Below are 115343 nucleotides of genomic sequence, written 5' to 3'. Positions count from 1 at the left end.
TTGCAGCAGACCATCTCAGACCATCAGAACTTATGGAGATGGAAACTCTGGTTTTCCGAATGGACGAAGATATCAGCCAGCTTGATCTTGCTGCCTACAACAAAAACCAATATCAGTTCCATAATCTGTACATTCAGCGATGTGGTAACGCTACAGTCATTGAGATGTTAAACACATTGAAGAACAGTTTCATCCGGCAGTCATATGTTAGTGATAATAAACCAAAGCTATCTGAGGTACTGCTCGAAGTTAATGAAGAGCACCGGCAAATTTTAAGTGCTTTTCGAGCCAAAGATAAGAACCAACTGGAAGCCCTGCTCAAACACCACTGGCGGATTATCGACAACGATATGCTGTAGTACGTACTGTCAGAACAAAACAAAGGCAACCCACACGATTGTGTGAGTTGCCTTTTTCCTATTTTTCCTTTTTGACCTCCAACGGCGCCCTAGCCGCAAAAACAGCATATCCCAACTTTTTGCCGTATTTCGCGAGCAAACGATCATTGGTTTGACTCATTCGCTGCATACGTTCATCCTCAAACCAATTCATATCGATCTCCCGATGTGGATCATGATCAACGCCCCATTTTCCCATGGAACGCGAATGTTCTTTGACCTCCACCTTGGTGAAACCACACTGCTTGAGGCGTTTACTCCATGCTGTAGCCGTTACCAGAGTTCGTATACCGTAAAATTGCTTTAACCTGCGACACATCAATTCGGTCTTCTGGCCTGATAGAACCATCTCCCGATCCACCAAAAGTCCACTCGGCTTCAACACTCTTCTATACTCAGCAAGTGCACTCCGCCATGGGGTGAAGATTGTGACCGACTCCACGAATACCATATCAAATTGATTTTCAGGAAAAGGTAACGATGCTACATCAGCCTGAACAAATCGAACATCCACCCGTTCTCGTCTCGCCCGTCGAACTGCCTTATCCAGCATATTGCGATGAAGATCAATCGCCGTTACCCGATATCCACTTTTAGCCAGGTGACACGCAGTTCTCCCAGTGCCGCACCCTATCTCAAGAATATGACTACCCACAGGCAGAGCTAAGCTATCCAGCAATTTCAGCGTTGCCAAAAAACCTCCAGGGTGGGCACTTCCCTCCCCTAACCGAGCCAGCATGTCGTGATAATCCACGCGAAACCCCCTCCTCACTCCTCCCAGTGTATGGAGCAGATTCAAAAACGGCTCCTCCCCATTCGATTTTCCGGGTACTCGTCCATACCAATTGCTTTTGTTTTTACTATGATATACAAACCGTTGAATTCAAGCGGCAACCGCATCTAATGAGGAGGATTTGCATGTACAGAATTAACCCGGTATGTGAAGAAACGGTTTCTCCGCACGTTGGACGTTCCGTTTGTCTCGTTATGAACGACGGTAAGCATATGTATGGTACGCTTAGTCAATGTCGTGATGGCAAAGTTTATTTGAACGGATGTTTCGAGGGACCACGGCTGTGTTCAGTCAAATCCAAACAGCAACTGGTAAAAAGCAGCAAGAAAAACGCTGTTGCAAAAAAGAAAGTTAAATCTTCAGCCTACGGCCCATATGGTTACGGAGGATACGGCGGGGGTTACGGCTATGGAGCGGGAATCGATCTGGCTCTGGTAGCAACATTGTTTCTGCTGCCATTCCTGTTCATCTAAATTCCAATCTGATCATGGTAAAATTGTAGTCAGAACAAAGACCCTTTTTGCTTATAGCAAAAAGGGTCTTTATCTTTTTCATACGATTCACGTCAATTAAACTATAGTTTTTGTTGAAAAATGATACAAAAAAGGCATTCGCCAAAACGAATGCCGGGAACTTCATATTTAATACCCTTACCTATGCACAGGGTGTCTATTTGATCTTAAAAAAAAACACCTCGTTAGAGGCGGGTAAGCTATGTTAAATCCGATTTCCTTTAGGCATCGTTTTCAGATTACTATTCGAATTCTCAAGCAATGGTAGCATCCTAGTCGTGCTGACCATCTCAGAAGCACATATCGGACAAGTAGGTACGTTATCAAACGCAAAATTGTCCCGCATCCATCCTTTGCACGTATCACTCGTACATTCCCAGATTGCCGCATCAGCTTGTGGAATCTCTTCCAACGGTTTTTTGCGATTATACATGACTTCTACCCCCTTTGTTATGGAAAAACATCTAACCGACGTTATTTCACAGAAGCCTACACTTAGCGGAAGTTTCAAGTCCCACCGAACTCCTGCCTCGACAACTAATGGGCCGAATTTTATATAACTGATCAAAAAAAAGAAGCTGCCTTTACCATTATAACATGTTAAAGGCAGCTATGCTTTAATTACAGTTTTACAACTTCTTCTGCTTGAGGACCACGGTTTCCTTGTACAATTTTAAATTGCACGCGTTGACCTTCGTCCAGCGTTTTGAAGCCTTCGCCTGTAATAGCGCTGAAGTGTACGAATACATCTTCTCCGCCTTCAACTTCGATGAAACCGAAGCCTTTATCAGCGTTGAACCATTTTACTGTTCCGTTTTGCATGTGAATTACACCTCCAAATAAAGATTAACATGTTCCTTTGTTCTTTGCAGCAAGCAAATAAAAATTCACACATTGAAAAAGGTACCAGTCATAAACCTATAAGTGATCGCCCTTTACAATATATGAATTAGGTTTTCCACTCTCTACAACTTGTTTTTATTATAACTCCAATTCAGCCAAAAAGCAAATCTTTGTATTTTCTTTTCAAACAGCTTTGGAAATACAACGCGTGGGGACAGGGTTTATCACACTTATGTGTCTGGCCGCTTGTGTACGGTCTTATGAAAGGATATGCAGATCTAATCCATCTTATACATTTTTTATATAATAATCTGACATGCATATCCAACACAGCCAACGAATCATCTTACCCCAGTATAACACACTATGTCCATGCCCACATAAATGCATCCCGATCCCAAGCGATCTGCCCACGATGAAGCTTTCGGAAAGCTTTCTTCACTTCTTTGGACAATGATGTATTGCCGTTCTCGTTCACAAAAACAAACTCTTCGCCAAAATGGGTCTTCACATATTCTATGGCAGCTTCCTGATGAAGTGTTCCTGTGAATTTAATCTCCTGTACCATCCATTCTGCTACATCTTGTGCTGTCTTCTCCACTATATCACCTACTGTCTAAACCTAATGTACGGATAGGCAGACCTCGTATCATGAACATATCTGTCTTCCCGCCAGACTGAAGTATACCATGATCCAATTGCTGACGGGAAACTGTATGATAACTACTTTCAAGCAATATCCGCAATACCATTAATGAACAACCGTATTCGCTTGCTCATTCCCTTTAGAAGGAATGGACGAATGTGTTCGATTGCTCCACACTAACCATGCACAGTAAGCAATCAGTACTGTAAGTATAAACAGATCGTAAGGAAGTGTCCCTGTGTCCTCCAGATCATTCCCTAGAAATTGAATCAGATTATGTATGAAATGAAACAATATAAGCGGTACGATATTTCCGTTCTTCAGCATCAATAATGCAAGTACAGCTCCCAAGAGCAGCGCATAGATCAATTGCATGATCGTATCTGCTATATCCTTACCAGACAATGCGTTCAGCAGATGTGTAATCGAAAACAAGATGCTGGAGGTCACAACTGCGGCCGCTGCACTTTTTTGAAGCAATGTTTTGAAAATAAGTCCACGATAGATCGTTTCCTCTACAAAAGCTACGAGCAAGGTAAAAAAGATGAAAAAAGCTACCCGTGACAAGCTCAGCTCCCCAAACCCTTTCAGGGCAAGTGTACCCAGTACAAGGAGTAGTGGAATATAATACTTTGCATGGTCAGCTGGGATACTTCGCAAAGATCGGAAGCCAGTCTCTCCCCACTTGCGCCTTAACGTCAGATAGATCATCAGAACCATTGCGATGGGTGTAAAGGAAATGAGTACAGGGGAAGTGTAGTCCAGTTGTTTTATCGTTGCAATGGCCCCTGCAGCAAATACGGCTAACAGGAGAAGCAGCTCAATAATCACAACGGTGCGCACAGGTTTGCGCTCGGAAAAGGAATGTTTTGGCTTGGGTTGCGGATTAATCATACATTTACCTGCCTCGTTTCATTTTCTTTTTCTGTTGTCATAAGAACTTATTTGCCAATATAGTTGTATCACATCATCCGCATATTGAATATTCCTATTATGGATAAAACTATAAAAGTAACAAAAAAGAGACTTCTCCTGACTTCTTTTCCCCTAAAATCAGGTATGGCTTATACCTTTATCTGTCCATTATAGTATTAAAAGAGTTCAAAGCTGCAGGGGTGTGGCGACTCTTCAACGTCATATATCTATGAAGTACCCATTAACGATAGTTTCACAATGCATAATGAAATCAGGGGGATACTATGAAAGCATTCTTTCAGCGCTGGGGGCATTTACTGGCTATTCTGTGCATACCGCTCCAAGGCTCCATTTACGTTTTTTTAGGCAGCAACACCGGAAGTGATGTGTTCTACAATTATGCTTGGATTGACACACAGATTCCTTTTCTCAAAGAATTTATTTATCCGTACATTAGCTGGATGCCCATTCTGTATCTTGGATTTCTCTATTTGGGTCTGACGAACAAGTCGCTATTCTGGCGTACGTTGATTACCTATAATGTTGGTGTCATGGCTGCCAATGTCTGCTTTGCGGTGTTCCCTACCCATGTCCCACGACCGGAGATCGGCGGAACTGATCTGAGCAGCGTGTTAGTACAGTTTATCTATACCAATGATGCGCCCTTCAACTGTTTCCCAAGTGTTCATGTTCTGACCAGCTATTTGCTGTTTATTGTGATCAACAGACACTTGAACTTTAAACCTTTGGCTCGGATTTCTTGGTCGGTATGGCTGTGGTTGATTATTGCTTCAACGGTGTTTGTAAAACAGCATTCCTTGCTGGACATCGCTGGAGGCATTTTGTTTGCTGAGGCCGCGTATTGGACTGTACATGTCTTTGCTCTTCGTCTCGGGCAGGCACGAAAAAAAGGCAAGCAGCCACTCACAGCTTCTAATCCAAGCAGTCATGTATAACGACATTTATATATGTAACAGGCGGGATGATGAGCCTGCTATACAGCAAAAGAGGGCATAAGCCCTCTTTTTTTGTACTCATTTAATTAAACCTACTTATATAGAAGAACTTTATTTGGGTTGGACTACGCGTTTCATACTATAGGTGGACGTTCATGAAGAAGGTCAGACGGTGGACTTCCGGTTATACGTTTGAATATGCGGTAAAAATAAGACAGATCCCGGTAGCCGAGAAATTCGGCAATTTCCTGGATGGAGAGTTGCGACTCGGTGAGCAGATATATGGCTCGTTTCATCCGTTGATCATGGACATATTGACTGATGGTCTGATTTGTCATGCTTTTGAATAATGCAGCAGCATAATTGGGAGTTTTATTAATCTCGTCCCCGAGTTCTTCCTTCGTCACTTTCTCCCGATAATGCCGCTCAATATACCGCTTCATCCGTTCAACATGATTATGCCTCTCCGGCGGGATAACTCCACGATCAAGCTCCCTGTTCATATAAATCAACACTTCCATCAATAAGGCTTGGCTCATCATGACATAATAAGAAGGACGCTCCTGCCATTGTTGATAAATAGCGCTCATGCGTTGATGGATCAGCTCATAACATCCAGGTTTATGCCGCAAAGCCTCATACCGTTCCAGTGCAGGCAGAGTTTCCGTATGGTCGCGTTGCAGTTGAATTACAATCTGTGTGTGCGTTACTGTAGGAATACTCTTGCCGTAATATGGGGTACCACCTGGAATGAGGAGCAATTCACCCTTTTCCATGATCTGTTTATCACCGTTCACCCAATATACACATTTTCCATAAGTAACCAAGCTAAGCCGCCAAGTTTCTTGAGATTGCACAGCTTCTTCGTACCAACCGACACCATTAATATGTCGTACTTCAAGTGGAGTGACCATAACACACCTCATTATCGGACTATACTCTAATCATTGTACTATAGTTCATACCCTGATTCGACAGAAAACGCTACAATACACATATAAGCTTAAATATGAGGAGGAAATTAGCATGTTAAAAACAAAAATTATTTGTACCATGGGACCTGCTTGTGACTCAATCGAATTGTTGAAAGTAATGATTCAGGAAGGTATGACCGTTGCCCGTCTGAACATGGCTCATGGCGAACTGGAAGATCACGTTACACGGATTAACAATATCCGTAAAGCAGCTTCCGAACTGAACACCTATATACCGATCATGATGGACATCAAAGGGCCGGAAGTACGTATCGGTAAACTGAAAGAAGCATCCTGCCATCTGCAAGCTGGTAAAGAGCTGATCCTGACTACCGAAGAAATTCTCGGTGACGCTGAGCGTATCTCTGTAAACTATCCGGAACTTAACCTCGTTGTGAAACCCGGCGATCGTATCCTCATCGATGATGGCCTTGTGGATCTGACGGTACTGTCTGTGGAAGGATCCGATATCCATTGTAAAATCATCAGTGGCGGCATTCTGAAACCACGCAAAGGGGTTAACTTGCCAGGAATCAAAACGACATTGCCAGGTGTAACCGAGCGTGACGTTATGCACATCGGATTTGGGATCGAAAACGATATCGAAATTATCGCAGCATCCTTTGTTCGTAAAGGTGATGACATCCGTGAAATCCGCAGCATTTTGAAAGAACGCGGTGTAGACCACGTACAGATCATCTCCAAAATCGAAAACCAGGAAGGTATGACTAACCTGGACGATATTATTGAAGCATCTGACGGCATCATGGTAGCTCGTGGAGATCTTGGGGTTGAAGTACCTATCGAAGACGTACCTATGATGCAAAAAGAAATGATCGATAAATGTAACCGCGCTGGTAAACCGGTTATCGTAGCTACACACATGCTGGAGTCCATGCAAGTAAACCCACGCCCTACTCGTTCCGAAGTTAGTGACGTGGCAAACGCTGTACTTCAAGGTGCTGACGTTGTGATGTTGTCCGGTGAATCAGCTGCTGGTAAATATCCGGTACAATCCGTGCGCACGATGGCTGCTGTTGCTCGCCGTGCTGAAACAATGATCGATTACAAAGAGCAATTCGCACAAAAATCGGCTCAACAGATCGCTGATATTACTGAAGTTATCAGTCAGGGCGCTGTAAGTTCTTCCCTCGTACTGAATGCAAAAGCAATCATCACTTCGACTGAGAGTGGATTCACAGCACGCATGATCTCCAAATATCGTCCAAAAGCGCCAATCATTGCAGTTACACAACATGAAGAAGTATTGGCGAAAATCTGCCTGCTCTCCGGTGTTATTCCGGTTATGGGCGACAAAGTAACGACAACGGATGAAATGTTCGAATCGGCTACGCGTAACGCAATCAAAACAGGTTACATTGAAAAAGGTGACATCATTGTATTGTCCGCTGGTGTTCCAATCGGTCAATCCGGTAATACGAACCTGATTAAAGTTCAACAAGTATAATTGAGCGGATGAAAATGTAGCTATCCAATGTAGCTTTAAATTAAAACACAAAAAAACCACCGAGTGGTCATACCCCTGTCAAGTAGACAGATGAAAAAAGCTATGCTGCCAGCGCGCATCGATATTCAATCGGTGCGCGCTGTTTGAGTTTGGCTTGAAATCGTCGGTAGTTGTAATGGTACATGTAATCTTCCACGGCTTGTCGAATCTCTGCTTCTGAATTACACTGGTTAAGGTACAGCTTCTCTGTCTTGAGATGCGAAAAGAAGGATTCGATGCATGCGTTATCCAGGCAGGTTGCTTTGCGAGAGTGGCTGCCCTTCACGCCGAATGCTTCTAATCGTGTGTTGTACGCCTGAGACGTGTATTGGAAGCCTTGATCCGAATGGAGCACGGCTTCCGAAACGTCTCTTTTTTGTGTCCATTGTTCCACCGTATCCAATACGAGCTGAACATCGTTCCGTTTAGATAATTGCCAAGCTACAATTTCGTTGTTGAACAAGTCTTGAATGACAGACAGATAAACGAATGTGTTTCCATCCGAAATATAAGTAATATCCGTCACCATTTTTTGCTGGGGGGCTGTGGCATGAAATTTGCGCTTCAGGCGATTCGGATAAATCACAGATGGCGTATAGCTGGACTTCTTCCGCTTCTTACGAATGACCGATTGGATCGATAGTTCCCGCATGATTCGCCATACTTTCTTGTGATTAACGTTCAGACCAGCCTCCCAGAGCGCCGTTGTCATGCGAGGATAACCAAACTCTCGGTTTGCAAAATGAATAGCCATCATGTGTTCTTTGATCTCACGATCACGGTCTTGTCTTGCGTCTCGCTGCGGCTGTGTTGCTCGCCATTTGTAATAACTGGAACGGGGTATTCCTGTAATCGATAATAGGCGTGTAATGCTATGCGAGCAGCGCAATTCGTCTATGATATCGTAGTTCTCCCGTTGGCTCAGCGCTTCTCCTTTACTAGATTTGGATACCGCTTTTTTAAATAATCCACCTGTGCTTGAAGGTAGTCACGTTCTTCTTCTACACTGCTAAAGGCAGTACGGGGACGTCCTTTCATTGGATTCGGAACATTGTTTTTTCGCTCATCGAACGATTCCCCGTTTTTCCACTTTTTCACCCACACCTTCAGTTGTGAACAGTTTCGAATTCCTTCGCGTTCAGCTACCACTTTATAACTTGAAGACCCTTCGACATAGGATCTAACCGCATTCAATTTAAATTCTTCGGTATACGTCTGAAATGTTTGTCCTTTTTTTGCCATAAAAATATCCCCTCCAAGTGTCACTTGAACCCTCATGATAACATGAAGGCTTTTTCAAATGTCTACTTAAAGGGGATAATACCACGAGAGCAAAAATGCCCCGGTGGTTTTTTTGTTGATACTATAGCTATAAGCCCACCATCATGATGTTAAAACAAACGGCTTTGAGCTTATAAATTCCGAGAATAATTAACCAGATCCTGAGACATGGTATTGATCTCATCCATTGATGCATTCACCTGCTGTGTCAGAGCAGCCTGATTTTGCGTTAACGTGGACATATTACCGATATGCTCAAGAATCTGATCAATCAGTGTTTTCATCTTCTGCATGCTGTCTTCAATATTTACTGTGGCCTCCGAGCTATGATCAGCCAGCTTCCGCACTTCACCAGCAACGACGCCAAACCCCAGTCCCAGCTCTCCCGCTCGTGCAGCTTCAATTGCTGCATTCAATCCGAGCAGGTTGGTCTGACTGGCAATCTCTCGAATAAACACCGTAATATTCTTCGTATCATCTGCACTGCTCTTCACTTGAATAGCTGCATCGGCAGATAACTCCTGTGCAGTAACCAGATCCTGTGCCTGATCGGTAATCGAGTTGATTCCACGTACCATCTCGCCAATGGACTCTGACAATTGTTTTGTTTTCAGATTCATGGCTTCCACGATCTGTTCCTTATTCTTCTCATGGGTGACGTCTCGAATGGTTCCAGCTACACGGAGTGGTACTCCATCCTGATCCCTAATGGTCTCCCCACCCGCGTGATACCACCGATACTCCCCGTCTTTACGCTGCAGACGATAATCCAGATCGTACGGTGTACGACCACTGTAATCGTTCATATGTCTGGCAAATTCGTTGATCGTCCGATCATGGTCTTCCGGATGAAGTCGGCTGCTCCAGCTGCTGAACACATTCGGGAAATCCTGCTCGTCTTTAAACCCTAATTCTTTACGGAACTGGGGTGACCACCAAAATTCGTTATTTGGATTAACTACATCTCCAGCCACAACAGTCATATCCCACGGTGCCTCCACCAAGGCACGGTTAACCAGATCATATCGGGTGACGAGTGCTTCCAGCTCATCCGACTTGCTCTTCTCCTCATGAATATCAAACATGATACCCAGAAGTTTGACCGGAACTCCAGCCTGATTTCGGATGACTTGTCCAAGGCATCGGAACCAGCGAATTTCTCCACTTTTAGTAATCATACGGCTGATGGCGTTATAGGCAGTTGTTGCTCTTATGTCATTCACATGTTTCATAATCTCCTGTACCAGTTGGGGTCTGTCATCCGGATATATCGATTTCGCCCAGCTTGCAAATGAATTGGGATAATCCTTGGCATTATGGAAGCCTAACATTTGGCGGAATTCATTCGAAAATGCGACGATATTGTTGTTATCCAGTGGATCACCAGCAACAATTTCAGATTCCCATAATCCCACATGCATCGCCTGATTCAGCATTCTAAGGCGCATTTCCACGTCTTCGTTTTGAGCTTTCATCATATGTACTGCTTTTTTGATATTACTAGCTATTTCATCGGTATCCTGAAACTCAATGCCATCTTCGATCCATGCGTCATAGTCGCCCTTTTCTGCGTTTGCTACCAGTTTACGACTATACTCCAGTAAATTCTGATGCGCATCTATACGAAGGTGTTTGGTCGATTCAGTACGTTTACGAAACATGCTCATTTCTCCTCTTAGCTCATATGATATATATTTCGACATTATCAGACATTAAGTGTAGAGCAATGGTCTTAATTTTGTATAAAAACAAGAACCAGCACTGAATCAGCACTGGTTCTTATATTAAATGCCTTTATTTTTATGAAAAATAAATCTTAAATGACTGCCTCTTACCAGCTACCAGCCAAAATTCAGTGTTTTACCCGTCTCCACCCAAGTTTTGATGCTACTTAGAATCATCCACCAGCTGCTCTGTGCATTCGCAATGGAAGGATGGTTATCTGTAAACTGATCATTAATCAGCGTCAGCTTCGTACACTCACCAACCGTTTCCAACTGGAAGACCACTCTGGATTGAAGCTCGGCATGATTCGCATGGTACGACGGTCCGGGATGCTCCTGATAGCTAAGTCTGGACAGCGGTTCAAATTCCAATATATCTCCATACACATGGACCGTCTCCGCACCATCATTACCTGGCCCTACATAAGCAAACGGCTGACCTGGTTGGAAATTGGTACGAAGTTCACTGCCGAAAAAACTGTTCCGTGTGCCGTCTGGTGATATTAGAGCATTCCACACCTCTTCCAGTCCTGCATTGATATAGAATTCATATTTCAGTTCCATGGACTCACTCCCTTTATGTATTGGATACGCGATCTGTCAAGCTCGCACTCCTATCCTATCGTTATACCCCAAAGGCCGTATTGTAAAAACGCGACAACAGGTAAAATATAAGCTCTTTATGTTTTCGGGAATGTTATACCCTAATCCAAACGAATTGCGCCCATATAGTGCTTTCCCAGAAGATCAGATATACTAAGCTGGAATGAAATAACAGGACTGTTCAAGGTGATGAGACAGAATCAGAAAGGAAATGAGATATGAGCCAATCAACGAATATTATGGGCATCCCTTTTCCCAATATAACGATGAATCAAACGGTTGCAATCCTTGGTGAAGTTGTAGATCAGGAAAGCAATGAACTATTCCATGTCATCACAGGCAATCCCGAGATTGTCATGTCCTGTCAAAAGAATGCCTCTCTTCGCGAGGTTGTCGATCAAGCCGGGTTGGTCACGGCTGACGGTGCCGGCATTGTGATGGTATCCCGTTTTCGGGGCGGACAATTAACTGAACGGGTAACCGGTTGTGATCTGCTGTTTCGTTTATTGGAGGAAGGTGATCGAGAACACTGGTCATTCTACATGCTGGGAGCAGAGGAAAGTGTAAGTGAACAGGCAGTAAAAGTCATAGCACAGCGTTACCCCGGAGTTATCTTAAAAGGCAGACACCATGGTTATTTCCAGGCAGATGAGGAACAACAGATTGTGGAAGAGATTTGTACTTCTCAACCAGACTTTCTTATCGTAGCTCTGGGCGCCCCCCATGCGGAACACTGGATTAACAAATATCGCCACCAGTTGAACGCTCGTGTAGCCATAGGTGTAGGAGGCAGTCTCGATATCATGGCTGGCAAAACCAAACGTGCCCCTGCGATATGGCAGAAGCTTAACCTGGAATGGCTCTATCGCCTCCTCAGTCAACCTTCGAGATGGCGCAGGCAACTCATTTTACCCCGTTTTGCTGTGCGGGCATTGTTGTTCAGAGAACCTAAATAATGTGAGATGAGCAGGGGGGTGTCCAGATGAAACAGGTAGAACAAGGAGACAGACCAAGCATGGGCCTGTTGAATCTGAATGAAGGTGACCATAAATATCAACTGACACGCCATGCTCCTTCCGAAGCACTTCGCCCTTTTGTTAAACATTACTGGATCGTATCGTGGGATCTGACTGGATCTGAACCGTATCCCCAACATGTCGTGCCTAACCCTTGTGTCAATCTGGTTGTGGAACGGAACAATACGTTTTTCTTCGGACCATCGGGACGTAAATTCTCCTATCTTGTGAGCGGAAAAGGTCGTGTGTTTGGCGTGAAGTTCAAACCAGGAGGATTCTATCCCTTCCTCCGGGCTCCTGTCTCATCCTTGTACGGACAGCCGATGAATGTATCCAATATTCTGGACGTCACAGCGGAATCCTTGGAAGACCGACTTCTTGGGTCGGGGGATGATGCGGATAAAACCAGTTACATCGACCAGCTATTGTGTGCACATCTTCCTGCTGAAGATGCTCAAGCGAGAATGGTTCATGATATTGTGCAACAGATCGAACAGAACCGAGAGATGCTGAGAGTGGATGATCTGTCTTCTTATTGGAATATGCATACCCGAAAGCTTCAACGCCTGTTCAATCAGTATGTGGGCATCGGACCCAAAACGGTAATCAAGTTGTATCGTCTGCAAAATGCTGCAGAATGGATGGACCGCGGTCTTCACTGTGACCTGATTAAGCTATCTCAGGACCTTGGATATCATGATCAATCCCATTTTATCCGAGATTTCAAGTCCATTATTGGCAGTACACCAGAGGAGTACTTACACTCTAGACATCTGAATGGTGAGCGCCGAGGGCTAATAAATTAACCTGTCCTGAGAATCAGGACAGGCGAATGACTTCTATGGTATCCCCCGTATGGATTACACCTTCCCGTTCAACCGAGCACACAATCCCACGTTTTTTGCGAGCCGCAGGCACGAATTTTTTGCGCAAACCGTCCTGCTCGTAGAATTGTTCAATCATTTTCCCCGGATGTACACAGGGAAGGTTCTCCCCTTCGCATATTAACCCTGTCCCGTTTGGAAATAGGAGCCGCGTTCCAGCAGGCAGTTCCGTCAATCGATCAATGCCACGAACCAGTATATTGGCACCAAGCCACTCTGGACGCACTTCAGGAATGTTCATTTTCTCAGCAATAAGAGCACATTCTTCCTCAGACACAATACTGAGCTGGCGGCGATTCGCAATCGGTGTGCCACGCTTGTAGATTTTCTGACGTGAGTCCGCCGGACGAAGCAGACCATAATGACGGTCACCCGGAATTCCTGCAAGCTCAATGTCTATAAAAGGTACAACTCGGGTCACAAATGTGGATGGATCATCAGCCAACATGACGAATTGAACTGTTCCCATAGTAATCTCCTCCCTTTCCTGAGCAATATTACTTCTTTATTGTTCATTATTACCCAATGAATGGATTGTCGACAATCGGCGTATGCTTACCTTGGAAAACGATAAATAATTTTAATAATACGCAATTAAATTGTTACAAATTAAATTTGCTCTTTCCGTTCTTGTTGCAAACATTTATACTAGGATGGACAAGTAAATAAATTACATATCAGAAAGCAAGGTGTTTCCTTTGATTAGTATCATTTTTGTAGCTCTTGTAGCTGTCGAACACTTCTATATCATGGTGATGGAGATGTTTATGTGGACTCGTCCACGCACAATGAAAACCTTTAATCTCACGCCGGAATTCGCCAAATCCACCAAATCCCTCGCGGCCAATCAAGGTCTTTACAATGGATTTCTTGCGGCAGGTCTGATCTGGGGACTCGTATATCCGGATGCTGCCGTTGGACAGCATATTCAGATTTTCTTCCTGGCGTGTGTGATTATCGCAGCTCTCTATGGAGGGGCTACTTCTTCACGGTCGATCATTATCAAACAAGGTTTGCCTGCGATCATTGCGTTGTTGCTGGTCCTGTTCCTCTAATTTCCTGTCGATAGGTGCATTGCTTCGATTCATGTTTAAATCCTTTATGGTAAGGTAGTGAATAGATAGCAGTGTACAATGACCAGAATCGTTCTGGAATTGGAAGGAGAACATGTCATGGGATTGTTTGACAAGCTTCGGCGGCGCAAAAAGGAGAAGGTACCTGCAGGTGGTGCTGTGGAATCGACGAATTACAGTGAAACCATCGTGGGTTTTGTCCTGCTGGAGCGTGACGATTGTGATTTTGACCTTTTCATCAGGAACATGAAGAACGAATGGGATATCGAGATTGAAGAACGGCCGGAGGAGGGCAATCTCTTTTTTGAGGTGAATGAGATGCAGGTGGTATGTGCTCACATTGCCGCGCCTGTACCTGACCGTGAAGTTGAGGAGAATGCCAAGCTAAACATCCTTTGGCGAGAAGCGGAGCAAGTTACCTCACGGCACCAGTCTCAGATTATTGTCTCTGTTCTGAACGCAACAAATGCTATTGATGGACATGTTCTGTTCACTCAAACAGCAAGTGCCTTATTACAGTTGGATCACGCGTTGGCCATATACATGGCCCCACTTGTTGTTGAAGCCAGTCAGTATGTCGAAACCAGTCGTGGGATCAAAGATGATGAGTTGCCCGTCTCGCTCTGGATTTTCATCGGATTATTCCAAAATGCCGAAGGCGCTTCAGCTTACACTTACGGACTACGTAACTTTGGTAAAGAAGAGATGGAGATTATGCAATCGTCTGAGTCTTTAAGCGATGTATTTGAGATGATGTTCATAACCACAACGTATGTGGTTGAGAACGACGTCACACTGCATGACGGGGAAACACTTGGTTTCTCGGAAGAACAAAAGCTGAGCATTTCCCTTTCCAAAGGTGCAACTACGGAAGGCAACAGTTTGAAGATTGGCTTCTAACTTACGCAGGAATTTCAATTTATCATGTTACAATCATAGAAGCCATCTGGAGTTCATCCTCTGGATGGCTTTTAGCTATCCAGCCATACTCCCAATGACGATGTGATAACAATCCCTGAATTTAACTTCCCTAGGAATAAGTAGTCCATAAGAACCACTATATTATGAATTCAGTTTTCATTCTCGCTATAAAAAGGTATAATTAATAGGCTTATAGTCTCATATATTACATATTATTTTATTATCGAGGAGTTGCCTACATGTCTGTTAGACGTTTGGATTCAACTAAACCTATTATTGAAATTATCTGGGAAGGTATTGTTTCTCCTGAACATGTCGAACAAGCGAATACAGAAATCAAGAGAATAGCGGAACAATTGGGAAATTCGTTTGATGTGCTAGTAGATATGCGGAATATGAAGGCTTTCCCTCAGGATACCAAAGAAAAAATTGTGGAGCATCAGAAATTACTGACACAGTGGGGGATGAAGCGAGCCAGTGTAGCGGTAGGTGGTGCAATCGCCAAAATGCAATTGAATCGGATTTCCAAAGAATCGGCGCACCAAACTGAATTTCAATGGGAAACGTATGATGAGGCTTTGGCATTTTTGTTGAAATAATATTGAAGTGATACGGACTAAGTATAATAAGAGAGATACCGATGCTGTACATGGCACACAGAAAGAGGCGTTCCCCATGAGGAAGTGCCTTTTCTTTTGCAGTTCCACTTTGCTTACTCAGTTATGCCAGTGATCCGAACGCTCATCATTTAAGATTCAAGTTTACTTACACGCACCATCGTTACCGATGTACCATTTAGGGACTCCTCCACGAATCCTAACCGCTTATATAAGCGAATCGCTTGGTTATCCGGGTCAACACTAAGCGAGACTGCTTCAATTCCCCGCCGTTCAACCTCATCTAATGCGGTCTGAAGCAGTAAGGTACCTACTCCTTTCCCACGTGCATCTTCCGTTACAGCCATTCCCATCTCTGGCGTAGCTGCATTCACATAACCGTATCCCGCATTCTGATCCGCATAGAATCGTAATGTTATTGAACCTAGTCTCTTGCCCTGCTGGTCTACCGCAACATACCCGAAATCCCCTTCTCTTCCCCAGTCTTCAACGTATTTGGATAGCTCAGGCGTATGTATACTTTCGAGTTGGAGAGGTTCATCACCTTCTCGTGTATGCAGGGATGCGTATAACATCTCCCACAGAAAGGGGATATCCTGTTCCTCAATCGAACGCACATGATAGTTGGTCTTGTTCATGTTTGCTCCTCCTTCAGCTTTCCAAAAAGGCGGTCCATCTCATTCAGATTAAACTCATTGGTAATCTCGTAGTCTTCAAGTTCGTCTCTCGTTTTCGCCTCATTGTAGATGGAGATAGACTTTTCATTATAAAACGTCAGTTCAAATCCATCGGTAAAGCGACCTTCTTTATTAATGGTAAGTCGCCATTCATAATAATATGGATTCCTTTCGGAAACGTCGAATTCCCGTACTCTTTTAAGTCGAATATCCTTTAATAGCTTCAGCATGTCTCTAATCTCATTGGGATCTGTAATCGTCACTTCATTATCTTCATTATACGGATCTGCACTTGAAATCTTCCTAATTGTCAGTCGATCCAATCGATCCAGCATGCTCATATGATCTGTAACCTCTGCTCGAAACGTCGTATGTTTGCTGGGGATATACTTAGTATATTGACCAGAGGTATACATACGCACTGCAATAGCTACGACAACAATAATCGTGACGGTACCTATAATCATCTTGATTCTATTTTTCACAGTCTAACCTCCCCCTAGAAATTGAGACCTTACATATTATATATCAAATAAAACTCGTTTTGTGTTCGTTATTCTTCCACATTTTAGTATTTGGTCTCGCCTAAGGATTAAATATTATTTGACGATATATATAATAAGCTTCAAACATACTAACACATTCATGACATCTAGGGGGAAAAGTATGAAGTTAAAACTCAAATTGATGTTAGCCTTCTTCGTCACTGTTCTGCTTACAGCTGGCGCGCTCGCACCACTTGGTTTGGTTCAAACGGAAAACCAAGCTTCTCAGAGTGTGAACAACAAACTAGAAGGATTAATATCTACCGCAACATTTCAGTTGGACGGCTGGTTACACGGAAACGAGAAATTAGTGGAAACACTAGGCCTTGTAATTCAGGAGGCTGTTTCATCTTCTGATCTTAATGAAGATTATCTGTCCATCATGTATAAGGGCACCAACCCTAACAACTTAGAGGACATATTTTACGGAAATAAGGAAGGACAGTTTATAAATGGTTCTGACTTCGTCCCAGATAAAGATTATGATCCCAGGGATCGTTCTTGGTATAAAGAGGCTCTACAAGCAGACAAGCTGATTTTTACTGACCCTTACATCGACAACAAATCCAAACAATTTACGGTGTCTATAGCCATGCCAGTAAAGACAGAAAACGGTGCAATACGGGGAGTGGTTGCTTCTGATATTCTACTTTCCAAGTTAACCGATACAGTCAACCAAATTAACCTGGATGGACTAGGCTACACTTTTATGCTCGACAAAAAGGGAGTTATTTTAGCTCATCCCGAGGCTGATCTTGCAAGTACTTCAGCCGCAGACAACGATCAATTGGGACCGTTGCTTGCAGAGATGAAAACGCATCCTTCAGGACAAAGATCATTCCAATATAACGGAGAAAATCTGCTCCTCTACTTCAAACAAATTCCAAGTACTGGTTGGATTATCGGATCAGTCATATCTGAGAAACTCGCCTATGCGGACTATTATGAATTGCGCAATAACTACATTCTCATTATCGCCATTACATTATTGGTTGTACTGGCAGGTGCCTATTGGATCGCAACACTCTTCATCAAGCCACTGAGAAATCTCCATGAGACCTCCCGCCAAATGTCGAGTGGTGATTTTACAGGAAAGGTGCAGATCAAAGGCAAAGATGAATTCGCTGAACTAGGTATGGCATTCAATCAGATGTCCGATCAGCTTAGCTCGCTGTTCAGGCAAGTAACGGCTTCTGCTGATCGCGTACAAAGTATCTCGGGTGAGATGCAGGAGCATACAGATAAAACCAAACGCATCGCTGAGCAGATCTCCATTGCCACTGATGAACTCGCTCAAGGTTCCAGTACACAGGCTGAATCCGTGTATGATGGCTCAAGCCGTCTGTCTGAGATGAGTGATAGTGTTGGTGGTATCAATCGCAGTGTCGAGCAGTCCGTAACGATGATGCGTGAGGCAGGAGAAGCCATGCTAGCTGGGCTACAAGCGGTAGATCATCAGGTGGAGCTTTCGGATGGTAACCGCCAATCGATTGACCGTGTGGGTGAATCAATCAATCTACTCGCAGACAAATCACAGAAGATTGAAAGCATCGTCAGCATGATTCAAGGTATTGCCTCCCAGACTAACCTGCTCGCACTGAACGCTTCGATTGAAGCCGCCAGAGCGGGTGAACATGGACGTGGATTTGCGGTGGTTGCCGAGGAAGTGCGCAAACTGGCTGAACAATCCGCCGGCTCTTCTCAGGACATCATCGTGTTGCTGAATGAAATCCAGGCGGCTAGCCACCAAAGCGTGAGCGAGGTCGATTCTGCTGAACATGGTATTGAGCAACAGGTTGCTGCCGTACATGAGATGCGCGACTCATTTATGCGAATCAAGCAATCTATTGAAGGCATTGACACTCAGCTTCAACAAGTATCGTCTGCAACAACCGAATTGGATAACAGTTCTGGCAAGATTGCTGAAGTGATCTCCAGTGTTGCGGCCATGTCCGAACAGAGCGCCGCTTCCACCGAAGAGGTTGCCTCTTCAACGCAAGAACAGTTCAATTATATTACGAGTATCTCGGAACGCTCCAATGAACTGGCTCAACAAGCTAATACGCTCGCTGAAGAAGTGAAAAAGTTCAAGATATAAATCAACAAGCCGCGTTCTCCCATAAGGTGAATGCGGCTTGTTTGTTACTTGGTTATATTGCTTTATCACCGATTTGGAATGAGGCAAAACGATAAACCTTATCCCGAGCCATGAATATGACACACGTAGGCTTGGCATCACAACTGATCAGGTTATACCAGAAACCTAATTGTTTTCAGCTCAATACATGACCTGCTGATTCTCGGATAACCAGCTCAGGCTTCAGGACAATCTTCTGCGGTTCTTTACGCTTATCCTTTAATTCTTCAATTAACAGATCTACAGCGCGATGTCCCAGTTCTTCAATTGGCTGGGCAACGGTTGTAAGCGGCGGACTCGTCACCGAAGCCAGAATCGTATTATCAAATCCGATAATGGACACATCCTCTGGCACGCGTAGCCCCAGTTCTTTGGCAGCCTGAAGAGCACCGATGGCCTGGATGTCATTACAACAGAACAAACCTGTCGGGTGATCCTTCTCACCGAGCAGCAGTAGCGCCTCTTTTTTGGCCGAGCTCAGGTCAGCCGCCGATTCTCTGATCTGATTCGGTTCCAGCGTATGACCTGCCTTATTCAATGTTTCGCGGAATCCACGCACACGTTCCTGACTACTGCTGACTTTGGACGGTTCCGACAGCACTGCTACACGAGTATGCCCAAGTTCAAGCAGATGCTGCGCTGCGAGCGTGCCGCCAAGCAAGTCGTCAATGGTGACTGTATGCACCGACAGTGAGGGCAAATGGCGAGCAATCAAAGCGACAGGGATGGACTGCTGCAAGAGGGGTGACAAAATTTCGGCATTATCGATTCCGGTTCCGATCATCATGCCATCGACCCTTTTTTGCTGGAGCAGATTCAGATAACGCTCTACTCGCTCGTCCTTATTATCCGTACTGCAGATGACCACGCTGTAACCCAATTGACGGCTTCGATCCTCCACCGCTCTGGCGAGTTCTGCGAAATACGGGTTTGAGATGTCCGGTACGAGCAGTCCCAATGTATACGTCTGCTTCCCTGTAAGTGCAGCTGCGATCGCACTGGGTTGATAGTGAAGGCGTTCCATGATCTCCATAATCTCGGCGCGCCGCTTCTCACTGATCTTGCCTTTGCCATTAATGACCTGCGAGACGGTTGCAATGGATACACCCGCCTCGCGTGCTATATCGTATATGGTTGCTTTCATTGTTTTTTCCCCATCTGTGCTATATATAAATTTCGTTATACATAGATAATTGTTCTCTTCTCATTATGCAGGGGGAAGTCTGCATACGCAACTTGAAGCCAGCACAATGTGCGTAGCATGAACTGTTTTACTTTTTCATCAACCACTCATGGTCAGGATCGTTATGGAATTTCCAGGTCCGGGTTGGTCCAGCCATCACGTTCAGATAGTAGACCTCATACCCCGGAGGAGCGCCTACCGGATGATATCCGTCCGGAACAAGCACCACTTCTCCGTTCTTCACTGCTAGCGTCTCATCCACAGAACGATCATCCGTGTATATGCGCTGAATGGCAAACCCCTGCTCAGGCTGCACACGGAAATAATACGTTTCTTCCAGCAAAGATTCATCCGGGAGTGCATCCCGATCATGCTTATGTGGCGGGTAACTGGACCAGTGCCCATCTGGTGTAAACACCTCAACAACGAGCAAACTGTCTGCTTCCTTCTGTTCTGGCAAAATGTTGTGAATCTGGCGTTCCAGATTGCCATACCCTCTCGCCTCTACCCCTACATCTTCGGGTGCAATGAGACGAGCTGGATACGTGCCTTTACTGGGTGCAACACATATAGCGACTTCCAGTTCGGTACGTGCTGTGATCTGCACTTGATCGGAAGTTGAGACGTAGACCGAGTACGGAGGTATTTTCTCAAAAACACTCATTCTTTTTCCGATATTATCCCATGTGTGCTCCCGGGTACTTACATTGGCGAAACCACTGAGAAGCACCACACAGAGTTCCTGATCACCGCTCTCACGGGTTAGTGTCTCCCCCTCTGCCAGCTTCGCTACCTGAAAGCCAACATATTCCCACCCAGCCGACTCCGGTGTTACGTTTATAAGTGTACCGTCTCCCTCCGGGTTGACCACGGGTTTCACAATACGTTCTGACATCTTGCCATCCACTCCTTTCTGTAATCGTCCACAACAACTTGATACTTATAAAAACAAAAACCTGGACTATTCATGCCCTCTATTAGAAAAAGTGACTTTAATCATCCACCTATGGCGTTGCTGTTTGTGATTCCAGTGACACCCCAGAGACTTCACTCAGCTTCACAGGTCTTCCCCACTCCATGGACATTTTTGCTGCCAGTGCAATGCGTTCTGCCTGTACTGCATCGTGGCCATCTACAATAACTGGTGTATCATGGAGGATTGCATCGATAAAGAGAGCTGTCTCCTGTACATATGCTTCATTGTAGCGTTCCAGGAAAAAGTGTAACGGTTTGTCGCGCATGAGCCCGGCCGCTGTACTGATCTCAGCCGTATTCGGATGATCATTCGCCGCTGCGGCGCTGCCCATCGAGCCAAACACTTCAACACGCTGGTCATACCCGTATACAGCCTGACGACTGTTATCAATGACACCAATCGCTCCATTGGCAAACGTCATCGTTACAATCGCTGTATCCACGTCACCATGCTCTGCAAAGACCGGATTGATCAGCACGTTGCCCTGAGCGTACACTTCTTCCACTTCACTCCCGGAGAGATACCGTGCCATGTCAAAATCGTGGATCATCATGTCCATGAAGATCCCGCCAGATACCCGGATATACTCCGCAGGCGGTGGACTCGGGTCACGAGAAGTAATTTTGATAATATGCGGATCACCAATCGTACCATCCTGCACATGTGCACGTATCCGTCTGAAGTTGTGATCGAAGCGGCGGTTAAATCCAATTTGCAGCTTCACGCCAGCCTTCTGAACTGCCGCTACAGCCGCTTGGGTCTGTGCCAGATCCATGCTAACCGGTTTCTCGCAGAAGATGTGTTTGCCCGCCTGAGCGGCCTGTTCGATCAGCGGCACATGTGTATCTGTTGAAGAACAGATCAGTACCGCGTCTACATTAGGCATCGAGATCAACTGGCTGCTATCCGTTGTTACAACAGAGATGCCACGGTCGGAGGCCCAAGCCTCCAATTCAGGACCTGCAAACAAGTCACTGATTCCCACAATCTCGGCATGCGGGTTGCGCAGGAGATTGTCTGCATGAATTTTGCCGATCCGTCCCGCACCGATGATGCCAATTCTTACTTTGTCCTTGCCCATTCCGTTATCCTCCCTATGTGCGTCCATATGAGCTGGGCGTTCCCCTTAGCCCGAGTGATGCTCTGGTTGTTACCAGCGCGCCGTTACCATCTTCTTGCGAGTGTAGAATTCAACACCATCCGTGCCATTGGCGTGAAGATCACCGTAGAAGGACTTCTTCCAGCCAGAAAACGGGAAGAATGCCATTGGCGCAGGTACGCCCAGGTTAATCCCCAACATGCCCGCATCAATCGTTTCACGGAATTGACGCATACTCGCCCCGCTGCGGGTGAACAGACACGCACCGTTGGCAAAGTCGGAACGGTTCGCCAGCTCAACGGCTTCCTCCAGCGTAGACACTCTTGCTACCGAGAGTACTGGAGCAAAGATCTCATCCTGCCAGATTTTCATATTGCTCTCAACTTGGTCGAATACCGTGGGCCCTACAAAATAACCGGATTCACTTGTTGCCTGATCTTTGCGTCCATCCCGGATCAAAGCCGCGCCTTCCTGCTCTCCGGCTTCAATGTAACTGAGTGTACGCTCTTTATGTGGTCCACGGATGACAGGTCCGAGGAACACGCCCTCATCCATACCGTTACCAATGATAATGCGGTCTGCTGCTTCCACCAGCTTTTGTACCAGTTCGTCAGCCACATCACCCACAGCCACAACAACCGCACATGCCATGCAACGTTCCCCTGCTGAACCAAAAGCTGCACTCGTAATCTCTTTCACCGTCAGATCGAGATCGGCGTCCGGCATAACGATGGAGTGGTTTTTGGCACCAGCCAGTGCCTGTACCCGTTTTCCATGCTTGGATGCAGTGGTGTAGACGTATTCAGCTACAGGTTGTGAGCCGACAAAGGAGATCGCTTGAACATCCTTATGTTCCAGCAACCCGTTCACGACATCATGCGCACCGTGAACAATGTTGAGCACGCCGTCCGGAAGCCCTGCTTCCTTGAACAGCTCTGCCAAGCGGCCTGCCAGTAGCGGTGTACGCTCGGACGGCTTCAGAACAAAGGTGTTACCACACGCAATAGCCAGCGGGAACATCCAGCACGGCACCATCATCGGGAAGTTGAAAGGGGTAATTCCCCCAATAACACCGATCGGGTAGCGATACATGCCCGACTCCAGCCCTGTAGCGATGTCAGGCAGTTGTTTGCCCATCATCAGATTCGGGGCACCTGCCGCGAACTCGACGCATTCAATGCCACGTAATACCTCGCCGTACGCTTCGGCATAACTTTTACCGTTCTCCAGTGTCACCAGGCGAGCGAGCTCTTCCCAATGTTCAACCAGCAACTGCTGGTAGCGGAACAGAATACGTGCACGGCGTGGAACCGGTGTGCTGCTCCAGGATTTGAACGCTTCTCGTGCTGTCTGAACCGCCAGATCCACGTCCGCTTGTTCGGACAGTGGCACATGTGCAATAACCTCTTCTGTAGCCGGATTCACCACTGGCTCCGTACGAGTTGACACTGGGGTTACCCAGGCACCTCCGATCCAGTTTTGTACCATTGTCGCTGTTGCAGACGCTTCAGAAATTCCTTTTCCCATAGCCCTGTCTCCCTTCGCTTATGTGTGATCCCTTATGTTCAACATGTTCATTGTTATAGATCTGTATGAGTATGCTGTTCAAAGTATTGCAACGTGCTTCAAGACACGGTAATCTCGCCCCGATTGCAACGTTCAATGTAGTCATTCACCTGTTCCACCGTTGGCATTGCATCCGAACAGCTGTGGCTTGAAATAACGATACTTGCTGCGCCACTGCCATACGCCATACTGCGCTCAATTGTCCAGCCCTGCATCAATCCATACAGGAACCCAGCTGCGTAAGAGTCGCCTGCGCCGAACGTTTTGACCACTTTTGCCGGATAGCTGTCCGCACGATGGGAAAGCCCTTCACGTGTATAAGCAATGGACCCTTCCTTACCGTGCTTGATTACAACGATGTTCGCTGAGAAGTCAAACCATTTCTGTGCAGTTACCTGATCGCTATGATCCGGATTATGGTCGAATGTCTCCATCATGTCGAACTCTTCACGTGTGCCCAGGATGATATCGCATTTCTCGGCTGCAAGGTTGTAATAGACCGCTGTCTCTTCATCTGATGTCCAGGTGTATGGGCGATAGTCCAGATCAAACACAATAACTGTGCCATGTTTTTTCGCATACGTTAGTGCCTGTAATACAGCTTCACGGGATGGGCTTTGCGCGAGGGCTGTGCCTGAGATTAGCAGCACTTTGGAGTCAGCAATCAACTGCTCTTGTACTTCTTGCGCTTGTAATAACAGATCCGCTACATTGTCCCGGTACATCAGGATACTGCAATCCGTTGGGCTTTTGATTTCGGTAAAAGCAAGCCCTGTCACCGCTCCGGTGTCATCTGTAACTACATTCGATGTGTCGATGCCGTTCTTCTCCAAATAACTCTGGATGAATCTGCCCATCTGGTCACCCGCGATCTTACCGATAAAAGCCGTCTCCATACCCAGTCTGGACATGCCAATCGTAATATTGGCCGGAGAGCCGCCAACATACTTCGTGAACGTCATCGTCTCTTCCATCGGGCGATTGATCTCATTGGCGTTCAAGTCGATGCACAAGCGGCCAATCGCGGTGAAATCCTTCTTCCTGGATACCGGAAAGGATACATAGGTCATTGCATGTGAGCCCCTTTCTGTGTTGGGATTTTACATGTTGTATATGGATATCTAGACTAGTTACTCATTCCATCGTAAGGACTCGTAAACGGCTAGAGTAAATCAGTTTTATTTTCCAATCGTAACGTTATACTCTTGCTGGCCTTCTTCCTTTTTCAATTCATAGGTGCGGCATCTGACCGCTGCAATGCTAAACGAATCAGCTGTGTTGGTATAACGACTCCATATAGTTCAAGGAGCGTTTGGCATACTCATACGGGTTATGAATCGCAGGGTCCTGCTCTCCTTCAAGCATCGCCCAGCCATCGTACCCTCGTGTGATCAGTTCTTGCAGAATTGGTGCAAAATCAATGCATCCATCCCCTGGTACAGTGAACACTCCTCTACGAATACAGCCGACAAAGTCAGAGTGCTCCGCGCGTGCTTCATCCAGCACATGCGGGCGGATATCTTTCAGATGGATATAGGCGATCCGATCATAATGTTTGCGCAGCAGCTCAAGTGGATCGGCTCCGCCATAGTAGGCATGACCAGTATCATAGAGCAGATACACGAGAGAAGGGTCTGTCAGCTCCATCAATCGATCAATCTCATCCGGTTGCTCTACCACTGTGCCTCCATGATGATGGTACGTAAGCTTCAAACCGTGTTCACGGGCGATAGCTCCTGCTTCGTTCAACCCTTCAGCGAGGATATGCCATTCAGGTTCGCTGAGTCTGAGCACTTCTTTTTCATTCGGAGTTCGTCTTGGATCAAAATGAAGTGACCCGCCTACCTCCGCCGTACTGATCACCTTACTGCCCATGGATTGCAGAAACTCCGCATGTCTGCGATAACTGTCCAGCTCCGACTGACGATACGCCGGATCGGAGAGAAGTACCGATTTCCACTGGGAGACCAGCTTGATATTCCTCTTACTCAATTCCTCACGCAATATAGCAGGATCGGTTGGATATTTACGCCCCATCTCTGTACCTGTCAGCCCAAGACGCTGAATGTCATCCAGAATCTGTGCACACGTTGTCGCGTCACCATGCTCTTTCACATCTTCACCGACCCAATTGATCGGATGAATCCCAAGCTGGAATGGCAGCTTGCTCATTGCTCCACGTCTCCTTTGTCGTTCAACATTGTGGTTCACTATATTAAACTGGATTAAATCGGTCTTGCTTTGGCACGGTTGGCTTGCATGGTGTGATGAGCATGAACTACCTTCTCTTCGGCAGATACCTCAGGCACACCCACATTCCACCATGACTCGTATCCACCTGCGTTGGTTCCAGGCACGACCGGAATCTCAATCAACGTACTCACTGTTTCGTTCTTCGCATCTCGGAGTGCCTGTTCCAGCTGTTCTGCTGTCTCCGCTCTATAGGATTTGGCTCCCATACTTCGGGCGTGTGCAGCAAAGTCCATTGGCATGTAATCCCCGGTCAGTCGTCCACTCTCGGATTCCCGATAACGGAACTCATTGCCGAATCCGTCACTACCATGTTCCCGCTGCAAATTATGAATACACTGGAATCCATTGTTGTTGAATAATAGAACAGTCATCTTCTTCTGTTCCTGCAGACTGGTCACAAACTCCGAATGCAGCATCAGATAACTGCCATCACCGACCATGGCATACACTTCCCGATCCGGCTCCGCAAGTGCTGCTCCGAACGCTCCACTTACCTCGTACCCCATACAGGAGAACCCATACTCCATGTGATACGTCTTTGGTTCAGCCGCACGCCACAGACGATGCAGATCACCTGGCAGACTGCCCGCCGCACACACAATAACGGAGGATGGATCAATGGTCCGGTTAACGATACCAACTGCTGTAGTCTGTGCCAGCCCTGCTTCATGTTGAGCTGCATACAGCCGATCCACTTCTGCATTCCACTCAGCCCGGAGATCAGCGATTTCGGATGCGCCATATGCACATCGGTATTGTCTTTCCTGCAATTCCTTCTGCAAAGCCTGCAATCCTTCGCGTGCATCTGCCAGAATGGCTTCCCCGCCTAACTTGGCGGCATCCATGCCGTTCAGGTTAATGTTGATGAATGACACTTCTGGATGTTGAAAAGCAGAGCGGGACGCCGTCGTAAAATCGGAGAAACGAGTACCGACGCCGATCACCACATCCGCTTCTCTCGCCAGCCTATTGGCTGCCAGAGAGCCGGTAACCCCGATGGCCCCCACATTCAGTGTGTGGTCCCAAGAAACTGCGCTTTTGCCCGCCTGCGTCTCGGCGATCGGAATACCAAATGCCTCGGCGAACTCCACGAGCTGGGCGGATGCCTCAGAGTACAACACACCGCCGCCTGCAACGAGCAGCGGCTTACTGCCTCGGGCAATCTGCTCCGTTGCCCGCTCAATGGCTGCCTGTACCGGGGGGCGACGATCCAGATAATGTACTTTGCGGGCAAAGAACGATTCTGGATAATCGTATGCCTCTGCCTGCACATCCTGCGGCAGTGCGAGCGTTACTGCTCCCGTCTCTGCTGGATCGGTTAGCACACGCATGGCCTGTGTAACAGCAATCATCAACTGTTCGGGACGAACAATGCGATCCCAGTACTTGCTGACGGCTTTGAATGGATCAGTGGCTGAGATTGTATAATCACTGCTCACTTCCAACTGCTGAAGTACCGGGTCCGGTTCCCGTGTAGCAAAGTTATCTCCAGGAAGCAATAAAACCGGAATCCGGTTCACCGTTGCAGTAGCTGCGGCTGTAATCATATTCAAAGCACCAGGTCCAATCGATGTTGTACATGCATAGATCTGTCTACGATTCTTCTGCTTGGCATAAGCCGCTGCCGTATGCACCATGCCTTGTTCGTTCTTGCCTTGCATATACGTCAGGCTTCCCGGGCTGCGCTCTAGCGCTTCTCCAATGCCTGTTACATTGCCATGTCCAAAAATACCGATGATTCCCTTCACAAACTTGGTTTCCACCCCGTCAACCGAGATATATTGCTGATCCAGGTATCGAAGCAGTGCCTGAGCCATCGTCAGTCGAATTGTTTTCATGAATTGATCGCCGTCCTTTCCTTTACGGGTTAAGCGCTTAATCTAAGTTAAGTTTAAGCGCCTTACCCCTAAAGGTTAAGCGCTTAATTGATATGGTATTACAGGTTAATGATTTACGCAAGCTATTTTTGTAAGCGTTTTTATGAAATGCGGTAAAGGAAAGATATTCTTGTGTTCGAACATGCACTAGACCTTCTCTGTTTGAACACTTCCACAATGACTAAGAACAGACTTAAAAGGGGGGAAATATATCATGAGGATGGGATACATGCTGGTACATGCTAATCAGCCATATAATCCGTGATCTTTGTATACAATTATGATCAATATGCCTGTGAATGCAAAAAAAGAAAGAAACGGTGAATACCATCTCTTTCTTATCAATATTTAAGCGGGTGATGGGAATCGAACCCACGCTATTAGCTTGGAAGGCTAAAGTTCTACCATTGAACTACACCCGCAAATAAAAAAAATCGGGATGACACGATTTGAACATGCGACCCCCTGGTCCCAAACCAGGTGCTCTACCAAGCTGAGCTACATCCCGTTATATATACCGGCGAGAGGACTCGAACCTCCACGGTTTCCCACTCGATTTTGAGTCGAGCGCGTCTGCCATTCCGCCACGCCGGCAAAATATAAAGTTATAATGGCGCGCCCTGAGAGATTCGAACTCCCGGCCTTTTGATTCGTAGTCAAACGCTCTATCCAGCTGAGCTAAGGGCGCAAAATATTGGAGCGGAAGACGGGAATCGAACCCGCGACCCTCGCCTTGGCAAGGCGATGCTCTACCGCTGAGCCACTTCCGCAAATAAAGGATGCGCGTGGAGGGACTTGAACCCCCACGTCAAAGACGCTAGATCCTAAGTCTAGTGCGTCTGCCAATTCCGCCACACGCGCATATAATGGTGAGTCATGAAGGGCTCGAACCTTCGACACCCTGATTAAAAGTCAGGTGCTCTACCAACTGAGCTAATGACTCATAGAAAAACTGGTGGAGGATGATGGATTCGAACCACCGAACCCGTACGGGAGCAGATTTACAGTCTGATGCGTTTGGCCGCTTCGCTAATCCTCCAGGATTACATGGTGCCGGCGAGAGGACTTGAACCCCCAACCTACTGATTACAAGTCAGTTGCTCTACCAGTTGAGCTACACCGGCGTATTACATAGTGTTATAAATGGTGGCTCGGGACGGAATCGAACCGCCGACACGAGGATTTTCAGTCCTCTGCTCTACCGACTGAGCTACCGAGCCTTACTAAAATAAAAAATGGCGGAACCGACGGGATTCGAACCCGCGATCTCCTGCGTGACAGGCAGGCATGTTAGGCCAACTACACCACGGTTCCAGATCACTTTCTCAAAGGAAAGTATAATTGCGGGGGCAGGATTTGAACCTGCGGCCTTCGGGTTATGAGCCCGACGAGCTACCGGGCTGCTCCACCCCGCGTCGTTATAAAGTTTATATGGTGGAGGCTGAGGGGATCGAACCCCCGACCCTCTGCTTGTAAGGCAGATGCTCTCCCAGCTGAGCTAAGCCTCCATATTATGACCCGTAGGGGATTCGAACCCCTGTTACCTCCGTGAAAGGGAGGTGTCTTAACCCCTTGACCAACGGGCCTTACTGGCTCCCCGAACAGGGCTCGAACCTGTGACAACTCGATTAACAGTCGAGTGCTCTACCAACTGAGCTATCAGGGAATGGTGGAGCCAAGCGGGATCGAACCGCTGACCTCCTGCTTGCAAGGCAGGCGCTCTCCCAGCTGAGCTATGGCCCCATAACTCTGGTGTATTTCTTGTTGTGGTCTTGCTATGGGCCCTGGTGGACTCGAACCACCGGCCTCACCCTTATCAGAGGTGCGCTCTAACCAACTGAGCTAAGGGCCCTTATCAATTTTCGAAAAAAAATACCCCAATGGGGTTTCGCTTGGCGGCGTCCTACTCTCCCAGGACCCTGCGGTCCAAGTACCATCGGCGCTAGAGGGCTTAACGGTCGTGTTCGGGATGGGTACGTGTGGAACCCCTCCGCCATCGCCACCAAACGCGTAGCTTACATTTCAGAGTGTTGTTCTCTGAAAACTAGATTCGAAACGAAACACGCGAATTACAACTTGCTATTGGATAAGCCCTCGACCGATTAGTACTGGTCAGCTCCATGCATTGCTGCACTTCCACCCCCAGCCTATCTACCTCGTCGTCTTCAAGGGGTCTTACATACTGGGAAATCTCATCTTGAGGGGGGCTTCACGCTTAGATGCTTTCAGCGTTTATCCCGTCCGTACATAGCTACCCAGCGGTGCTCCTGGCGGAACAACTGGTACACCAGCGGTACGTCCATCCCGGTCCTCTCGTACTAAGGACAGCTCCTCTCAAATTTCCTACGCCCACGACAGATAGGGACCGAACTGTCTCACGACGTTCTGAACCCAGCTCGCGTACCGCTTTAATGGGCGAACAGCCCAACCCTTGGGACCTACTTCAGCCCCAGGATGCGATGAGCCGACATCGAGGTGCCAAACCTCCCCGTCGATGTGGACTCTTGGGGGAGATAAGCCTGTTATCCCCAGGGTAGCTTTTATCCGTTGAGCGATGGCCCTTCCATGCGGTACCACCGGATCACTAAGCCCGACTTTCGTCCCTGCTCGACTTGTAGGTCTCGCAGTCAAGCTCCCTTATGCCTTTGCACTCTTCGAATGATTTCCAACCATTCTGAGGGAACCTTTGGGCGCCTCCGTTACTCTTTAGGAGGCGACCGCCCCAGTCAAACTGCCCACCTGACACTGTCCCCGCACCGGATTACGGTACCAGGTTAGAACCTAGATACGATCAGGGTGGTATCCCAACGTTGCCTCCACACAAGCTGGCGCTCATGCTTCAAAGGCTCCCACCTATCCTGTACAGATCGTACCCAAATTCAATATCAAGCTGCAGTAAAGCTCCATGGGGTCTTTCCGTCTTGTCGCGGGTAACCTGCATCTTCACAGGTATTAAAATTTCACCGGATCTCTCGTTGAGACAGCGCCCAAGTCGTTACGCCATTCGTGCGGGTCAGAATTTACCTGACAAGGAATTTCGCTACCTTAGGACCGTTATAGTTACGGCCGCCGTTTACTGGGGCTTCGGTTCACAGCTTCGGGATTACTCCCTAACCACTCCCCTTAACCTTCCAGCACCGGGCAGGCGTCAGCCCGTATACTTCGCCTTACGGCTTCGCACAGACCTGTGTTTTTGCTAAACAGTCGCTTGGGCCTTTTCACTGCGGCCCCCTCGTGCTATTCACACTACCGGGGCACCCCTTCTCCCGAAGTTACGGGGTCATTTTGCCGAGTTCCTTAACGAGAGTTCTTCCGCGCGCCTTAGAATACTCTTCTCGCCTACCTGTGTCGGTTTGCGGTACGGGCACCATCACCTGGCTAGAGGCTTTTCTTGGCAGTGTGAGATCATGACCTTCGCTACTATAATTTTCGCTCCCCATCACAGCTCAGCCTTACAATGTGCGGATTTGCCTACACATCAGCCTCACTGCTTAGACGGACATCCATCAGTCCGCGTCACTACCCTACTGCGTCCCCCCATTGCTCATAACGGCTTACGGTGGTACAGGAATTTCGACCTGTTGTCCTTCGACTACGCCTTTCGGCCTCGCCTTAGGTCCCGACTTACCCTGAGCGGACGAGCCTTCCTCAGGAACCCTTAGGCTTTCGGCGGATCAGATTCTCACTGATCTTTTCGTTACTCATACCGGCATTCTCACTTGTATAATGTCCAGCGCTCCTTACGGTACACCTTCAACCCTTATACAACGCTCCCCTACCCCTGATGCAAAGCATCAAGCCATAGCTTCGGTGGTGTGTTTAGCCCCGTTACATTTTCGGCGCAGAGTCACTCGACCAGTGAGCTATTACGCACTCTTTCAATGGTGGCTGCTTCTAAGCCAACATCCTGGTTGTCTGTGCAACTCCACATCCTTTCCCACTTAACACACACTTGGGGACCTTAGCTGATGGTCTGGGCTGTTTCCCTTTTGACAATGGATCTTAGCACTCACTGTCTGACTCCCGGAAGTAAGTCTATGGCATTCGGAGTTTGACTGAGCTTGGTAACCCTTGCGGGCCCCGCACCCAATCAGTGCTCTACCTCCACGACTCTGTTTTCCGAGGCTAGCCCTAAAGCTATTTCGGGGAGAACCAGCTATCTCCGAGTTCGATTGGAATTTCTCCGCTACCCCCACCTCATCCCCGCATTTTTCAACATGCGTGGGTTCGGGCCTCCAGTGCGTGTTACCGCACCTTCACCCTGGACAGGGGTAGATCACCCGGTTTCGGGTCTACGTCCACGTACTCAGTCGCCCTATTCAGACTCGCTTTCGCTGCGGCTCCGGCTCTTCACCTTAACCTTGCACGGGAACGTAACTCGCCGGTTCATTCTACAAAAGGCACGCCATCACCCCTAAAACGGGCTCTGACTTTTTGTAAGCACACGGTTTCAGGTTCTATTTCACTCCCCTTCCGGGGTGCTTTTCACCTTTCCCTCACGGTACTGCTTCACTATCGGTCGCTAGGAAGTATTTAGCCTTGGCAGATGGTCCTGCCGGATTCATACGGGGTTTCACGTGCCCCGCACTACTCGGGATCCGTCTCGGAGGGAACAGACTTTCAACTACAGGGCTTTTACCTTCTTTGGCGGGCCTTTCCAGACCTCTTCGCTTAACCGGTTCCTTTGTAACTCCATGTGAGACGTCCCACAACCCCAAAGAGCAAGCTCTTTGGTTTGGGCTTCTCCGCGTTCGCTCGCCGCTACTGACGGAATCACTATTGTTTTCTCTTCCTCAGGGTACTTAGATGTTTCAGTTCCCCTGGTATGCCTCTACACAACCTATGTATTCAGTTGTGAGTAACTGGAAATTACCCCAGCTGGGTTTCCCCATTCGGACACCCCCGGATCAAAGCTTGCTTACAGCTCCCCGAGGCAGTTTCGTTGTTCGCCACGTCCTTCATCGGCTCCTAGCGCCTAGGCATCCTCCGTGTGCTCTTAGTAGCTTAACCATTTTGTTCCGGTTTCGGTCGCTCGCTTCCCTTGTTTTGCTTGCGCAAAGCCAAAAGTCGCTCTCACCCGATACCATCACAAAAGCAATTTAACTACCTTTATACACTTGACTTGTTTGCACAAGTTCAGCTTAAAGGAATGTTCTAATTCGCGTTTGTTTCGTTTCGATATCTAGTTTTCAAAGAACAAGCTCCATGCAAAAGCAAGCTGTTTGAGAGTTTGAGCTCTCAAAACTGAGCAACGAGTGAGTGTTTTGCAGCTAAGCTGCATATTTGAATGTTTCCGTTGCAGGAAACGATTCTCCATAGAAAGGAGGTGATCCAGCCGCACCTTCCGATACGGCTACCTTGTTACGACTTCACCCCAATCATCTATCCCACCTTCGGCGGCTGGCTCCTTGCGGTTACCCCACCGACTTCGGGTGTTATAAACTCTCGTGGTGTGACGGGCGGTGTGTACAAGACCCGGGAACGTATTCACCGCGGCATGCTGATCCGCGATTACTAGCAATTCCGACTTCATGCAGGCGAGTTGCAGCCTGCAATCCGAACTGAGACCGGCTTTGTTGGGATTGGCTCCATCTCGCGATTTCGCAGCCCGTTGTACCGGCCATTGTAGTACGTGTGTAGCCCAGGTCATAAGGGGCATGATGATTTGACGTCATCCCCACCTTCCTCCGGTTTGTCACCGGCAGTCTATCTAGAGTGCCCACCCGAAGTGCTGGCAACTAAATATAAGGGTTGCGCTCGTTGCGGGACTTAACCCAACATCTCACGACACGAGCTGACGACAACCATGCACCACCTGTCTCCTCTGTCCCGAAGGAAAGATACATCTCTGTACCGATCAGAGGGATGTCAAGACCTGGTAAGGTTCTTCGCGTTGCTTCGAATTAAACCACATACTCCACTGCTTGTGCGGGTCCCCGTCAATTCCTTTGAGTTTCAGTCTTGCGACCGTACTCCCCAGGCGGAGTGCTTAATGTGTTAACTTCGGCACCAAGGGTATCGAAACCCCTAACACCTAGCACTCATCGTTTACGGCGTGGACTACCAGGGTATCTAATCCTGTTTGCTCCCCACGCTTTCGCGCCTCAGCGTCAGTTACAGCCCAGAGAGTCGCCTTCGCCACTGGTGTTCCTCCACATATCTACGCATTTCACCGCTACACGTGGAATTCCACTCTCCTCTTCTGCACTCAAGTCACCCAGTTTCCAGTGCGATCCGGGGTTGAGCCCCGGGATTAAACACCAGACTTAAATGACCGCCTGCGCGCGCTTTACGCCCAATAATTCCGGACAACGCTTGCCCCCTACGTATTACCGCGGCTGCTGGCACGTAGTTAGCCGGGGCTTTCTTCTCAGGTACCGTCACCTTGAGAGCAGTTACTCTCCCAAGCGTTCTTCCCTGGCAACAGAGCTTTACGATCCGAAAACCTTCATCACTCACGCGGCATTGCTCCGTCAGGCTTTCGCCCATTGCGGAAGATTCCCTACTGCTGCCTCCCGTAGGAGTCTGGGCCGTGTCTCAGTCCCAGTGTGGCCGATCACCCTCTCAGGTCGGCTACGCATCGTCGCCTTGGTGAGCCGTTACCCCACCAACTAGCTAATGCGCCGCAGGCCCATCCCCAAGTGACAGATTGCTCCGTCTTTCCAGTTTCCTTCAGGCGAAGAAAACAATTATTCGGTATTAGCTACCGTTTCCGGTAGTTGTCCCAAACTTGAGGGCAGGTTGCCTACGTGTTACTCACCCGTCCGCCGCTAACTATCAGAGAAGCAAGCTTCTCTTCAAGTCCGCTCGACTTGCATGTATTAGGCATGCCGCCAGCGTTCGTCCTGAGCCAGGATCAAACTCTCCAATAAAGTATTGAAAAGAGCGATAAGCTCATTTTGAATCTGACGAGATTAAAAATCTCATTTGTGCTCCAGTCAATTCAAGCCAAGGCTTGTCTCAACTTTCGCGTTCATTCTGCAAGCAGAATGTTTACTCACTCGTTGTTCAGTTTTCAAAGATCAAACTTATTTTGTTACCGAGCGTTGTTCTCCTCAGCAACTTTTATATCTTAACACTTCCGAACCAACTTAGCAAGCTCTTTTTTTAAGTTTCTTTCGAAGCTTATTTGTTTCACCTGCAACACTTTGTTTCTCGTGTTTTTTGGCCGGATATAGAATATATCATATGTACAATACAATTACCACTTGTAAAATATCCCATTACCAAGCCAACTATATATCTAGTTCAATTTCTTTATAATCTCTTTTCCAATGGCAATACCTTTTACTATACCCTATATACACTCACTGGTCTAATCTATCTCAATATAGGTTGTAAACAGTCTCCTTCAGCATCATTACATTCGTTCTATAAGATAAGAAACATAATACTTCTACTAAATAACGCTGCTATCTATTATGTCGGTATCAAATCTAACAATAGAACTCCATATCCTGTGGGCTTATATAGATTTTACTTTCACTTTTTATACTATTAGTCTCTGAACCTGCCCATCACTATCGTGTCGTGATACTGTCCATCCGTGTGTCGCCGATCCCTTTTCAAAATGCCTTCGATCCCGAAGCCTCTCTTTTGATATAACTCGATTGCCTTATCGTTGGATGCCAGCACGTTCAACGCAATCTTCTCTACACCAGTCTGGTCTGCCCATTCTATCGACTTCTCCAGCAGGTTCTTACCAATCCCATGTCCCCAGAACTCTCGGGCTACACACACGCCGAACTCAACTTTATGGCAAAAGCGCTTCAACTCTGTACCTTCACATCGGGAGTATCCCACAATCTCGCCCGCCGCCACAGCAACAAGGAACAGATTCCGTGACTTCTCAGTGTCCAAATGGATGATCCGCCTAAACCCGGCTGCGTCGATATACGCCTCACCCTCTTCACGATCCATGTTCTCGGTTTCCCCATCGATTTGTACACGTAGTAAAGACAAGGCCTCAGCATCCTTTTCCTCTGCTGATCTAATGGAGTAAGATAAGCCTTTAATGTTATATTCCTGCCGATCGATCATCATAAGAACCAGATCTCCTCTTCCGCTCTGTATAATTACTGTACCTGTATCGCCCTACCCCACCTCAGACGGACTCTTGCCCGTAAGCATTTTGAACACCTGGCTGAAATACGTCGCATTACGGAACCCCGTCATCTCGCTCACCTCATATACCATGTAATGTCCCGACTGCAACAGTTCCAACGCTCTCTGAATCCGGTACCCGTTCAAATAACTCACGAAATTCTCACCGGTCACCCTTTTGAACAATTGACTCAGATACTTCGGATGTACAAACAGCCCCTTGGCTATCGCTTCAAAACTAATCTCTTCGGCGTAATGAAGCTCTACATACTGTTTCACCTGCTCGATAAGTTTATTGCTTTTCTTCTCGCCCATCTCCTTACGTATCTGTTCCAGCCAGTCGCAGATAATACGATCCATCCAGTTTACCAGATCATGCAAAGCATATTTCGATTGAATTTCACGCAGAAAATCACTCATCGCCAGCGGCGGCGTTAACATAGGGTGAAGTCGGTTCCAGCTATGCATCAATGTGTCAAACAAACTGACGGCCACAACCTGTACATCCTGTATCCCAACACATTTCCCCTCTTTCAGCAAAAGGCAAATATGATGCCATACCTCTTCGGCCAGGTCAGGTCGAATATCCGTCCAAGCCTCATTCCATTGACGAAGCAATAATGAATAATCGGTCACACTTGGTTCTGTTTCCTTTGATGTTTCATAGTGGTAGATACGACTTCCACCTTGAAACTCTGCTGTCTCCACCGCTTCTCTGCTCTCGAGATAGGAATCTATCACCTCACATGGGTGACTCTTGGATCTTCCGATTCCAGCACTCACTTCAATTTTCAGATACGTAAAGATCTGATCGATCATTCGCTCCACGAGTGGCAGGCATTCCTCCAGATGATCTTTATCTCCTAATAGAAGCAACACAAATACCTGATCCGAATAATCAACAATCTCAACCTGACCATTCATGCTCGCCGCTTGCTCCTTCACCGTCTCCTGAATAATATCTGCCGCCCCATAGCGGAGAAGCTGCCAATCCCGTTCTTTCATTCGAGTCAAAAACACGGGGCGATTCAGTTGCAGACTAATGGCGCGTGTCTGTGAGGACATATGAATACCTATATAGTCCATGCGTTCTTTGGGCAGCTCGTCTGCCCGATATCGCGTAGTTAGCAGTTCGTGAAGAAATTGTTTGCGCAAATACGGAAGTACCCGTCCGACCTCCTGCTTGTATGTCTGCTCCAGCCGCTCATGCCGCTCTCTCACATCTTGTTCCAGTAGCACCTCCCGCAGCACAGATTCAATCTCCTCAACCTCTGCCGGCTTCAGCAAAAAGTGATTCACACCCCAACGCATGGCTGCCCGGGCGTTCTCGAATTCGTCATATCCACTAAGAATGATGATCGGCAAGTGGGGATGATCACGGCGCAACGTCTGTGTGATCTCAAGCCCGGTCATCCCCGGCAGGTAGACGTCAGTCATAACGACATCTGGATGCATGCGGTGAAACAGCTCCAGCGCATCCAAGCCATTGGAAGCAGTGCCTGCAATGCTGAGGCCTAGAGAAGGCCAATCGATATGATCTGTTAATGCCTTTACAATATGAGGATCGTCATCAACAAGCATAATGGTCTTCATCATTTTTCACCGTCCAGCCATAGATTTAATTGCTCGTCGGTCTCAATACGCGGCAGCGTAATGGTCACTTCCACGCCACCTGACGCTCTATCGCTCAGTTGAACACCATATCTCTTCCCACAATAAAGCTGAATGCGCTGATGTACATTCCGTACGCCGATGCCACACGTCTCTTCGAGTTTCCACCCCTCCGGCAAACCCCGCCCATTATCCGTGATACGAATGACGATATCCTCATGCGGGCCAACCTCTTCGTGCATATACACCTGAATTCGAAGTGTGCCTTCTTCAGGGTGCCCGTGCATAACGGCATTTTCGATGAAGGGCTGCACAATGATTTTGGGAATGTAACAACCGCGAATATGCGGATCGATCTGCTCCTGATATTGAATGGAGAACGGTAGCCGCTCTGACTGGATGTTAACGTAGCAACGGGCATGTTCCAACTCATCACGAACCCGTATAAACAATCTCCCTCCACTCAGTCCGATCCGTAACAGCTTACTGAGTTGTACAATCATACGACTGATATCCTTGGCTTCGTAATCGAGTGCGCGCCAGTGGATCATGTCGAGGGTGTTGTATAGAAAATGTGGTTTGATCTGGGCCTCAAGCAAGCCCGTCTGGGCTTCACGCTTGGCCCGGCTCTCATCCTTCACCTGTTCCATCAGCGTCGTGAGCTGTGAAGCCATATGATTAAAGCCATAAGCCAAGTGGGCATATTCCTCCGTAAATGAGAGTTGGACCCGGGTATCGAAGTCCCCTTTCTCCAGTTGTCTCATTCGCTTGATCAATTGTCGTAAAGGCCGGATGATCTGCCTTACAAACAGGTACGCCAGCACAGCCGAGCATAATAGTCCAAGTACGGCGATGCCAAGGATCTGCCAGCCCGCTTGTCTGAGCGGAGATAACAGTGTATATACCGGAATAGTCTGTACAAGGCGCCACTGAAGCATGGCTGGCCTGGAGTACAGCACCAATTGAGCACCTCCGGGTTGGCCGGAAACCACTTCGTATCCGTCTGCACCAGGTTGGACATGTTCCTGAATCCATGCACTATCTATAATAGAAGAAGATGAATTTACAGCTCCACCCGGTTCCTGTACTGTACTCGCTTCATTTCTTCTATCCGCTCGTTCCTTCTCCCCTGCTGGATCAACTCTCCCCATCTGCATTACGACATTACCAGCGGTATCTACCAACAGGACTTTTCCATCAAGCACCATGGGTACATCGGCAAACCTGCGTACGATGTCCGCTCTGCTCAGTCGAATGAGCACATAGGCAACCGTCCCTCCACGACTGTCGAAAATCCGTTGGGCGTATCCGACCAGGGATTGGCCTGATTCGTTCTCACGCAGCGGAACCCAAGCGGCATCAGCCTTTTCCAGCGTAGCAAACCAAGAGTCGTGTGCGATGGTGTCCACCGGAAATATGCGATCAGCCATAGTCACTGTCACTTCATTAAAGACATCCGTATACAGTTCAATGGAAGTGATGCCTTCACTCACGACCATGGTATGATCCAGAATTCGAGAGACCTCTCTCCGCTGGTGAATCTGTGCAAGCCTGCCCGTATCAGCCGTTTCGAGCAGACTGGACAGTTCCCGATTGCTTGCCAAGGCATAAGCGGTTCCAGTTACCCCTGTGATAAAATCAAATCCCCGACGTGTGCTTTCGTTCAGAAGAGCCAGACGTGCTTTGCTAATCTCGGCAAATGTGACCGTGGAGAAAGACTGATATGCCAGCCAGACCACAACCGAGACGAGCAGGAGGTTAAACGCAATAAAGCAAGTCACCATCAACGTGGAGAGCTTGCTTTGTTGCAGCTTTTGATTAATGAATGAAGACCATCTTCCTTTCCCCATGGAAAAATCAACTCGTTTCGTCTTGGAATTACCCTTTGAGCCCAGAGGTCGCGATTCCTTCCACGAAGTACTTTTGACACACGATAAATACGATAAAACATGGCACCAGTGACAACACCGACATGGCAAACATCGGACCCCAATCGGATTGAGAGCTGGAATCAAGGAACAAACGCAGACCCAGCGGCACGGTGTATTTGCTCACGTCACTCAGGTAGATCAACTGACTGAAGAAGTCGTCCCATGTCCACAAGAACGTAAAGATCATCGTGGTAACCAGCGCTGGGAAAGCAAGTGGAATGATGATTTTGGTGTATATTTTCACAGGACCGCATCCATCGATGGTGGCCGCCTCATCCAACTCTTTGGGCAATCCCCGGAAGAACTGTACCATGAGGAAAATGAAGAAGGCGTCAGTCGCCAACCATTTTGGCACGACAAGCGGCAGATACGTATTCACCCACTCCAGGTGGTTGAAAAGGATATACTGCGGGATCAGCGTCACATGATGGGGCAGCATGATTGTCATAAGCATCAGGCCGAAACAGATAGCTTTGAAACGAAAATTCAGCCGAGCGAACGCATACGCCGCCATAGAGCAGGAAATCACATTGCCCAGCACAGCTCCAAGCGACAGGATGACAGAGTTGGTCAGGAAGCGGGAGAATGGATTGCCCTGAATACCCGACCAGCCATTCATGTAATTTTGCCAATTCCATTCCTGTGGCCAGAACCAGGTCTCTGTAAAGATCATATGTCCCGGTTTGAATGAGCTGCCCAGCATCCAGAGGATCGGGTAGAGCATGATAAAGGCGATGCCTGAGATCAACACATGTTTGCCGACGACCCATGCTGTAGAGTTCCGTTGTCCAATCATGATTTCCCACCATCCTCATAGTGCACCCACAGCTTGCTGCTGCGGAATACGAGCAATGTAAATACGCCAATCAGGATGACCAGCACCCAGGCCATCGCGGAAGCGTAGCCCATCTGAAAGAATGAGAATCCTTTTTTGTACAGATACAGAGAGTACATTAAGGTTGAATTCACTGGCCCTCCGCTACCGTTACTGATAACAAAAGCCTGTGTGAACGATTGAAACGATGTAATCAGCTGCATCACGAGATTGAAGAAGATGACAGGTGACAGAATCGGCAACGTTATATAGAAGAATCTCCGAAGAGGACCTGCACCATCTACCGCTGAGGCTTCATCATACTCGGGTGGAATCTGCTTCAGGCCAGCCAGAAAAATAATCATCGACGATCCAAACTGCCATACGGATAACAGGACGATGGAGTACAGGGCATACTTCGGATTCGCAACCCAATCGGGAGCTTTAATACCTACCATGGCAAGGACACTATTGAGCAGCCCATCCCCACCCAGCATTTTACGCCACAACATCGCAATCGCCACGCTACCCCCAAGCAATGTCGGGATGTAATACACCGTCCGGTAAATACCGAGTCCTCGAATCCCTTTGTTGAGCAACATGGCTACCAGCAGCGCAAAGATCAACTTGACCGGTACGGATACAGCGACATACGTGAAGGTGACTTTGAGCGACTGGGTAAACAGTTTATCCGATGTAAACATCGTGGTGTAGTTATCCAGACCGACCCAGGAAGGGGCGGCCAGGATACTGTAATCAGTGAACGAGATGTATAACGATACCAGCATGGGACCAAGGGTTAGAAATAACAATCCGACAAGCCATGGGGCGAGGAACAGAAGCGCTGCTCCATTGTGGGCATATCTCCGTTTCACCCGCCGGGTAGTTACACGCTCGATTCGGGCTTGACTGACCTGTGATGTCGTCATCTTCGCAACCTCCCCGCAGAATTAGAAGTCTGAGACAGTTTCAATTATTATTGACTCGATCCAAGCGTAGCCTTGGCTCCTTCAATAAACTGGGCAATGACATCTGGAGTACTGCCTTGACCGAAGGCGATCTGCTCGCTTGCGCTCTTGAAACTCGTGTCCACTTCAGCAAATCCTTGCGGGTATGGCGGGTCAATCTCGCTGGAGTTCTTCGATACCGTATCGATAAATTGGAAAATGACTTGCTCTGCTTCCGGCAGCGTAGGTTGCATCTGTTCACGAATACTGGAATTGACCGGTACCCCACGTTCAGAACCAAGAATAGCGGTTGCTTCTGGATCATTGACCATGAAATCAATGAACATGGCAACTTCCTTTGGATGTTTGGTTTTGCCATAACCGGAGAGGAACTGGCCTGGCTTCAGATATTCACCGATTTGCTTTTCACCTACACCATGCGGAAGAACCTGTATGCCAAGCTTATGATCCTGGTTTTTGTTCACCTGCTGGAATGTCAGCAATTGATTAGACCATGCAAAATCCATCGCAGCTGTACCCAGCGAGATCGGGCGTGTCTCCAGCGCATTGGTTGTGGATGCCGTTATCTCCGCTGTGGTCACTCCACCATTCTCGCGTAGTGCGCTCCACATATCGAACCATTGCTGAAGCTCCTCGCTGGTAGCTGTCATTGTGCCACCATCGAACAATCCTTTTCCGGATTGCCGGATAAACACTTCAAACATGTTCGTTGTACCGGAAATGTCTGCAGATCCATAGAACCCCTCACCTTTGGCTGCGGCGATCTTAGTCGCAATATCCCCAAAATCCTTCCATGTCCAGCTCTCTTGTGGTTCTTCGATTCCTAATTCCTGAAATACGGTGGCATCATAGATGACACCCGGTGCGTTAACTCCGAGGGTAATCGCATATAATTTATCGTCAATTGATCCGGCTGTAATCATGCTCTGATCATGGTCCTCTGTCCGCAGCTCTTTGCTCTCTGCAAACGGGGTCAGGTCAAGCAAGGCCCCACGCCGGGCAAAGTCAGTCAGAAAGGCGTAATCCATCTGGATGATATCAGGTGCATTCGAACCAGCTACCTGTGTAGTCAACTTGTCAAAGTAACCGTCCCAACCGGAATATTCAGGTTTAATGGTGATTCCCGGATGTTTCTCTTCAAACAATTGGATGACTTTGGTCGTCAGATCATGTCTAGTCTGTGATCCCCACCAGGTCATGCGCAGTTCAATCTTGCCTGATGAATCTCCTTCACTTCCACTTGCTTCTCCAGAAGAAGATGGTGTATCGGTGGCCCCTCCAGAACAGGCTGTAGCGAACAATAACAGGGACAGGCAGAACAGGGTTACCCACTTTTTTGTAATCATCATAAATGAATTTCCTCCCCTTCTTGCATTTATGGAATCGCTTACAAAACCTATTGTATCGGTCCATTGCTGCACATGACATAAACAAAAGTAAGCTTTCCTGTCAAAAAAGTAAGGAGTTACAGGAATCAAAAACCACCAGGAATGATATTCCCGGCGGTGATGATCCCGTCTCAAATATGATTACGGATATACAACCGTATTACGTGGAGCAGAAGATAACTTGTTGTATAGGAACGATAATATGAAAATCAGACCTCAGTGGTCTGTCAGGAATGTGAGACTGCAGGTGAAGACACTCTGTGCTCAGCCAGATGTTTCTTCATTTTTGCCACTTCAGTTCCTGCCAGCATCATAATGCCTATTCCGTGATTGTCATTGGTGACGGTACGCAAGTCCTGATCATAATACTCTGCCGTAAACGCATATCTCGAACCGCTGCACACACCATGCACATTCCCTTGACGATCGATTGCTTTGCAGATGAGTCCCTTCCAAGCCCGCTCGGCAGCTGCGACATAAACTTCAGGGTCTTTGAACCAGCCAAAACGCACACCTCTCGCAAAACCATAGGCAAACATCGCCGTGCAGGAGGCTTCTTCATACGTCTGCGGAACATTCAACACCTGATGCCACAACCCGCTTTCCCCTTGAAGCGCTGCGTACCCTTCACACAGCTCATTGAAGAAATCTATTAAGGCTGGACGCTCGGGATGCTCTGCCGGCAAAGCTTCCAATACCTCCGTCAAGGAAAACAGTGTCCAGCCATTTCCCCGTCCCCATGGAATCTGCGTTGCCTGTTCGTATTTGAAATCATACACATGGGACATGATCTTGAACTCAGGCATAAACAGATACTTCCGATACAGTGAAAATTGTCTGGCGGCTTCATCCAATGCGGCCGAGTTGCCTGTCACCCGTGCATAACGAACGAGAAACGGCGTACTCATGTAGAGATCATCTGCCCACATGGTATTCTCTGCATACTCCCCTACGCATGTACGATAAAATGCCCCATCCTCCTGTCGTTCCAAACGGAAAAGCATGAAATCGGCGATCCGTTCAGCAATCGGAAGAAACGTTGGTTCATGACACTCGGAATACGCTTCCAGCATGGCTGAACCAAAAGAACCGCAGTTATCCAGCATTTTCAGCATGACCAATTGTTGATTGACTGCCGGGAAACCATACTGCTCCCGATCCCATAATGAGTACTCATACATCTGGGTACATGCCTGCACATGCTCAGCCGCATAACATGTAATGTCTGGTCTCTGCAAATAACGCCCCGTCCGTAATAGACCATATACAGTGACACCCAATGGATAATCCCAGCGACCATAATTAGTCACACTGCCCACTGTCCATTTGTTGCTTAACATGGCATTTTCATAATAAGGTCTGATCCAGGCATCCGGTCGATCCAAGCGCCAATATGTCTGTCCTTGCCCCGTTAGATACACTCGATCCGTTCGGGTCAGATCCTGCAAATCCGGTTCAACCCCCGATTCAAAAGGGCCGACATATAACCAAGACTCTCCGGAAGCACCGTGCACACGCTGAGGAAGTTCCAGCGAAAGTGGCTTACCCGAAACGGTTGCATTCATATTAAAATGCCATGGTTCAGCCGTATCGTTGCATTCACTTCGGACAATCAGGTTACTCCGTCCAAAGGAGACTGGTATATCCACTTCGAACGAACCCGGCTCCTTCACTTGCGCCACAGGCTTGCCGCCAATCCAAATACTCAGAGAACCCGAAGATTGTCCTGACAATCGCACCGGACTCCCGGTTGAATCATTATTGTTCAGATGGGTCCAGGCATAAGCATGCTTTCCAGGAAGATTTCCGTATATTCTTTCGAAAGCTGGCTTGGTTTTATCTTCATCAGACCAGCCTGTCTCAGGCAGCCAGTTCAAGCTGTAGTCTGATTCTTTTCCAAGCAGGTCCGGTTGTTTACTCGTGGCTGGGTTCGGTTGGGAGAACACCCACCCCGCTTGCCCCTGTCTCTCCTGAAATGGAGCAAATACATTCAAAATGCGCACTTTTCCTTCATCTGACCCAAATTGGCAGCCAAATCCGGCAGGGGTGTTTTTCATCTCCAGCCAAATGGTGTTCCAACCAGGCTTGATATCGATGCTGAGCTTAACCGTTGCGTCTGGACTAATCTCATCCATTACGGTAGAGCGATAGACCAACTGCTCATTGAAATAGAAACGAACAGGCCCATAACAGCTGACCAGTACATCCAGGTTTCGGTCCTCGTCCCCCCAAACTAGTGCAGCTGCGTAGGATATATGGTCTTTAGGTGCATCAGGAAAGCGTTTACCTAAATTCAGATCATAAAGCCCTTTTTCATTTTGCAAAATACCAGACTTCTGGAATACCCGATATACAAAATCAGCCTGCGCATTGGCTCCAATATACCTCTCGGCCAGTACCTTCAACACCTGATCCTGATCTTCTCCAAATCGGTAATACATGCTCTGTGGTTCACTGAAATAGGTCGTCATCGATGGCACACATCCTTCTCCCGTTGAAATAAAGTCTTATATCATTGCATTCATACCCTCCACACTGGAGCACCTAACCGATAAAGTATAGCGCTTAACCTAGGTGGGTAATCCCCTTACCGGGAAATAGGTATGTCCCTTGGTTATCTTCTGAATAGCCGAATAATAATCCCAGTATAACTGACATGTTCTGTGGTGGCTACAGATTTTTGATTACGCTTACAAAAAATCAGAAGATTTGGTTTTTCCTTCGCCAATTACACCTTCATTTGGGACATTAATTCAAAAAAACGGAAATTGTTACCGATATAGAAACTATATATGTTGAACTAATCATTTACACAGAAACGTAGAGGACAGAAAAAAACTGAAAAAGCGAAGCGTTCGCCTTTATCACCGGATTTTTCCCTTGAGAAAAGGGAATCAAAAAAATCTGGGGATAACAGCGATTGGAAGGTTATTCTGTCATCGGAGTGTACGTGTGAATATATCTTTAGTTCAACTTATATAGATTGAAAAATTCCACTTTTTGTATCGGGAAGGAAAGATGCACATTGAATACTCTTGAATCTCTGGTAAATGCTATGCCTTTTGTTAGCCAAATGTTCCGTGACGACATATCCATATCCATTAATGATCATGAGAAAGTATTGTATTTTTCCGAGGCAAAAAGTCTGGAGATTGGTGTAAAGGTTGGGGATGAGCTGCATGATGATTATAAACATTTCAAAATGCTGACTAACAGAGATTCCCGTACCGTGGCACGTATGCCTGGTGATCTGCAGGGTAGACCTTTTGATTCCATTCTAATCCCTATTAAAGAGAACGATCAGGTTGTGGGTATATTGGGTGTGAACTACGCACTGGATAGTCACATGACACTGGAAACGCTGATCCGTGAAAATGAAACAACCATTAATGCTCTTGTTGGTGGCATTCAGCAAATTGCTGCACATTCTGAAGAACTCTCCGCAACCTCGGAAGAGATTCTGCGCAACTCCAAAAAAGCTTCAGAGAACTCGGTCAGTGTAAGTAAAGTAACAAACGTCATTCGTGAAGTATCGGAACAAACCAATCTGCTTGGACTCAACGCCATGATAGAGGCAGCCCGTGTGGGCGATCAGGGAGCCGGCTTCGGTGTGGTTGCCAGTGAAGTACGCAAGCTGTCAGATCATACGAAACAAGCAGCGGCTGATATCGAATCATCCCTAGGCAGCGTGCAAGATTCCATGAAACATATGGAGCAGGAGATCGGTCAGATTACAACCGCAACAGTGGATCAGGCCAAGCTTGTTACCGAGTTCATGGAAAGTATCGAACAACTTAGCGAGACAAGCGCTAATCTGAAAAAGTTTGTACATCAGATGCTGTCGCTCGAGTAACAGTCCAGTTCCACAGCAGAAAGAATGAATGATATGATATGAAATGTACATAGACACAGAAAATGATTTAGAATGTGAAAAGCCTCCGGCAACTTCCCTTAACAGGAAGTCAGCGGAGGCTTTGTTTCGTATTTGCGGTGATATCACCTTTACGGTTTATGGTCACACGGCTGTTATATCTCTACAGCGACACCAAAATGGTCGGACACGACCGGCCCGTTTTTACCGTTCAAGACCACGGTAGAAGATTTAGCCTGAATCGGACGATTGGAGAAAATATAGTCGATCCGAAGATCGCGTTTGTTATCTGCCCAGCCGGCAATGGCCTTCACCACAGTTGCTCCTTCATCCTTTTGCAATGCTGTGGTGTACAGGTCATTCCAGCCTTTGCTCATCATATAATCATAACCTTCATCACGCACTTCCGCGACATTATTGAAATCACCCATTATATATAACGGCTGATCCATGTAGGGGGCAAGCTTGCTCTCCGTTAACTCCCACTGTCCCTTGAAAGGTTCCTGCGCATCATCCCACCAGTTATAATGTCCGTTCACAAACCAGGTTGCTTCACCTTGGATGACCGTCTGGATTCCCACAATCTTGCGTGTACGATAGTTGTTATAATCCCGCATGTGGGACACGTATTCCCCAAAAGCCTGCTTAATCGGCGTCCGGCTAAGGATCGCCAGTCCTTCATCGTACTTTTGGAACCCAACATGAGCGGGAATCCACGTCCAGTAATATTGCTCTGTCAGCTGCTGAAGCAGGACGTAGGCATAGTTGTCTTTTTTAATCACAGCGTCGGATTCAGTAACATAATACATCTTCAGTTCTTCTTCAGAAAGCGCCGCTTCCTGCATGAATTGGTTGACCTCCTGCATGGAGATTACATCGAATTGATGTGTATTAATAAAATCAGCCAGTTGACTGATCTTGTTCAGTTGATTCTCTTCCGCCCAAGCGTGTGTGTTTAACGTAAGTATTTTCATATGCTCTCTCCTGTTGTGTGTAATATGGCCGTTTCCCCGGCCTGCATCGTTCCTGATAGGAATACATACCATAAGCATACACAATATGGTGCAATCATGCATTCCGTCCGCCAGCAGAACCGACGTGTTCATCCTGATTCCAGTTGGTCTAAAATAACTTCAAATTCTTCATACCCCATGCACGGATTGGCTCATAACTGATATGATGGATACAACAAATTTACAACATCACGTCATAGACGTGGTGACTACTGAACCTATGTTTACCCCAGGAGATGGAATGATGAACATACCGAATAACATGAGGATGGATGATGCGCAGTGGCAACAGTTGATCAGGCAGGTTGCGGAGCATTTTAATAACCTGACGATCATGCGCGGATTCCAATATTATAAACAGAAACGTGTCGGACCATTAACCTATTCCGAACAACAAGGGATCTCGGCCGTTGTACAAGGATCGGAAGAGTACGAGGTCACACTAAGCATGCAGTCCCTGACTACAAGTCATTGTACCTGCCCGGTGAGTTCCGTATGCAAACATATGACGGCTGTATTAATGAGTTATGCCGAGCAACTGGAGCGACCTGTGCATGCGATTGTGAATGCGCACTCCAGTACTGCGCTCAAACAAACGACCAAACCCGTCGGTGCCATGTCCGCAGGACTATCCAGCTATACAGATGCCGATAAACAGCAGGATACGGACATTCTGGACAACCAATACAGCCAGATCAAGGAACGTGCAACAGAGCTTGCTGATCTCGAAATCTCGGAATGGCACGAGCTATTCCACTCCTGTCTGAGACGGCTGGGTACTGGCACAGCAAGCACGTCCTACGTACAGGAAGCAACGGACGAGCTATATGCCATTAAGCCAAGACTGAACGCTGCAATGGACCAACTTTTTGAACTACATGTACAGCTGCACCTCATCCGATTCTGCGTGCCGCCGGCCCGTAACTCCATCACGCATACCCCCGTGTACTTGAGTTACCCTGCCCAGCTCGCGGTGGATGCACTTCTGAAAGACATTGAGCGGATCTTTAACCATCCACTAGACCTCTCGGGTCTAAAGGGAAACAAGCTTGAACAACTTTGGAGCAGACTGGCCGAAACCTCAGCTTATTTACGCAAACAGATGATGCCTGAGACAGCCAGCATGATGTTCTTCACCCCGATCTATCGACAACTTTGGTTGAACTGGATTGTACCTGAGCTTCAAGGGTCGCGGGACATGTTAGTGTCGGAACAGGCCATCTTAGATGATATAGAGCGCAATATAACCGCCGCTTCGCCACCTTCACAGTCAGGTGGGAGTGTCTTGGGTAGCGCTCAAAATAATGGAAGTAGTAGTGATAGACCAGGCAAAGCCGTAACACTGCCCCTGCCGCTAGTACTAGCGCAGAGCTGGATGCACTTCCATGTAGGGCAAGATGATCAGGCATGGCAGCGACTCATCCATGGAAGCTCAACCTACGGTTTCCCGCCAGAACAACTGTTGCATTTTCTCCATGTACTCGCAGACTCGGCCGAATGGAAGCGGCTTGGGGATTGGTTGGTACAACTTGGTCCCTTGCTGTCGAATCGGCGTAATACACCTTTGAATGATTACATGCATCTGTGGGACACGGCTATTCAACATCTGCCCGATACAGAGAACCGCATGTGGGACACGCTTGTCAGTATGCTTCCCCACTCCCGCCCCGCCTACGAGGATGCTATGCATTCGCGTGGACAGTGGCGCAGATGGATTGATTTTCAGCTGAGTACGGGAACGGAACCTCTCGAATTCCGCGTAGCGATGCTGCAACCGATCGAAAAAGATGCACCTGAGCTACTGCTCCCCTTCTATCATCAGGCAGTGGAGCGTTATATCGGACACAAAAACAGGGACGGATACAAAGCAGCCGTGAAGCTGCTGAAACGTCTGTCCAAAATCTATAAGAAATTGAAGCAAGAAGCGCACTGGGAGCAATTTATCACCACACTCGCTGTTCGTAACAGTCGGCTGCGCGCCCTGCAGGAAGAGCTTCGGAAAGGTAAACTGATCTCATGAGCTTAATTCATCCTTACACTGAAACGATTGAGGTTCACGTCGCTTTAACCGGATATGGCGATGCTTTGTTTTATGGAGCACTCAACACGCACCACTTTGTATCCGGACAGTCGCTTAAGCAGCGATTGTTCGCCTGGCATGTGCCTTCCTTCTACGGCACCGAATTAGAAGTTCGGCAGATTGAAGAGATTGAGCTGGTTGTTCTGCCAGCGGAAGAAGTGATTCCCTTCTTTGCAGAGATGCATACCCTGCTTCATATTGAATGGAAATGGGACGAACAGGCGGAACATCTGATTCGACTAGCTCCCGCACTCGCATCTTCTATCGAAAAACGCAAATACGTACCTAGCTTCGAGGCCTACCGTGCAGGACAGCTTCAGTGGACCTGGGACCCGGATAGCTTGAAGAAGCAGGATCGAGCATCGCTTACCAAGGCGATTCAGCAGACGGACGAGAGTTATGCCGAAGGACTCGGGGCGGCCTACTCCGCCTTTGTATTCCAGCGCTGGTACAGTTCGGAGGAAGCGGCAACCGATCTGCGGCGTGAATTCCCGCAGTTGTTCCCAGAGCGCGGCACTCTCCCTAAGACAGCCGGAATGGACGCCCAGTCCTGGCTCGTATCCATTGGCTGGAAAGCGGATGCTGCACCATTCAGGCCCATGCTGCAATTGCAGGAGCCGGATGAGGATGAGCCATCTTGGCGTCTGCGACTGGTATTACAGAATAAGCTTGATGCCGCTGTATTGGTACCCGTCATGCTGGATTCGCGCGGCAGGCTTGAAGGGGAATGGCCCGAGGTATGGACCCCCTTCGTTCTGGACCGCTCTGCCGGATGGCTGGATCAGCTTCGCGCACATCTGCCGCGTCTCGGAAGTTCCATTAGCGGTAGACGCGATGTGCTGAGTGATCCTTTGGGAGATCAGGAAGCCTGGCAGTTCCTGACGCAGGATAGCGGCAGGTTGCTCGCAGCGGGCTGGCAAGTTCTGCTGCCTGGTTGGTGGGAAGCAGCCCGTAAGAAGAAACCAAAGCTTCGCGCCAAGGTGCAGCCTGAGGAAGGCAGTGAGCGGGGACAGTCGTTCTTTGGACTGGACTCGATAATTCATTTTGACTGGCGCATTGCTATCGGTGACACGGACCTCAGTGAAGATGAATTCGCTGATCTGGTTGCCCGTAATGAACGACTGGTTCGCTTCCGTGGAGAATGGGTTCCTCTCGACCCCGACCTGCTGGAACAGATACGTCGTGCCATGGGCGGTGTAGATCGGGAACAGGGACTCTCATTCCAGGATATTCTGCACCTGCATCTGCTGCACAATGAGCAACGGGAATATCGCAACCAGAAATGGAAGGAAGGACAACAATCCGAGGAAGAGCAGCAACCACAGGATGATCAGAACATTCGGCTGGAAGTAGAACTGAATGAGCACCTGAACCGGGTTATTGCACAACTCGGGGGCGGACAAGGCGGCGCACCTTCCCTGCCCATTCCGACAGGGCTTCATGCCGAGCTGCGATCGTATCAGAAGGAAGGTTTTGCATGGCTTGGTTTCCTGCGCAGATTTGGACTTGGGGCATGTCTTGCCGATGATATGGGTCTCGGAAAAACCATTCAGTTCATCACGTATCTGTTACACATCAAGGATCATGAACCACGTAAGCCGGGACAAGCCCCGGTACTTCTGATCTGCCCAACTTCCGTACTGGGCAACTGGCAAAAGGAAATTAGCCGCTTCGCACCCTCCATTCATGTCAGTCTGCATTATGGCGCACGCCGATTAAGTGGAGAAGAATTCCGGGAGCAGACCGAGCAGGTGGATATTATTATCACATCCTTTGCTACGGCTACACTGGATCAAGAGATGTTACAAACCTACACCTGGGCATGCATCTGTCTCGATGAAGCGCAGAATATCAAAAACGCCCAGACCAAACAGTCCTTGGCGGTCCGCAGTTTCCCGGCGAAACACCGCATTGCCATGACAGGTACGCCGATCGAGAATAGGTTGTCCGAGCTGTGGTCGATCTATGACTTTATCAATCCAGGATATCTGGGCAACGCCCGGGCATTCCAGACTCGCTTCATCAGTGCCATTGAAAAAGATAAAGATGAGCAGCGCATGCAGGATCTGCAGCAATTGGTGAAACCATTCATGTTGCGCCGCAAGAAAAAAGATCCCAACATCCAGCTTGACCTGCCGGACAAAAACGAGATGAAAACCTATATTCACCTTACGGGCGAACAAAGTGCATTGTATGACCAATCCGTGCAGGCCCTGATGGATAAAATGAAAGAACTGGAAGGTATCAAGCGCAAAGGTGCGATCCTCTCAGCCCTAACTCAGCTTAAGCAATTGTGTGACCACCCGCTGCTGCTGACAAAAGAAGCTTTGCCGGAGGAACTGCCCCAAGACGGTGCACTGACATCTGCTTATGATGTGTACAGCCCGCAGGATATGGCGATGCTGATCAGCCGCTCCGCAAAGCTGGAACGACTGATGGAGCTTGTCCGGGAATTAAGGGACGAGGGCGAACGATGCCTGATTTTTACCCAATATATCGGTATGGGACAGATGCTGCAACAAGTACTACGTCAGGAGTTGCAGGAGCCTGTATTGTACCTGCACGGGGGTACGTCCAAAACGGCGCGAGATCGCATGATTGAGGAATTCCAGTCCCGTACATTGCCTGAGGATAAGCAACCATCCGTCTTCATTCTGTCCATCAAGGCTGGCGGTGTGGGATTGAATCTGACCGCAGCCAATCATGTCTTCCATTTTGACCGCTGGTGGAACCCGGCTGTTGAGAATCAAGCTACCGACCGGGCTTATCGAATGGGTCAGACGAAGGATGTTCAGGTGCATAAGTTCATCTCTCTTGGTACATTGGAGGAGCGGATCGACGAGATGTTGGAGAGCAAACAGCAGCTCAGCGATAACATCATCACAAGCTCCGAGAACTGGATTACCGAATTGTCGACGGATGAGTTGCAGGATCTGTTCACTCGGCGTCGTGACTGGTCGGGCTAACTTGGATTAGATGAGATATATCATAGAAAAAGAGAAATACAAAAAGAGCGAAGTTTCGGAATTTAAATTCCGGCTTCGCTCTTTTTGTGTTGTTGCAGTTAATCATCCGTTCTTAACGCATGTTACCGATGATGGATGATCTTGAATCCTGCATTTTTTTGACAAAGTTCGTCATGACATCAAACGCTTCATTGCGCTTGTTGGACATGGACTGCAGACGAAGCATGTCCATCTGTTGGGAATTGCCCGCTGCATCAATTTGGCCTTTCAGCTTTTGAATAGCTGCTTCATCCCCGTTTTGCTGGGCTATCTGCAATTGAGAGTTCAAATCCGCGATCAGTTGATTACGGTTCTGAACTTCCTGAATTTGCGTTTGCAATTGCGCATCCAGCAATTTGGTGCGTTCGCTCTGAACCATCATCAAAGCCGTTTCGATATCCATACTGCTGATGTTGACAGGTGTTACGCCAGAAATGTTGGAGACTGAAACTGTGCTCGCTGAAGCTGAAGAGACGATGGATACTGCAGCAACAGCAGCAACTACTGTTGAAGCGAAAAATTTGCCTGAACGTTTCATGAATGTTCCTCCAAGTATATATGTAATATGTACCAGTTTTTCGTTGGCATCTTCTGCCATTTTAAATCAAAAGAACTAGTTGTTCAATCAAATTAACTTCAAATTTGAATTAATTAAGATTCCCCTTACACACGCCTACCTCGGCTTACAATTTGAGTAAATTAAGCAGGGCATAATAAGTAAAACTATATTTTTACGGCATATTTACTACTACTAGTTTGTTCCTTACTCCTACGCATGAAAGTCACATTGGAGAACGACGATACGTTCATGATTTTACTTTAGAAAAAGGTTATGTTATATTTGATAATAGATTTTACACAATCTAATTTTGTGATATTTAATATAAATTGATGATATATATTTTACGGGAGGTTTTTATATGAAAAAGATTCTGGTTGTTCTAACAAATGTAGATAAGTACGCACCAAAGGACGAGCCTACTGGCTTGTGGCTGAGCGAAGCAACTCACTTTATTGAAGAGTTTGACCATAATGACAATGTTCAGATCGATCTGGTTAGCCCTAAAGGTGGGAACGTACCACTTGATCCGAAAAGTCTGGGCGACTCTCTGGATGAGAGCACCAAAGCCTATTTCGAGAACGAAACGTTCATGAACCAATTGAAAAATACGTTGAAACCTGGCGAAGTAAACGCGAGTGACTACGATGCAATCTACTTCACAGGGGGTCACGGTACGATGTGGGATTTCCCGGACAATGCCGAACTTCAAGAGCTTTCTCGTGATATCTATGAAAAAGGTGGCGTTGTATCCGGCGTGTGCCACGGGGTTACAGCCCTGCTGAATGTGAAGCTGTCCAACGGCCTGCTTCTAATCAAAGACAAAACCGTTTCCGGCTTCACGAATGAAGAAGAAACATTGGCTCAACAAACCGAGTATGTTCCTTTCCTGTTGGAAGATGCGTTGAGAGAACGCGCTGCACAATATGATAAAACTGCTGCCTTCAGCTCCTATGTCACAACAGATGGCCGTGTGGTCACAGGACAGAATCCGCAATCCAGCAAAGCTGTAGCTGAAAGTGTTAAACAACTGCTGGGTCTGTAAAATAAACCGATCGATCCCTCTCCTCCCCTAGGAGATCATATAGATGTACAAAGCAAAACAGCACGTGATCCGTCATAATCTGACAGAACACATGCTGTTTTTTCTAGTGATTTGTTGAAGCAGAAGCTTCCGTCGCTGTTCCTCCAGCCAAACGCTTCACGATATAAGGCACGGTCACTGATGTCAGGATCACGGCAAACGCAATCTGGGCGATCGCTGTGTCAACATAAGGCGCATACACCGGATTGAACCCGGCAGCCATCGAAGGCACCACCATGGACAATCCAGCAACCGAACATGTCGCAGCCGCTGCGTAACCGGGCCGTCTTAATATCGTGCGATCGATTCCAATGAGCGGCAGCATGCAGATCAGCAAAAATAACACCGTGACCAGCAAACCGGACAGACTGGACTGAAATGCAATGCGCAGATCAATATTGGACCCAAAGCTTGTACCTAGGAAAGGCAGCAGAATCAGTGTTCCCGGAGCGAACATCTTCTGTATATTTCTGTCCAGGTTACCAAGCAGTATCCCGATCAAGAAAGGTACTAGCGTAGCAAGTACACTGAGGTAATCGATACCGACACCGCTTGCCGAATTCAATATCATAACCGGAATAATCGGTACGGCGATTAGATTCAGAATGCCAAACGCAGCACGATCCACATCATCTCCGTACGTGTTCATCAAGGCCAGATATAATCCCGGATTACAACTGGTCAGAACGGCAATGAAGGCTACCGCAGAAACACCCCCGAACCCACTTATGCCAAAAAAGTGTACAAACGCCCAGCCGAACAGGCAGCTGATGAGGATACGTGAAATACAGAGCACCCCTGCTCTCTTCAAAGTCACCAGAAGCTGTGACAAGTTAAGCTGTGTTCCTGATATCAGTAAAATCATACCGATCAGCACCATGGTACCTTTCGATGTGAACAGCGCTGTTGTTGGATCTCCGATCTGAAAAAACGATGGAAACACCGTGTTGATGACCGCGGCGGCCAGCATAGGAACAATCAGCAAGCCGCCGGGTATTTTTTTGATACGACCCATAATGTTCATGCTCTGTTACAGTTCTGCTCCGTTGGTACGGATCACATTCTGATACCAGAAGAAGGAATCCTTACGATATCTTTCGAGCGTACCATTGCCATAGTCGTCCTGATCCACATAGATAAATCCGTACCGTTTGCTCATCTCAGATGTCCCTGAACTGATCATGTCGATTGGTCCCCACATCGTGTATCCCAACACCTCGACCCCATCCGCAATGGCGAGTCCCATCTGTTCGATATGTTTGCTCAGGAAATCAATCCGGTATGGATCGTTGATCGTTCCGTCTTCGTTCAGCTTGTCGTAGAAGCCTGAGCTGTTCTCCAGAATAAAGACAGGCTTTTGATACCGATCATAGACGAGATTCAGCGTATAACGCAGGCCAATCGGATCAATCTGCCAACCCCACTCGTTAGCGGGCAGATGCGGGTTTTTATATACACTGTGTACATTGCCTGCCGTTAGTTCGAGCTGCTCTGTATCACTGCTGGAAATCATCGAGTTGTAATACGACATCCCCACGAAATCAGCCGTATGTGCTTGAATGCTATCCAGATCGCCATCCTCGATGTGCAACTGGATCTCCTTGTTTTTGAAATACGTTTTACTATAGTAAGGGTACTCGCCTTTATTGAGCACATCGAGATAGAACTGATTTTTCATCTGATCATCCTGCTGCATCTGAAGCGCATCCTCCGGCTTGCAAGTGTAAGGATACGTTGTGAAATAAGCCACCATACTTCCGATCTGGTTATTCGGATCAATCTCATGAGCCATCTTGGTTGCTCTGGACGCAGCTACAAATTGATGATGCAGCCCCTGGAACAGCATTTCTTCATAATTTGGAGCATCATAATCAATGATTCCCAGCGTTTTGGCCGATGCTTTCACGCTCATGTTGATCTCGTTGAATGTCACCCAATATTTCACTTTGCCCTTGTAGCGATTGAACAGCACATCACAATAGTTCACATACAGATCAATCAGCTTGCGGTTATACCATCCTCCGAACTTGTCCATCAGTACAATTGGTGTATCAAAGTGGCTGATGGTAATCAGGGGCTCCATACCCTGTTTTAGACATTCATCAATCACCTGATCATAGAACTCTAGTGCCTTTTCGTTCGGAGCGGCATCGTCGCCACCCGGAAATACTCGGGCCCATGAAATGGAATAACGAAATACTTTGAAGCCCATCTCGGCAAACAAGGCGATATCCTCACGGAAAGAATGATAAAAATCGATTCCCCGGCGCTTTGGATATTTCACGGTATCCGGGTCATTCCTGGCCTCTTCAATCATCTCCCAATTCACTCTGATCTGCTTGGTCACTTTGCGGTCGTTCTTCTCGTTAAACTTCATCACTTCTGGAATGGTCAGGCTCTTGCCATCCACATTATAAGCTCCCTCGGCCTGACAGGCAGATAGTGCACCGCCCCATAAAAAATCTTTTGGAAAATTGGAATTTGTCATTTTAGTTTCCTCCTGTTATTACGTATTATTAAGGTCTTATTTCAAGTTTTAAGGGATCAGCTTCATTAGCGCTTCGCTCTCCCGAATCGGGCCGTTGGTCGCTGTGGTCAGTACGTCTCCATACTGTTGCATGTTGGTTACCACAATGGATGTAATCGTGTTATAGCCTGCTGACGTAATGCCTTCTGGATCAAACTCCACCAATAAATCGCCGGCCTTGATTGTCTGCCCCTGTTCGATATGGGCGTTAAAATACTTCCCTTTCAGACTGACGGTATCCACCCCGATATGAATCAGGATCTCGACACCATTCGCAGCTTTCAATCCGATGGCATGTTTGGTGCGATAAAGTGCTTCGACTACTCCGTCAAATGGAGCGTATACCTTGCCATCTGTCGGAACAATCGCAATCCCTTTACCCATTAACTCTTGGGCAAATGCCTGATCTTCTACCTCAGAGATCGGTTTGATCTCCCCTGTCATTGGACTAACGATAAGCATGTCCGAAGATGTGGATGTCTGTGATGATACGGATGCTGGAGTCACCTCTGTGGCAACGGCTGGCTGATTGCGGTTTACTTTATCCGTAGCTTGCTGCTTCGATTTACTTCCTTCAGTATCTTCCTTAATGCCCGCTAACAGCGTGAACACAAACCCGAGTACAACTGCGGCAATACAACCAATAACGACATACATGTAACGATCCGATGAATACGTGCCAATGGCCAATACACCTGGAAGTGAAATTGCATTCGCTGTTGTATGCACCAAACTGTAGAATCCACCGACTAATCCGCCTGCTAGACAACCTGCGAAAAACGGACGTTTGTATTTCAGCGTTACACCATAGATCGCCGGCTCAGTAATCCCGAACAAAGCGGTGAATCCACTCGAAGCAGCCGCTGATTTCATCGTTTTACTCTTGGTTAGGACAAACACACCGAAGGCTGCTCCAGCCTGAGCCAAATTTGCTGCCAGTGCCGTTGGTAACAGCACGGTTGCACCCAGTGTAGCCACTTGTTGAACCTGAATCGGCATAATGGCATAGTGCATACCAAACATGACCATGATCGGTTTGAAAAATCCAAGAATCGCACCAGCAAGAACACCTGCGGTTGAGAACAATGAGTTAATGCCGTTGGTCAACCAGTCACCGATATATGATCCTACTGGGCCAAGCACGATCAGTTCCACTGGAATCATAATGAACAAAACAATCATTGGGGTAAGCAGGACCTGCAGAAACTTGGGAATCACTCGATTGACGATTGGATACACATAACTCATAATCCAAACCGCCAGAATGATGGGAATGACGGAAGAGGAATATTTCATCAATAGAATCGGCATACCGAGAAAATCAATACTGTTTACACCCGTCTCAGCAATCTGAGCCGCAGCATTCAAAATGGTTGGATGCATTAGTCCCGCAGCAAGAGCTACCGCCAAATAGGGATTAGTTTTGAAACGATTTGCTGCACTAACAGCCAGGAAGAATGGCATGAAATAGAAAATACAGTCCCCGATCATGTTAATGATCGTGAGGAAGCCGGAGCCTTCCAGGTAACCCATGGCAGTTATAACGGTGGCCAAACATTTAATCATCCCGCAACCAACAAGTGCTGGCAGGACAGGCGTGAATATACCTGCGATAGTTTCAAGCACTACGTTGATGGGGTTACGTCTCTTTTTCGGTCCACTGTCTGTAGACTCCGTAAGCTCGCCAATATGGTCAGAAGTTAAATTCTTCACTTCACTGTATACCGCGTCTACTTTGGCACCGATAACAACCTGAACCTGTCCACCGGAATTTTGTGCCTTGAGCACGCCTTCAAGCTGATCCAGCGCTTTGAGGTCTGCTTTGTTATCATCCTTCAATACGAATCTCAAACGGGTTGCACAGTGTGTCAGACCCGATATATTTTGCTCGCCGCCAACGAGATCAAGTACGTTTTTAGCCAAGTCTTTGTTGTTCATGACCCTTCTCCTCTACATGAGTAAATTGGATATATAAAAAATGACCAAGCCGGGGAATCGTCATTCCCTACGCTTGGTCATGCCTGATCGAATCAGTAACAGTCCAATATGGATTATTCGGTTAGTTCCTTCATTAGGTTCATTCCGTTGGTTCATTCGAAATCAATCGTTGGATATGCAAGATCAGATATAATTTTTCATCATCCGAACAGGTCCAGCCGTAATTATTTTTCAGGAAGTCAGCAATCTTCTCCACACAAGCGAGTTCCTTCGGAAACTTCTCCTTCACCATCAGGAACAGCGATTCATTCTCGTCTTTGAGCGATTTACCGCTCATCTGCCTAAGAATGAAATACCGGATATGTGTGGCAAAGCGCATGAAATGGATGGAATCCTCCTGAAAGTCAATTTTGAGAGCATATTTGATCACGGACAGAATCTCGCCCGTAACTGTGGTCACCTTGGTGGTATCCGTCATCTCTCCCGATCCCACCTGTGCATTAACAAAATGTAATGCAATCAGTGTTGTTTCGGCTGTTGGCAGAGCAATATCCGTTTTTTCCTGAATCAGCTTCAGCGCAGCCTCCCCCACCCGGGTCTCGTCCGGATAGAGTGTCCGCACTTCCCATTCCAGCGGATTTTTGATACGGATGCCTTCTCTGGTTCGGGTTAATGCAAAACTGATATGGTCGGACAGGGTGAGAAGCAGATTCGGGTTAAATGTTTTATTCAGAATCTGACTGCCCAACTTGATGACTTCCTCCGCGAGATAAATATCCTCAATCGGAATACTGTTCAGCAGGTCATACATACGGATGTTCTTTGGTGCCACAAAAATTTTCTCCACCAAGTCCGTCTCCGTCAGCTCATAAGGGGTTTTCAGAAATCCTACACCCTTGCCTACGACAAAAACCTCTTCGTTATGTTCATTAATAGCGATGGCCACGTTATTGTTTACTTTCTTGATAACCTTCAATGTTCTCACCCCCCAACAAAAATAAAAAAAGACCGAAAGCGATTACAGTAAAGCAATCGAATTCGGTCATGCCTGGTTTCCCCAGTAACAGTCCGTGTTATGAATATAAGTTTATTATAGTGCTGTTTTTGAAAAAGTCAATCATCCAATCTTAGGGAAAAATCAGCCACTCTTATCATTGAAGGGAACGTAGAGACCCGATACGTCAGATATAACAACACCCTTTTTTAAAACTATAAAAAGAAAATGTGACCATATGCCCTACCCGCCAGTCTAATTCATATAAAAACCAGCCAAGTGCTGGCTTCATCCCTCCAATACGAAAGGAGCTGTTATCCATGGGTTCAACCGAGCTCGTTAACCAGGCCATCCAAGGAGATCGTGAAGCCTTTATCCGGCTTATTCGAGACATTGAAAACTCTTTGTACAATACGGCAAAATCCATGCTGCGAAAAGAGGAGGACGTGGCCGATGCCATTCAGGAGACAATTCTGAACGCATACAAATCGGTGCATACACTCCGGGAACCCCGGTATTTCAAAACCTGGCTGTTTCGCATCCTCATCAATGAATGCAACACGATGCTGTCCCGCCGCGCTCTCTCCACCGCTTATGCGGAAGTACCTTCAGATAAGCGGGAGCATTCCAGTCCCTACGATGAGGTCGATATGCGAGAAGCGGTAGACCATCTGGAGGAATCGAAACGAATTGTTGTCGTTTTGCATTATTTTGAAGACCTGTCCCTCCGTCAAGTCGCCGATGCCCTGAATATTTCCGAAAGTGCAGTGAAAATGAGACTTACTCGGGCAAGGCAGGAGTTATATCAGAAATTCAAAAATTTTCGGGAGGTAAACTTACATGTCAAACCCGTTTAATATCGATCAGGAATTAAAGAACCAAGCGAAGGAGCGTCCTCTGATGTCTGAACTCGTTCGTAACCGGATTGATGCCACACTGGAATCTCTGCCGGTGTCGCCAGACACATTGAAAACGGAACAGACTTTGCGCTCCAGTCGCCGGAACAAGCGATGGCACAAGGCTGCAGCTGCGACGATCGCAGCCGGAGTGTTGGGCGTTACCGTATTTGCATCCGGCTTTGTATCACCGGCCATGGCTGCCTCCTTGCGCAATATTCCACTCGTGGGCAACCTCTTCAGCTCGATAGAAGCTGATATGGGTCTGCGAACGGCGGGCAACGAAGGCTTGACTACCCCTGTTAACAGCAAGGTTGCTTACCAGGATGTGAAGCTCGAAGTGCTTGAAGCGGTATATGATGGTACACGTGCTGCGTTTCTGGTTCATTTCACTGCGCCTAATCTGAATCAAGGCGAATATGACAATGGCAAGGACATCGTGAAACTGAGCAGCGGAATTGAGAATGTCTTTCTAAAAGTGGACGGGACCCGTCCGAATAGCGGACTGTTCTATAGTTCGGTAGGAGAAACGCAGCCAGATACACTGCTCTTTGAGCAGGTCATTTCCTCCAATCAGGGAACGGCACATTGGCCGGATCAGTTCGACGCCAAAGTTCAATTGACATTGCAGGGTATTGATCATGAGTTCGAGCTGACGGTTCCATTTACCAAATCAACAGATAACATTCATCGGGTTCTGCCTAACACAGCCATGACCAACGATCTGTATACGGCCGCTGTTACGGAAGCTGAGGTTACCCCTGTCACCACTCGCCTAACTACTGTTATCAGTTTGAATGATAAGAATACTCTTACGGCAAAAGAGCAGGAACAGCTGAGTCACATCGGATTTGCTGTCTATGATGATCAAGGGCGGCAACTGACCTCACTTAGCGGCGAGGGCACCTATAAGGGAACCCAATTAACATCCGAACGCATATATGCCACAACTGGCAAGGATATAAAATATCTGATAGTGAAACCTTTTGAGATCAAGGATGACTTCGCTGAAGAGGTTATAGATAATCAATTCATCAAGGGAATGGAAATGAAGATTCCGCTTCAATAGCCTAATATTATTGCCTTATCGAAGGAGCCATTCCATGTCCATCCAATATTCAATCTCATCTCTCATCGTACTTGGTCCGTTATTCGTTCTGGTCCTGCTCGCCCTGATGCTCCATGCCAGGGTGAGCAAAACCAGGTACACGGTCAGACATTATATGTCGATGCTTGCATTTGCCATATATATGTTGGGCGTTATGCATTTTGTATTTTTCCCTATCGACGTGAACATCGGAATCTATGCCAATCAAACGCCATGGTATCAAAGCATTCAATGGATTCCGCTCCTGACCGCGGATGCACCAAGCTTTCTCCTTAACATTGTTCTGTTTATGCCACTGGGGTTCATGCTTCCTTTCTTAAAGCCTTGGATTCATTCGATGCGAACAGCAGCATTAGCGGGATTGGCTCTAAGTATCCTCATTGAAATAACACAACTCATGCTCCGAGTATCCTTGGGCAACGCTCGCAGTACCGATCTGAACGATATAATAGCCAATACAACAGGAAGTGTACTTGGTTATGTCATCCTGAATCTGTTCACCAAAAGTTCCATCGGCCAGCGACTAATGGCCCTATGGGAGTCACCACAGGGAGTATCATCCAAAAATATGCAGTAAAATGAATATGAGCATGCATAACGCCCCTTGAAGGCAAAACATGGTCCATACACCAAGATGAAAAAAGTCGAGTGCTATGGTACAATGAAGGAATTGTGTATTCAGAGACAGACATGTGGATAAAGGCCATGAACGAAGGATTTCTGATGCGCTTTTATCCATTCATCATGCTGCCATTTTAGGGAGGCTTATGGAACAACCATGCTCATTATTGGTATCGCCGGAGGAACCGGCTCCGGTAAAACGACGGTAGCTCGCTCCGTCATAGACCGTCTGGGATCAGCTAAAGTTACGTTTATATCCCAAGACAATTATTACAAAGACCAGTCGCAGCTCACACCTGAGCAACGCCGACTCACCAATTACGATCACCCGTTTGCATTCGATAATGATCTGTTGATTGAGCATCTCACCTTGTTGAAAAAAGGCCAAGCGGCGTATGCTCCCGTATATGACTTCACCATAGATAACCGTGCTGCCAATGAGACGGTTGAACTGGCACCGAACCATATTGTCATTGTAGAAGGACTGCATGTGCTGATTGATGAACATCTTCGCAGTCTGATGGACATCAAAGTATTTGTTGATACTGATTCCGATGTGCGGATTCTACGTAGAGTACTGCGGGATATTGAAGAGCGCAGACGCACGATTCAATCCGTGTACAAACAATATCTTGAAACGGTAAAACCGATGCATGATGCTTTTATCGAGCCATCCAAAAAGTATGCCGATATCATTATTCCAGAAGGCGGACATAATGAAGTAGGTATTCAGATGTTATCCATCCTCACTGAGAAATACCTCACCGGAGAGAATTGGAACGGCGCTTAATTTTTTCAAAGCAACACAACAGAAATCCAGGTTACGAAACAGCGTAATCTGGATTTTTTGATGATTTTTCATTTATAATAGTCCCCAATAGTTGAAAGGAGGTCTACCCCTGTGGCTACTTTTGAAGAATACATGCAGCATGACATTCGAATTGGTACCGTGGTGGAAGCCGAACCCTTCCCCAAGGCTCGCATACCCGCTATTAAAATGACGATCGACTTCGGACCACTTGGCCTGAAACGTTCCAGTGCTCAGATCACCCAGCGCTATACCCCTGACATGATCATCGGCAAACAGGTCGTTGCTGTAGTTAATTTTCCACCCCGGCGGATTGCCGGTTTTGTCTCTGAAGTACTTGTGCTTGGCGGCGTGCCTGGTGAAGGCGATGTTGTCTTACTTACACCGGATAGCCCATTGCCTAATGGAACACCGATAGCGTGACTTTATTTTGAGTAAGAAGAATATGGGCTTTTCAAATGTTTGGAAATCGAGTATTCTTGATTTATTGATTATTGATGGAACTACATATGTTGGAGACCTTAAAGCATAAGGCTATGAATCTGCGGATTCGTGGCCTTTTTTTGTTTTTTTTGAGGAAATATAGGTCTTGAGAATTAGTAACAGTTGGGTGGAGAGGAGGAAATATATTGATAAATCATACCAACAGCCTAGTTATACATGGTAGAATATTGATTATTATTACAAATTTAGTATCTAGTAGCCTGAAAAGTACATATCAAGGAGAGAAATTCACAATTGAGAGGAGTAAAATTCATGAAAAAAATGATGATTTCCGGCGTAACGGCATTAGCTTTATTAACAGGGGGTACCGTAGGTTTTGGAGGCGTTGGGAGTTCTGTAGAAGCCGCTCCAGCTGCAACTACATTCAAGGATGTTCCTTCTACACACTGGGCATCTTCAGCAATTAATTCGGCCGTGGAACAAGGTTATTTCAAGGGGTATGCCGACGGGACATTTAAACCAAGCTCACCGGTCACCAAAGCTGAAATGGCAAGTATCCTGGGACGTTTATCCGATCAGCCTAATGCATCAACACAAGAACAAAACAATTTCACAGACATACCCGAGTGGGCAAAAAGTGGTGTCTCTACTGCTATAGCAAAAGGTTTTATCAGCCCTTCTAATTATAAGGGGAAATTGGATGCACAAGGCGCTCTTCAACGAGGCGAAATGGCTACTTGGCTGACGCAAGGCCTAACCGTGGTTGATCCTGAGTACAAACAAGCACTCTCTGATGTGACCAACACCGTTGTGCCTGCAAAGGAATATTTCACAGGTAAACTCGCAAACGCTCAAAAAAATGCAGTAGCCGTTGCCCTGGGAACAGGACTGATGAGTGTCGCAAACGATAAAACATTTGGCGTTGATCGTACCACCACTCGGGCGGAAGTAGCTGTATTGATCGCCCGTTATGCAGCAGTTGCCAAGATAAAACCTGCCGATTTTCAGGGTCTGAATGAGCTGCGAGCAGTGGGTTTGACGGGTACAAATTTGAATATTATTGCGCCATCGTACAAAAAAACACCTGAGAAAAAGGTTAATCCTAACATTGACTATGATTCTGTAACAGAGGATTTTTCAAAAATAAGAAATAAGAATCTCGTAACACTAACAAATTATTCCGATCTCAAAATCCACAATTGGATTGTTGTTAGTCCTTATGCAGTAGGAGCAAAACGGAGCATTTATTATCCCGTATTTGTTGATGAAGGAGTTATTACAACTTTACGAGGTGCCTACCACTCATTTGTCGAGTTTGAATTAAATATTAAAAGTTCATCTATGAATCAGTTACAAGCTGGAAGTCTATTAAACTCAAGTGCTGTTGATCCTCTTCTTTCCCCAAAAACAAAAACTAGTGCTTCATTTGGAATACCGACTAATATTGAATTTCTAAAAAGTAAAGGAGTTTTCACTGTCAAAGATCCTGTATTCTGGGGAGATGGACTACTACATTTCGATAAAGCTCTGATTTCTGCAATTACCCTCACAACTAAAGAGGGAGTTACATTTAGTGTGATCGATAATAAATAAGGATGGGATGATTTTGGCAATAAAAAGTAATTTAAGTCGATTTCTTTTAGCAGCCTTTACAATAAGTGCATTATTAGCCCCCTTTTCAACGATTGAAGCTGGCGGAGGGCCAGGTACTAAAGAAGAAGTTAAACCATTTCACATGGAACCCTCAGGACCAGCAAAGTCCCAGAAGAAAGTTATTCCTCTTGAAGGAGAAGCAAAAACAAATCTTGGTATCTATATCTTTCAACTCGATAATTTGGATTGGAGGGTAGAAGGTCATTGTAACGGCATTGATTTACTTAATGATAGTTCAACTAACCTACCTAGATCATCCAGAGTATGTGTACAATTAGATCTCGATAAAGATGTATACAAACCAACAGAGTACAAAGATAAAAACAATGAGCAGCCCCCTTCATCTACAATAACTGAAAGATCAAAGAAACCGCACTACATGGACAACACTAGCTATTATAGAATTGGAGATCCAATTTTGATTTCTGTAGATGAATTCGATGGATTAAGCACCAAATTCCAAATGCAAATTGGGGGCGCAATCGCCCCTACTGCATCAAGAGAGTATAACCCTCCGAAATGGTCAGCGGACTATATATTCAGAACTGATCTTTATTGGAAGGCATTGGCTGAAATAACCAAAGAGATCAACCTCACAGCTGGCGGGCAACTTAGCTTGAACCAGTCCAAACAATTGAATGCAGCGGTCAAAACGAAAACTGGAGATGGAAACTTTGGAGCGGAGACCAATGTAAACACCGGTAGCGGTGGTACAACTACATGGGAATCCTCCAATCCTGGTGTCGCTACCGTTAGTAATTCCGGAGTAGTTCAAGCAGTCAGTAGGGGAACTACAACCATCACTGTACTGTGGAAGAAAGATGGATTTCAGTTAACTACCACAACAAACATTGGTGTTGAAGAGAACCCAGGTACGGGCGGGGGCGACGGTAACGGAGGCGGTGGTGGAGGTTGCACGCCAACGATTGGACCACCTTCTGCTGGAACCATTATGAGCATGAATGATCTCGATCCAAATACCAACGGTGTTATCAAGTCAGATAACAGAGATAATGAGACATTCAATGTGTTAAGAGGAATCCCTACTTCCGAGTCACTCTACACAAATGCCTTTGCTGACAATTATCTGTTTAAACAAGCTTGGGCGAAAATGAGCGGTAAAGTTACATACAACTGTAATGTCACAATCTCGTACGACAGAGAGTGGACAGTACCTGGACCAGATGAATGTGATGATGATGGTTGTACACCAGGGCCACCTGTACCCGCGAACGACACGGTACCCAAGCCATACAACTTCCAGATCACAAGAGACTACTCCTACTGGAAAATTAACAATCTGGAAGTATACAAGATCGCTAAAGCAACCATGAATAATTACGCTTTGCCCGGTGAGGCCGTTACGATGAATCCAACAGGATACACACCACCAACACTAGAGTCTAAAAATGATGAATCCGTAGAAAGCCATGTACGACCAGGGCAAACCACTTCAATCTCATATACTCCACCCAAATTAACAGGTGGTTTGAACCAACCTCCCAGTGTGCCTGATGATACATCACGGTTAAAAGGAATGGCTGAATCCAACACACCTCAGAATAAAGTGAAGAATGATTTGGTGAAATTCAACAACACAACCATTATGAATGATGTGGAAGCAACCAAAGATGGGCCAACACCATCCAACATTCCTAATCCAACGACGATTGGGCGTGATGTGCTGTACAAACCGGGTAATATGATCAGCAATTCCCTGCTGAATAAAGCAAATACCACAAGCTCTGGTGAAATCTATTATGATTTGCTACCGGATAACGTGAATGGCGGTGCCAATAAAATATTACCGATTAACGGCATCAACACGGTCACGGTACACACCCCTGTCGTCAACTACGCCTGGGTATCGGATGATCAGCCGCATAATCAGAAAACCGTACCGGACCCAACCAGCGCTGCACTCATTCTGGAACGTCAGTTCATTGTGCGAATTCCCACATCGGGACAGCACTTAGACGCAGCGAGTTATCCCGGTTATGGAAATCGGGACTATGCCAAATATTTTCGAATCAAACAGGTGCAATTCCCATTTGATGTCTATAACGCAGATCGGAGTCAGTTTTTCCCTGCCAAGACATGGGTCGATATTCCGGTCAATCAACTGGACACCACATTCTATCTCCCTGTATGGGTAGACGAAGGCAAATACCATATTGTATTCCGCAATATTGCAGAGAATGCACCTGCAAACTTTACCGAGCAACAGGATGCCAATACCAATCTGGCACATCATGTTGCAGCAGACACCGTGCCGGTAGATGTTATCGGAAGGTTATATGATTTTCACGTCACTGATATCTCCGATTACAATTGGGAAAATGTATTTCGCAAGCGATTGGGTAGTCCCGAACCAACGGGCTATAGCTACTGGACCGGGATGAATAGCATTGATGGTGATCCGCGAGGTAACCTGGCTCCATTTGTATTGCCCATCCGACCAGGAAGCCATCCGGTGCAGGGATTCGCTAACGCAACTGTGAAGACGGGGTACCATTTCAAGTTCGATCTCAAGACCAAGGGCAATATGTTTGGCAAACAGGATGGTATTCGAATTACACCCACTTTTGCTTTTGTGAGTAAAGACGGGTCCTCCCGGCAAGAAGTGGATCTGTACTACCATCGAGGTCAGGAACGCCTGATCCGTGTCGGATCAGCACAGGATCTGGAGAAACGATTTGTTGTCCTGAACTCCCGGCTTCGAAATGTACCCGGCACAGAGTTAGGCGATACAGCGCGTTATCAGTATACTTATGAACTGTCAGCGGAAGAACGTAACCAGCGTACGTTGGCAGAACATATGGTTCGCCTGGTCGATCAGACTTCTCATCAAAAAACATGGGTAGGTCGTTATGACTGGATGATCCTGTCTGCTCCAATTCGGACACTCATTGGACCCAAAACGGACATTCCTTCCGGGGTCAACGTGGACCGGGCCAATGCAGCAATCCAGCGCTGGTACGGGGAGTACAGCTTACCTGCCGATGTATATGCCGTACCAAAAGGTACGGATCTCGAACCTCTTGCTCGACAAAATCAGCTGGATGAGAAATCGAATGTTTTTCTAAAGAATGGTTATATTGTGGTTAACTTCAACATGGAGAGCCTGCGGAATGGAAATACAGAGGCGCCCCATCTGCAATATATTCACGCACCTCTGATGAATCAATGGCAGATAGAAGGTTTCAACAAAACGCCAACAGACAGTCAAGGCAGAACCTGGCCCCTGAAGGATGGCGATATTGTCTTTTACCATGCTGATCAGTCCAGCCGGAATGACTTCCAATCCCAAGTACCACACTAGTTTAAATCCGTCATGTCAGTACGACTGGCTAAGCAGATGTAGCCAACTGCATGTGGATAGAAGAGTCTACATGTGGAGTACCTCTCCAAAATAAGACTGAATATCTGTAGAGCGATATTCACCCATGAAGCAATCAATAAATATATGATGAAATAGCCATGAAGTGCCAGACTAAGTACTATACAGCCTGTGCAAAACTATGGTGTACTGAACCACATACGATAAAGCATTCACAAGTGATTCCAGTGTCACATCCCAACTACACACAACATGCCTTTATACAACAAAAAGGTTATCCTACAAGTCATCTATGGACTTCTGGGGTAACCCTTCTTGCATCATTCTCATTTTATAACCTTACAGAAAACCCGCACATCCGTATTATCCTGACAAACTTTCTCCAGGAGACAGGTAGGTTAGCAGGAACGTCAGGAACGTGATGCCGAACAATACGACAACCAGTTGTAATAAACGCTTAACGATATATCTGCTCAAGTGCTCAAACGTCCTTGCCCACAACTTTATGTATGTGCCATGATGTTCTCCGTCCACAGCTCCGCTGAAAACTTATAAATTCTATCAAAAAAGGCGTCCCTCTCCGTGTTACTGGATGAGGACGCCTTAAATAAACAGATTTTCAGAAAAAATCATGCTCTCTAAACACCTTCCTATCTCCCGTAGGGTACTACTGTGTTTGTTAAAACTTGCAGGTCTCCTGGCTCCAGAATCATCGTCATTGCAGCTCCTTCCCGGTCTAAACCAGTGGATTATCGCTACCTGACTCCTCTGTTACAGTGGCGAGACCGCGCCGATATTACACCGGACTTCCCTATTAAGCTTCCACCCTGACGGGCAAAGCACCAAGTTCCACATATTCAATTACACTTCTGATCAGTATGGCGGGATGACGAATAATGATCAAAATTTTCTTTTGAAATCGAAACACTAGATGCGTCTAATCTCGATTTCTCGAACCCTTTGGAGACACCCCCGTCACTCGCTTGAACATCTTGGAAAACAGTAATGGGTCTGTATAACCAACCGAATGTGCCACTTCACTGACCGACAGCCCTGGATTCTGAAGAAGTTCGGCTGCCCGATTCATACGGTATTCCAGGAAAAAGGACTGTAGCGACATGCCATATCGCTCTTTGAACAATCCCGACAGATACGTGCGATCCAGCCCCACGGCGTGGGCAATATCCAGAATGGAGGTTCGCTGGCTGTACCTGTTCTCCATAAACTGCACCGCCTGCCGGATATACTCTTCTTTGTTCGAAAGAAGCTGTCCCTCCTCTTCCTCTACCGGTGACGATGAGATCAACTCCGCTATCAGGCGGTACAAGAGACTCTGGTTCATCACATCCCCTCCCGAATACGTGGAGGCCTGAACCATCTCCGTATACAAGTGTTCTATTGTATTCGTATCACGGGCATCATACACTGGATGCTCCGGGCTCAATCGGGCACGTTGCATGAATGCCTTGGCTTGCACACCTTTGAATCCAAACCACGAATACGTCCAGGGATCCTTTGGATCTGCCTCATAATGAATAAGCGTGTCCGGAAGTATGACAAAACCCTGTCCCTGAGTCAACTTGTATTCTTGGTCCCCCATGTACACAATCCCCCGTCCTTCATGGATGTAATGCACAATGTAAGAATCACGTACACCTGGTCCCCAATAATGGGCAGGTTCACATGCCTCCCACCCGAAAAACAACAACATCAGCTCCATCTGTGTCCAGCCTGCGCGAACCACATTCATCTCAATGCGACTCATTTTTCGCCCTCCATCCTGACTTCGTTCCGCTTATCTCTTCATTAAGTCTATTTATATTATAACAGCTAAATTGCTTCCATATTAGTTGAAAGCGGGAACAAAAATGGGATTATGACATGTTTGAAAGGGTTTGAGCCATAGTTATATGTGCCGAATCGGCCTATAGTTGGGGTACAACATTTTTCAGGGAGGCTAAACTTAAATGAATAAAATTACGTTCCTCGGTGCAGGCAGCACCGTCTTTGTTAAAAATGTATTGGGTGATGTCATGATGACCGAAGCACTGCAAGATTTTGAGCTGGCATTGTTTGATATCGATGCTGAACGCTTGAGTGATTCAGAGCGTTTGTTGACCAGTCTGGCCCGTTCACTCGGAAGTCGTTGCGTCGTGAACGTATATCATGACCGCAAAGAAGCGCTGCGCGGGGCCAAATATGTCATCAACGCCATCCAGGTCGGTGGATATGATCCATGTACCATTACGGACTTCGAGATTCCGAAGAAATACGGACTGCGTCAAACGATTGCAGACACACTCGGTATCGGCGGAATTTTCCGTAACTTGCGGACGATTCCGGTCATGCTGGATTTTGCCCGGGATATGCAGGAAGTATGTCCGGATGCATGGTTCCTGAACTATACCAACCCAATGGCCGTGCTTACTAACGTCATGAACGTACATGGTGGGATCAAAACCGTAGGATTGTGTCATAGCGTGCAGGTATGTGTACCGCATCTTTTTGATGCACTGGGGATCAATCAGACGGGTGTCGTAGCCAAAATTGCAGGCATCAACCACATGGCGTGGCTGCTCGAAGTTACCAAAGACGGGCAGGATCTGTACCCCGAGATCAAACGTCTGGCGAAGGAAAAACAGAAGGAACAGCATGACGACATGGTTCGTTTTGAGCTGATGCAGCGTTTTGGCTATTATGTAACGGAGTCCTCCGAGCACAATGCTGAGTACCACCCTTACTTCATCAAACGGAATTACCCGGAGCTAATCGAACGCTTCAACATTCCACTGGATGAGTACCCACGCCGCTGTGTGAACCAGATTGAAGGCTGGAAAGAGATGCGTACCAAACTGTTTGCCAGCGAAAATATTGAACATACCCGCAGCCGTGAATACGCATCGCATATTATCGAAGCGATGGAGACGAATAACCCGTACAAGATTGGCGGAAACGTTATGAACAACGGACTGATCACCAACCTGCCTCGCGAGGCTTGTGTTGAGGTACCTTGTTTGGTCGATGGCTCAGGAATCAGCCCTACGTACATTGGTGACCTGCCTCCACAACTCGCGGCATTGAACCGGACAAACATCAACACGCAACTGCTAACAATTGAAGCGGCAATCACTGGCAAAAAAGAACATATCTATCATGCCGCCATGCTTGATCCACACACAGCTGCAGAACTGTCTATCGATGACATCGTAGCCATGTGTGATGAGTTGATTGAGGCTCACGGCGACTGGTTGCCAAAATACACGTCATAATATAAAAGCACCGTTTCCTTTGCTGCAAAAGGGGACGGTGTTTTGTTCGTTCCATAGTGCTCACCCTCTGAATGTGCATCACATCATGGTTAAGAAGTGTCCCGCTCCATCGAACCTTATTCGGCAGGGAGCAAAAAGCGATAACCGATGCCCGGCTCCGTCTGAATATATCGGGGATTTGTCGGATCTTCATTTAATTTTTTACGCAGATGTCCCACATATACCCGAAGATAATGGCTGTCAGACTCATGATGATGCCCTCCCCATACCTGCTGCAAAAGCTGACGCTGAGTGATTATTTTCCCTGCATTCGAGGCGAGCACCTTCAGCATCTCATATTCCGTCGGGGTTAATTTGACCAAAGCCCCCTCCAGTTCCACCTGCCTTTGGGCCAGATCAATCGTGAGTGATCCGAAGCGTATTATGGGCTCATCCGTCGTTTTGGCTACATGACGCAGCGCCACCCGAATACGGGCGACCAACTCACCCATCCCGAATGGTTTGGTTACATAATCATCTGCACCACCATCCAACGCGGCAATTTTGTCTCCCTCCTGATCCTTCGCTGTCAGCACAATAATCGGTACCTGTGACCATTCGCGAATCCGGCGAAGGACCTCCATACCGGACATGCCCGGCAAACCAAGATCAAGGATAATCAGATCCGGATGTACAATACTGGCCTGAATAACACCCTCTTCGCCATCCCCACACTCGTGGAGTTCGAATTGGTGTGCCTGAAGGGTGACCTTGAGCAATTTGCGAATCTGCGGCTCATCATCGATCACCAGTATGCGAGCCCCTAGTGGTACGTTCATGTTATTCTTCAACCTCTCCTTGTTCTGAATAGGGAAACCGCGGTCCGTGAGCCTCCATGGGGATATCTATGCGTATTCTCGTTCCTCCGCCCGAATTCGGCTCTGCTACTATAGTACCTCCGTGGACCTCCACAATGCCTTTGCAGATGGCCAGACCAAGCCCTGTCCCGGTGACATGCTGAGTCGACTCTGAGCGATAGAACTTATCAAATATACGTATTCTTTCCGCTTCCGGTATACCGATACCTTGATCAGCCACCATGATCGTCAATTGACTTGGACTCTTGTCACTCGTCACAGTGATGACAATCCGGCTCTCATCAGGCGAATATTTGATGGCGTTGCTGACGATATTGACCAGTACCTGCTCCAGCAATACTTCATCTCCGTAAATGAACACCGGATCATCAGGAAGTTCAACTTGAATGTTACGATTGAGACTGAATTCCCGAACCTGTGTCAGTACAACGCTGATTATATCTTCCACGTCACACCATTTCCGGTTCAGTTGCAACATACCGCTCTCCAGCCGAACCATACCCAGCAGATTCGTGACGAGACGATTCATACGCAAGGCTCCATCCCGAATGTTGCCTGTTAATTCTCTCCGATCCTCGGGTGTAAAAAGAGTATCATTCTCCAACAATCCCGTAGCCGAGCCGATAATGGCGGTTAGGGGCGTACGCAATTCATGAGAGACAGAGTCCAGCAGCGCTGTGCGTATGCGCTCTGATTCGGCAGTGATCTGTGCCAATCTTGCCTCTTCCGCCAGCTTCACTCGGGCAATGGCACCTGCGGCCAGTCCGCCGCATGCCTCCAACAGACGAAGCTCTTCTTGCTGCTCATGACCCTCACCAGCGTCCATGCTCACGGCGAGCACGCCATGAATCTGCTCCTCTGTGCGTAGCGGCACGTAAAGTCCGGTAGATTCCCGCAAAGTGGATGATCCCTTACCGGCGATCTGTCCGTGAAGATATACCCATTTGGCAATGGCAATCTCCGACTCCCCATTCCCCCACCCATCCTTATCTCCTTCTGATGCGGAAGAGCTTGTAACCAGCAGATCACCCTGTTTATCTGGAAGATACACAGCGGCCGGCTTACCCAGGGTAAGCGATACTTGGGTTGCAATATTAACCAGCAACGTATTCAGATCCGTAATGGCTGTCATCTGACGACTCAATGCGTACAGGGAGTTAGTCGTAGCTTCACGTGCTTTTACCATCTCCAGCTGTTGTCGCAATCGACCTGCAAGACTGGCTGTCAGGATTGCCACCGCAAGATACACAACAAAGGAGATGAGATATCTCAAATCCTCAACCGTGAAGCTCAGATATGGCGGTACAAAAAAGAAGTCAAACATAATGACGCTAATACTCGCAGCATATACAGCTGGTCCCATTCCCCAGTACACGGCACTCACCAAGACGGGAAACAGGTATACAAGCCCAACATTAACCAGATCACCACTCATGCCGATGGCATGAAACAGCAAAGTTAGCAGCGTCACCCCGAGGGTCACCCATACATATGCATATGCCGGAACCCTTTTCCCATGGACTGCCGGCGTTTCCTTTTTTATCCGTTCAGACAAAATCATTCACATCCCGCTCAGTTCGTAATCATAATCTGCAACGATTAATACATCCAGATGCCGCGACAAGCGTACAAGTCGGTTGACCACCGAACCTGAGCCGCGGTAGCCATTCAGCCACCACACCCTTCTAGCCTGCCCGACCACCAACTGGGTTGCTCTCGCCTCCGATGCCTTTCTGGCCAACATCTCAGGTACATCGCGCAGCCTTGGACTGTGATGAATATGAAATTGACCACCAAGCCGAATCGTCAGCTGCTCCAACGCTTCCAGATGGCACTTCACTTCGTCACTCATGGACTCACCGATGTGGATATGGTGTACATGCCAGATGGCTTTTAGACGATAAGCCATGCGGAATCCGCGCCGGATCAGCCGCTCGGCATGACGATCACTGCTTACACATACAAAGACTGCCTCCTGTCTGCGCCAAGGTCCTCGAAGTGCAATTTTGGCCTGCTGTGCTTCAAGCCGTTCATCCACATCGTCCGCCAGTTCACGAAGGGCAAGTTCACGCAAGGCAATCAGATTTCCGATTTTGAAGAAATTCGCAAGGGCTTGCTCGACCTTGGCAGTTGCATAGATTTTACCCTCCCTCATCCGCTGCCGCAAGGCCTGGGGCGCCACATCAATCAACTGCACCTCATCCGCCATCTGAATGATCCGATCGGGTACGGTCTCGCGGACACGAACACCTGTAATATGTTCAACGGCATCATTCAGACTTTCGAGATGCTGTACATTCATTGTAGTAATCACCGAGATGCCTGCATTCAGCAGGAGCAGAACATCTTCATAACGCTTTTGCCGAACACTGCCGGGTACATTCGTATGCGCCAGTTCATCCACAAGCACCACTTCTGGGCAAAGATGCAGAATGGCCTCTGTGTCCATCTCTTCCAGACGAGTTCCCTGATAGACGTGTTGCGCGCGAGGGATCACAGACAGGTGGCCCATCTGCTCAACGGTTTCCGTCCGCCCATGGGTCTCCAGCAAGCCGATCTGCACATCGATGCCCTTGCGGAGCAAATCATTGCCTTCCCGAAGCATCATGTAGGTTTTGCCTACACCTGGTGCGGCTCCGATATATATTTTGAATGTGCCGCGCTGAATCTGACCAATCTGTTCCTTCATTTCCTGCTCGCTTAGTCTGCGGTATGTCAGTGACTCCACATCGTTAACTTTAGCCGGAACCACACGTTCACCCTCCCGGGCCGCTCGATCAGCAACCAGAAACAGGTCGACACCACGTAATCTGCGCAGCAGCGAGTTAACAACGGACCCTTGCCACAGTTCCTGCCAGCGCGTACGCCGGGAGTGTCCCATCACAATGCGGGTAATCTGGTGCTCCATTGCGTAACGCGCCAGCGTAGACGGGATGTTGCGACGGTGTAAAATAGACAACTCCTCCATATGGCCGCCAAACTTCTCTACCAGCTTGATCATATTGCGCCGAAATACGGTTGCCTCCTTGGTTAATGGCTGCTTCATATTCCGGAAAACAACGGCGCACAAATCACCATTCAGCCGTTTGGCAATCTGTTGCCCACGCCGGATATAGATGGAGCCGTTCCAATGATATTGCGTGGATACCAGAATCCGCTCCATGATGCCTGTCGTGACGGTAATCCCCATCTCCTCCCGATGCTCACGCAGGGATTCATTCACCCCTTCCGCAACCAATCTCAGGGCCAGTTCGCGCAGAATACCCAGATTGCCTTGACGAAATACAGCTTCACCCTCATGTCCCTGCAAATGACCCTCTGCAAGACGGTTCAGTATCGTTTCCGGCGTGACATCAATCAACTTCACTTCATCCGCAAGCTCCAATGTATCGGCAGGCACCGTATATTCTGCTGCGATCCCCGTAAGTTGCCGTGCCAGCTCTGTATAGCCTTCCAGTTCATACACATTCACCGTTGTCATGACACTGATGTTGTTTCGGAGCAAAAACTGAATGTCCTCCAGCCGGGTAGCATAGCGAGCGCCTTCTCTGTTGCGATGTGCCAAACCATCCACCAGCACTACCTCCGGATTACGCGCCATGAGTGCATCCAAGTTCAGATCCTTTATCTCTACATCATCACTCCGGCGCACCCAGTGAATGCTTGGAATTCGTTCGAGTGCGCCAAGTTGCTCCACCGTTTCCGGTCTGCGCATCGTCGAGACGGCGCAGATGACCACATCAATGCCCTGCTCACGCAACGTATTCCCTTCTCGTAACATGTGATACGTTTTGCCCGATCCGCTGACTGGGCCGATGTAGATTTTGAGCGTACCCTGCTGCAGCTTCGTAATCATCTTCAGCATCTCTTCCGGTGATTTGCGCTTGAAGCTGTCTTCCATCCGTCCATCTCCCCCTTTCCTTTGAAAATACGATGAAAAAATGGAGAAAGCCCCTCCCGATATATCGTGAGCAGGCTAATTACATTCGTCCTTTATTTCAGTTCTGCTGTCAGCGCCAGATTCAGAGCCGTTACATTCACACGCGGCTCCCCGAATATCCCCATCTGACGGCCTTCCGTATGCTCATTTACAATTTGCATAAGCTGCTGTTCACTAATTCCCGTAGCTTCGCTAATGCGCGGGATCTGCACCTCAGCAGCTTCAGGAGAGAGATCCGGATCAAGTCCCGAACCTGAACCCGTCACGAGATCAGCAGGGATCTGCTTCAATCCCGGGTTTTCCTGCTGGAGATGAGCAATCTTTTCCTTCATCTCGCTGATATATTCCTCTGAAGCTACAGCGCGATTTGAACCGGCTGAAGCCGTTGGGTCATAACTGGCATTCGATGCCCGGGGCTGGAACAGCCCCGGCGATTGGATTTCCTGTGCCAGCAGTGACGAGCCGATGATTTTCTCATCTTGCGTAATCAGACTGCCGTTCGCCTGCGCAGGAAAGAGAAGTTGGGCTACGCCAGTCGTTACGAGCGGGTAGATTAGGCCACATATCAGCATAAGTACGACGGATAACCGTATAGCGGGCAAGAACATGTTCATACAGATCACTTCCTGGATTCATTAGGATAAAAGAATAATGTTGATAAGCGTTGTTATCTCGTTAAAGAATTCCTGACAGAACCAAGTCAATCAGCTTAATGCCGATAAAAGGTACAATCACACCGCCTACGCCATAGATAAACACATTGCGCCCGAGCAGCCTTTCGGCTGACATCGCCCGGTACTTAACCCCTTTCATCGCTATGGGAATGAGCAGTGGAATAATAATAGCGTTGAATATTAGTGCCGACAGGATCGCAGACTGCGGTGAAGCCAGATTCATAATATTTAGCGCCTGAAGCTGCGGCATAGCGAGGATGAACATGGCTGGAATGATGGCAAAATACTTCGCGATATCATTGGATATCGAAAAGGTTGTGAGCGCGCCGCGTGTAATCAGCAACTGTTTGCCAATGGAGACGACCGACAATAGCTTGGTCGGGTCGGAATCCAGGTCAATCATATTAGCCGCTTCTTTGGCCGCCATGGTGCCAGAATTCATCGCCAGGCCCACATCGGCCTGCGCCAGAGCAGGAGCATCATTCGTACCATCGCCCGTCATAGCGACGAGTTTGCCCTCCTGCTGCTCTTTTTTGATCGCCGCAATCTTGTCCTCGGGCTTCGCTTCGGCAATAAAATCATCCACGCCCGCTTCCAGCGCTATGGTCGCTGCGGTCAGTGGATTGTCGCCTGTACACATAATGGTCTTAATGCCCATGGCGCGCATCTCAGCGAACTTCTCTTTCAGCCCTGGCTTCACAGTGTCTTTCAGATAGATCACACCATAGATTCGTTCATCGATAGCCACAGCAAGCGGCGTGCCTCCAGCCTTCGCAATACGATTTGCAATCTCATCCAGATCATCGGGTATGCGGCCTCCTTCGGAAGCAATATAACGTTTGATCGCATCCACGGCACCTTTACGAATCTTCATATCGTTACTCAGATTGAGACCGGACATCCGAGTCTCTGCTGTGAATTCCACATTTTCTGCATTCGCATACTCCGTCTCAGACCAGCTCTGACCTTGTTTGCCTGCCAATTCCACAACAGAACGTCCTTCCGGGGTCTCATCCCGCACAGAAGCCTGTAAAGCAGCTTGCGTCATCTCTGTAGCAGTAATGCCCTGAACGGGAATAAACTCAGATGCCATGCGGTTTCCGTATGTGATCGTTCCTGTTTTGTCCAAAATCAACGTATCGATATCTCCGGCCGCTTCTACCGCTTTACCCGACATAGCGAGTACATTGAACTGCGTAACACGGTCCATCCCGGCAATACCAATGGCAGACAGTAACCCACCAATTGTGGTTGGGATCAAGCAGACGAGCAGTGCGATTAGGGTCGCCAGATCCAGTCGAATACCCAGGTAATTCGCCATCGGGACCATCGTCAGAATGACGATCAGAAAGATCAGGGTTAATACGGCGAGCAGGGTTGTCAGCGCAATTTCATTGGGTGTTTTCTGGCGCTGAGCACCCTCAACCAGAGAGATCATCCGGTCAAGGAATGACTCACCCGGATCGGTCTGAACACGCATGATGATATAATCGGACACGACACGTGTACCTCCGGTAACGGAGGAGAAATCGCCTCCTGCTTCCTTGATAACCGGTGCGGATTCTCCCGTAATGGCCGATTCATCAATGGAGGCCAATCCTTCTGTAATTTCACCATCCGTTGGGATCAGTTCACCGACTTCCACGCGGACCATATCACCTTTTTTCAACTGGGTCGAAGACACTTGCCGGATTGTTCCATCCTTCTGCACCAGATTGGCCAAGGTGTCGGACTTCGTCTTGCGTAACGTATCCGCCTGCGCTTTACCTCTGCCTTCTGCAAGTGCCTCCGCGAAGTTAGCGAACAGCAACGTGAACAGCAGAATGAAAAACACGGCGATGTTGTACCCGCGCCCGGCCTCGGATGCGGTGAAAAGATCGGGATTAATGCATAATAAGAGCGTAATGAATGTACCTACCTCGACAATAAACATGACCGGATTTTTGATCATGACCACCGGACTTAGCTTTTTGAACGCATCCAGTGAAGCCTGAAGTATCATATCCTTGCTTAACGACCGTTTCGATCCCGGATCACGTTGAATATTACCGCGATTGTTGTCCGGCTCATTGCCCTTTGATCTGAACATTTCTGTATCCATGTGTTGCATCGTCTGTTCCTTCTTTCGTTCGACTGCATTCATCGTACACTGCCACCTCCATACGTTACGTCCTTGCACCAATTCCTCTGTTGCTCCCCTGTTATATCCCTCATTGAATCATCGCCAGATGCTCTGCAATCGGTCCAAGAGCAAGCGACGGGAAGAACGTAAGCGCGCCGACAACAACGATCATCATGACCAAGACGCCAGCAAATAAAGGCGTGTGTGTACGCAGCGTACCTGTAGTTACCGGTACAACCCGTTTCGTAGCGAGTGAACCCGCAATAGCCAGCATGGCGATCATCGAAACGTATCTTCCCAGCAGCATAACGATACCAATCGCGATGTTGTAAAAGTCTGTATTGGCATTTAGTCCGGCAAAAGCCGATCCGTTATTGGCCGCACCCGAGGCAAAAGCATAGAGAACCTCGGTCAGGCCATGCATGCCCCCGTTCGAGATGGACGCAACAGCTTCAGGCCGCATAAGCGCGAGTGCCGTTGGCGCAAGAATAATCAAAGGATGAATGAGCAACGCAATGGATGCGAGCTTTACCTCTTTCCCCTCGATTTTTTTGCCCAGAAACTCAGGTGTTCGTCCCACCATTAATCCACAGATAAACACAGCCAGAATCACATACAACAGTCCGTTGATTAGCCCTACTCCTTTGCCACCAAACACGTTATTGAGCATCATCTGAGCCAGTGATACCATACCTCCAAGTGGAGTGAGCGACTCGTGCATATTGTTGACCGAACCTGTTGTAGCCGCTGTCGTGACTGCCGTGAATAAAGCCGATTCGGGTATGCCGAATCTGACCTCTTTCCCCTCCATATTGCCTTGAAGACCCACTGCATCCAGCGCAGGTACACCGCGATATTCGGAGACAAATACAGTGGTCAACATCACAAGGAAAAGAAAACTCATTGCTGCGAACAATGCCCAACCCTGCTTCCGGTTATTGACCATCAAGCCGAAGGCGTATACCAGTGCAGTGGGTAACAGCATCATACAGACGATATGCACCAGATTGCTCAGGGCCGTCGGATTCTCGAATGGATGTGCAGCATTGGTTCCAAACCAGCCACCACCGTTGGTGCCAATGTGTTTGATCGACTCCAGTGAGGCGACCAGTCCACGTGAAATGGTCTGCTGTGCGCCTTCCAGCGTGGTTGCGTTCACCGCTCCCGCGAGCGTCTGAGGCACCCCCTGGAATACAAGGAACAAGGCTAAGATGAAGCTCAGCGGTAAAAAAATTCTCGTAATCGACCGTACAAGGTCAACGTAAAAGTTCCCCAGTTCATCCCGGCGGCCTACCAGCCCGCGAATGAATGCAATGGCTACTGCGAATCCTGTCGCTGCGGACGTAAACATCGGGAACGTCACGGCCAGCATCTGTGACAGATACGACAGGGCGTTCTCGCCCGTATAAGACTGCCAGTTCGTGTTGGTCATAAAGGATACCGCCGTATTAAATGCTTGCGCCGCTGGCATATTGCCGATCCCATCCGGGTTAAGTGGCAAATACTTTTGCAGCCGCAGCACCAGAAACATCAATACCAACATTACAAAGTTGGAGAGGAGAACCGCCGTAAGGTACTTTTTCCACCCCATGGATTCGTTCTCGCGTACTCCCATCACGCGATAGAGCAGTCGTTCCGGCCCGCCAAAAACCCGATCCAGCCCCGTTCGCTGTCCATCGAACACGTTCACTACATATTTCCCCACCGGTTTAACCAACAGCAGGATGATCAGTAGCGTCACTGCTACTTGCACTACACCGATACCCATATCCGCATTTCCTCCCTATTCGACGTTCCCTTGTTCCCGTATTACGCACATCGCCAGCATCAGAATTTCTCCGGCTTCACCAGCACATAACCGAGATAAATCACCAGTGCGAGCACAATCATGCCGATGACAATCATCTGGCTTCCCCCTCTCTACCCTCAAGCCTTCTCGCAGAATTTCAAGAATCCCCAAAATACCCCAAACAGCAGCACCACCAATCCAATCATCGTGGCATCATTTACCATGCGCCCTTCCTCCCTCTCTCTACCGTTCTCTGCACCTGCTACATGTAAAATCGTAATACGAAACGCTGTAAAAAAGGGGTAAAGAAATACCTCCACAGGTGTAAAAAAAGCGTAAAAAAGACCCGATCTCCTCAGCAATGGGCTGAAAAGAACGGGTCTATCATCATTTTTATACGGAGCACTCCATTACGTGTCAATCTATTACCTACCCGTCATTTCAAGAACTGCGTGTAGGCATTTCCCTAACATTTTGAATACTAGTTTGTGGCTTCTTCGTCATGTACTTGTTAAAAAAGTCGGTGTTTATTCCTGTCATATGATGAAAGAAGGAAGTTTCCGCTTTCCAATCCTCCTCAATCATATAACGAATATCCACAAGACCTTTATTGGAAAGCAGGTCAATAATGGTTTTAATTCGCATCGGCTTTTGAAGTGGAATCTCCCTGTCGAAAGGCTCCTTTTCCAGATATCCTCTTCGGTGCATCGCCGCATAGAAATTACGATGATCTTTAGCTTCCATCATTCCTAGATGTGCTGCTCTGTATCCCAGCACTTGTAGGGAAGTCTTCCATTTATTTTTCAAGTCAAGATATTGATCGGGATTCGTCTTATAAGTGATATCATTCATGTCCGATGAAAACTCTTCTTCTGGCAATAAAAATGCACCCGCAAACAGATTAGCTTCATTTTCAATCAATTTGTGTTCTTTTCGGTCCAGATTGACAAATTCAAGACGATAATGAAGCAACAAATGACCAAGCTCATGTGCAATATCGAAATTCCTACGAACCGCAGAACGTTTGATGTTGCCCAGTATGATAAACGGACGATCATTTCGTGTCCAAAGGCTGTACGCATCAATTTCTTCACCAATCGCTTTTTCAAAAACATATACACCACTTTTTTCGATCCGGAACATCAGGTTCTCATTCGTGGATGGCTCCATATTCAGCCGTTGTCTCGCAAGATGGGCAACATAATGGATCTGAGTCGTACGATCATCGTCTGTATGGTTCATATACTCAATTGCCTCTTCCCGCAATTGGATAATATTCAGTGTGGGAAGGCTGATCTGAGCGGTAATATAATTAATGAACGTGTCCAGATATTCTACATGCTTTGCTTCTGTCTGTGTCTTGGATATCACATTCATCACTTTCGAACGATAGGCAATGTTCATAACATCAATGTTGGCTGCGTTATTACGCTGTGTAAGCATATCTTTCGTATAAAAATACTTGCTTTTCACACTGAAAATGCGTTTCAACTCATTTACAATTGGCACCTTCGGAGAGGTATACGCATTTTCATATTGCCAGACTGCTTGTTCTGTCACACCTAATTGTTCGGAGAGCTGTTTTCTCGAATACCCATGCATGATCCGCAAATTGGTCAAATTTTCACCAACGAACATGCTGCTCCCTCCTTACTGAACGACACAGGGAATCACCCCCGCTGTTCTCCTTCCAAAATTTCAATATCATAAGCTGCCGGATCAACGATATCTTCCACATCAGGCGTAAGCGCCTCCCGTTCACTATCATCCAGTTCAGCACCAGAGATGAGGTCCGATAAATCTTCTATAAAATAAGCGATATTATCATGCGGATTAGGCAGATAATGCTGAACCTTCGAAATTTGGTATGCATCATCAATAGCATAAGTGAGTATATGAAACTCATTATATGTAGATGCAAGATGTTCAAGTTCTTCTTTCACACGGCTGACCTGACTCTCTGAGATTGGAAAAGAAAGTTGCTCAACCCTCTCCAACTCACCATGTTCATTACGGCGTGGTTGAATCAAAGAAAATTCCAGATCGTTATTAATCTTGGAGAGATCGTGTAAATAGGTACGGAAAGCACCTTTGTTGTCAACGCCCGCAGGTAGCTTGGCACTGGAAAAACTATTCTCATTAAAGTAGGCTGCGTTCTTTATCAGAAACAGAACTTTTGATTCTTCATGTGTGAACTGGAGATAATCCCATGTTAAACCTGCTTTGGATTTCTTGTGAGTGAATCCTTGTTCACCGCAATAATCTGCGATTTTGCTCTCAATAAAATTTCCCTTTGTCCAGGCAAAGGCTGAACTAATCTTCATGTTTCTCTTCCGATCTTTACGGTGATCAATATATTCGCGGTATCCTTCAACAATAGCATCAACAAGCATCTGACTATGTTCCGACTTGAACTTATATTGTTCCATATAGATCACTCCGATTCATAAATATGAAGACAAGTTATATTTTAATCGAAGTTCGTGTGCAAAGATATGATTTTTTTTGATATTTTTAAAGTAAACCTATCTCATACACTTCATCCAAATGGATTCTGTGCCCACTGCAGTAATCTCTTTTTTGTGATTTTGCCATGAGAGGTATGCTTGACGACTAGTCCCTGATCGAGCAGAAGTACCTGGGGTGACTCATGGTGAACCTCTGTCTCTTCCGCAATATGGCGGGACAACGAGCGATTTTCAATCACTTTGACGATGCGGTAATCCATAGGCTGTTTGGGATCTGATGCATGGGTGCCTACAAACGCCATAAACTCTCTGTACGCTCTCGCACTGGTCGGACAAGTTGTGCTGTGTTTCAGGATAAGGACCGGATGAGCCTGCGAGCGATGAAGTGCATCTTCCCAGTCATCCGTTTTGTGCAATTCACGGACATGTTCGCTGAGCATATGTTCCGAGTCTGACCCTGCACGTTTGCTAACCACCGAACCAATCACAATGCCAAGCGCCAAGCCAAAAGCAATCCCGAGTCCAAGCTGCTGCGTAGCCGTACCAATACTGACTCCCATAGCCATTCCTATAGCAAGCCATACGGCTTGATGATTTACTTTTTTCTTCATGCAGATCTTCCCTTCCTGAAATATGTATATCAAGGCAACCTTCCCACCCTATATTCTGATCAAATTATAGCATAGGCCTCTGTGAGCAGGCGTTGATAATCTTCATCTCCGAGTACAGATTTCAGCGTTTCGATTTATGCAAAATGCTCATTTGTGATACACTGGTTGTAATTTGGAAACGATGAACATGAAGAATGGATTGGAAGGGCGGAAATTCCATATGACATACGCATTTATGATTGAACCGCAGGATTTTATTGCGCTGGATAACGAAGACGAGCTGATTGAGAAATGTCAGGAGTGGGGCTTGCTTTCCGGTAAAGCAACCAAACTCAAAACGTTCTATTATAAAGGAAACGGATTAAACATGCCGTGTACCATCATTGGATATGTCGATCACATGGCAGCTGTTATTCAACTGGATAATGGACAAAAGCATTGTATTCACCCGTCTTATCTGAAGGAAATGCAAGCGTCCAGTTACAGCGCCAGAAGCATAAGTAATGCCGGGTCAGACCGAAGCGCAGAATCGGCAACTTCGGATACAGTCGCACCAGTCGCTGCTGATGTTACGCCAACTCCAGATGCCCTGGTAAACCCGGATGAAATGCCGGTGGATCTGGATGATTCGGACGATACGGACACAGATGAATTCTCCTCTGGGCTGAAGGGTGATCCGGATGGGTTAGTAGAAGAGTATGTTGGACCTCAGTCTGGGGCAGCCAGTGAAGCCAAACCCAAAGCCAAAACAGTGAGCAAAGCCAAGACCGTCAAGATTGATCTGCCCGAAGGTAAAGTGAAGATGAGTGCCGTTGTCAAAGAGTTCACCACCGTACCGAATCACTTCTCTGACAATGACGATGAAGTCATCATCTATGAAGCAGTTACCATTACGGAGCCAGACGTCATTGATGTTGGGGAAGCCTGGTCAAGCCACAGTGCCACGGTTAAGAAACAAGAACTGGAAGTAGGCGATGTCATTACGTTTGAAGCGAAAATTATCAAGAAGAAGCTGACACGTAACCCGGTTCCCTATAAAATCAACAATCCTTCCAAGATTCAGAAGGAAGATTAATCAAGGAAGATTAATCACGATTCATTACAAAAAAGCAAAAAAAACCTCCACAACTGCTCAAAGCAGACCGCGGAGGTTTTTGCCATTTGAAGTTTATATTAGCGAAGAGTACACTCTTAAGCTTGTCCCGGCGTAGCACTGATCTGAAACTGTACGCCAAACTTATCGACAACCGAACCGTAGGCTGGACTCCAGAACGTTTCTTGTATCGGCATTTTCACTTCGCCACCATCTTGCAGTTGGTTGAAAATCGCTTTGGCTTCTTCCGCCGTATCCGTGTTCACTGTAACCGTAATATGATTACCTACAGTGTGCGGCATGCCTGGAAACGTATCAGACAACATTAATACCGAGCTGCCAATCTGCAAAGAAGCATGCATAATACGGTCTTTCGCTTCTGGCGGGATCGGGTGATTCGGGTCAGATGGACCGTCGCCAAATGTTTGTAACGCCAGCACTTCGGCTCCAAATGCCTTTTGATAAAATTCTACCGCTTCACGTCCATTACCGTCTGTTACCAGATACACATTCAAGCTGATCGACATGCGTTCTTCATCTCCTTGGGCTCATGTAATTTATACGATTCACGCCACTTGCGACATGAGTATATATGAACAGGTTGTCCTTTGACAAGCGTATATTTCTACACTCATCTCTGCGGACCTTTACACGATTAGGGTTACCAACATATTCTTAATCCATCCCTCTCTCCACTACTTCTTGCGCCTGCGTATATAGTAGAGAACCGTGATCAAGACACCCGGAACCAGTGCTGCAAAACTGGCATAGATCAGACACCATTTCAACAGGGTACATATCGGAGTGAGTTCAGCAAGCACAGGTGTACGTTCAGGATAACGATACATGATCAGGGACGCACCTATATTTTCAAGCATGTCCATAGCCCAACCTAAGACCGGAATCAGATTCACCCAACGCCAGCGACTCTTTATCGGAAGCACGCGATAGAGTATCGATAACAGAACAACCAAGAGGGACAGATAGGCCAAGGGCCATATGAGGTCAAATGTGAACCGTGCCTGAATATAGGCGCTTCGCCCTGCTTCTCCATACTGCTCAGCCATCTGATAAAGATCATCCGCCGTGTACAGAAACGATGAATCCGGGGACTGCCCACCACCTGTGGCCTCCTCCGACTTTGCCGCCTGCCAGGGCAGAATGAATGCAATAAAACAGGCAAAAACAACAACCGCAGCTACAACCCATTTCCAATTCACCCGCTGATAGAACCAACCTGACACTTTATTCAGCACATTCTGTCCCCTTTCCGATAAAAAAAAGACCACTCTCCCGAATCCTATCGGTAAAATGGTTGTGTTCAATCCTATGAAATTATCGAGCTTGAACGATGTTATCTATTTCACTTTTCAATAAGAGGTATCGGTGAACACTTCTCATGATCGGGACCTTCGTTAGTTTGTTCTTGTCCACGTACAGTTTCATCTGGTCTTTGGTCAAACCAAGCAAACTTCCAGCTTCCGATACCGTCAACACTACCTCTGGGTTCGTAGCATTAAACGTCCTCTTTACTTTCTGATTCCAGTCCTCGAATACCTGCATAGATCAGTGACATCTCCTATCCATAGCCAGTTATTATCAGGCTGAATATATCCAGTATACCACACTTGTGCTGCTCGTAACTTAATCCTTGCGCAGAACCATATTCTGATAGGCATATTCCCTGCTTGACCCTGACGTTAACTCGAGGGTTTATACTGGCTTCAGGAGGGGATTAGCATGAGTATGTCACCTGAACATGTAACCAAGAAACGACGCAGCAGTGGAATAGCCATTATTGGAATGAGTTGGTTAACGATGACATTGGGTTTGTTTTTTGCTACACTCGCAGGGGAGCTTGTCGGCACTATTGGTGCTGCTGATTGGATGGTTCATCTCACCCAAGCTGTTGTCATTATTAGTATCGTCTTACCCGCACTGTTCATCATTCGAAGACACTTCCATATGAAGTCCATTCTTCTTCCTCTGACAGGAAAAAGCATAGTTCACTTGCTCTCTGGCGCATTATTTGCCACTTCTCTGGCCTTCATCGGGTTGGCGATAGCCAGTATGAACAACTGGATTACGATTACGGAGTGGCACTTCTCAGCTGAGTTCTTGCTTGCTGTCGTACTTAATAGTTGTATTGCTTTCTTGTATGAGGCTTTGCCAGAGGAACTATCCATGCGAGGCATGGTCTATGATGGATTACGCTTCAGACTGCGACTTCCTGTGTTTTTCGCTTATGTAACTCAAATCATACTCTTTCTGCTGGTTCCGATGAGTGTCAGCCTATTGCAAGAGCTCGTCGGTATGGATGCCGGAAGCCGGATAACCTTGGATTATATGATCTTGCTCTTGACCTATGGTATTACGTTACAGCTTCTGCGCAGTTTGACCGGATCTTTATGGGCCTCCATCGGATTTCATGTCGCTTACCTGGAAGTAGCCAGATTCGTTGTTATGCCAGGTGATAGACCCGCATTGTTAAACTATACCGCGCAAGATAACGGGTTGGCCGAAATATTTATTTTGTATATGATGATAATCTTCGTCGGTGGGATCATTCTGGCGGTGCTCAATGCATGGCGCTGGTGGAGAATACAGAAATCATGAGGGAGGGATCTGCCTGTTGTATACCGTTGGACAACTATCCAAACATACCGGAGTGTCCATCCGAACACTGCATTATTATGAGAAGCTGGGTTTACTGCGACCGGCCCGTAATGAGAACAATCAGTATCGCTTATATGGTGAAAAGGATATTTTACGGCTTCAGCAGATTACCATTCTGAAGAAAATGCATTTTAAATTGAATGAGATTGGAGAATTCCTCGATCAGGATGCTGCCCACTCTGCGCCGGAGAGTACCCTCACTTTATGGAATCATACGTTGGAACAACAAATGGCCGTTGTCAAGGAACAACAGGAGAGATTAAGCAAGGTCGAGCATCTTCTTTTTTCAACCATATATGCCATCAGAGCCTCCGGTAGAATCAACCTAGATGAGATGATGGGTTTCATCCGTGAACTGGATCAGCCTCCAGGCAGGTCCCGTCGAGATGTTTTTACACCTGAAGAAATGGAATCGTTACCTCTGAATAATCAGAACAATTCAATATCCATGGAATGGGCTGACATTCTTAAAGATGTTCATGCATGCAAGATGGAACCTCCGGATTCCGAAGCCTCTCGGTTACTGGCCATCCGAATCTCTGATTATGCTGAAAGGGCTTTTCAAGGGAATGCAGAATTGGCAGAAAAATATTGGGATTATATCGCCCCAGAGGATGATCAGTCAGCTCGTGTATATGGTATGACAACGGAAACCATGCGTTACATCGAAATGATCCTGGATCGATGGGCAGTCCAGAATCCTGATGATCAACAATAAGGGCCACTTCGAAAAGTGGCCCTTGATCCATTCCTTCTTTATGCTTCGTTACGCCTCTTCCCAGAAGCGACGCAGGTTGTCCATGGCGATTTTGGATGCGGACTTACATTCCTCCATGCCTTCGAACTCCACCGTAATGTGACCATCATAACCGAAGTCTTTGATCAGCTTTACAATTTTACGAATTGGAATGTCACCTTGTCCAACGATGGCCCCACGCAGGAAGTTGCCGTAGGCTGTGGTGAACCATTCACCCTCACCCGGATGCTCATCATAAGGACGGAAGTAGAAATCTTTGAAGTGGACCAGAGAAGCGTACGGCAGATTTTTCATGACACCGATAATCGGATTCTCATCCACGCACATGAAGTTGCCAATATCGAGTGTTGTTTTGAAGTTCGGACGATCTACAGCATGCAGAACACGCTGCACCCGATCACTCGCCTGTACACTGAAGCCGTGATTTTCAATGGTAGTGGTGATACCAAACTGCGCAGCATAATCCGCAATAATCTGGCTTCCCCGCACCATCAGCGGCAGATGTTCCTCGAACCAGGCAATGGTCATCTTCTCTTTCGGCAGGGTAAACGCCGTGACGTCATGACGCATATGTTTTACACCCATCCGGTGAACGACATCCACATGTCTTTTGACCCGAGCCATCTCTTCTGCAAACGCCTCTTCCGTCTCCTGCACGAAATTCGCTGGCATCGAGTAGTTGGACAGTTCAATACCCGCAGACGCTGCCCGTTCCCGAATCGCATCCGCTAGATCGTGATTATCCTCCACGGTATAACCGTAAGGAACCATCTCCATATGCTCGCCGCCGTTCGCCGCAATCCAGTCGATCACATCCAGCACCGTCATCTCACCCGAATTCAAATCGTTCAACAAACTATACGTGCTCAGGCCCACTTTCATCTGCTCAGCTCCCTATCGATATTGTTGGATAAATTGAACCGCCTTGCGAATGTCCTGCTCCGGCTGATGACCAACCTCACGTTCAATCGTCAGATAACCGGTGTATCCAATCTCCTGAAGCGCTGCAAAGTATCCGTCAAAATCAACGCCACCCTCGCCCAGAGGCACCTCACGGAAGAATGTTCCGGAAGAGACCATCTCGGCAATTTTATCGTGATCCATAGGGGCATAACCGACCGCTCCGTATACGTCTCGTGGGTCAACTTCCTTCAGCCGCACACCATCCTTCACATGGGTATGTACGATGTAATCCTTGAGCAGATGAACGCCCCGCGCCGGATCATCTCCGGTCACCATCACCATATTCGCCGGATCAAAATTCACCGATACTCCGTTGGTCGACAGCGTATCCAGGAATCCTTTTAAGTCAGCAGCCGTTTCCGGTCCTGTCTCAATGGCAAAGTACGCACCAACACTCTTGGCGTATTGGCCCAGTTCCTCACAAGCAGCATGCAGCGTAGCATAAACTTCCGATGAAGGGTCATGTGGAACAATGCCGATATGTGTTGTGACGATGTTGGTGCCCAGATCCAAAGCGAGATCCACGATCCGCTTCGACTTCTCCACTTTCCAAGGATTATCTTCCTTGACCTGAAACCCATGTCCTCCCAGATCACCGACCAATGCTGAAATGTCGAGACCCAGAGAATCGATATAACTCTTTAACTCTTTGCGAGCCGCAGGCGACAAATTTTCGGGGTCCATCTCTCCCTTGACGGCATAGATCTGCACACCTTCTGCACCTACGTCTTTGGCTTTGTTCAACCCTTCCCGTACACCTACGCCAAAGCTATCCACGATGACACCAATCTTATTCGTTAATTTCATGTCATACCTCCCGTGATTGAATGATTAACTCTACATTCTCATGTAAATGTAAGGTTCGACTCATTACTGATATCAACAAGTTTCACCGACTTGATCTCATACGGTTTAAAGGTCAGTTCGAATGTGCCGTTCGGACAAGCCAACGGATGGATCTCATCCTCCAGCAGATTAATGATGGACGCTTTGATTTCCTTTTCAGCCCACTGAACCTGCACCGTTTCCCGACCTCCTGATGATTCGTAGAAACGCAGCACCGTTCCCGAGCCGTCTTCCGCAGCCTTAATTGCATCCAGAATGACATGCTCACTGTGGAACTGAACCCAAGCGTGTTCAGCTGGCAAGTGACCCGAAGACGGATTCGCTGTCACAACCTCCACCGGATGATTCAGCTCCATCGCCCGGCGAACGACGGCAGCTTGTCGCCAATCTCCCTGGTGGGGCAGGATCGAATACGTGAATTCATGATCGCCTTGATCGGCATATTCATCCGGCCATTTCGGGGCACGAAGCAGGGACAGGCGGATCATCCGATCCTTGATGTCATACCCGTACTTGCAATCATTCAGCAAACTCACACCACTGTTGCTCTCCGAGATATCCGCCCAGCGATGCCCGCAGACCTCGAACTGCGCCTGCTCCCAGCTGGTGTTGTTATGAGTTGGACGCTCCAGCGCTCCAAACGGGATTTCATAGGCTGCTTTGGCTGCCACCAGATCCACCGGAAATGCCACCTTGAGCAGCTTATGGCTCTCATTCCAGTTCACTTTTGTATGGAAATCAACACGCCGCTGGTAACGATGCAAAATGATATCCTGACTGATCTCCGATTGATTCAGCTTCCAGACAAAACGCAGTACATCTCGCGTAGCCCCGTGCTGTACAACCTCTCTGGAGATCAACTGCACCGCACCTGCGCGCTGGGATTCAAATCGTGGATCGATATCCCAAGCATCCCAATACGTCGGTTTGTCATGGAAAAACTGCCACTCATTCGCCCGATCACCGGGCTTCAGCCAGTCGCGTCCTACCGTTTTGTCATACCATCGGGTAATCTCTCCCAAGTCATTGAACTCAAGCGTGTAAAATTCCGTTTCCCACGTGGAAGGGAAAAGTTCTTCTTCCCTTAATGGAAGGATAACATCCGGTGCCTCTCGTAGCCATATCGTTGTATACCCAAAAGCAGGAATCGACGGAACATGCACGAGCAGTGTATACTTGTCTTCCTTTTGTTCGAGATCACAGGCCAGACGGTTACCTTCACGATCGAATGCTGCCATCCTGGCGAGGTGAGCATCCCCTGTAATGGTGATATTTTCTCCGCGTTTCCAGCCGAGGCTGTTGAATATAATGTAAGGAAGACCATCGACTTCATCTGTTGCAATGTTCTCCGCAAGGGTATCCAGCGTTTCCCGCAGTGCGGATGTACCCAGTGCAAATACTTTCGTGTACTCCTCGGTGGACGTTACGTAAACTTCTGGAATCGACGTTCCCGGAATAATGTCATGGAATTGGTTGAGCATGATCAGCTTCCAGCCTTCATCCAGATCATTCTTCGTGTGTGCGGCGCAAGCTCCGGCAAATTGCCCCCAGATATCCGCTTCCCGGTACAATACCTCTGCCTTACGGTTGCTACGTTTGTTCCTTGCATGGGTCGTATAGGTTCCGCGATGCAGCTCCAGGTACAAGTCCCCGTGCCACTTTGGCAACGTCGGGTTATTTAACGATATATCTTCAAAAAAAGCCCCTGCTGTGCTGAATTTGCTGATCGGCTGTCCCACCATCAAGTGGGATCGCTCCGCAAACTCCACCATCTCATTCGTCACGCCGCCACCACCATCGCCATGTCCGTAAAGCAACATTTGCTCAGGGTGCACATCCTTTTGTTTATATGATTGCCAATGTTCATCCACATCTTTGGGACGCGTATGTTCATTCACCCCATGATTCAGATATGCCAGCACGGAAGTGCCATCTATGCCTACCCAGTCGAAGAGGTCATACGGAAACGCATTGGTATCATTCCAATTCAGCTTGGTGGTCATAAAATAAGGAATATTGGCGAGCTTCAGCATCTGCGGCAAGGAAGCACAGTAACCAAAGGTATCTGGCAGCCACTCAATGTTGGAGCGTTTGCCAAACTCCGCCTGGTAGAAGTTCTGCCCATACAGAATTTGCCGAACCAATGACTCACCACTCGGAATATTCAGATCCGGCTCCACCCACATGCCTCCAACCAACTCCCAGCGGCCTTCGGCAATACGGGCTTTAACTCGCTCGTACAACTCCGGGTAATGATCCTTCACGAAGGCATACAACTGCGGCTGGCTCTGGGAATACACAAAATCCGGGTACGTGTCCATCAAGGTACACATGGTCGAAAACGTGCGACTGGACTTGCGAACCGTCTCACGTACAGGCCACAGCCAGGCAATATCAATGTGGGATTGTCCAACCAGATGCATGAAGCCACTTCGATATTCCTCCGGGTCTTCCTGCTGTACCGACTGTGCTAACCCATATTCGAAGTTCTGTATCCAGGCTGCATCACTCCAGCGTTCCGGGTCATTGTACATGTCATCCATCACCTGATGAATGGCCTGAACAAGTGCCATCCGCTTGGGCTCCTTCTCGTTATATGCCCGGAGCGACTCGGCGAGTACCGTAACGCTGTACATCAGGCTCTGCAGTGGCTGATTAATATGAACCAATGCTGCCCGAATGCCCTGAATAGGCGGCTGAATAACAGCTTGTCGGTTGAGTGGATCATGCGGCTCTGGAATCGGATCATAGAGTTCAATCTCCAACTGCGGTGTATTGCCAACACGACTCCTCGGAAGGGGTACGAACCAGTGATTCCGATCCAGTCCATGATAAGGCATGCCATTCACCTTCAACAGCCCTTCTCCTCCGGCATCGAAGATCAGACCAATAGCCTGATCTTGCCATTCCGCCGGAATCTCCACACGTTTGCGCAGAAAATACGTCGTTCCGTGTACGCTGTTCAGCGGATTCAAGTTTTGCATGGCCTTGTTTGCCTGCTCATCTTTATTTTCATGTGCCTGCTCGTACTCGTATTCCCCTGGCCGAATGTATCTGGCCCTCTGCATCTCCCACACTGGAAGCTCGATCGTATCCAGCCATTGCCGCTGTTTCAGATCTTCGATGAATCGCTGAATTCGAATCATACCTCCACCCCCACCTTCTGGATCTGCAGACTGCAAGCGGTCCAATCTGTGGAATTACGGCCAACCATGAGCCTGAATTCACCCGGTTCTACGACAGACTGGAGACGGGAGTCGATCAGTGCGAGATGTTCTTTTTGCACAGGGAACGTAACGGTATGAGTCTGTCCTGGCTCCAGATGGATTTTACGAAAACCCTTAAGTGACATTTCAGCCCGGGTGACCGAAGCCGACATATCCGTGATGTACAACTGTACAACCTCGCTTCCCGATACCGCTCCGGTATTGGTGACTTCAACCATCACCTGCGCTTCATCTTCTGGCCCAATTACGTCTGGTATTACTCTTACATTCTCGTATTTGAATTCGGTGTAGCTCAGTCCATATCCAAACGGATACTGCGGCGCCAGATCCATCTCCAGATACCGCTTGCCACGAGTGCGTTTGGCATGATAATAGACCGGAAGTTGTCCAACATGCTTGGGAATGGAAACCGTAAGGCGACCCGATGGATTCACATCGCCAAACAAAATATCTGCAATCGCGTTACCGCCTTCCTGCCCGGGGTACCACGCTTCCACAATCGCATGGACATGCTCATCAATCCAAGGTTCAGCAATGGGGCGGCCGTTAATATACACGACGATAACGGGTTTCCCCAACTTATGTACCTCCTGTACCATCTCCAATTGAACACCCATGAGATTCAGGGAAGCCCGGTCAATGCCCTCACCACACTCCATGTCGTTCCATGGATCATCGGTCACCACTGAAGCACCTGTCCGCAAATCGATCGTACCTTCACCAAAATCGCGGGCGCTGGAACCACCCATCACCATCACGATGACATCCGCCTGTTCTGCACAGGCGAGCGCTTGTGCAAAGCCCTCTCTGGAATCGCCTTTAATCCGGCAGCCAGGTGCGTACAGCACCTGGCCCGAATCCGCGCCAAGCTTGCGCGTAATACCATCCAGTACGGTGACAATCTGTTCTCTCGGCTGTGGCGAGGTATAGTCCCCAAGCTGGTTATAGATATGGTTCGCGTTCGGACCAATAACAGCTAGCTTCGTACCTGTTTTGGCAAGCGGAAGGGTATCCCCCTCATTTTTCAGTAAAACAATCCCCTCTTGTGCAACTTCCCTCGCCAGCTGATTGTGGTCTTCACATCCGATAACCCGCTCTGCAAACTCTGGATCAACGAAAGGTTGTTCAAATAACCCAAGTCTGAATTTCATCTCCAGCACCCGCCACACAGCCAAGTCCAGATCCTTCTCTTCGATCAGTCCCTGCTCCAACGCCTGAGCGAGATGTTTGCGATACATGTACCCGGACATCTCCATGTCTACCCCTGCCTGAAGGGACTGTGCTACAGCCTGCTCCCCGTTCTCAGCGGTGTTATGTCCATGGACCAGCATCTGAATGGCACCAAAATCAGTAATCACAAACCCATCAAAACCCCACTGCTCACGCAGAAGGTTATTCAGCAGATACGTACTGGATGTGCAAGGTACGCCATCAATCTCGTTATAGGCGGTCATCACGGAGCAAGCCCCGGCTTCCACTGCTTTTTTGAACGGCAACAGATCTATTTCATGTAATTCACGTAATCCCATATGCACAGGTGCTGCATTACGCCCACCCTCCGAGCTGCCATAAGCCGCAAAATGCTTGAGTGTCGCGACAATCGTCTGGTTGGAATCGAGGCGATCACCCTGTAGTCCCTTCATCGCTTCTACTGCAAATTCACCGATTAGGTATGGATCTTCGGCAAAACATTCCTCCGTCCGTCCCCATCTCGGGTCACGTACGACATCAAGCACCGGGGAATACGTTGCCGCTCCCCCCTGGCTCCGGGTCTCCACAGCTATGGCTTCACACATCTTGCGGTATAACTCCATATTCCATGTGCTGCCCACCATTAACGGTACCGGAAAAACTGTTGCCCCGATCGCCATATGCCCGTGGGAACATTCTTCTCCGAACAAAATGGGAATGCCCAGCCGGGAATGCTCCATGGCATACTGCTGAATGACATTCGTGGCAACGGCTCCCTGCCGTGGAGTAAGCCCCGTTTCAAGTGTCACTTCCGTCCATGGATCGGCCCGAAGCACACCATACAGAGAACCAACACCGCCCTGTTCCATGTCCGCTTTGAACTCTTCCGTCACCTGTACTGTACCATCAGCTGCTTTATCATACGTCTTCCATCCCATCGGCTGAATGAGTTGTCCAATCTTCTCTTCCGTTGTCATCCGTCCGATCAGATCCTGAACCCGCTCCTGAATGGGAAGCGAAGCATCTTTATAGTCCATATGCACATTCTCCTTATGCGTTCGGAATTAGTTAGGCGGGTGCACTTACATCACATGGCTTTGCGGTAGTCACTTGGTGCCACACCCACCACGTTCTTGAAAGCCCGGTTGAAGGAATTATAGTTTGTGTATCCCACTTCCTCACTGATCTCCTGAATAGCCTTATCGGTCTCCTGCATGAGCAGCTTGGCTTTTTCGATACGATGACTAATGAGCAGATCCACAAACTTCTCCCCAATCTCATCCTTGAAAAGCTTGCTCAGATACTTCGGATTAATATCGAATAGATCACTAAGGTAGTTCAGTGACAGATCAGGATTGTTGTAATGCTCTTCGATGTATTTGCGAATCTCCAGAATATGTGATCTGTGTTTTCGGGAACAATGCAGCGTCTGCATCTGCAGCGCCAGTTCCCTGAACCCTTCCCAACACAGCTTACGCAGATCGTCTAACGTCTCCCAGCCTTCAAGCCTTGGGAGAAGTGGGGTGAATATAGCAGCCCATGACTCCTGATACTCCCGTGGAAGTTCGGCGAATTCCCGATTGTAATGTTGAAATAACAGTTGGATCGTATTCATAATCTCCTGCCGGGATAGAACGGACTCACTGATTTGTTCAAAGAGTCTTTCAAAATGCTTTTCCCAGACATCGTCCGATAAACGCATCGCCTGTACCAACAGTGAGATGGTTTTCAGGAACTCATACACATCATTGGTCGAATTCGGCACATCGCTACACGGAATGATACGATTTATCCCCAGTACAGCCTTGTACTCCAGCGCGTGCACGGCTTCTTTCAATGAAGCTCTCAGCCCCCGAATATCGACAGCAACCCGACCAACACCAATGGTCACGGTGAAGTTCAGATACTGATCGATTCTGTCCAGATAACCAGCAAGCAATCGATGTTCAGTCTCCTCAGCTTGTTCCATTTCCGGAATCCAGAGGATGGCGTACAGACGCTGATCGGAGATCCATTCAGCCCATACTTCCGTCCCTTCATGGCGTGCACTCTCTTGCAGAATACTGGATAACACAAATTTCAGGAGGGATTGGTCCTGATGATGATACTCCGTCACAAATGTATCATACCGATCCATTTCAATTACCATGACGGCCCAACGATGCTCCAGCTCAGGCAGTTTGAACTTCTTCATCTCCGCTGTCAGCTCCGTGCTCGTAAAGTCTCGTGTGCCCTCCAGCAACTCCTGAAAAAACATTTTTTTCTGCAAAATCAGATTCTCTTCATGCTCCTCCTGATATTGTCTCGTCTGATCAATCATGCGTTCCAGTGTTGTATGGATGAATCGGAACTCATTCTCCTTGCCATAGTTCAGTCCAGATTGTTTCTGTGAAGAGACGGTCTGAATTAACGTGACAATCTGCTGAATCGGCTTGTAATTTCTACGGGTCACATAGATCACCCACACCACACCGATCAACACAACCACTATCGCAAAGGCAAACCAGATATTATAAAATTGCAGAGTCCACTTGACGATTTTTCCATTGTTGAGACCTGTCTGCACCTTCCAACCACTATAACTCGACGTAAATTCGGAGAAGACTTCTCCCGACGTGGTTTTAGTAGAAGCTGCGACCCCTCCTGGCATGCTGCTATCCCACAGATTGCCGCCCGAACGGTTGAAGATGTTCACAAACGTAAATTCCGGATCATACATCTGCATAATGGATTTTCTCAGGGTACTCAGGTCCACATTTGTCACCACAAGTCCTTTGCCGTTTCCTACACTTCGCACAATCGTAATCACCTGCTCCGTCGCTTGTGAAGGAAAAGCCTTGAACGCTCGTGCTCCTGCCCACTTCTGTTCATCCCTTGACCGGCTATCTGCAATAAAGTCTGCATCCGGGAACTCTTCAATCGGAACAGCCTTCCCGTTACTGAAGACCGTGCCATCCCCGTATCGAACGAGATAAATCGAATCAATCAGCGGATACTCTATTTTCAATTCATCAACCACCTGGACCGCCTGAATGCCGGCATACACATCTTCGCTGCCAGATACCGAGAAATAATTCTTCAAGTTAGGGTTGGTCAAAATCTCACGCAGTACCTTGAAATCAATGGAACGCAAGGAGTTGTCCAGATATTGCGTTACCTGTGATGCTAGGAATTCATTGGCCTTGAGTGCTTCCCTACGGTTCTGTTCATTGAATACCTGGAAGAAAATAAAAAATAGAATGGTCGTCACAATAAAGAAAACAGGCAGATACGATAACAGCAAACGCCTAAACCAATTGTTGTTCATCTCCGAGATCCCCCCACCGTTACTGTTCATGCTGAATGACGACAAACACCTGTGCTGATCGCTAATTTCCCATAAATATTCAGTACATTATATCGGATGACGTGGGGTTGTCATAGGAGAAGACCGTCCCGGTCACGGGTGACAGACGGGACAGCCTCTATATTGAATCCTTCTATTATTGATTTTTCTCAATGGCACGCTGGTAGATCTCAAGGTAATTACTCAGTCCGAGACCATCAAAGCCTTTGACATACGAATCCCATTCCTTATCAATGCTCTTGCTGCCAATAATGAACTGTGCCATATTCGTCTGCACATAATCCTTAATGGCTGTAGTCAGTTGTGCTGCTGATTCGGTATCCTCTGGACGAATAAATACGTTCGCAGGGTATACTTCTTTGGGTGCATAAGGTTCATACACATTGGTAGCTTGAGCCAGACGTGTACCATAACCCTCTGCCTCTAAAGGGTTCTGTCCTTCGGCAAACAGATTACGGAACGTGTTGGACAAGTCATGGGCTCCGATCTGTGACCAACTCTCGTTCACAACAACGTTTGGATCACGCTCAGGCAGGTTGTAGTAGCTGTATTTGGCCGGCTCGCCATTGATGTTTTTCTCATCGGCATCTGCCTTCTTCCAGCCCTTGCCTTCGGTTGGGCCATACTCCGCGTACAGCGCACCTTCCTCACTGAACATGTAGTCTACAATTTTGATGGCGGCAATTTGTTGTGCTTCTGTCGCTTTGTTGGTGATGGCAAACTCAAACTCACCTACGCTCTGTGTAGCGCCTGTCGTATGCACTCCATCTGGTCCTTTCAATGGAGGAACGATCTCCCAGTGTTGGTGACGGGTGATGTCTTTGTCATAAGTATTCACGAGATAACTGACCAGCGCTGTTGTAATGGAGCCGACCACTTCGTCGCCTTCCTTGTTCCCCAGCTGTCCTATCGCCTGATCGTTCTGTGTAAAGGAAGCCGGGTCAATCAGGCCATCTGCATAGAGCTTGTTCATGTACTCCAGCCCTTTCTTCCAGCCTTCCTGATTGGCGGCAAAACTCACCTTGCCATCGTTCACGATCAGGTATTTGTCGTTATCATTGTATATAAAACTATTCATCAGGTAGGCATCAATGTTGCCATTCCATACATACTTGTTCGGTGCGCCTGTAAGTGGAATCTCGTCCGCTTTCCCGTTACCGTTTGGATCTTGTGTCTTAAACGCCTTCAGAACGGTATACAGTTCATCAGTTGTGGTTGGCATTTTCAGGCCCAAATTATCAAGCCACTCCGTGTTGATCCAGTATTTCTGTGCATACGTACAGTGGTAACATTCATTGAAGATAGGCAGCGCATAAATGTTGCCGTCCGGTGCCGTGATGGCTTCTTTGAAGTAAGGTTTCTCTTCCATAATCTTGGTCAGATTCGGACCATACTTCTGAATTAGATCTTGTAGCGGAAGGAACACGCCCTGTTTTCCATAGGTTTGAAGGTCTGAGGTGGTGAACTTGCCGTGAAGAAATACTTCCGGATAATCACCACTAGCCAGCAGCAATTGTCTGCGATCCTGCAAAGCGTCTGTTGGGGCCAGATCCCATTTTAGGGTAACGTCGAACTTGTCTTCGATAAATTGGGTGAATTCATTCTCTTCCATGGACGCTTTGCCTTGCGGAGCAAAGAGGGTCATGGTTACAGGACCACCGCTCTCCCCGCTACCGTCGCTACTTCCACCCGATTCCTCGGATGAACTGCATGCGGACAACAAAGCCATCGAAGCAAAGACCAGAAACAACATCGAAATCCAAGATTTTCTCAATCTGACTCCTCCTTTTTGTTCATAACGGCAAATTATTGACTTGTACTGCACGTGTATAAAATCGCTCCCGGAAGCCGGCGTGTTCCTTCCACCTCCTTTCAAAAGGCAACCGGGCTTAACTCACTAGGATTAACCTTTGAGGGAACCAACCATGACCCCTTTCACAAAATGCTTCTGTACAAATGGATACATGATCAGAATTGGAATGCTCGCGACAACAATCAGTGCATATTTCAACACCTGCTCGAACCCTTGGTCCCGCATCTGTTGGCTGGTATTGGCAAGCATCGCCGGATCAGCCGCGTTCAGGATAAGCAGATTGCGAAGCACGTATTGCAAAGGGAACAACTTCTCGGAACGCAGGTAGATCAGTGCATCAAAGTACGCATTCCAGTGACCTACGGCATACATCAGTGTCATGACCGCTAGAATAGGCTTCGATAAGGGAAGAACCACGCTGATCAGATACCGAATATCCCGGCAACCGTCCATTTCCGCGGCCTCGCCAAGCTCTTCCGGGATGGAAGATTGGAAGAAAGTCCTTGCCACGATGACTTGGAACACCGCGAGCGCCCCGGGCAGCCACATCGCCCAGCGTGTATCGAGCAGGTGCAAGTCCTTCATCAAGAGGTAGGTGGGAATCAGACCACCATCAAAAAACATCGTAATCATCATGAAAATAATGATGGCCCCTCGTCCATAGAACGATTTGCGTGACAAAGGATATGCCAGCATGACGGTCAGCACTACGTTAATGAACGTACCCACCACGGTGTAAATGATCGTGTTATAGAAACCGAGCATAAGCTGTTGGCTTTTGAAAATGGAGATGTACGCCTTGATGTTAAAGTCTACCGGGAACAGCCACACCTGACCGGATGTCACGGCTCGTGAAGAGCTAAACGAAGAACTGATGATATACAAAAGCGGGTAAAACACCGTTAGCAGTATGGCGAACAGAAAGATGTAGTTGAATGTCATGAAAATGCGGTCACCGAGCGGGTCCTTGATCCGGTTACGATTAATCAGGTTGAACATGGATAAGCTCCTCCTTTACCACAAGCTGTTCTGGGAAACTTTGCGCGATATGCCGTTGACGATAACCAGCAGGATCAGGTTGATAATGGAGTTGAAGAACCCTACTGCCGAGGAGAAACTGAAATTCGCTCCGATCAGACCCACCTTGTACACATACGTGGAGATGACCTCCGAAGCGCTTGTGTTGAGCGGATTCTGCATCAGGTATATTTTCTCAAAGCCCACGCCCATAATGCTGCCCAGACTCAGAATCAGCATGATAACGGTGACTGGAACGAGCGATGGGAGGTCGATGTGCCATATTTTACGAAGCCTTGATGCGCCGTCCATCTTTGCTGCTTCATAGAGAGATGGATCAACACCAGCAAGGGCGGCAATGTATATGATTGATGAATATCCCATGCCCTGCCATACTCCGGACCAGACATAGATCGATTTGAAGTATTCCGGGATGCCCATGAAGTTGGTCATCGGGAAGCCGAGCAGTGTGAACAGCTTGTCTACTACGCCCACATGCGGGGAGAGCATTAGAATGATAATGGATACCATAACAACCGTGGAGATAAAATGCGGAGCGTAGGTGACCATCTGCACGGTCTTCTTGAAGTAACCCGTTCGAATCTCATTCAGCGCCAGCGCCAGCAAGATGGGAATAGGGAAACCGGCGATTAAGGAATAAAAGCTGATACCTATCGTGTTTTTGATTAAAAGCCAGAAGTTTGGAGATTGGAAGAAGGCCTCAAAGTGTTTGAATCCGACCCACGGGCTTCCCCAGATTCCTTTGACTACACTGAAGTCCTTGAAGGCGATCTGGACACCCACCATAGGGATGTACTTGAAGATCAACAGATACAACACCGGGGGCAACACGAGCAGGTAGAGCTCCCAGTGTTTCTTGAGGCTTTTGATGAATGGATGCTGCCGCTTGGGCTCCACATGTTTCCTCTGTTGGAGTTCCATCTTGGCGGGTATGCTTTCCGTAGCTCGACTCATATGCGTCACTCCTTCTACACCTCAAGTGTAATAATACATTACATTTACATCCCTTAAACATCCTTTTTTCTGTTCTTAGTTCCTTGTTCAACATAGATGATGTAAACATTCATATCAGGTAGCGCTTTCTTGATTTGATAGTACATCGCCCGATAAACTTTTATCAATTTGCAATTTTCTCCGACTTCTCTTTATTCCACAAACCCTTGTGTGACAAGCGATTGCGAGCCGTTTCTATTGGGAATTGTGTCCCTTATGTATGAATATAAAAATCCCGGAGGTGGTTATATCTCCCCCGGAATTGACATGGCGTTCTATGCGCTTGTGACTAGCCTGAACGTATGTGTGATGGGTGTACCACTGGTTGCAGCGGATTGGGACAGTTCCACGAGAAGTCCGTCTTCCGTCTGCCGATACGAAAGTACGTCATCGCTACCGACAAGTTCGATCCGCTCTACCTTTTCCAGATAAGGAATGACCAACTGTGGTTGTACGGTCTCATTCTCGTTTCGGTATATACGGAAGGCATATACGGTGTTGATCTCTTCTTTCTGTGTGAAAGCCCAATCTTTCGTAAAATATGGCCCGCAGATCCGGGTTCCATAGACGCCTTCTCCATGAGTACCCAACCATTCACCGAGGCCCTTGATGCCTCGAATTGCCCCTTTTGGCAGACGCCCATCGGGTTGTGGTCCTACATTCAGCGCCAGGTTACCACCTTTGGATACAACTTCGAGTAGAATATGTGCCAGCTGTCTTCCCGTTTTATACTGATCATCGAATCCGAAGGCAAAGGAGTTCCCCACGGTAATACAGCTCTCCCATGGAATGTTCATCGGATGTTCCGGTATGGTCTGCTCGGGGGTAACGATATTCTCATACGGCCCACCCACGGTGCGATCTGCAGACAGAAGCCAAGGTTGTGTGGTCTGACGCGCCCGTTCCACGACTTCTCCCAGCCTGATATCCTGACCATGACGACCTTCGCGCACCCATCCAGCATCCAGCCACAGACATTCGATTCGCCCGTAATTCGTCAGCAGCTCCATGATCTGCTCATGTGTGAACTCCACGAATTTCTCCCACAGCCACGGATACTTATGGGGATCATACGACGGGCCGCGCCACATATGACGTCCACGCTCCATGCCCGGTGCCCAGTAATAAGGGGTATGCCAGTCCGCTTTGGAGAAGTACGCTGAGATACCCAGTCCTTTGGCCCGAAAAGCGTCAAACAGCGCTCGACAGATGTCCGCATACTTATGGGTATGAAAAGGCGTGTCCTTGCCCGTAATCCGGTAATCCGTCGTCTTGGTATCCCACATGCAGAAACCGTCATGGTGCTTGGTGGTGAACAGGAAGTATTTAAACCCGCTATCTGCCGCCATCTGTGCCCATTCCTCGGGCTGGAAACGAATCGGATTGAAAGTTTTGTTCAGATCGAAATATTCCCGCTTGAAGTCTTCCATGTCATCCGTCCAGTCGATGTCATCGCGCGACCAATCGCCATCCTCGTCGCTCAGCGCCCAAGACTCTACGAGACCAAGCTGGGAATACGGCCCCCAGTGCATCATCAACCCCAGCTTCTGATCCTTGAACCACTCCAGCCGCTCATTCAGCAGCGGATCTTCCGGTTTGATCCATTCATCCTCTTTGCTAAAATTGTGCACGCCGGCTTCCACGATCTGTTCTTCCTGCTCCAGTACGGTTTCTTTGGTTTCGCTCATCCTGTTTCATCTCCTTAGGATTTCATTGTCAAACGCTGAACACATAGGTTTACACTCGGCCACTGCGCGGTCAGAATAATCTTCCGATCGCTGTTACCCCCAGATTTTATGATTATTTCCCTGGAGGGAAAATCCGGGGATAAAGGCGAGCGCTTCGCTTCTTCAGATTTCTTCTGCCCTCTCCGTTATCGTGTAAACGTTTAATTCAACTAAGAAGGACATCTAAATCCTGTCATTTTTAGTGTGGTAGGATCTTCCGAAACTTTTAGCTATGCTGCTTCGGATTGGTTCTGTACCTTCCGTTTTGGCGTAAACGGTTCGTGTAACTATTCGGGGACGTAGTCAATATCTCCGTATTGCAATGCTCCTTTTACAGCATGATTTCGCGGCCTTGGCGTGCTGATTCGTAGATGGCGCAGAGCATCTTCATTACCTCGACGCCGTCTTCGACTGGGCTAAGTGTTTCTTTGCGTCCCTGCGTGCTGTCGATAAAATGGTTAATTTCATTGCGGAATGATCCCATAAAGTCGAAAGATTTGAAATCTACCTGCGGCGTCATGTTCAAAATAGTATTGAATTTCTCACCGATGATCGAAATCTCCGGCTCCAACTCGGCACCGCCTTTGTCGCCATATAGTTTGACCGAGGTCTCATCCGCTTTGGCATGAAGTGTAAAGCTGACATCCACGAGCAGGCTAGCGCCGTTCTCAAAACGAATCAGGGCATTCGCCATGTCTTCAACAGTGTTCTGATTTGCATCATAGTCCGCTGCTTTGTAGAACGACAGATTGTTAATGTTCGAGCGGTTCCCCAACCGGTTAGAGACGTTAGCGGAGACGGACTTTACCTTCGGTCTGCCCATCAGATACCAGCAGATATCGATCACATGCACCCCGATATCGATCAGCGGGCCGCCGCCGGAGCGGTTGATATCCGAGAACCAGCCACCCGGATTGCCCAGACGACGCAGACTGGAGGCTTTGGCATAATAGATCTCGCCCAGTTCACCCTCGTCGATAAACTTCTTCAGAATCTGTGCATTGTCGCTATAGCGGCGAACAAAACCGACCTGCAGCAGCTTTCCGCTGCGATGAACGGCCTTCTCTACTTCGAGCGCATCCTCCACCGTTTGGCAGAGTGGTTTCTCACATAATACGTTTTTGCCCGCGTCGAGAGCAGCAATGCTAATCTCGGCATGCGAGTCGTTCCATGTGCAGATGCTGACGGAATGAATCTCAGGCAGGGCGAGCAATTTCTTGTAATCGGTAAACACGTGAGGGGCATTATATTGCTTCGCCACTTCTGCGGCACGTTCTGCATTCAGGTCACAGATAGCGTATATTTCAACGTCCGGGTTACTGGCATAGGCTTGCAAATGGCAATCGGATATGGATCCGGCACCGATAACGGCGACTTTCAATTTGGACATAGTGCTGATTCCTCCATCGTTTTCATATGAATTGACTCAGGAAATTATAATATTCGGCTTACCGTAACGACGGTGAATGCTTGGACTTTCGGCCGCTGTTGTCTGCAAATTTTTTTTATTGACCGCTCTAGCGGTTGAAATCCGCAGACAAAGGCGGTCACTAACGCTCCTACAGTTCCAAGCTTCCCCTCTGTTACTCACGCCTTCTTTAGAATTTGATTCAATTTTATTCATTTAAAACAACTACTCAGCCCTATGCCTCTTCCCATAGGCGGCGGACGTTATCCATGGCAATGCGTGAGGCCGTTTTGCAATCTTCCATGCCTTCAAATTCTACCGAGATATATCCGTCATACCCTGATTGTTTCAACACACGGAATACCTCAGGCATGTCGATATCGCCATGGCCCACAATGGCGCCGCGCAGGTAATTGCCATGCGAGGTTTGGAACCAGCCTTCACCCGGATTCCGGTAGGAAGGTCTCCAGTAGAAGTCTTTGGCGTGCACGATCGACGCATACGGAATGTTATTTTTTACGGCACTCACCGGATCTTCATCCACACAGAGGAAATTGCCAACATCCAGTGTGGTCTTGAAGTTACTTCGCGCCGTCTCGTGTAACAAACGCTGAATGCGCTCACTCGACTGCACATAGTACCCATGGTTCTCCACGCTTGTTGTGATTCCAAAATCCGCTGCATACTCGGCTATCCGCTGACAAGCCTTCACCAGTACCGGCAGGTCAATCTCGAACTGTGCTACAGTCCCTTCTGTTGCAGGGCGGAAAGCCACGTCATGACGCATTAGATTCACACCGAGCGCTGCTGCCACATCCACATGTCGCATCACATTTTGGATCTCTTGCTCCAACGCTTCAGCGTCCTCCTGCACAGCAAAGTTAGCGCCGATGGCATAATTCGAAATGTCGATCCCGACCTCTTTTGCCACAGCTTTAATCTCATCAATTAATTCCGGATTATCGATCAGACTGAATCCCATCGGGACAATCTCCACATGTTCACCACCCTGATCGGCGATCCAACGAATGGCATCCGGTACGGTCAATTCTTTGCGATCCAATGCTTGTTGCAGACTGTAGGTGCTGAGTCCAACTTTCATTCTTCATCATCCTCTCATGTAGTCGATGTCCTTACCCAACGTATACCTTTTTCCGGCGGACACGACAATTCTCAATAATCGTTTGGCTCACCTATTTTCCTTTTCTAGCCCAAATCCGGTGTATCCACAAACGTTACGGCCAGATCAGCCGTCTGATGAAGCTCGAATACCATGATTTCATTCTCACCTTCGTGAAGGAGCGGAGCAGGTACATACAACGTTTTTTGCGGTCCTTTATTCCAGTAGCGTCCCAGATTGAATCCGTTTACATATACAACCCCCTTGGTCCAGCTATCCAGACGCAGAAAAGTATCTCTTACATCCGTGATATTAAACTCTCCTCGATAAAAAGCTGGCCCCTGTGCTTCGCTAATCGCATTACTAAATTGCAAATCCGACAGATCGGTTAATGGCAGACAATGAATCGTCCAATCATATAAAAATTGAAAGCCATGTCGCACACCCTCGGTGATTCCCTTCGGATCTCTCAGGTACGGACCATAGTTGATTCGCCCCATATTTTCAACAAGGATCAATAGATCTGCGCCCTCTGGCGGCACTTCAAAGGAAATCGATAATTCCGTATTTCCCCGTTCGAACACACCTTGAAATTGCCTATCAACAAACACAAGCGCACGGTCACGCACCTCCTGGACCACCAGTTCCTGTCGCTCCCTTGGGCCGGATATCCGGGTTTGATAACAAATAAATCCATAATCCTGACCCAGCTTCTCCATCGGTTCTGGATTCGTGCGTTGCACCGGGACTGATATCTGGTCCATCTGCGCCAGTAATGATGCCTGCTGAGTCATCCCCACTCGCCCATAGGCGATGGTTCCCTTCGGTTCTGGCAGCACAAGCTCACCCAGATCCTCATTGCTATACCGAGCAATTAGATCACGCACCGCATGGAATTTCGCTGTCGGCTCCCCGGATTCACTGAGTAGTGAATCGTAGTCGTAACTTGTAATCGTTGGTTCGTATTGGTCCTTCTGCTGACAGTTCGCCCCGTTGTAAAATCCGAAGTTCGTTCCACCCTGGAACATATAAAAGTTAACCGAAGCTCCTGCTCGAAGCATCTCCTCAAACACACCAGCCACATCTGCGGCTTCTCGGGTATGATGCGACTCACCCCAGTGATCGAACCAGCCGTTCCAATACTCCATGCACATTAAAGGTTCGTCCGCCTGATATTCACGCAGCTTGGCGAACGCTCCCTCCGTACCTGATCCAAAATTGACTGTAGCCAGATGCCCCGGGACTGATCCCGCTTGCAGCATGTGGTCTGTCGGTCCGTCCGAGGTAAATAACAACACATCCATACCGCGCTCCACCATGCCATCACGTAAATATCGCAGGTAACTCGCATCATTCCCGAAGCTGCCGTACTCATTTTCAATCTGCATCGCGATGATCGGCCCGCCATTAGTGCTAAGAAGGGGTTTTAATTTGGGCAAAAGCACATCATAATAACGATCCACATTCGCCAGAAATTTGGCATCATTACACCGCAGACGAATTTCATCATCGGCAAGCAGCCAGGCAGGTAATCCGCCAAACTCCCACTCGGCACATATATAGGGACTTGGGCGAACAATCACATGCAGACCCACATCTCCCGCAGTGCGAATAAATCGTTCCAGATCAGCCATGCCTTCAAAACAATACTGCCCCTGCTGTGGCTCATGAACATTCCATGGCACATACGTTTCCACTGTATTGAAACCGCAGACTTTCAGCTTGAGTAACCGATCCTCCCAATAGTCGAGGACCACTCTGAAATAATGGATGGCACCCGACAAAATCCGAATGGGCTCGCCATCATACATAAATTGTGAACCTTTATACGTCAGCACCGCCATTTTACAACCCTCCCCGCTCGCTCAGATATATGCCTAACCCGGACAACGTAGGGTACCATCTGGATTCATGAATGCAAAATCGCATCTTTCTCGATGTGACCTGTGGGAAACAACATATTCGCTTATACCCCACCACCGTCCCCTTGTAGAACTCTTCCCAACCACCATCTGCCCTCAGTGACTCCAGTGTAAAACGCTCAATCCGTTGGCCTGTCTGGATATATTCCATCAGCACCACCCGGTCAAATGATCTTTCTTCCTGCAAATCCAGCTCGATCCAGGCCTGTTCCGTTCCTTCGTGAGGACACCAATACGTATCCCGTCGTTCCGTCAGCACTTCCGATACGGCATGTTGTTCATCCATCGTCTCCGATGCTTTTACCAGCGCCTGCAAGGCGAAATTTTCCTGAAAAATGGTGCGCAGCGAATCTCCCAATTCCTGTAGTCGCTCGACATCCGTTTCGTGAATGAGACCACGCGTATCCGGTGGCAGATTGAGTAAAAAGGTAGCGTTGCCCCCCACTGTGCCGTAATAGACGGTGAGCAATTCTTCCAATGTTTTGACCTGATCATCTTCACTGGCATGATAGAACCATCCTGGGCGAATCGAGGTATTCACCTCGGCAGGGTACCAGATCAGTGGCTCACTTTGGAAACGAATAACCTCTCGGCTTCCCAAATCACTGTCCTGCGTATTGATCCTTGTGGCAAACTCACCATCATCCACCTGTTGTGATTGCTCCTGAATCTTCTCATTATCCTGCATATGCGCTGGCACAACGCTCCATTCCGATTCCCGTGTATGCCCCGCCTCATTGCCGCACCAGCGAACATCCGGGCCACATACTGAGATGACAGCCTCAGGCTGAAGTTCACGAATAAGCGCATAATAGGCGTCCCAGTCATAGACCTGCCTTTTGCCATTCGGACCCTCCCCACATGCACCATCAAACCATACACAGAAGATGTCGCCATAATTCGTAAGCAGCTCGCGTAACTGTTGGAGAAAAAACTCGTTATACCTCTCGGAATCTCCATAAGTGGCTTCATGACGATCCCAAGGAGACAGGTACACGCCAAACTTCAATCCGCCCTCACGGCAGGCATCGGAAACTTCCCGAACCAAATCCCCCGTACCGTTCCTCCACGGACTAGCCGCGACCGTATGCGCTGTAAACTGACTCGGCCACAAACAAAACCCATCATGATGCTTACACGTCAAAATTAGCCCCTTCATCCCCGCAGCCTTGCACGCCTGCACCCATTGCGTTGCGCTCAGTTCAGAAGGATTGAAAATCGACGGGTCTTCCTCCCCAGTGCCCCATTCCTGATCCGTAAATGTATTTACCGTAAAATGAATAAACGCGTAGAACTCCATCTCCTGCCATCTCAGCTGGCGTTCGGATGGGCTGACCTGTGCTGCGGCCTTAATCCATTCGGCTGGTTGCAGTTCATAATTCATGGCGTATCACTCCTTTTATTTAGTGCTCCCTATATCATTGGACCACCCTTGCTCGTACCGCCACTCAGTGCACTACTGTCCATGAACGGCTGTGATGCAAGCAATAACTTCTGCTTGGCTTCTGCAACCAAATGTGGATCAATGGGATAATTAAAGCTGCCTTTGTACCTCACGCCTGATCCCATATGGATTTCCGTGATACCCGTCTGACTCACTAGCGTTTGAATCCGCTCTATGGTGACCCCCGACCCTGCCATGACAGCGATGTTCAAGGTTTGCCCCAATTGCTGGAGTTGTTTCAGTTCTAGCATCGCTTCAGGCGCTGTCCGTTTTCCTCCCGATGTAAGCACACGCTCTACATTGCCCAATGTGTTAATGGTCTTGAGCGCCTCAGTCAAGCTTGTGCTCACATCAATTGCACGATGAAACGTAACGCCCAAACCCTGAGCTTCGGCCATACATAATTGCATGGGTAAAAGGTCCACTTCACCATCTCCGGTGAGGGCACCGATTACGATGCCAGCGGCTCCAAGTTCCCTCGCCACGCGTACATCCCGGGTCATGGCGTGGATGTCATCTGCGCTATAGCGGAACGAGCGGCTATGCGGACGGATCATGACATACACTGGGATGGAGACTTGAGACAGTACTTGCTTCATGACACCATAACTGGGGGTAAGCCCTCCTTCGGACATCGCAGACACCAGCTCAATCCGATCAGCCCCTCCCTCCTCAGCTGCCTTGGCATCTTCCACATTCACAGTAATGACTTCCAATACAGGCTGTCTTTCCATAATGTAGCTCCCTTCACTTCATCGTTGAATATTACAGCGTATTAAGGTGATCATCAGCAGGACATTATGTCGTAAGTAGATACTTCCGAGATTGCAATCCCGTATTCTCACCCAACCCTCGCAACGTTAACCAGTATTGATAGACATCACTCGAACTGCACACAGCCTGCTTCATGACATAAGGACCGACTGAACGCATCATCAGCGCTCCTGCGGTCCTTCTTCATCATTAGGGCGACGGTCAGCTTCCCGGAACGCAATCCGAATAGGCTGACCTTCCTGAACGATATATGATTTGTCGGCAATGATCTTCATGATTGGATTCTCCTTTGGGGACCGGAATGGGCTAGCAAATAGAGAGCGCAACGGATTTCATCACTTTATCTAATGAATTTTGTTATTTTTGTTATTTATAGTGTTATTATTTATTAGCAATAGTCTAAAACGTTAGGATCAGAACGTCAATACAAAAAAAAGACACCCGGAGGGTGTCTTCGTGTTTTGGATAACCTCCTGGTTATCCGAGCTTTTTCTATTTTCTACGCCGAGCCTTCGTCATTCGATTAAACATGATCAGTGCCGCAATGATCATGGCTATCATGGCAATATTACTCGCCACTTCTTGTGATAGTCCGAAAAGAACTCCCAGGTTAGTCACCAGGCCTCTCACAATCAGCGCCACCACAACCAGCAGGATTGGACTCAAAAAATTATAATTTCTCATTCCTCGCAACACCCCTGACCCCATTGTTCAGAACTACGAATCTCATAACACTATCATAACAGTAGCTATTCTGTGTTACAACAAAGGACACCCGAGTACAGTGTCCTTTGTCATATGCCAACGTATTCTATTTTGAATGACAGAACAACCTTTCGATCGCTCTTGTCACCTGATATTTCCGATTATCTTCTACACCTGTTTGAATTCGATCCAGTCAATCTGGAGCCCTGGTTTCGTGAAGTCCAGTTTCAATTCATACAGTCCTGCTTCAAGATCTACTTTGACAAGTTTCTGTCTGATCCATTTGCCTTCCGTACCATTCGTTTGAATGGTGGTTACCAACTGGTCATTCAGGAGCAGGTTACATGCACTTTGAGCGAGTTCCGGCTCAGGGGACATGATCTGTACGATAATCCGATAATGACCTGCCTCGTCCACTTTCATGTAGACGGGTTCAGCTACTGCAGGTTTCACCTGTGCGTTCTCAACCAGATCTTGAGCTTGTGCAGCAGATAGGGATGCATTCGCTTGGAAAGAAGCGATATTCTCTACAATCTCATGTTTGCGGGATGAAACCGGTGCATTCATGATGAACTTGCAGATATTAATCGCCGAGCGTTGCAGCTCTCCGCGAGTCAATGTTCCATTTTCCAAGGATTCAATCGTGTTGTCGCCCCAGCCGTTGATCTCTGCGCCGTAGTTCGGTACAACCATGTAGAGATCATTCTGGGCACGAATCATCCAGTTGGTGTATTTGCGATCAGCTACTCCACCTTCGGTCACATCATTCATATCCGCCCACCAGTCGGTCATTACGATTCCCTCAAAATTCCATTCGCCGCGAAGAATTGTGGTGTTCAGGTCATAGTTAGATGCCGCCCAGTGTCCGTTAATCGGGTTGTAGGAAGTCATGATGGAGTTCGCTCCGCCTTCTTTTACAGCGATTTCGAACCCTTTCAGGTAAATTTCACGCAGTGCACGTTCGGAGACAACAGCATCTACTTTACTGCGGTGTTTCTCCTGATTGTTGCAGGCAAAGTGTTTCAGTGTGGCATTGGAACCACCCTTCATGATACCTTTCGTACATGATGCGGCAAATACACCCGAGATCAGTGGATCTTCGGAGAAGTACTCAAAGTTCCGGCCATTAAGCGGGCTCCGGCGGATATTGAGTCCAGGTCCGAGCAGGGTATCCACCTGATTTCTCAGCAATTCCTGTCCTTCCATCACATACAACTCTTCAACAAGATCCTTGTTCCATGTCGCGGCAAGCAACGTACCAATGGATACCTGTGTTGCCTTCTCGCCACTATCCATACGAATACCGGACGGGCCATCTGCCGTACATGCTACCGGAATACCGTAGTTAAACAGGCTGTCGCTGACACCACCAAATGCAGATGCCGTCCCCGAAGTAACGAGCGGACTGCTCATGCCTTCACCACGGACAATCGCCGCCAGATCCTGATCACTCAGTTGAGCGATGAAGGTTTCCAGACTCACTTTGCCAGCCTTAACGTCACTCAGCTTGTGGCCCTGGTTGCCCGTCTGCTCCAGCGTTTGCGGGAGATTCTGCTCAATCCGGTTTGCCATGGATATCTTACGTTTCGGTACTTCTGCATAAGTCAGTTCATAAGATCCATCTTCCTTGCGCGAACCTGGTTTCATCCGTGTGAAATCTTCAGTTGGGGCCATCGCTTCTTGCAGTTTCTCCACCAATTGAAGGGATTCAATCACATATCCATCCTGCCCATCAATGCTGATATGCTGCACTTGTTTCACACTGGTTCCTACATGCAGTCGGTATGTACCTTCTTCCAATACGTACGCGGAAGCAAGACCTGTAACACCTGCATCATCGTAAGATGCCATGGCATAGATCGGGAAGCTGATCGTCAGAATTTCTGACTCGCCCGGCTGCAACAATCCTGTTTTTCCAAAAGCCACCAAAGCCTTCAACGGTTGTCCCAGTTTGCCTTGTGGTGCTTCATAATAAACTTGCACAACCTCTTTGCCCGCATATGTTGTACCTGAGTTGGTCACATTGACACGAACTTCAATGTAGGTTTCGCCGTCTTTGGACACGGATTTTGCTTCTTCATGCTGGGTCAAAAACGTCGTATAAGACAGGCCGTAACCGAATTCAAACTGAACGCGCTCAGGTCGAAACGTTTCGAAATAACGATAACCTACATAGATATCTTCCTGATACAGGTTCTTAAACTCATTGCCGTAGTTGCTTGTCGAAGGATAATCTTCGATGGAATATGCAATCGTATCTGTCAGTTTACCGCTTGGTGTAACGTCCCCCGCCAGCACATCGGCAATCGCGTTGCCACCCTCCATACCGCCATGCCAGGAGTAAATTACACCTTGGATCGGATGTAGATACGTTTCGTTTAACCAGCTCATGTCGATGATATTTGAGACATTCAACACAACGATTGTGTGTTCAAATTGCGAAGTAACTTGCTTCAACATCGCTTTCTCATCTTCTGTTAGTTGGTAACTTCCTGGCGCATCCGCATTATCCTGGTCTTCTCCTGCTGTACGTCCAATAACGATAATGGCTTTGCTGGATTTGCTTCTAGCCTGTGCAACAAGTTCATCCGTCAAAGGCATTTCCTTCTGATTCCATGGCTCGGCCGCCCATACTTTTCCGCCATCATCAAATGGATTTTCCTCAATCCACTTCTCATAGACAGTTGCCAGCTCTTCATTAACAGTAATATTCTTTTTGCTGCGAAGACCATCTAATAGATTCGTTGTGTAGGCCACATGTACACTACCGCCTGAACCTGTACCACTACGATAATAATTTACTTGAATCCGTCCAAAAACTGAAACGTTTTCGTTTTCACGAAGTGGAAGCACTTGGCCTTCATTTCTGAGTAAAACGGCTCCTTCAGCGGCAACCGTACGACTAAACTCTGCAAACCCTTCCAATGGAACTCCGATTTGATGTGTGCTCAATGATTTCCCTCCTGATTGTCATCCCCATATCTACGAATCGCTATATATAAAATGAACTAACAAAACGTGCGCTCATTTGATATAAAAGATATTCTATGATCTGGTAGATTCACTTGTACATAGTCTCATATTAACAGATTCTATAGGAGAAATTAAATTAGATTTGTGCTTTATTTATATTATTAAAAAATGTCTAGGATTAGCGGCATAATAAAAAGCCACGGACGCCTGTTGTCCGTGACTTTTCTTGATTTTAGATCACTATTTCAAGTTGTAAGTTTCGCATACACCAGGAAGAATAACATCTCTTCGCCCATGATGACATAACCCGGAACCCGATAGATCAGATCAACAAGGACAAATGCCACCAGCAACCCTACCATCACTGCCAGATGACGTGGCCGGAGTCGTAGATGTGCGTGTCTGTAACGGTGGAACACAAGTGAGGTCGACAAGAAATATAGCAGCGTTGATCCAAACACAAACCCTAGCATGAACACATAGTTTAACTGATTCTGATATAACAGCTGAATTGAAGCAGCGATCATGCTCATGGAGATGTAGATGAACAGATGGCCGTATATGATCGCTTGCCCGGCAGTCTGAATCTCTTTGCTGACCTTTTTCTCCACGTTGTCGAAGTACTGCCACCACATCGCAATGACAAAGATGGACGTAAAGGCGGCAAACAGGATGGATTTCATATCCCAATGATCTGCTTGCAGCACAGCGATAATGCTTACCACCGATTCACCAAGCAGGATAAGTGTAAAGAGTGCGAAACGTTCCAACAAGTGATGGGTCTGAACGGGCACTTTCACCAAGTTTTTACGTCCAATCAACGGAAGTACAATATCCACGGCAATCCCCACATACAAAATCAAGT

90 protein-coding genes, 17 tRNA genes, 3 rRNA genes and 1 riboswitch (2 of these 111 only partly in view) are annotated in these 115343 nt (G+C 47.7%); of the genes, 25 read left to right on the top strand and 85 right to left on the bottom strand.

All coding sequences use genetic code 11. The annotated features are described in order from the left end of the window. On the top strand, positions 1–359 hold the 3' portion of the coding sequence (locus MHB43_RS02025; protein WP_405131222.1) for a GntR family transcriptional regulator. 286 nt of this gene lie to the left of the window's left edge; only the last 359 of its 645 coding nucleotides appear in the window; its start codon lies beyond the left edge, outside the window; it ends in the stop codon at positions 357–359. A gap of 58 nt (positions 360–417) precedes the next feature. On the opposite strand, the gene MHB43_RS02020 is transcribed toward MHB43_RS02025, so the two are convergent. Continuing rightward, positions 418–1152, bottom strand: a complete 735-nt coding sequence (locus MHB43_RS02020; protein WP_405131221.1) for a class I SAM-dependent methyltransferase — start codon at positions 1150–1152, stop codon at positions 418–420. Positions 1153–1316: 164 nt separating this feature from the next. Between MHB43_RS02020 and MHB43_RS02015 the strand changes: the two genes are divergently transcribed. Then, positions 1317–1664: a hypothetical protein gene (locus tag MHB43_RS02015; RefSeq protein ID WP_221824299.1), complete on the top strand. Its 348-nt coding sequence runs from the start codon at positions 1317–1319 to the stop codon at positions 1662–1664. 244 nt (positions 1665–1908) lie between these two features. On the opposite strand, the gene MHB43_RS02010 is transcribed toward MHB43_RS02015, so the two are convergent. From MHB43_RS02010 to MHB43_RS01995, 4 genes are all read right to left on the bottom strand, one after another. Beyond that, positions 1909–2136 (bottom strand): cold-shock protein, encoded by a 228-nt coding sequence (locus tag MHB43_RS02010; protein ID WP_017691121.1) that lies wholly within the window; start codon positions 2134–2136, stop codon positions 1909–1911. A gap of 188 nt (positions 2137–2324) precedes the next feature. Beyond that, positions 2325–2525, bottom strand: a complete 201-nt coding sequence (locus MHB43_RS02005) for a cold-shock protein (protein WP_024633772.1) — start codon at positions 2523–2525, stop codon at positions 2325–2327. Positions 2526–2910: 385 nt separating this feature from the next. Further along, on the bottom strand, positions 2911–3147 hold the full coding sequence (locus MHB43_RS02000; RefSeq protein WP_405131220.1) for a DUF6953 family protein: 237 nt from the start codon (positions 3145–3147) through the stop codon (positions 2911–2913). A 150-nt stretch (positions 3148–3297) separates the two neighbouring features. Then, complete coding sequence (locus MHB43_RS01995) at positions 3298–4086, bottom strand: CPBP family intramembrane glutamic endopeptidase (RefSeq protein WP_405131219.1); 789 nt, start codon at positions 4084–4086, stop codon at positions 3298–3300. A 305-nt stretch (positions 4087–4391) separates the two neighbouring features. Here MHB43_RS01995 and MHB43_RS01990 point away from each other — a divergent pair, with 305 nt between their 5' ends. Further along, a complete protein-coding gene (locus MHB43_RS01990; protein WP_076329982.1) occupies positions 4392–5063 on the top strand; it encodes a phosphatase PAP2 family protein in 672 nt (223 codons plus the stop codon). A 134-nt stretch (positions 5064–5197) separates the two neighbouring features. Here MHB43_RS01990 and MHB43_RS01985 read toward each other — a convergent pair whose 3' ends face one another. After that, on the bottom strand, positions 5198–5977 hold the full coding sequence (locus MHB43_RS01985; protein WP_307415333.1) for an AraC family transcriptional regulator: 780 nt from the start codon (positions 5975–5977) through the stop codon (positions 5198–5200). 112 nt (positions 5978–6089) lie between these two features. Here MHB43_RS01985 and pyk point away from each other — a divergent pair, with 112 nt between their 5' ends. Then, positions 6090–7505, top strand: coding sequence for a pyruvate kinase (gene pyk / locus MHB43_RS01980; protein WP_036607968.1), 1416 nt, complete (start codon positions 6090–6092; stop codon positions 7503–7505). A gap of 100 nt (positions 7506–7605) precedes the next feature. Here the strand turns inward: pyk and MHB43_RS01975 are convergent, their stop codons facing one another. The 4 genes from MHB43_RS01975 to MHB43_RS01960 form a co-directional block, all read right to left on the bottom strand. Continuing rightward, positions 7606–8442, bottom strand: a complete 837-nt coding sequence (locus MHB43_RS01975; RefSeq protein ID WP_405132377.1) for an IS3 family transposase — start codon at positions 8440–8442, stop codon at positions 7606–7608. Between the two features lie 23 nt (positions 8443–8465). Next, positions 8466–8786 (bottom strand): transposase, encoded by a 321-nt coding sequence (locus MHB43_RS01970; RefSeq protein WP_405117721.1) that lies wholly within the window; start codon positions 8784–8786, stop codon positions 8466–8468. A gap of 170 nt (positions 8787–8956) precedes the next feature. Beyond that, positions 8957–10486 carry a PAS domain-containing protein gene (locus MHB43_RS01965; protein WP_339181308.1) on the bottom strand — a complete coding sequence of 510 codons (1530 nt, stop codon included), beginning with the start codon at positions 10484–10486 and terminating at the stop codon, positions 8957–8959. A gap of 177 nt (positions 10487–10663) precedes the next feature. Beyond that, positions 10664–11113, bottom strand: coding sequence for an SRPBCC family protein (locus MHB43_RS01960; protein ID WP_017691129.1), 450 nt, complete (start codon positions 11111–11113; stop codon positions 10664–10666). 257 nt (positions 11114–11370) lie between these two features. On the opposite strand from MHB43_RS01960, the gene MHB43_RS01955 reads away from it, so the two are divergent. Together MHB43_RS01955 and MHB43_RS01950 are read left to right on the top strand one after the other, a co-directional pair. Next, entirely contained in the window at positions 11371–12108 is a 738-nt protein-coding gene (locus MHB43_RS01955; protein WP_339181306.1) for a WecB/TagA/CpsF family glycosyltransferase, read from the top strand. A gap of 26 nt (positions 12109–12134) precedes the next feature. Beyond that, entirely contained in the window at positions 12135–12974 is an 840-nt protein-coding gene (locus tag MHB43_RS01950) for a helix-turn-helix transcriptional regulator (RefSeq protein ID WP_221824309.1), read from the top strand. 13 nt (positions 12975–12987) lie between these two features. Here the strand turns inward: MHB43_RS01950 and MHB43_RS01945 are convergent, their stop codons facing one another. Further along, positions 12988–13521: an MOSC domain-containing protein gene (locus tag MHB43_RS01945; RefSeq protein WP_339181304.1), complete on the bottom strand. Its 534-nt coding sequence runs from the start codon at positions 13519–13521 to the stop codon at positions 12988–12990. A 229-nt stretch (positions 13522–13750) separates the two neighbouring features. Here MHB43_RS01945 and MHB43_RS01940 point away from each other — a divergent pair, with 229 nt between their 5' ends. From MHB43_RS01940 to MHB43_RS01930, 3 genes are all read left to right on the top strand, one after another. Next, a complete protein-coding gene (locus MHB43_RS01940) occupies positions 13751–14107 on the top strand; it encodes a DUF1304 domain-containing protein (protein WP_036608019.1) in 357 nt (118 codons plus the stop codon). Between the two features lie 78 nt (positions 14108–14185). Then, on the top strand, positions 14186–15025 hold the full coding sequence (locus MHB43_RS01935; protein ID WP_339181301.1) for a DUF4261 domain-containing protein: 840 nt from the start codon (positions 14186–14188) through the stop codon (positions 15023–15025). Positions 15026–15285: 260 nt separating this feature from the next. Next, positions 15286–15645, top strand: a complete 360-nt coding sequence (locus MHB43_RS01930) for a hypothetical protein (RefSeq protein WP_339181299.1) — start codon at positions 15286–15288, stop codon at positions 15643–15645. A 149-nt stretch (positions 15646–15794) separates the two neighbouring features. On the opposite strand, the gene MHB43_RS01925 is transcribed toward MHB43_RS01930, so the two are convergent. Further along, positions 15795–16301: a GNAT family N-acetyltransferase gene (locus tag MHB43_RS01925; RefSeq protein WP_339181298.1), complete on the bottom strand. Its 507-nt coding sequence runs from the start codon at positions 16299–16301 to the stop codon at positions 15795–15797. Then, positions 16298–16825: a hypothetical protein gene (locus MHB43_RS01920; protein WP_405131218.1), complete on the bottom strand. Its 528-nt coding sequence runs from the start codon at positions 16823–16825 to the stop codon at positions 16298–16300. Before MHB43_RS01920 ends, MHB43_RS01925 begins: the two co-directional genes overlap by 4 nt. Before the next feature lie 181 nt (positions 16826–17006). Here MHB43_RS01920 and MHB43_RS01915 point away from each other — a divergent pair, with 181 nt between their 5' ends. Next, positions 17007–18983: a methyl-accepting chemotaxis protein gene (locus MHB43_RS01915; RefSeq protein ID WP_339181293.1), complete on the top strand. Its 1977-nt coding sequence runs from the start codon at positions 17007–17009 to the stop codon at positions 18981–18983. Positions 18984–19158: 175 nt separating this feature from the next. On the opposite strand, the gene MHB43_RS01910 is transcribed toward MHB43_RS01915, so the two are convergent. The 34 genes from MHB43_RS01910 to MHB43_RS01745 all read right to left on the bottom strand — a co-directional run bounded on the left by MHB43_RS01910 (position 19159) and on the right by MHB43_RS01745 (position 45262). Beyond that, entirely contained in the window at positions 19159–20166 is a 1008-nt protein-coding gene (locus MHB43_RS01910; protein ID WP_339181291.1) for a LacI family DNA-binding transcriptional regulator, read from the bottom strand. A 127-nt stretch (positions 20167–20293) separates the two neighbouring features. Beyond that, positions 20294–21100, bottom strand: coding sequence for a 5-deoxy-glucuronate isomerase (gene iolB / locus MHB43_RS01905; protein ID WP_405131217.1), 807 nt, complete (start codon positions 21098–21100; stop codon positions 20294–20296). Positions 21101–21209: 109 nt separating this feature from the next. Further along, positions 21210–22262: an inositol 2-dehydrogenase gene (gene iolG, locus MHB43_RS01900; RefSeq protein WP_339181288.1), complete on the bottom strand. Its 1053-nt coding sequence runs from the start codon at positions 22260–22262 to the stop codon at positions 21210–21212. A gap of 69 nt (positions 22263–22331) precedes the next feature. After that, positions 22332–23807, bottom strand: a complete 1476-nt coding sequence (locus MHB43_RS01895) for a CoA-acylating methylmalonate-semialdehyde dehydrogenase (RefSeq protein WP_405131216.1) — start codon at positions 23805–23807, stop codon at positions 22332–22334. 98 nt (positions 23808–23905) lie between these two features. Then, a complete protein-coding gene (iolC, locus tag MHB43_RS01890; RefSeq protein ID WP_047841171.1) occupies positions 23906–24916 on the bottom strand; it encodes a 5-dehydro-2-deoxygluconokinase in 1011 nt (336 codons plus the stop codon). Positions 24917–25115: 199 nt separating this feature from the next. Next, entirely contained in the window at positions 25116–26018 is a 903-nt protein-coding gene (gene iolE, locus MHB43_RS01885; RefSeq protein ID WP_405131215.1) for a myo-inosose-2 dehydratase, read from the bottom strand. A 53-nt stretch (positions 26019–26071) separates the two neighbouring features. Further along, positions 26072–27937, bottom strand: a complete 1866-nt coding sequence (gene iolD / locus MHB43_RS01880; protein WP_339181283.1) for a 3D-(3,5/4)-trihydroxycyclohexane-1,2-dione acylhydrolase (decyclizing) — start codon at positions 27935–27937, stop codon at positions 26072–26074. Between the two features lie 390 nt (positions 27938–28327). Next, positions 28328–28398 (bottom strand) — tRNA-Gly (locus MHB43_RS01875). Between the two features lie 12 nt (positions 28399–28410). Continuing rightward, positions 28411–28484, bottom strand: a tRNA-Pro gene (locus MHB43_RS01870). 7 nt (positions 28485–28491) lie between these two features. Then, positions 28492–28570: transfer RNA gene (locus MHB43_RS01865), tRNA-Leu, on the bottom strand. A gap of 17 nt (positions 28571–28587) precedes the next feature. Beyond that, positions 28588–28664, bottom strand: a tRNA-Arg gene (locus tag MHB43_RS01860). Positions 28665–28671: 7 nt separating this feature from the next. Further along, positions 28672–28746 (bottom strand) — tRNA-Gly (locus tag MHB43_RS01855). Positions 28747–28756: 10 nt separating this feature from the next. Beyond that, positions 28757–28837: transfer RNA gene (locus MHB43_RS01850), tRNA-Leu, on the bottom strand. Positions 28838–28843: 6 nt separating this feature from the next. After that, positions 28844–28919 (bottom strand) — tRNA-Lys (locus tag MHB43_RS01845). A gap of 10 nt (positions 28920–28929) precedes the next feature. After that, a tRNA-Tyr gene (locus tag MHB43_RS01840) sits at positions 28930–29015 on the bottom strand. Positions 29016–29024: 9 nt separating this feature from the next. Next, positions 29025–29100 (bottom strand) — tRNA-Thr (locus MHB43_RS01835). 20 nt (positions 29101–29120) lie between these two features. Then, positions 29121–29196: transfer RNA gene (locus MHB43_RS01830), tRNA-Phe, on the bottom strand. 16 nt (positions 29197–29212) lie between these two features. Then, positions 29213–29290 (bottom strand) — tRNA-Asp (locus MHB43_RS01825). 27 nt (positions 29291–29317) lie between these two features. Next, positions 29318–29391: transfer RNA gene (locus MHB43_RS01820), tRNA-Met, on the bottom strand. Between the two features lie 17 nt (positions 29392–29408). After that, positions 29409–29484 (bottom strand) — tRNA-Val (locus MHB43_RS01815). A gap of 6 nt (positions 29485–29490) precedes the next feature. Continuing rightward, positions 29491–29562 (bottom strand) — tRNA-Glu (locus MHB43_RS01810). Between the two features lie 4 nt (positions 29563–29566). After that, positions 29567–29642 (bottom strand) — tRNA-Asn (locus MHB43_RS01805). 1 nt (position 29643) lies between these two features. Continuing rightward, a tRNA-Ala gene (locus MHB43_RS01800) sits at positions 29644–29719 on the bottom strand. Between the two features lie 35 nt (positions 29720–29754). Next, positions 29755–29828: transfer RNA gene (locus MHB43_RS01795), tRNA-Ile, on the bottom strand. A 38-nt stretch (positions 29829–29866) separates the two neighbouring features. Next, a 5S ribosomal RNA gene (gene rrf, locus MHB43_RS01790) occupies positions 29867–29983 on the bottom strand. A gap of 75 nt (positions 29984–30058) precedes the next feature. Then, positions 30059–32986, bottom strand: a 23S ribosomal RNA gene (locus tag MHB43_RS01785). A 309-nt stretch (positions 32987–33295) separates the two neighbouring features. Further along, a 16S ribosomal RNA gene (locus MHB43_RS01780) occupies positions 33296–34848 on the bottom strand. Together the 16S, 23S and 5S rRNA genes with 17 tRNA genes alongside form the textbook arrangement of a ribosomal RNA operon. A gap of 625 nt (positions 34849–35473) precedes the next feature. Continuing rightward, positions 35474–36019 (bottom strand): GNAT family N-acetyltransferase, encoded by a 546-nt coding sequence (locus MHB43_RS01775; protein ID WP_221822242.1) that lies wholly within the window; start codon positions 36017–36019, stop codon positions 35474–35476. 51 nt (positions 36020–36070) lie between these two features. Beyond that, on the bottom strand, positions 36071–37675 hold the full coding sequence (locus MHB43_RS01770; RefSeq protein WP_405131214.1) for a response regulator: 1605 nt from the start codon (positions 37673–37675) through the stop codon (positions 36071–36073). Then, positions 37672–39540 (bottom strand): sensor histidine kinase, encoded by a 1869-nt coding sequence (locus tag MHB43_RS01765; protein ID WP_405131213.1) that lies wholly within the window; start codon positions 39538–39540, stop codon positions 37672–37674. The genes MHB43_RS01770 and MHB43_RS01765 overlap by 4 nt, the downstream gene beginning before the upstream one ends. A 28-nt stretch (positions 39541–39568) precedes the next feature. After that, positions 39569–40417, bottom strand: coding sequence for a carbohydrate ABC transporter permease (locus MHB43_RS01760; protein ID WP_192136130.1), 849 nt, complete (start codon positions 40415–40417; stop codon positions 39569–39571). Beyond that, positions 40414–41364, bottom strand: a complete 951-nt coding sequence (locus tag MHB43_RS01755) for a carbohydrate ABC transporter permease (RefSeq protein ID WP_036616398.1) — start codon at positions 41362–41364, stop codon at positions 40414–40416. Before MHB43_RS01755 ends, MHB43_RS01760 begins: the two co-directional genes overlap by 4 nt. Positions 41365–41411: 47 nt before the next feature. Continuing rightward, entirely contained in the window at positions 41412–42752 is a 1341-nt protein-coding gene (locus MHB43_RS01750; RefSeq protein ID WP_339181269.1) for an ABC transporter substrate-binding protein, read from the bottom strand. A 266-nt stretch (positions 42753–43018) separates the two neighbouring features. After that, a complete protein-coding gene (locus MHB43_RS01745) occupies positions 43019–45262 on the bottom strand; it encodes a glycoside hydrolase family 105 protein (protein ID WP_405132376.1) in 2244 nt (747 codons plus the stop codon). A gap of 554 nt (positions 45263–45816) precedes the next feature. Here MHB43_RS01745 and MHB43_RS01740 point away from each other — a divergent pair. Next, positions 45817–46644 carry a methyl-accepting chemotaxis protein gene (locus tag MHB43_RS01740; protein ID WP_405131212.1) on the top strand — a complete coding sequence of 276 codons (828 nt, stop codon included), beginning with the start codon at positions 45817–45819 and terminating at the stop codon, positions 46642–46644. Between the two features lie 173 nt (positions 46645–46817). Here MHB43_RS01740 and MHB43_RS01735 read toward each other — a convergent pair whose 3' ends face one another. Beyond that, positions 46818–47636, bottom strand: coding sequence for an endonuclease/exonuclease/phosphatase family protein (locus MHB43_RS01735; RefSeq protein WP_405131211.1), 819 nt, complete (start codon positions 47634–47636; stop codon positions 46818–46820). A gap of 280 nt (positions 47637–47916) precedes the next feature. Here MHB43_RS01735 and MHB43_RS01730 point away from each other — a divergent pair, with 280 nt between their 5' ends. Beyond that, a complete protein-coding gene (locus MHB43_RS01730; protein ID WP_405131210.1) occupies positions 47917–49695 on the top strand; it encodes an SWIM zinc finger domain-containing protein in 1779 nt (592 codons plus the stop codon). Positions 49696–49700: 5 nt separating this feature from the next. Beyond that, complete coding sequence (locus MHB43_RS01725) at positions 49701–52721, top strand: DEAD/DEAH box helicase (protein WP_405132375.1); 3021 nt, start codon at positions 49701–49703, stop codon at positions 52719–52721. A 112-nt stretch (positions 52722–52833) separates the two neighbouring features. On the opposite strand, the gene MHB43_RS01720 is transcribed toward MHB43_RS01725, so the two are convergent. Next, positions 52834–53298, bottom strand: coding sequence for a hypothetical protein (locus tag MHB43_RS01720; RefSeq protein ID WP_076210297.1), 465 nt, complete (start codon positions 53296–53298; stop codon positions 52834–52836). 382 nt (positions 53299–53680) lie between these two features. Here MHB43_RS01720 and MHB43_RS01715 point away from each other — a divergent pair, with 382 nt between their 5' ends. Then, positions 53681–54364: a type 1 glutamine amidotransferase domain-containing protein gene (locus MHB43_RS01715; protein ID WP_405131209.1), complete on the top strand. Its 684-nt coding sequence runs from the start codon at positions 53681–53683 to the stop codon at positions 54362–54364. A 103-nt stretch (positions 54365–54467) separates the two neighbouring features. On the opposite strand, the gene MHB43_RS01710 is transcribed toward MHB43_RS01715, so the two are convergent. From MHB43_RS01710 to MHB43_RS01695, 4 genes are all read right to left on the bottom strand, one after another. Continuing rightward, positions 54468–55427, bottom strand: a complete 960-nt coding sequence (locus MHB43_RS01710; protein ID WP_076210291.1) for a 2-keto-3-deoxygluconate permease — start codon at positions 55425–55427, stop codon at positions 54468–54470. Between the two features lie 6 nt (positions 55428–55433). Further along, positions 55434–56891 (bottom strand): glycoside hydrolase family 1 protein, encoded by a 1458-nt coding sequence (locus tag MHB43_RS01705; RefSeq protein WP_076210289.1) that lies wholly within the window; start codon positions 56889–56891, stop codon positions 55434–55436. A gap of 48 nt (positions 56892–56939) precedes the next feature. Beyond that, positions 56940–58868 carry a beta-glucoside-specific PTS transporter subunit IIABC gene (locus MHB43_RS01700; protein WP_339181251.1) on the bottom strand — a complete coding sequence of 643 codons (1929 nt, stop codon included), beginning with the start codon at positions 58866–58868 and terminating at the stop codon, positions 56940–56942. Between the two features lie 139 nt (positions 58869–59007). Continuing rightward, positions 59008–59853, bottom strand: coding sequence for a PRD domain-containing protein (locus MHB43_RS01695; RefSeq protein WP_235200849.1), 846 nt, complete (start codon positions 59851–59853; stop codon positions 59008–59010). A gap of 329 nt (positions 59854–60182) precedes the next feature. Here MHB43_RS01695 and MHB43_RS01690 point away from each other — a divergent pair, with 329 nt between their 5' ends. The 7 genes from MHB43_RS01690 to MHB43_RS01660 all read left to right on the top strand — a co-directional run bounded on the left by MHB43_RS01690 (position 60183) and on the right by MHB43_RS01660 (position 68714). Continuing rightward, positions 60183–60719 (top strand): sigma-70 family RNA polymerase sigma factor, encoded by a 537-nt coding sequence (locus MHB43_RS01690; protein ID WP_405131208.1) that lies wholly within the window; start codon positions 60183–60185, stop codon positions 60717–60719. Further along, the gene (locus MHB43_RS01685) at positions 60703–61827 is read left to right on the top strand and encodes a DUF4179 domain-containing protein (protein WP_405131207.1); all 1125 of its coding nucleotides are present in this window, start codon (positions 60703–60705) and stop codon (positions 61825–61827) included. Before MHB43_RS01690 ends, MHB43_RS01685 begins: the two co-directional genes overlap by 17 nt. A gap of 34 nt (positions 61828–61861) precedes the next feature. Beyond that, positions 61862–62443, top strand: coding sequence for a VanZ family protein (locus MHB43_RS01680; RefSeq protein ID WP_405131206.1), 582 nt, complete (start codon positions 61862–61864; stop codon positions 62441–62443). 201 nt (positions 62444–62644) lie between these two features. Continuing rightward, a complete protein-coding gene (gene udk, locus MHB43_RS01675) occupies positions 62645–63277 on the top strand; it encodes a uridine kinase (RefSeq protein WP_405131205.1) in 633 nt (210 codons plus the stop codon). A 111-nt stretch (positions 63278–63388) separates the two neighbouring features. Then, positions 63389–63718, top strand: coding sequence for a chaperone CsaA (csaA, locus tag MHB43_RS01670; protein ID WP_405131204.1), 330 nt, complete (start codon positions 63389–63391; stop codon positions 63716–63718). Positions 63719–64051: 333 nt separating this feature from the next. Then, positions 64052–65332, top strand: a complete 1281-nt coding sequence (locus MHB43_RS01665; protein ID WP_405131203.1) for an S-layer homology domain-containing protein — start codon at positions 64052–64054, stop codon at positions 65330–65332. Positions 65333–65810: 478 nt separating this feature from the next. Then, positions 65811–68714: a DUF5704 domain-containing protein gene (locus MHB43_RS01660; protein WP_405131202.1), complete on the top strand. Its 2904-nt coding sequence runs from the start codon at positions 65811–65813 to the stop codon at positions 68712–68714. A 687-nt stretch (positions 68715–69401) separates the two neighbouring features. Continuing rightward, a riboswitch (cobalamin riboswitch) is annotated at positions 69402–69595 on the bottom strand. Positions 69596–69669: 74 nt separating this feature from the next. Here the strand turns inward: MHB43_RS01660 and MHB43_RS01655 are convergent. Continuing rightward, complete coding sequence (locus tag MHB43_RS01655; RefSeq protein WP_405131201.1) at positions 69670–70497, bottom strand: AraC family ligand binding domain-containing protein; 828 nt, start codon at positions 70495–70497, stop codon at positions 69670–69672. 202 nt (positions 70498–70699) lie between these two features. On the opposite strand from MHB43_RS01655, the gene MHB43_RS01650 reads away from it, so the two are divergent. Beyond that, complete coding sequence (locus MHB43_RS01650; protein ID WP_405131200.1) at positions 70700–72001, top strand: alpha-glucosidase/alpha-galactosidase; 1302 nt, start codon at positions 70700–70702, stop codon at positions 71999–72001. 116 nt (positions 72002–72117) lie between these two features. Here the strand turns inward: MHB43_RS01650 and MHB43_RS01645 are convergent, their stop codons facing one another. The 10 genes from MHB43_RS01645 to ytxJ form a co-directional block, all read right to left on the bottom strand. Next, positions 72118–72819 carry a response regulator gene (locus MHB43_RS01645; protein WP_405131199.1) on the bottom strand — a complete coding sequence of 234 codons (702 nt, stop codon included), beginning with the start codon at positions 72817–72819 and terminating at the stop codon, positions 72118–72120. Between the two features lies 1 nt (position 72820). Then, a complete protein-coding gene (locus tag MHB43_RS01640) occupies positions 72821–74419 on the bottom strand; it encodes an ATP-binding protein (RefSeq protein ID WP_405131198.1) in 1599 nt (532 codons plus the stop codon). Next, a complete protein-coding gene (locus MHB43_RS01635) occupies positions 74420–76759 on the bottom strand; it encodes a histidine kinase (protein WP_405131197.1) in 2340 nt (779 codons plus the stop codon). A 92-nt stretch (positions 76760–76851) separates the two neighbouring features. After that, the gene (gene kdpC, locus MHB43_RS01630) at positions 76852–77412 is read right to left on the bottom strand and encodes a potassium-transporting ATPase subunit KdpC (protein WP_405131196.1); all 561 of its coding nucleotides are present in this window, start codon (positions 77410–77412) and stop codon (positions 76852–76854) included. A 61-nt stretch (positions 77413–77473) separates the two neighbouring features. Continuing rightward, the gene (gene kdpB / locus MHB43_RS01625; RefSeq protein WP_405132374.1) at positions 77474–79474 is read right to left on the bottom strand and encodes a potassium-transporting ATPase subunit KdpB; all 2001 of its coding nucleotides are present in this window, start codon (positions 79472–79474) and stop codon (positions 77474–77476) included. Positions 79475–79682: 208 nt separating this feature from the next. Beyond that, complete coding sequence (kdpA, locus tag MHB43_RS01620; protein ID WP_405131195.1) at positions 79683–81362, bottom strand: potassium-transporting ATPase subunit KdpA; 1680 nt, start codon at positions 81360–81362, stop codon at positions 79683–79685. 59 nt (positions 81363–81421) lie between these two features. After that, positions 81422–81484 carry a potassium-transporting ATPase subunit F gene (locus tag MHB43_RS01615; protein ID WP_353884092.1) on the bottom strand — a complete coding sequence of 21 codons (63 nt, stop codon included), beginning with the start codon at positions 81482–81484 and terminating at the stop codon, positions 81422–81424. Between the two features lie 340 nt (positions 81485–81824). After that, positions 81825–83021 carry an XRE family transcriptional regulator gene (locus tag MHB43_RS01610; RefSeq protein ID WP_339181220.1) on the bottom strand — a complete coding sequence of 399 codons (1197 nt, stop codon included), beginning with the start codon at positions 83019–83021 and terminating at the stop codon, positions 81825–81827. Between the two features lie 32 nt (positions 83022–83053). Further along, a complete protein-coding gene (locus MHB43_RS01605; protein ID WP_405131194.1) occupies positions 83054–83812 on the bottom strand; it encodes a hypothetical protein in 759 nt (252 codons plus the stop codon). Positions 83813–83922: 110 nt separating this feature from the next. Continuing rightward, positions 83923–84462 (bottom strand): bacillithiol system redox-active protein YtxJ, encoded by a 540-nt coding sequence (gene ytxJ, locus MHB43_RS01600; RefSeq protein ID WP_339181218.1) that lies wholly within the window; start codon positions 84460–84462, stop codon positions 83923–83925. Positions 84463–84682: 220 nt separating this feature from the next. Here ytxJ and MHB43_RS01595 point away from each other — a divergent pair, with 220 nt between their 5' ends. Beyond that, complete coding sequence (locus MHB43_RS01595; RefSeq protein WP_405131193.1) at positions 84683–85537, top strand: hypothetical protein; 855 nt, start codon at positions 84683–84685, stop codon at positions 85535–85537. A gap of 116 nt (positions 85538–85653) precedes the next feature. Here the strand turns inward: MHB43_RS01595 and MHB43_RS01590 are convergent, their stop codons facing one another. The 3 genes from MHB43_RS01590 to MHB43_RS01580 form a co-directional block, all read right to left on the bottom strand. After that, entirely contained in the window at positions 85654–86082 is a 429-nt protein-coding gene (locus MHB43_RS01590) for a VOC family protein (RefSeq protein WP_221822277.1), read from the bottom strand. Positions 86083–86250: 168 nt separating this feature from the next. Beyond that, positions 86251–86811 carry a hypothetical protein gene (locus tag MHB43_RS01585; protein WP_339181214.1) on the bottom strand — a complete coding sequence of 187 codons (561 nt, stop codon included), beginning with the start codon at positions 86809–86811 and terminating at the stop codon, positions 86251–86253. 79 nt (positions 86812–86890) lie between these two features. Further along, positions 86891–87118, bottom strand: a complete 228-nt coding sequence (locus tag MHB43_RS01580; RefSeq protein ID WP_017691180.1) for a hypothetical protein — start codon at positions 87116–87118, stop codon at positions 86891–86893. A gap of 177 nt (positions 87119–87295) precedes the next feature. Between MHB43_RS01580 and MHB43_RS01575 the strand changes: the two genes are divergently transcribed. Both MHB43_RS01575 and MHB43_RS01570 read left to right on the top strand, forming a co-directional pair. After that, positions 87296–88171 (top strand): type II CAAX prenyl endopeptidase Rce1 family protein, encoded by an 876-nt coding sequence (locus MHB43_RS01575; protein ID WP_339181212.1) that lies wholly within the window; start codon positions 87296–87298, stop codon positions 88169–88171. A 16-nt stretch (positions 88172–88187) separates the two neighbouring features. Beyond that, entirely contained in the window at positions 88188–88949 is a 762-nt protein-coding gene (locus MHB43_RS01570; RefSeq protein ID WP_405131192.1) for a MerR family transcriptional regulator, read from the top strand. Positions 88950–88997: 48 nt separating this feature from the next. Here the strand turns inward: MHB43_RS01570 and MHB43_RS01565 are convergent, their stop codons facing one another. The 18 genes from MHB43_RS01565 to MHB43_RS01480 all read right to left on the bottom strand — a co-directional run. After that, entirely contained in the window at positions 88998–89870 is an 873-nt protein-coding gene (locus tag MHB43_RS01565; protein ID WP_221822285.1) for a sugar phosphate isomerase/epimerase, read from the bottom strand. A gap of 12 nt (positions 89871–89882) precedes the next feature. Beyond that, positions 89883–90758 carry a sugar phosphate isomerase/epimerase gene (locus MHB43_RS01560; RefSeq protein ID WP_036674684.1) on the bottom strand — a complete coding sequence of 292 codons (876 nt, stop codon included), beginning with the start codon at positions 90756–90758 and terminating at the stop codon, positions 89883–89885. Positions 90759–90796: 38 nt separating this feature from the next. Continuing rightward, a complete protein-coding gene (locus MHB43_RS01555; protein ID WP_405131191.1) occupies positions 90797–93943 on the bottom strand; it encodes an alpha-mannosidase in 3147 nt (1048 codons plus the stop codon). Then, positions 93940–96252 (bottom strand): glycoside hydrolase family 3 N-terminal domain-containing protein, encoded by a 2313-nt coding sequence (locus MHB43_RS01550; protein ID WP_221822291.1) that lies wholly within the window; start codon positions 96250–96252, stop codon positions 93940–93942. Before MHB43_RS01550 ends, MHB43_RS01555 begins: the two co-directional genes overlap by 4 nt. A gap of 50 nt (positions 96253–96302) precedes the next feature. After that, entirely contained in the window at positions 96303–98522 is a 2220-nt protein-coding gene (locus MHB43_RS01545; RefSeq protein WP_221822292.1) for a helix-turn-helix domain-containing protein, read from the bottom strand. A 175-nt stretch (positions 98523–98697) separates the two neighbouring features. Beyond that, positions 98698–100335 (bottom strand): extracellular solute-binding protein, encoded by a 1638-nt coding sequence (locus MHB43_RS01540; protein WP_221822293.1) that lies wholly within the window; start codon positions 100333–100335, stop codon positions 98698–98700. 129 nt (positions 100336–100464) lie between these two features. Continuing rightward, positions 100465–101373 (bottom strand): carbohydrate ABC transporter permease, encoded by a 909-nt coding sequence (locus tag MHB43_RS01535; RefSeq protein ID WP_017691189.1) that lies wholly within the window; start codon positions 101371–101373, stop codon positions 100465–100467. A gap of 15 nt (positions 101374–101388) precedes the next feature. Further along, positions 101389–102366, bottom strand: a complete 978-nt coding sequence (locus MHB43_RS01530) for a sugar ABC transporter permease (protein WP_074093076.1) — start codon at positions 102364–102366, stop codon at positions 101389–101391. A 314-nt stretch (positions 102367–102680) separates the two neighbouring features. Continuing rightward, entirely contained in the window at positions 102681–104093 is a 1413-nt protein-coding gene (locus MHB43_RS01525) for an alpha-L-fucosidase (RefSeq protein ID WP_339181203.1), read from the bottom strand. A 370-nt stretch (positions 104094–104463) separates the two neighbouring features. Beyond that, the gene (locus MHB43_RS01520) at positions 104464–105522 is read right to left on the bottom strand and encodes a Gfo/Idh/MocA family oxidoreductase (RefSeq protein ID WP_339181202.1); all 1059 of its coding nucleotides are present in this window, start codon (positions 105520–105522) and stop codon (positions 104464–104466) included. A gap of 253 nt (positions 105523–105775) precedes the next feature. After that, positions 105776–106642, bottom strand: coding sequence for a sugar phosphate isomerase/epimerase family protein (locus MHB43_RS01515; protein ID WP_405131190.1), 867 nt, complete (start codon positions 106640–106642; stop codon positions 105776–105778). A gap of 104 nt (positions 106643–106746) precedes the next feature. After that, on the bottom strand, positions 106747–108504 hold the full coding sequence (locus MHB43_RS01510; RefSeq protein ID WP_405131189.1) for a glycoside hydrolase family 35 protein: 1758 nt from the start codon (positions 108502–108504) through the stop codon (positions 106747–106749). Position 108505: 1 nt separating this feature from the next. Beyond that, positions 108506–109966, bottom strand: a complete 1461-nt coding sequence (locus MHB43_RS01505) for an alpha-L-fucosidase (RefSeq protein ID WP_405131188.1) — start codon at positions 109964–109966, stop codon at positions 108506–108508. A gap of 29 nt (positions 109967–109995) precedes the next feature. Beyond that, complete coding sequence (locus tag MHB43_RS01500) at positions 109996–110760, bottom strand: copper homeostasis protein CutC (protein WP_405131187.1); 765 nt, start codon at positions 110758–110760, stop codon at positions 109996–109998. Between the two features lie 64 nt (positions 110761–110824). Further along, positions 110825–110962: a hypothetical protein gene (locus MHB43_RS01495; protein ID WP_221822300.1), complete on the bottom strand. Its 138-nt coding sequence runs from the start codon at positions 110960–110962 to the stop codon at positions 110825–110827. 330 nt (positions 110963–111292) lie between these two features. Next, a complete protein-coding gene (locus MHB43_RS01490) occupies positions 111293–111484 on the bottom strand; it encodes a hypothetical protein (RefSeq protein ID WP_017691199.1) in 192 nt (63 codons plus the stop codon). 189 nt (positions 111485–111673) lie between these two features. Then, positions 111674–114457, bottom strand: coding sequence for a glycoside hydrolase family 3 C-terminal domain-containing protein (locus tag MHB43_RS01485; RefSeq protein ID WP_405131186.1), 2784 nt, complete (start codon positions 114455–114457; stop codon positions 111674–111676). 266 nt (positions 114458–114723) lie between these two features. After that, positions 114724–115343 carry the 3' portion of a low temperature requirement protein A gene (locus tag MHB43_RS01480; RefSeq protein WP_076210224.1) on the bottom strand. The gene runs 469 nt beyond the window's last position, so only the last 620 of its 1089 coding nucleotides appear in the window; its start codon lies off the right edge, out of view; it ends in the stop codon at positions 114724–114726.

This window comes from Paenibacillus sp. FSL H8-0317, from assembly GCF_045040685.1.
In the GTDB taxonomy this organism is placed as follows: Bacteria; Bacillota; Bacilli; order Paenibacillales; family Paenibacillaceae; genus Paenibacillus.
The sequence above is the reverse complement of the archived record's forward strand: the minus strand, read 5'-3'. Positions and strand labels throughout refer to the sequence as shown.

Excerpts from the sequence above, each read along its gene's own strand:
- MHB43_RS02015 (WP_221824299.1), top strand. The coding sequence starts at position 1,317 with ATGTACAGAATTAACCCGGTATGTGAAGAAACGGTTTCTCCGCACGTT.
- MHB43_RS02010 (WP_017691121.1), bottom strand. The coding sequence starts at position 2,136 with ATGTATAATCGCAAAAAACCGTTGGAAGAGATTCCACAAGCTGATGCG.
- MHB43_RS02005 (WP_024633772.1), bottom strand. The coding sequence starts at position 2,525 with ATGCAAAACGGAACAGTAAAATGGTTCAACGCTGATAAAGGCTTCGGT.
- MHB43_RS01995 (WP_405131219.1), bottom strand. The coding sequence starts at position 4,086 with ATGATTAATCCGCAACCCAAGCCAAAACATTCCTTTTCCGAGCGCAAA.
- MHB43_RS01990 (WP_076329982.1), top strand. The coding sequence starts at position 4,392 with ATGAAAGCATTCTTTCAGCGCTGGGGGCATTTACTGGCTATTCTGTGC.
- MHB43_RS01985 (WP_307415333.1), bottom strand. The coding sequence starts at position 5,977 with ATGGTCACTCCACTTGAAGTACGACATATTAATGGTGTCGGTTGGTAC.
- pyk (WP_036607968.1), top strand. The coding sequence starts at position 6,090 with ATGTTAAAAACAAAAATTATTTGTACCATGGGACCTGCTTGTGACTCA.
- MHB43_RS01970 (WP_405117721.1), bottom strand. The coding sequence starts at position 8,786 with ATGGCAAAAAAAGGACAAACATTTCAGACGTATACCGAAGAATTTAAA.
- MHB43_RS01965 (WP_339181308.1), bottom strand. The coding sequence starts at position 10,486 with ATGTTTCGTAAACGTACTGAATCGACCAAACACCTTCGTATAGATGCG.
- MHB43_RS01960 (WP_017691129.1), bottom strand. The coding sequence starts at position 11,113 with ATGGAACTGAAATATGAATTCTATATCAATGCAGGACTGGAAGAGGTG.
- MHB43_RS01955 (WP_339181306.1), top strand. The coding sequence starts at position 11,371 with ATGAGCCAATCAACGAATATTATGGGCATCCCTTTTCCCAATATAACG.
- MHB43_RS01950 (WP_221824309.1), top strand. The coding sequence starts at position 12,135 with ATGAAACAGGTAGAACAAGGAGACAGACCAAGCATGGGCCTGTTGAAT.
- MHB43_RS01945 (WP_339181304.1), bottom strand. The coding sequence starts at position 13,521 with ATGGGAACAGTTCAATTCGTCATGTTGGCTGATGATCCATCCACATTT.
- MHB43_RS01935 (WP_339181301.1), top strand. The coding sequence starts at position 14,186 with ATGACCAGAATCGTTCTGGAATTGGAAGGAGAACATGTCATGGGATTG.
- MHB43_RS01930 (WP_339181299.1), top strand. The coding sequence starts at position 15,286 with ATGTCTGTTAGACGTTTGGATTCAACTAAACCTATTATTGAAATTATC.
- MHB43_RS01925 (WP_339181298.1), bottom strand. The coding sequence starts at position 16,301 with ATGAACAAGACCAACTATCATGTGCGTTCGATTGAGGAACAGGATATC.
- MHB43_RS01915 (WP_339181293.1), top strand. The coding sequence starts at position 17,007 with ATGAAGTTAAAACTCAAATTGATGTTAGCCTTCTTCGTCACTGTTCTG.
- MHB43_RS01910 (WP_339181291.1), bottom strand. The coding sequence starts at position 20,166 with ATGAAAGCAACCATATACGATATAGCACGCGAGGCGGGTGTATCCATT.
- iolB (WP_405131217.1), bottom strand. The coding sequence starts at position 21,100 with ATGTCAGAACGTATTGTGAAACCCGTGGTCAACCCGGAGGGAGACGGT.
- iolG (WP_339181288.1), bottom strand. The coding sequence starts at position 22,262 with ATGGGCAAGGACAAAGTAAGAATTGGCATCATCGGTGCGGGACGGATC.
- MHB43_RS01895 (WP_405131216.1), bottom strand. The coding sequence starts at position 23,807 with ATGGGAAAAGGAATTTCTGAAGCGTCTGCAACAGCGACAATGGTACAA.
- iolC (WP_047841171.1), bottom strand. The coding sequence starts at position 24,916 with ATGACCTATGTATCCTTTCCGGTATCCAGGAAGAAGGATTTCACCGCG.
- iolE (WP_405131215.1), bottom strand. The coding sequence starts at position 26,018 with ATGAGCAAGCTGCCATTCCAGCTTGGGATTCATCCGATCAATTGGGTC.
- iolD (WP_339181283.1), bottom strand. The coding sequence starts at position 27,937 with ATGAAAACAATTCGACTGACGATGGCTCAGGCACTGCTTCGATACCTG.
- MHB43_RS01775 (WP_221822242.1), bottom strand. The coding sequence starts at position 36,019 with ATGATGATCGATCGGCAGGAATATAACATTAAAGGCTTATCTTACTCC.
- MHB43_RS01770 (WP_405131214.1), bottom strand. The coding sequence starts at position 37,675 with ATGATGAAGACCATTATGCTTGTTGATGACGATCCTCATATTGTAAAG.
- MHB43_RS01765 (WP_405131213.1), bottom strand. The coding sequence starts at position 39,540 with ATGGGGAAAGGAAGATGGTCTTCATTCATTAATCAAAAGCTGCAACAA.
- MHB43_RS01760 (WP_192136130.1), bottom strand. The coding sequence starts at position 40,417 with ATGATTGGACAACGGAACTCTACAGCATGGGTCGTCGGCAAACATGTG.
- MHB43_RS01755 (WP_036616398.1), bottom strand. The coding sequence starts at position 41,364 with ATGACGACATCACAGGTCAGTCAAGCCCGAATCGAGCGTGTAACTACC.
- MHB43_RS01750 (WP_339181269.1), bottom strand. The coding sequence starts at position 42,752 with ATGATGATTACAAAAAAGTGGGTAACCCTGTTCTGCCTGTCCCTGTTA.
- MHB43_RS01745 (WP_405132376.1), bottom strand. The coding sequence starts at position 45,262 with ATGACGACCTATTTCAGTGAACCACAGAGCATGTATTACCGATTTGGA.
- MHB43_RS01735 (WP_405131211.1), bottom strand. The coding sequence starts at position 47,636 with ATGAAAATACTTACGTTAAACACACACGCTTGGGCGGAAGAGAATCAA.
- MHB43_RS01730 (WP_405131210.1), top strand. The coding sequence starts at position 47,917 with ATGATGAACATACCGAATAACATGAGGATGGATGATGCGCAGTGGCAA.
- MHB43_RS01720 (WP_076210297.1), bottom strand. The coding sequence starts at position 53,298 with ATGAAACGTTCAGGCAAATTTTTCGCTTCAACAGTAGTTGCTGCTGTT.
- MHB43_RS01715 (WP_405131209.1), top strand. The coding sequence starts at position 53,681 with ATGAAAAAGATTCTGGTTGTTCTAACAAATGTAGATAAGTACGCACCA.
- MHB43_RS01710 (WP_076210291.1), bottom strand. The coding sequence starts at position 55,427 with ATGAACATTATGGGTCGTATCAAAAAAATACCCGGCGGCTTGCTGATT.
- MHB43_RS01705 (WP_076210289.1), bottom strand. The coding sequence starts at position 56,891 with ATGACAAATTCCAATTTTCCAAAAGATTTTTTATGGGGCGGTGCACTA.
- MHB43_RS01700 (WP_339181251.1), bottom strand. The coding sequence starts at position 58,868 with ATGAACAACAAAGACTTGGCTAAAAACGTACTTGATCTCGTTGGCGGC.
- MHB43_RS01690 (WP_405131208.1), top strand. The coding sequence starts at position 60,183 with ATGGGTTCAACCGAGCTCGTTAACCAGGCCATCCAAGGAGATCGTGAA.
- MHB43_RS01685 (WP_405131207.1), top strand. The coding sequence starts at position 60,703 with ATGTCAAACCCGTTTAATATCGATCAGGAATTAAAGAACCAAGCGAAG.
- MHB43_RS01680 (WP_405131206.1), top strand. The coding sequence starts at position 61,862 with ATGTCCATCCAATATTCAATCTCATCTCTCATCGTACTTGGTCCGTTA.
- udk (WP_405131205.1), top strand. The coding sequence starts at position 62,645 with ATGCTCATTATTGGTATCGCCGGAGGAACCGGCTCCGGTAAAACGACG.
- MHB43_RS01665 (WP_405131203.1), top strand. The coding sequence starts at position 64,052 with ATGAAAAAAATGATGATTTCCGGCGTAACGGCATTAGCTTTATTAACA.
- MHB43_RS01655 (WP_405131201.1), bottom strand. The coding sequence starts at position 70,497 with ATGAGTCGCATTGAGATGAATGTGGTTCGCGCAGGCTGGACACAGATG.
- MHB43_RS01650 (WP_405131200.1), top strand. The coding sequence starts at position 70,700 with ATGAATAAAATTACGTTCCTCGGTGCAGGCAGCACCGTCTTTGTTAAA.
- MHB43_RS01645 (WP_405131199.1), bottom strand. The coding sequence starts at position 72,819 with ATGAACGTACCACTAGGGGCTCGCATACTGGTGATCGATGATGAGCCG.
- MHB43_RS01640 (WP_405131198.1), bottom strand. The coding sequence starts at position 74,419 with ATGATTTTGTCTGAACGGATAAAAAAGGAAACGCCGGCAGTCCATGGG.
- MHB43_RS01635 (WP_405131197.1), bottom strand. The coding sequence starts at position 76,759 with ATGGAAGACAGCTTCAAGCGCAAATCACCGGAAGAGATGCTGAAGATG.
- kdpC (WP_405131196.1), bottom strand. The coding sequence starts at position 77,412 with ATGAACATGTTCTTGCCCGCTATACGGTTATCCGTCGTACTTATGCTG.
- kdpB (WP_405132374.1), bottom strand. The coding sequence starts at position 79,474 with ATGATACTTCAGGCTTCACTGGATGCGTTCAAAAAGCTAAGTCCGGTG.
- kdpA (WP_405131195.1), bottom strand. The coding sequence starts at position 81,362 with ATGGGTATCGGTGTAGTGCAAGTAGCAGTGACGCTACTGATCATCCTG.
- MHB43_RS01610 (WP_339181220.1), bottom strand. The coding sequence starts at position 83,021 with ATGTTCGTTGGTGAAAATTTGACCAATTTGCGGATCATGCATGGGTAT.
- MHB43_RS01605 (WP_405131194.1), bottom strand. The coding sequence starts at position 83,812 with ATGGAACAATATAAGTTCAAGTCGGAACATAGTCAGATGCTTGTTGAT.
- ytxJ (WP_339181218.1), bottom strand. The coding sequence starts at position 84,462 with ATGAAGAAAAAAGTAAATCATCAAGCCGTATGGCTTGCTATAGGAATG.
- MHB43_RS01595 (WP_405131193.1), top strand. The coding sequence starts at position 84,683 with ATGACATACGCATTTATGATTGAACCGCAGGATTTTATTGCGCTGGAT.
- MHB43_RS01590 (WP_221822277.1), bottom strand. The coding sequence starts at position 86,082 with ATGTCGATCAGCTTGAATGTGTATCTGGTAACAGACGGTAATGGACGT.
- MHB43_RS01580 (WP_017691180.1), bottom strand. The coding sequence starts at position 87,118 with ATGCAGGTATTCGAGGACTGGAATCAGAAAGTAAAGAGGACGTTTAAT.
- MHB43_RS01575 (WP_339181212.1), top strand. The coding sequence starts at position 87,296 with ATGAGTATGTCACCTGAACATGTAACCAAGAAACGACGCAGCAGTGGA.
- MHB43_RS01565 (WP_221822285.1), bottom strand. The coding sequence starts at position 89,870 with ATGAAAGTGGGCCTGAGCACGTATAGTTTGTTGAACGATTTGAATTCG.
- MHB43_RS01560 (WP_036674684.1), bottom strand. The coding sequence starts at position 90,758 with ATGAAATTAACGAATAAGATTGGTGTCATCGTGGATAGCTTTGGCGTA.
- MHB43_RS01555 (WP_405131191.1), bottom strand. The coding sequence starts at position 93,943 with ATGATTCGAATTCAGCGATTCATCGAAGATCTGAAACAGCGGCAATGG.
- MHB43_RS01550 (WP_221822291.1), bottom strand. The coding sequence starts at position 96,252 with ATGGACTATAAAGATGCTTCGCTTCCCATTCAGGAGCGGGTTCAGGAT.
- MHB43_RS01545 (WP_221822292.1), bottom strand. The coding sequence starts at position 98,522 with ATGAACAACAATTGGTTTAGGCGTTTGCTGTTATCGTATCTGCCTGTT.
- MHB43_RS01535 (WP_017691189.1), bottom strand. The coding sequence starts at position 101,373 with ATGTTCAACCTGATTAATCGTAACCGGATCAAGGACCCGCTCGGTGAC.
- MHB43_RS01530 (WP_074093076.1), bottom strand. The coding sequence starts at position 102,366 with ATGAGTCGAGCTACGGAAAGCATACCCGCCAAGATGGAACTCCAACAG.
- MHB43_RS01525 (WP_339181203.1), bottom strand. The coding sequence starts at position 104,093 with ATGAGCGAAACCAAAGAAACCGTACTGGAGCAGGAAGAACAGATCGTG.
- MHB43_RS01520 (WP_339181202.1), bottom strand. The coding sequence starts at position 105,522 with ATGTCCAAATTGAAAGTCGCCGTTATCGGTGCCGGATCCATATCCGAT.
- MHB43_RS01515 (WP_405131190.1), bottom strand. The coding sequence starts at position 106,642 with ATGAAAGTTGGACTCAGCACCTACAGTCTGCAACAAGCATTGGATCGC.
- MHB43_RS01510 (WP_405131189.1), bottom strand. The coding sequence starts at position 108,504 with ATGGCGGTGCTGACGTATAAAGGTTCACAATTTATGTATGATGGCGAG.
- MHB43_RS01505 (WP_405131188.1), bottom strand. The coding sequence starts at position 109,966 with ATGAATTATGAACTGCAACCAGCCGAATGGATTAAGGCCGCAGCACAG.
- MHB43_RS01500 (WP_405131187.1), bottom strand. The coding sequence starts at position 110,760 with ATGGAAAGACAGCCTGTATTGGAAGTCATTACTGTGAATGTGGAAGAT.
- MHB43_RS01495 (WP_221822300.1), bottom strand. The coding sequence starts at position 110,962 with ATGATGCGTTCAGTCGGTCCTTATGTCATGAAGCAGGCTGTGTGCAGT.
- MHB43_RS01490 (WP_017691199.1), bottom strand. The coding sequence starts at position 111,484 with ATGAGAAATTATAATTTTTTGAGTCCAATCCTGCTGGTTGTGGTGGCG.